Origin of the sequence: Pseudoduganella albidiflava (genome assembly GCF_004322755.1) — a bacterium.
GTDB classification, from domain to species: domain Bacteria; phylum Pseudomonadota; class Gammaproteobacteria; order Burkholderiales; family Burkholderiaceae_D; genus Rugamonas; species Rugamonas albidiflava.
Genome location: NZ_CP036401.1, coordinates 2,342,848 through 2,458,190, shown reverse-complemented (window position 1 = coordinate 2,458,190; position 115,343 = coordinate 2,342,848). Strand labels below are relative to the sequence as shown.

The following is a 115,343-nucleotide window of genomic DNA, read 5'->3' as shown; positions in this document are numbered from 1 at the left end:
TTCGAGCGGGCGCAGGGTGCGCAGGTCGATGGTCGCGGCCAGGCCCTGGCCGATCACGCTGGCGGTCGGCGTCTTGTAGACCAGCACCGAACCGGTCAGTTCGGACGGGAACAGGTCGAATTCCGGATTGCGCGCGTCGCCCGTCGAGGCCTGCTCGCGGCCATTGAGCAAGGAACCGTTGAAGCTGGGCGCCAGGCCGCGCACGCTGACTTCGGTTGCCTTGCCGGTCGTCTTGCTGCGCTGCGTGGTCACGCCGGACAGGCGCGACAGCGATTCGGCGACGGTACTGTCGGGCAGCTTGCCGATGTCCTCGGCGGAGACCGCCTCGACGATGGAATTGGCGTTCTTCTTGATCGAGATGGCCGCCTCGATGCCGCTGCGGATACCGGTGACCTTGACGGTGGCGAGGGTCTTGTCGCCCGCGACCGCGACCGGTGCATCGGCCTGGGACGCGGCCACTGCCGGTACCGGCGTGTCGGCTTGCTGCGTTGCCGTCGCCTCCTGTGCGCGTGCGTAGCCGACGCCCAGCATCAGCAGCGCACAGGCGATCGCCACTGGCGTGGCCTGCATGCGGACCTCACCGGGCGCGGCCGTTTTAACTTTCTTGCTCACGTTGTCTCTCCATTTTTGTAGTAGGACTAAATCCGCGGAGAGGTGAAGGTGCATGGCGCGCTGTCGCTGCCGCCGTCTCCGCAGATCAGTTGAGATGGATAGTACGGCGCTCCGGGACGGGGAAAAACAGGGTTCGGACGGTTTCGAAGAAACCCAAAGGAAACCTTAATGCAGCGTGAAGTCCGCTGTTGCCGATCGCCGACAGCAAGCGTTGGATGTAGTCGAGGTACAAGGCTTTTCAGCGCGCTCAGGGTTGCGCCGCAAAGCCCACGGTCACGCGCAAGCCCTTGCCTGCCGCACCGGGGCCGAGATGAATCGTCGCGTGATTCCGCGCCGCAGCCGAAGCCGCGATCGCCAGCCCCAGGCCACTGCCCGGCTGCCGCTGCCCGGGCACGCGGAAGAAGCGCTCGAACACGCGCTGCCGGTATTTCTGGTCGATGCCCGGGCCCTCGTCCTGCACCGTCAGCTGGTGGACGCTACCTTCCGCTTCCAGCCGGACCGAGACCGTGCCGCCATCGGGCGAATACTTGATCGCGTTGCTGACCAGGTTGTCGACCAGCGCACCCAGGCTTTCCACGTGCACCCGGCGCAGGCAGCCGGGCGCCGCGTCGAGTTCGATCTCGATGCCGCGCGCCAGCGCCATCGGCACCATCAGCGCCAGCCGCTCGCTCAGGAAGGCGCTCAGGTCGGTCTCGACCATCGCGCCGCTGTCGGACTCGATGCTGGCGCGTTCCATGGCCAGCAGCTGGTGCAGCATGTGCGTGGTGCGCGTGACGCCATCGCGCAAGCCTTGCGCCGCCTTGGCAATGGCGGGCTGGGCATCCGTGGCGCTTCGGCTGAGGATCACGTGTGCGTTGATCTGGATCGCCGCCAGCGGGGTTTTCAGTTCATGCGCGGCATCGGCAATGAAGACATGCTCGCGTTCGATCCGCTGCCTGGCGCGGTTCAACAGGCGGTTGATGGCGCCCACCAGCGGGGCCAGTTCCCGGTACGTCGATTCGGGCAGGTTCGTCAGGTCGAATTCGTCGCGCTGCTCGATCAGCGCGGCGATCGTGCGCAGCGGCTTCAGGCCGATGCCGACGATCAGCCAGGCCGGCAGCAGCAGCAAAGGCAGGCTGAATACGGTGGACGACATCAGCACGTTCAGGCCCGACAGCGAGATCATCCACTCATCGTCCACTTCATGGCAGCGGTCCACCAGCAGGCCCGACGCGCCATCCTTCGCGCTGGTGCATTCCCAGGAATTGGCGATGCGCGCTGCCTTGCTGCCGAACACCGGCAGCACATCGGGCAACTGCGGCGCCGAGTTGTACAGCATCGTGCCGTGCTGCCAGATGCGCAACCGCACGCGCGAGCCGTAGCCAAGATTGGCGAACATGGCTTTCCGGGTCGCCTCCAGTTGCGCCGCATCGGCGCGGATCGCGGCGGGATCGCTGGCGATGCGCAGCATGTGCAGCATGATCTCGCGCGCGTGAGCCGTGTTCTCGATCGCCGTGCGGGTGCGCTGCGTGGCCTTGGCGTCGGACACGACATAGGCCAGCAGCACGAGCGTGACCACGGCGATGACGCCGGCGAAACCCAGCATCAGGCGCCGGAACAGCGACGATTCGCTACCCAGCATCGTCCTGCAGCATGTAGCCGATACCCCGCACGGTGCGGATGAAGCCGTCGCCGATCTTCTTGCGCAGGTTGAAGACGTGCACGTCGAGCGTCTTGCCCTCGGTGCTGCCGAGCACGCGCCGCTCGATGTCGGCCCGCGTGATCACCTGCCCCGCTTGGCGGATCAGCGTCTGCAGCAGCGCGAACTCGGTCTTCGACAGGGCCACCGGCGCGCCGTCCAGCGTGACCTTGACGCTGCGCTCGTACAGCACCAGCCGCCCCAGCGTCCATTGCGGGTCGCGCTGGCTGTGCGTGATGCCGGCGCGGCGCGCCACTGCCTGCAGGCGCACCAGCAATTCCGGAATATCGAATGGCTTGATCAGGTAATCGTCGGCACCGAGATTGAAGGCGCCCAGGCGGTCCTGCAGGCTTTCGCGCGCGGTGATCACCAGCACCGGCAAATTCAGCTCGGCGGCGCGCAAGTCGCGCAACACGTCGGTCCCGTCGCCGTCCGGCAAACCGAGGTCGAGGAGCACGACGTCGAAGTGTTCGTTGCGCAGTCGGTCGACGGCATTCGCCGCCATCCGGCACCACACGACCTGCCAGGATTCCGCGTGCAGCACGCTCAGCAGGGCTTCGCCGATGGCGATGTCGTCTTCCAGTAAAAAGATCTTCATCCGGTGCAGTGTAGCAGCGCGTTTTGCCGGCGGGCAGCGCTGTGGGAGATTGGCAACGTTTCCAATGCGAGTGACAAAAACACAGGAAATATCGGATAAACGGGACTTGACGCAATCCCGTTGCGCTAACCCCGCATAATCGCGTGACCGCGTGTGATATCTCACTGTGAATCTACCGAACACCCCGGTACGCGACGGCCCATCTACTGTGCAGTCTTCAGGTTTCCTTTAGCGGGGGGTTGACGCGTGCTCGGGTGGCCTGCCCTGCCCCGCAGCCGGAGGTGCCGCGATCAGGTAGTCGCGCCTCCCTTCCGGCCGATCAAGGGTCGCCGGCACGGGGACGAGGGCCGGTTCCCTTCCGCCGCTCGCGCCTGTCACTGCTGTTTTTAGTCTTCTCAGGGCTCGCACTGCACGGATCTTTCGCACGGTGGATTGGAGAGCTTACGGCGACTCCGTGCAAAGCCCGCAGCCTGCTACTTCTGCATGAAAATACTGTTGGGATCGTTGCTGTAGTCGCCGAACGGTCCGCGCTTCCGGTACCCGCACCGTTCGTAGAAGGCAATCGCTTCCGGTTGCAGATAGCCGGTTTCCAGCATGAACCGGGAACACCCGCGCCGCCGCCCTTCTTCCTCGAGCAGGGTCAGCACGCCCCGGGCGAGGCCCAGTCCACGTTGTTCTGGCAAGGTGAACATCCTTTTTAATTCACCGTACTCGCTGTTCAGCACAAGTGCGCCGCACGCCAGCGCCTTCCCCGCCCGGTCGCGCGCCACGGCGAACAGGACATTGGGCTGGCATAGTGCCTCCATGTCGATGCCGTGATGGCTTTCGGCCGGATACAGCGGCACTTGATATTCGTCGAGCAAGGTGATGAGGGTTACAATTTCCGCCTGTCGGGGCGATTCGAAGGAAATGTTCATGGCAAATGGAGCAGTGGTCGGCAGACCGTTGGCATATTAAGTAAAACGATTCTACTATAGTAGAATCCACTATGGTGGAAAAATGTCGAGTGACCTGGATGGCGTTATCGCCAAACGCCTGCGCGAAGAGCGCCTGGCTCGGGGATGGACGCTTGAGCGCCTGGCCGCCGAGTCGACCGTGAGCCGGGCGATGATTTCGAAAATTGAACGTAACCAGACCAGTCCCACGGCAGTGCTGCTCGCCCGGCTCACCGGCGCCATGAACCTCACCTTGACGTCGCTGATGAGTGAACGAGGATTAGCGGCGCCATCGGTTCGCCGGGTACATGACCAGGACGTATGGAAGGATCCGCAGACGCAATACATGCGGCGCCTGGTTTCCGGCGGCGATGCGGAGGTGGAGATCGTCGCGATCGAGCTTCCCGTGGGCGCCGTTGTCGAGTTCGGAGGGTTGCCCAGCGACCTGCATGAAGAGCAGGTGCTGATGCTCGAAGGCGTCCTGACCCTGCAGGCCGGGCCAATCCAATCCAGTCTCCACCCGGGCGACCTTGCGCGGTTCACCGCCGATCAGCTCCATGTCTTTTCAAATCACGGGCAATCGGTGGCACGCTATCTGGTCATCAAGCGGCAAGCGTGACTTCGGCTGCCTGGGCATCCAGCCTTCCCCATCATTCCACTCGACTATCCCGAGCTTCCGTCATGTCCCGGGCGTGCAGCGGAACACCTTGCAGGTGACCACCGGACACGCCAGCACCTCGACCACGGCGCCCCCGCCCGGGACTCATGCTGTCACGTGGCGCCTTCGGCCGTTGAGGAGCACTGTGCCCGCACAAACGCGCTGCCAGTCTTATCTTTCGGTCCCGGCTGGGATATTCTCCACGTACCGATTAATCACTGAAAACTATCCCTTGCCGGAACCGATCTCGGACCAGCGCCGCGCACACGTGCGCCGGTTGCTAAAAGTAGAAGCCTCGCTCAGCGACAACGCGAGCCCGCACGTCTGGCGTGCCCAGCTGATCGATATTGCGCGCATGGGGGTTGGATTCGTCACATCTGAAGTACTGCCGGAAGAAGGCCACTTTGTGCTGGACTTTCGCTTTCCCGACAGTGACATCCACGACAAGGTCGAGATTGTCATCGTCTACCGGCGCGCCATAGGCACCGAGGGTCGCTACCACTACGGCGCCCGGATCCACGCCATGACGCAGGATTGTGTTGACCGGATCGTCGAGTATGTGACCCGGGCGGAGCCGCATAATGGCCAGCTTCGATAGCATGGCGTTCCCCATTACGTCCGGTCGACATGCCGAATCGGGATTACCATGACTGCTGAGTCGCTCCGGCTTTGCGCTCTGGATTCTCATCACGGCTCGCCAGCCGACCCGCCGCTCGAGAGGACGTTGACGGTAACCCAGGCCCAGAAGCTGACAGCCGCGGCATCGAACGGGATTGCTGGAACACGGCTTCCATCTATCCGCCCGACACGCGCCGCTACGATCGCTAGATTGGGGTCGCGCTGCGCCGGAAATACTGACCGGCCCGCCTGTTACGTCACTGTCACCGCTATCTTCCCATCATTGCCACCGATGATGGTTCAGCTCGCCGCATCGCGGGCCTTTTCTCGATGCGCACCGGATTCACTGCCCGGAGCCGCTCGCCAGTCCGCCGCCAGTATGGACGGCCGCGCTACCTTGGCACCTGGGCCATGCACGCCCGCGCTTCGGCCGTCTCGCGATCCCAGCATTGCGCCGGCAGGTCGGGCCGCGGATGCGGCGTACCCTGGCCATCCATGCGAGCGATGACGGTATTCCAGCTGCGCACGCCATGCCGGTCCAGCTCGAGGCGCAGCAGCCAGCCGGTGTTGTTGTCCACGTCCGTAAAGCTGTCGAAAACAAAGTTGCCGAGGCTGTAGACGATCGGCTTGCCGCGATAGCTTTCCACGTCCTGCGTGACATGCGGATGGCCGCCGATCACCGCATCGGCGCCGGCATCGATCATCAGCCGGGCCAGCGCGCGCTGGCGCGCGTCGGCCAGCGGTTCGTGCTCGATCCCCCAGTGCATGAAGGGAATCACCACGTCGGCACCATGCACTTCGCGCGCCTGGATGATATCGCGGCGCACCTGTTCATCCTCGCTCCAGGCGATGCCCGGCTTGTCGGCATCGGCCTCGAAACTGCGCGGGAAGAATTCGTTGTAGCCCAGCAGGGCGATCCGCAAGCCCTTCCGTTCCACGATCAGCGGCGCGTGCGCCTCCGCCAGGTCGCGACCGCCACCGAACGCGCCAACCTTGGCCTTGCCCAGGCGATCGAGCATTTCGGCAAACGCCGCCGCACCGAAGTCGCCGCTGTGATTGTTGGCCACGCTGACCGCATCGAAATGGCGCTTCACCACGGCCATCGTGCGCGGGTGGGCCAGGAACGTAAACGGCTTGTCTTCCGCTATGCCACGGGCGGCGATCACGCACTCCAAATTCGCCACGCGGATATCCGCCTCGGCGAGGATCTTGCCAAACGGCGCCAGCGGATCGCGGCCACGCGCGATCGACTTGCCGGGGCCATCGGCCAGCATCACGTCGCCGACGATCGCCAGGGTAACCGGCTCGCCGGCGTCGTCCTGGGCGGCGGCAAACCCCGCCGGCAGCACGAATGCGGCACAGGCGGCGAGGTTGCGCACATGGCCAAGACCGAGCGCCTGCGCGGCGAAGGTGTGGCGCTTCATGCCGCCACCTCGCGCAGGGCGCAGTCGTAGCTGAACTCGCGGCCCAGGCGGGGCTCGTACACGTACACGGTGCCCGTCAAGCCGGGGCCGTTGTCGTGCTGGAGCGCTGGCGCGACATACTTGGCCTGGTGGACCAGGCGCAGCTTGTCCCCACCCTCCTCCGCTCCACCGCGCGCGGTTTCGTAATACGTGTAGAGCTTCACATACTCGACGCCGCCGGCATCGCCCACCACGACCGCCTTGAAGCGGAAATGATTGATTTGCCGCGTCGCGACCGTGTAGGGATCGGACGTCGGCGCCACTTCGATACGTGTTGCGGTGCCCCCTTGCGCCAACTGGCACACGAGGCGCGGCGCGGCGCTTGCGGAAGCACCTGCTGCTAGGGCAATGCAGAACAGGAGGCCGTTCGACAGTGTCGTGCGGGAAGAAGAAATCACGGGAAACCTTGCTGGTGAGGGCGGTGCGACGCGGATCGCAAACCCGGCAGTATAGGCGAAAAATGACACAAAGTAAGTATTGTTTCCTTGTTGATATCAAGAGCCTTCCAGAGTGAGGGACGCATGTTCGGCTACGCCATTGCCTGGCTCGAGTTCGGATCGATGTTACCTCGGCATGAAGGCAAGCGCGTCGAAGGAGCAATTCGACGAGCCGTTCGGCTAGCGTTGCACTGCACTGCAGTGCGGTACGGTCGATCCAGTGAGCCAGCGTCGAGCTAGCGAAGCCATACTTTGACGCGCACCGATCTATGCGACTCGGTACGCCGGCAGATGGTCGAGGTGCTTATTGTCCACGACCCATGCCAGCAGGGCCGCCAGAAGCAATGATGCCGTCGACCACTGCCGCCGGGATAGCTGGTTCGGTTACAGTCTCGCAGGCGCGGCGCAGTACCTAACGGCAGTAGCTGGCCGCCGAATGCTTGCGTTGATTTTCAGCCAATTGCCCATGTCGCTTCCCGTTCGCCAGGGGGCGGAGATCATAGTCACCAGATCGTTCCGGTTCGAAAAGTGCGCGGTAAGGACTGTCTGGAGACGCTCAGTCGCAGCGCGAACGGCTACAGCCCATCAATTTTAGTGCCGCGAGCTGTTTGCTTGAAGCCACACTGCACTGACGGGCATGTTCTTGACAGATCCCAATAAGCTGAAATAGCAACTTGAAACTGGAAGTCACGCCATCCGGCCGCTTATTGTTGAGGAACAGCCATACCACAGGTCGAATGAAACGATTTGTCGCCGAGCCACTCGCGGCGCGCTACTAGTAAAAAGGAACTTTAGGCGCTGTGTGCATATCTGAGAGTTTCTTCGCGCGCACGTTAGTGCATAATACATCGACCTGCATTCAACTGTAGAGACAGTGATCGCGGTATTGCACACCAACGAGTTAAGAACTTTATTTATTCCAGAAGAGCCGGATATGAGCTTAATATTAACCGTTACCTTGAAACAATTATTAGGACTGGGCATTACCGTATTCCCACTTTTGATATCGCTCCCTGCCGCATTGAAGGCTTGGATAGAAGCCAAGCACCATCGAAGCACCCTTAAGCGAGCCGAGTCGGAATTTGCTTTCAAAATATGCGAGCGTATTCAGGACCCATCAATAAATCGATATTCGGAAGAATTGGCATATGCCGCGTTGGTAGGGCAGCGGCACTTGTCTCATGCGCAACGAGCTGTATTATTAAAATTGAAGGATTCTGAGCAGATGATTGCACGGTATAGTCGAGTGCGACAATTGGTCGATGTCAATGTAACTTGGCCATACCTGAGATGGAAAGAGCAGCGCTACCGGTGGCCGTGGTATCGCAAACCTATCATTTATCTGAGCTATGGTGTTTACCTTTGCTTCAGCCTTGCTGGCATTTTGCTCTTGATCCTGCCAGAAGCGATACCGATCAAGGCAGGCACAACTGAAAAGGCTCTCATCGTTACATACCTGCTTATCACCAGTTCGTTAGTGCTCATTGACGGGCTCAAGCTCGGCCTTGCGTCTGATTTAATCAAGGCTGCCGCAGAGCAAGCGCCAGTCCAGCCGCCTAGTACGAGATCTGAACTCGATTTTGATGTCGACGAGCATGACTAGAAAATGGTCGAATCAGTTCCAGAAATGGCGCCTGTGGGAAGCGGTGCATTTAAATTTTTGTTATTCCATGAACGCCTCTAGAGCCTCACCTCGCAAAGCTAAGATTATGTATAATGCTATATATCACTATGGACTGCAATGGGACGTTTGCACTGTAAAGTACAAAGTGCCTCCAGGTGGAGATATCCTACCCCTAATTTCTAGAGCAGATGAAAAGGCGAGGGGAAATTCTCGATTGGTTGTAAAAATGTGACGTCTTTGTAACGCCCTACGGGTTGGGCATCGGACCCTGTTCAGTAGGCAGCGTAGTTTGCTGAGATAGAGTGTTTTCTCTAAATATTAATTGCTGAGCGAGCCTTTCCCTGCCAGTGGCCGATAAATTGCCACATAGTTATAACCGCAAGCTTGGGATGATTTGAAGAATGAAGGGTCTTCCCACAGTTTGACGGAAACATCTTGAATGCCATAAAACTGTCGTGCTTTGAGCTGCTTGATGTTGCGAGCTTTTGCGAACTCGGCATAAAAAAAAGCCCCTCAAATCAGGGGCTTAGTGTTGTTGAGTTGCCTGTCAATGCCTGAGCATTCAGGCTAACCCATCATTCCCACTCGACTATCAATGGGTTTTGCCAAGTCGTTGAATTCGACGGCGAAACAGGCGGGCCCTGCCGTCCGGATACCATTGGAAATACCATGACTGCTGATTCGCTGCGACTATGAGCTCTGAATCTCTCATTACGACAAATTATTGCTCAGCAATTCGGCAGGTCGCGACATCAATGAACGGGCAACCTGGGCACCATTTCGCCTTCACGCTTATGCAAATATACGCCTGCTCGCGTCGGCATTGAAGCCGGTCACTTGTGCTCATGCAGAGACGGTGTCATCCGAACCTCCTATGAAAAATTCTGGAAACACCCTCGTACCCACCTTTCTACCCACCTACTGTTCGCGGTCCTTGGCGGCCGGCTTTGCACTTTCTTGGATCATTTAATGGTGCCGCGCACCTGCCAAATAACTATCCCTTAATAGAGCACGAGAACTCCAGTTCTGTGCCACGGCTTCGTTCATGTACCACTGCCGAGCCGCGTCGCCCTCTACGCGTAGGAGCTTCCGGTAATCGTCCAGCTCAATTCGTGACGCAGTGCGTCACACTCTGAGAACGCTTGGTAAAACAGGCGCATGTACCGCAGCTTCGATGCATCAAGGCCCTTACCAAACTCAGCGGTCAAGGCCTTCGCCAGATCAGGCAACAGTCGCTTACCGTACCGCGCACGCGCTGCACCGCCCTGCTCGAACTCAACGATATTCCGCCCCATTTCCCCGCAGGTTTGCACCTGTATGCTGTCGACAGAGCGAACAGCGCGTTGCAAGCCTGGGGAATCAGATCGCCGAGTTTCGCTAACCGCATCGGAATGTCATGCCCCGCAGGCAGAGAAGAGGTAGAATCAACCATTCGGAATTCTTCCCGCTAGTATTTGAGAACCTAAAACTTTGGCACCTCTTCACAGTTATTATGCAACGTACACTGGTACAGGACCACCACACGCCAGATTGCATTAGGCTAATTCAACAATTCATCCAGATTACTTAGCTAAAGAGAATAGTCCCATACGGTAAAGTACCCAAAGAACTCCAGAAGCATATAGATAGGGTTTAATTTTACCTATAAAGGATATTATACCCTCAACAAAATGATGGATAACACCGGGTTCGTTTCGCTTATCAAACTGAGCGACGGGCACCGAGGGATCAAGGAGTGGAATCCAAAATTCCCGCATAAAAGTTAACCCGTAAAAATAGACACTATGCCCTCCCAATTGGAAACGGTTGGTAATGCTCGGGTTTTGAATGCCATAAAATCCTACCTTGCCTGCCATTCCGGTCTTTAGTACCACAGCCTCGCTAACCCATAGCACTAGATCGTTCTGTGCGCAATCATTAATTATCTCCACACCACAGCCATTTAAAAATCGCCAATCGTAATTTGAGCGAAGTACGCTCCCACTTAAAACTATACGATGAACATTTCTATATCCTTGACGATATAGCTCCTCAAGAGCATTTGCAACTAGAAAAGTTCCAAAGCTGTGAGCAAATATTATAAATTTCTTCTCGCGATCTTTATTGAAGACACCTGACAAGTGCGCTATCAGACGATTAACCTCTACATCTCTAGATGTTGGAAGCAAAAACGATAGAGCAGAAAAATAGCCGTATTTGTGGTGATGGAATTCAACATGGCCTGCACTTTCAGTGACTAAGGCTTGAAGCTTGTGTTGCCATCCTCCATATGTTCGAATTCCATGCACAGATATAACGTTCAGAAGCGGCAACCGAGCTCTAGCCACTTGCGACTCTGCAGTATAGGCTAAGGAATCAAGCACAGCATTTTCCCAGTCAGGTTGCTGAGTTCTCGCCTCCACGACCGCGACTCCGAAATCTGCGAAGGCACTGCGATACTGCTGAATATCCTCTAGGTAGGCGGTCAGCGCAATAATTCGCTCAGGTTTCCGCAATTTCCGGCCATTACAGATCTGGTTGAGCAATCGTGAGCCGTTATGAGCACTTGGGGTATCATCGGAACGCTTGGGCACAACTACGTCAAGGACGAGTGCATCAAAATACTGATCAGATAACAGCTTTGAAACCTCATCTGTAGTACTTACTTCATGCACCTTGAAACTAGAAGTTTTGTCGATAGAACTTAAAAACCCAACCAGACGTTGCCGCCGAACAACATCATCATCACAAATTATTATTTTCATATTTTATTTCTTTGACAATACTTTCTAATGCTTCTTTCCATAATGCAGAGGTGGCATCAAAGAACACCATTCCAACAAAAGAATCTCCACAGTCCAAACGCAATTGTTTAGCTAGCGAATCAAAAGTGTACGAATTCCCCTTATCGCTAAATGAAGAATATTGCGTTAGAAAAACTATTTTCGTTTTACTTTTTGCACGTGTTAATTTTCGAGCAATTTCTCTACCAGCCAAAATACGAAATTTCCCGCCAGAATCTGATGCAGAACGATCATAGGTCGGTAAGCTAACGTCCAGAACTATTAGGGTGAAATCTTGTTCTAGTACGCGTTGACATGCACTGGTGAATGAAGCGGCAGTAGTAATCTGTATGCTACCATCTAGTGAATTTAGAAAATCTAAAATCCTAGATTGTTTATAAGGATTATCTTCAACCAGTAGTATTTTTTGGTTCATAGTAAATAGTAGCTGTGAATTTTCCCTCAATCATCGCGACATCAAGCCGTGTCCCCCCCCCTAGACTTGCGATGCTATTAAATGCCTTCACAAGTCCCGAGCCACCTTCCGTTCTAATCAGATTTAACGAATCAGCATTTGAAATTTTGCTACGAATTGCAGATATGAATTCACTGGTCAACGTAAGCGATTTTTCAGCAATAAGGTCATTTTGAATTTCCAAAATTACCAGATTATCAACCACCTTGCCGTTTATTGTTACTTTAGTGCGCGACCATAATCCACTATGACGATAGCAATTATCTAGAAGATTGACCAAAGCAAGAATTAGTGGTTTTACGGCCGTATTGTCAATTGGAACTTGGTTTAGACTGGCTGAAAGGTTTGTATCGATCGCAAACACACCACCTTTTACCCTTTCAAAAGAAGTAATGGCAATTGCAATTGCCCTATCCATCGTTCCAGCAAGAATCTCATTGCTGGTCGCACGACGAAACCACTCCGCAGCAGTTGATATATCATCGCGTACTTCATTTCGGACTTGCGATACAGCTCCGCGCAGCTCCACCAACGACATGTGACGAGTGAGATGCAACAGGTTAGTCTCAAGAACCTGAAAAAGTCCGTCCAAATCAGTCCTAAACTGACCATTCAATCTTTCGCGAATACCGTCTAACGAGTTATCGATATGTTCCCATAATATTCGAAAAATGAACATACAAATAGCATCTGGATCCTTCTCACTCTCTACATAAGCATAAATTTTGTCAAAGTCATCTTTGGATAACTCATATTCTATGAGCGCTGAGCCACCAGTAGCAGCAGTTTTTATTTTCATCCAATTCTCGGCTTCCGCGATTAGGGAATTAAGGTCTTCCCCAAACTTGTTCAAAATTTGCTCAATCTCCTCCATTCCAGATTTTGAAACAAGGTGATTAATCTCCCGCCAGTGATCATTTGGGAGATAAAATCCTTTCGCGTCGGTTTCTGCTAAAAGTTTCTTTTCCTCTAGCTTTGCATGCATCAAATTAGAAAAGAATCCGTGTCTAATTTCGCCGCTAAGAGCCTTGTCCAGACCGAATTTTTCATCAAACATGAAAGCCTCCATTACCAAGTTGCACAACCTTAATATAATGGCGTTACGCGCTCCGGATAGGTAACCATGAGCTTTCCCGAAGACCGGTTGGTCGAGCGTTATCGTAAATCTTTCTTCAGCGCTGTTGATATGTTGGTCAAACAATGTTACTAGGTTGGCAATTTCAACACGTATCTTCTTCCTTATTGCGCTCTCATCAACGCTAATCTTAGCCCCGTTGAGATTCGTGGTAGCAGTCTCAATGATTACTCTGCCAACGATATCCTCAACTTCACGACTTCGAGTACCGGAATCGATCAACTCCCTTTCCGATAGCTCGTCAAGTATCTTTACTCTTTCAGCAAACAATTCATGAATATTATTAAAGCATGATAGAAAATCCAATACTTCAGGAATGCAAATCTCTCGATAAAATACTTGGCTCAACTTATCATCTGCCCCATCCCGCCTTATTAATTCGCTCGGTAACGAAATATCATGTTGCAAAAGTAAATCTTCAAATGATTCGTTAAGGACATAATCCTTATTCTGCGATACGAACCTGTAATAATAGAATGCAACGATCACAGCTTCCAGGCTAGCGTGGCCGTCTGTTTCAATGATTTCGATTAGACGTTCCATTGGAAGTACAAGATAAGCGCTCTCTATGTCCACAAGGTAACGAGCAGCCGCGCACAAGAGTTCTTCTTTTCTACCGGATTTAAGAAAATACAAAACTCTCGTTTCTAATCCATCTTTTATTCTTTTCTCTGCATCTAAATATTGATCTAGCAGATCCTCAGTGAATTTTGCTCGGGGCGATTCATCAATTGCGTGCAACGCCCGACGCTTCAAAATTCTATAGGTCGGGACGGGTTCGCAATATCCCGGCACTTCAGACTCATCAAAATAAGATTGGCTTGTCGCGATCAGAAGTGAGTATGGAGTTGGTTCAACACTTGATAGCAAGGCCAAACGCGCAGCGATATTCCTACCAGATTCTTCGTACTTCCACGGCAAAGCTTTATATACGGCCAATTGAAGCTGAGGTGCCCAACCTGCGTTATTGAACCTGACTGCAAGCGATTTTAACGCCTCTAGCGAATTTTTTGTGTTTTTTGAAAGAGCATAAATGTTTTTTAAGTGCTTAGTTACCCGATCAATAATTGGCGCCTTAAATGAAACTTCCGTATCCGTATTGCTTACGAGACTTTTCGCTAAAATATTTGCGTAATTTAGGGGATCTTGCATTTCGGCATGATTCTCGTTGAAAATAGATATCACGTCGCCATACATTCCGAGTTCGTAGTTTTTTATTAGCCTATCGCCAATTTCTGAGCGCTGGTGCAGTTGAATTTGGTCTAAGGCATTGTAGAGCTTTTGTAACGCGTGGATTTTTGTTTCGTTCACCAACTGCTTGAACTCCCTTATACGCATCTGATCAGTTTCTAGCAATTGTTTGAATTCGTTGTTAGCTAAAGCAAGGCGTAGTATCTTCTCAAGAATTGTGTACTGATCTATAGCAGTCAGAGCATGAAGCCTCAAAATCGCCGGCCAGTAACTTCTCGAAGTCATCAGTGGCTGTGGCGTAAATAGAAGCTCAAGTAAGCTAGCAAATTCGTCGTAGGGCGTATCCTTGAGTTCAGCGCTCGTCGAAAATATTATTCTTTCCAACACCGAGATAGGGCTATCAGTGTCAGTCAGTACGCGCGCATAGTGTAATATTGACCCAATCAGTGTGGTTTCTATCCCTAATTGCAGGTGATCAGAATAATTAGCCAGATCGCTAGGCCGTTTTAATTCAGACAACAAAAGAATTTTAGTACGAACATACCAAATCGATTCACCAAGCTTTTCCTTGAGATTTTCAAGACTCCCAAGTGCCGCATCATAACTACCATTTAAAATATCCCTATCGATTCCTTCACGGAATGATGTAAATTCGTTTATTAGTTCTTGATTTTTCTGGAGCGTAAACCGTATCAGCCTCCACGCGCGCTCTTCACTAAGTCCACCAATAGAAAGCCCATTTTTCGCAGCTTCAATAACGCCGGTATGTAATCCGGCAAAATGTTTTCGAAAACGGCGAGTAAGAATTAGCTTATCTAGATTTCTAGGCAAACCATGCAAGTCATCATCGCGAATCAAATTTGCAATAAGTGCTTTATACTCGTCATCAGGTAATGTAGCAGATAGCACAGAGGAGTAAAGCGACGAATACGCAGACGAAAATCTTTTTCTACTTTTTTGTTGGTTTTTTTTCATCAGTATCAATTCTTTGGCATAGAAAATAACGATTTTAGAACTTCCTACAGATAATGTCACGAATGGCTACATATTGGCAATAGCTTAAGGATAGGATTGATTAGCACTGGATCGCCCCGGGTTTTGTAGAGGCTCCATTGTTTGAGAGAATAGAGCTATGAAGAAGCAACCCAAATATTCCCCTGAGGTCATCGAGCGTGCCGTGCGCATGGTCGGCGAGGCAGCCAGCGAGTACAGCTCGCAGTAGGCTGCGATCGAATCCATCGCAGCCAAGATCGGCTGCACGCCAGAGACGCTACGGCGCTGGGTGCGGCAGCAAGAACGCGACACAGACCAGCGGCCCGGCCCGACCACCGCTGAAGAAGAGCGCATCAAGGCACTGGAGCGGGAAAACCGTGAGCTGCGCAAGACAAACGAGATCCTGCGTCTGGCGAGTGCATTTTTCGCCCAGGCGGAGCTCGACCGCCGCTTCAAGCCGTGAGGGCATTTATCGATCAATACCGCCACGCCTACGGCGTAGAGTCGATCTGTAAGGTGATGCAGATTGCGCCGTCCGGCTATTGGCGATACGCAGCACAGCAACGTAATCCGGCCTTACGCTGCGCACGGGCCCAGCGTGACGACGTCCTGAGCATGGAAATCGAGCGGGTATGGCAGGCAAATCTGCAGGTGTACGGCGTCGATAAGGTCTGGCATCAGTTGCGGCGTGAAGGAACCGATGTGGCTCGCTGCACGGTGGAGCGCTTGATGCGTAAGGCCGGATTGCGCGGTGTGGTACGTGGCAAGGTCATGCGCACGACGGTAGCCGACGCCACGGCGTCATGCCTACTCGATCGCGTCAATCGCCAATTCAAGGCACAGCGACCAAACCAGCTATGGGTCAGCGATTTCACCTATGTGTCGACTTGGCAGGGCTTCGTCTATGTCGCTTTCGTCATCGACGTCTTCGCCCGGCGTATCGTCGGCTGGCGAGTAAGCAGTTCGATGCGAACCGATTTTGTGCTCGATGCGCTGGAACAGGCCCTGTATGCGCGCCAGCCAGAGCGCAACGACTCCCTGGTCCACCATAGCGACAGGGGCTCGCAATACGTATCGATAAAGTACAGCGAGCGCCTCGCAGAAGCGGGCATAGAGCCATCTGTGGGCAGTAGGGGCGACAGCTACGATAATGCCCTTGCCGAAACCATCAACGGGCTTTACAAGGCCGAGCTGATTCACCGCCGTGCTCCCTGGAAGACGCGCGAAGCGGTCGAACTGGCCACGCTTGAATGGGTGTCCTGGTTTAACCATCACCGCCTGCTCGGACCACTCGGCTATATACCGCCAGCGGAAGCTGAGGCAAACTATTACAAGCAACTGAGCGGTCAAGCCATCGCGGCCTGACTCACACCAACCGGCCTCCACGAAAGCCGGGGCGATTCAGCGGAATACCAATGTGGCTCTTTGAAAAATTGCCAAAGAGCCGTTATAGCTGTGTTCGCTTGCCCTATCGAATTGCTTAGATTTCACGAGCCCAGCATGTCGAAGCTTCGGCTAGTCAAAGCCCAGTCGTCGTATGTGCTCTTCCTTGCTGGAGCAAGTAGTGTATGACGGACCCAAAGAGCGCTTGAAGGCGCAAGCTGCGCAACCGCAGGTTGCGTGATGTGTGAGAACGCCCTCGGGGCCGCGGGGCCTCCCCGCGAATACCGTTGAGCAATTTGGCTTGGAAAATGATGCACACGGGCATAATTTTCAGTGCCTCGCTGCAAAGCCGACCACGGAAGTGACCGCTGACGACCACAAACCGTCCACGGGACGACCACAAATGCGGCCACACTCCGACCACGAAAGGTCACAGCCGGGCCACAGCACGACCACAATACGACAACGATCAGCCTGCGTCCTAGCCGGGTTAAAGCGTAGCAATGCTCGGAAATCCCGCAGAGGAACATCGCTCGTATTAGAGGGCCCGCACACGCCTACCGGCTACCAGTGCGTCGAGCAATCCTGATCACCTGATATCAAAGTCGACGAACATAACGAGGTATCGACACCGGAATAAATCCCAGGAAAATCCTCATCACCGAAGCCGTAGACATTCGGCGACGCATCATGCCACCGATCCCATTGATGCCAATCATTCCCGAAGCAGCCTTCGCCAGGTCCCTGCGTCCAGGAAGCGCAATGCATGGAATCATGATGCAAGCTCGCAGACCGTATTGACGGCGACGCGGCCGCCACATGCATGGCGTCCCCGCTCAACGTAGCCCTCGCATGAAACATGGCCTCTCCCGGCCTTAAGACTGACGGACCGTACCACTGAGGCCAATACCATCGTGGCGTCAACCAGCGCCTGATTTCAGCGATCGTGGCAAGCCTCTCTCTTCGTTCCCGCATCGCGTCTGCCAGCAGCACCTCGGCCACCGCTTCCGCGGCCTCCACGGATATCTGTCTACGCTCAACCATGTCACCTCCCGGGCTGTCCATGCGGGTTGACCATGCGGCGGTATGTGAGTTCCGCTGGATGAGTGCCACCCACGGCATTGAACGGTGCCGCACGCTGCTGGACGTCACCGAACCGGGCTGGATTCAATCCAGATCAGAACGCATCGAGAAGTTTCCTGGCTGCGCTTGATTTACATCTGCACCGATGCCGATAGCGTTCGCCGCATCGGGCACGTGCTCTACGATCGAAGGACAGTCATCGGAGCTAACACACCATGAAAACCCGCCCACTCACCGAGCAGGATCTGAAGGTTCCCGGCCGCGTCATCATCAATCGCAGGCAGCTGCTGCGCAAAGTCCCGATGAGCGACCGCACCATTTTCGAAATGGAAAAACGCGGCGAATTTCCGCAGCGCTTTTCCATCACGGCACGCATGGTCGGCTGGGACTTGCAGGAAGTCGACGACTGGATCGCCCGCCAGCATCAGGCAGCCCTGCCCCAGTCCGCGCCGGGACAACGATCGCGGGAACCGGCTCTCTGAGCGAGCAACCTACTCCGTCGCGGCAACCCATTGGTCGATCATGTCGGCCCACAGCTGCATCATGTTCCGGCGCTGCTCCGCATACTCAGCCTTGTTGTACACCGCCCGCACGCCCTTCTGCTCGTGCGCCAGGCACTTCTCAATCCAGTCGCTGTTGAAGCCCGCTTCATGCAGTAGTGTTGATCCGGTGCGCCTTAAATCGTGCGGCGAAAAATCGGTCATCGTCACCCCATCCGCTTTCGCTGCCTCGACGACAGAGCGCAGCACCAAATTCAAGGTGGCGCCGGCCATCGGCTTGTCCGGGTCATAGCGCGATGGCAGCAAGTAACGCGACCCGGCCGCACACGTCTTCAGAGCAATTAGCATGTCGAGCACCTGGTTCGGCAGGTAGACATTATGTGGATTGCGCCGCTTCATCCGCACCCCGGGGATAGTCCAGACTCGGTTGGCGAAATCGATCTCTGACCACGTCGCATCCGTCAGTTCCGACTTGCGCACCATCGTCAGCAAGAGCATGCGCGCAGCAATGCGGATCGTTGGCGCGCACTGCGTCCGGTCCAGGTAGCGGTAGAACTGCTTGATCTCGTGAGTGCTCAGAGTACGGTCGCGCGGCTCGAACTTGGCGATCGAGGCCGGTGGCACCCCATCGGCCGGATTCGGGTGCTTCTCACCACGCTGGGCCGCGTAACGGAACACCAGCATGACGATCTCCCGAGCATGCACCGCCACAGCCGGCGCGCCACGGGAGACGATGCGATCGCACAGCTGCCGCACCCCCTGCTCCGTGATCTCGTGCAGCAGTAGCGCGCCGAACGGCTTGCGCAGGTCATGCTCGAAGACGAAACGGCGAGCGTCTTGCGTGGACTCCGCCATCTTGTACTTTTCAAGCCATTCCTCCGCCCACTCGCCGAATCGCAACTGGTCTTTTCGAAAGCCGATCGTTTCAGCTTTTATCCGCGCGGGCGAAATGCCTTCCGCTACCTGCTTCCGCGCCTTCATCAGTTGCTCTCTTGCGCCTGCCAATGTCAGTCCATCCGGACCGTAGCTACCCAGGACGAGCGTTTCCTGGCGCCCGTTGATCCGGTAGTTGTAGCGGAACGAAACACCTCCGCTCGGGCTCACCACGACATACATGCCATCACGGTCCGCCACTTTGTAAGCCCGCTCCGCAGGCTTCAGGCTGCGCAGCTTTGCATCAGTCAGCATTACGCCCTCCTTCCAGTACCATCAGAACACGACAAAGGCCAATCAGATCAACGGGTTATAGACATTGCACCGATATCGAAAATGCTCGAAACACTTGTATTTGAGCGTTCCGATACCATCAAAGTTCCGGTACCATCAAGTGGACTAATTTGATCAATAAAATCAGCGACTTACCGATGAATAGATACCATTGCCCCTTGTTCAGTTCGGTACTCGCTGATGGTACTGCGTGCTCGCTGGCAATGTTTCAAAAAACCGATACCAGCGTGATGCCCATCAATCGTGGCTGCTCGGGGCTGCGAGATATTGCTCGATCTACCGAGCACGGGCAAAAAAAAAGCCCCTGAAATCAGGGGCTTAGTGTTGATGAATTGCCTGTCAATGCCTGAGCATTCAGGCTAGCTCATCATTCCCACTCAATAGTCGCCGGCGGCTTCCCGGAAATGTCATACACGACACGATTGAGTCCACGCACCTCGTTGATGATGCGATTGGAAACCCGCCCCAGCAACTCATGCGGCAGGTGCGCCCAGTGCGCCGTCATGAAGTCCTGCGTCTGCACGGCACGCAGCGCGACGACGTAGTCATACGTACGGCCATCGCCCATCACGCCCACCGACTTCACCGGCAGGAACACGGCGAAGGCCTGCGAGGTGGCTTCGTACCAGTTGCGCGGCGCGCCATCCTGGTCGAAGCCCGGCACCACCACCGCTTCGTACGGCGTGTTGCGCAGCTCTTCGATGAAGATCGCGTCGGCGCGGCGCAGCAGGTCGGCGTATTCCTTCTTCACTTCGCCGAGGATGCGCACGCCCAGGCCCGGGCCCGGGAACGGGTGGCGGTAGACCATTTCGTACGGCAGGCCGAGCGCGACGCCCAGCTTGCGCACTTCGTCCTTGAACAGTTCGCGCAGCGGTTCCAGCAGCTGCAGCTTCATGTGCTCCGGCAGGCCGCCCACGTTGTGGTGGCTCTTGATGGTCTGGCCCTTCTTACCTTTGCCGGCCGATTCGATCACGTCCGGGTAGATGGTGCCCTGCGCCAGCCATTTCGCGTTGGTCAGCTTGGCCGATTCGGCGTTGAAGACTTCGACGAATTCGCGGCCGATGATCTTGCGCTTCTGTTCCGGGTCGGTCACGCCGGCCAGGTGGCCCATGAACTGGTCGACGGCGTCGATGCGGATGACTTTCACGCCCAGGTTCTTGGCGAACATGTCCATCACCATCTCGCCTTCGTTCAGGCGCAGCAGGCCGTGGTCGACGAACACGCAGGTCAGCTGGTCGCCGATGGCGCGGTGGATCAGCGCGGCGGCCACCGACGAATCGACGCCGCCGGACAGGCCGAGGATCACTTCATCGGTGCCCACCTGGGCGCGGATCTTCTCGACGGCTTCGGTGATGTAGTCCGGCATGTTCCAGTCGGACTTGCAGCCGCAGATCTCGTGCACGAAGCGACCCAGCATAGCCTTGCCCTGCACCGTGTGCGTCACTTCCGGGTGCCATTGCACGGCGTAGAACTTGCGCTCCTCGTCGGCCATGCCGGCGATCGGGCAGCTTTCCGTGGAGGCCATCAGCTTGAAGCCCGGCGGCATGTCCAGCACCTTGTCGCCATGGCTCATCCACACCTTCAGCATGCCGTGGCCTTCGTGCGTGACGAAGTCGTTGATGCCGTTCAGCAGGCTCGTATGGCCGCGGGCGCGCACTTCGGCGTAGCCGAATTCGCGCACCAGGCCATTTTCCACTTTGCCGCCCAGCTGCGCCGCCATGGTCTGCATGCCGTAGCAGATGCCCAGCACCGGCACGCCCAGTTCGAACACGGCTTGCGGCGCGCGTGGCGAATCGCCTTCCAGCGTGGAGTTGTGGCTGCCGGAGAGGATCACGCCGGAAGCGCCGTAGTTGCGGACGAATTCTTCCGACACGTCGTACGGATAGACCTCGGAGAACACGCCGGCGTCGCGCACGCGGCGTGCGATCAGCTGGGTTACCTGGGAGCCGAAATCGATGATGAGGATCTTGGAGTGCATGTAATTGGCTTTACTGGACTGGAGAAAGCGGACAAAGAAGAAAACAAGAAGAAAACAGGAAGCGGAATGCGGAGGAAAAACGCCGGCGTCGAGGAACGCCGGCGTTTCAGGGACAGCTTATTCCGAACGGTAGTTCGGCGCTTCCTTGGTGATCTGCACGTCGTGCACGTGCGATTCGCGCATGCCGGCGGAGGTGATTTCGACGAATTCCGCTTTCTCGCGCAGTTCGTCGATCGTGGCGCAGCCACAGTAGCCCATCGACTGGCGCACACCGCCCACCAGCTGGAAGATGATCGCCAGGACCGAGCCTTTATAGGCCACGCGGCCTTCGATACCTTCCGGGACGAACTTGTCGGCCTTGGCCGAGGCTTCCTGGAAGTACCGGTCGGCCGAACCTTCGGCCATCGCGCCCAGCGAACCCATGCCGCGGTAGGATTTGTACGAACGGCCCTGGTACAGGATCACTTCGCCCGGCGCTTCCTCGGTGCCGGCGAACATGGAACCCATCATCACGGTCGACGCGCCGGCGGCCAGCGCCTTGCTGATGTCGCCGGAGAAGCGGATGCCGCCGTCGGCGATGCAGGGCACGCCCGTGCCTTCCAGCGCCTGCGCCACGTTCGAGATCGCGGTGATCTGCGGCACGCCCACGCCGGCCACGATGCGGGTGGTGCAGATCGAGCCGGGGCCGATGCCGACTTTCACCGCATCGGCGCCGTATTCGACCAGCGCTTTCGCCGCGGCCGCGGTGGCGATGTTGCCGCCGATGACGTCCACGTGCGGGTATTTCGTCTTGATGTACTTCACGCGGTCGAGGATGCCCTGGGAGTGGCCGTGCGCCGTATCCACCACCAGCACGTCGACGCCGGCTGCCACCAGCAGGTCGATGCGTTCCTCATCCTTCGCGCCGACGCCCACGGCCGCGCCGACCAGCAGCTTGCCGTGCTGGTCTTTCGAGGCGTTCGGGTGTTCGGTGGATTTCTGGATGTCCTTTACCGTGATCAGGCCGCGCAGCTCGAAGGCTTCGTTGACGACGATCACGCGCTCCAGGCGGTGCTTGTTCATCAGGCGCTTGGCCTCGGCCGTATCGGCCGTTTCGCTGACGGTTACCAGCTTTTCGCGCGGCGTCATCTTGGCGCGCACTTCCGCGTCCAGCTCTTCTTCGAACCGCAGGTCGCGGTTGGTGATGATGCCCACCACCTGGGCGCCTTCGACTACCGGGAAACCGCTGATGCCATGCTGTTCGGTCAGCTTGATCACGTCGCGGATCTTCATGTCCGGCGGAATCGTGATCGGGTCGCGCAGCACGCCGGCTTCGAAACGCTTGACCTTCGCCACCTCGCGGGCCTGGTCGGCCGGGCGCAGGTTCTTGTGGATGATGCCGATGCCGCCTTCCTGCGCCATTGCGATCGCCAGGCGGCCTTCGGTGACGGTATCCATCGCGGCCGACAGCAGCGGGATGTTCAGCGAGATATTGCGGGTCAGCTTGGTGCGCAGGGACGTATTGGCAGGCAGGACGTTCGAGTACGCGGGAACGAGGAGCACGTCATCGAATGTGAGTGCTTTTTGAAGAAGACGCATGGTAGTTTTCCTATCGGCGCAAAAGTGAATTATACAGAAGTTGACGCAATAAGTCCTTGCATTATGGAAAAGTTGGTGCTTTCGAGATTGACACCCGGGCGCGATCGCGGTCCAATCACATAAATTCTTCACGGAAACAAATCGAATGAAACCAAGGCAATGGATGCTGGGCGCCCTGCTGCTGGCCTGCGGCGCGGCAGCTCACGCGCAATGGGAATGGAAGGATGCCAACAACAAGCGGCACCTGTCGGACCGGCCCCCGCCACCGTCGGTGCCGGCATCGCGCATCCTGAAGGCGCCGCGCGGCCAGATGCCGGACCTCCGCCGCGAAATGGCGGAGCCGGCGCCCGCGGCGGCATCGGGAACAGGCGCCTCTACGGGCAAAGAGAAAAGCGCGCCCACCACGGCAGACCGCAATGCCGAGTTCAACAAGCGCCGTACCGAAGCAGCCGAGCAGGCACGGAAGGCTGACCAGCAGGCGAAGAACAAGGCGGCCGGCGCGGCCGCGTGCGACAACGCGCGGGCCAACCTGCGCGTGCTGGAATCGGGCATCCGCATCGCCACCACGGACCGCAACGGCGAGCAGGCGTTTCTGGACGAACCGCAGAAAGCGGAACAGGTGCGGCGCAATCGCGACACGCTGGCCACCCATTGCCAGCAATAAAGTTTGACCACGCACAAGAGCGCCCATCATAGCCGCGGTCGTCTCAACGATATAAGCCAGACTAAGCAAAGCCTTATCCGTTGAACCGACCAGCGAGCGAAAAATGAATGCTTTCACGAACGTGCAGATCATTAACGGGCCCAATGGGGAGCCCGTGTATGTCGTCATCCCATATACCACCTACATGCAGACGCAGTCGCGCCACAAGGACACCGACGTGCCGCACCAGGTAGTGGGCATGATCGCCGAAAACGCCTGGACGCCGGCGCGCGCATGGCGTGAATACCTGGGCCTGACGCAACTGGAAGTGGCGACCCGCATGGGCATCACCCAGCCGGCTTATGCGCAGCAGGAAGTGGGCTTGCGGCCGCGCCGCTCCACCCGGGAACGCATCGCCATGGCGCTGGGCATCGCGCCCCGCATGCTGGACTTTTAATGTTGGCGTATTGGTACAACAGGCCTTGAAAGAGCCCCGCTCGACCGCGGGCCGCGTGCTAGGCTGACTGGATTCACCAGCCAGCAGCGAGGCCGACATGAAGCGCCTGTCATTGTGCTTGCCATTGCGCCCATCCTTCATCAGCGCCGCGTTTTCCGCCGCGGCGTTTCTCTCCACCGTCCCTGCCACGGCAACCGCCGCGGAAGCGGGCGCGTCACTCGGCCCCCTCACCTTCATCCTTGTCGACCTGGACCTGGCCGACGGCATCGATCCATCGATCACATTCGCGGGCACCTCGGGCAGCGCTGTCGCGCCAATGGCGGTCGCTCACCTGACGCTCGATGGCGCGTCCACCGAGACGGCATTCCCGACCTGGACACACCCCGCGCCCATCGAGGATGCCGTCGAGCAGGGTACCGTGTCGCTGCGTGCCACGGCGCAGTTCAGCCTCGCCGGCCGCGAATCTTCTTCCGGCGCCCTGCTGGCGGCGGCGGTGGAGACGCAGGTGCTGGTGACGGAGCCCGGCCTGGCGGCCATCAGCCACCTTGCCGTCGACACCGGCTCGACGGCGTTTACGCTGGCGCCGAACACGGCTGTCGTGTTCAGCGTGCCATACGATGTCAGCCTGTCGACCGAACCGCCGCCGGGCGCCGGCGAACGGCTGGAGGCCGGGGCGGTAGAGGTGTGGCTCGACGTGGCCGGCCTCGGCAACGCCCATGACGAGGTGCGCTGGCTCAACCAGGCACCGGACGGCACGGGTTTCCTCGAGGTGTCGGTGCAGAACTATGGCGGCGTCGACGGGAGTGGCGTGTTCAGCTATGGCACCGAACTGCAGGCCGAATCCATCACGCCGGTACCCGAGCCGGGCATGCTGCCGATGCTCGGCGCCGGGCTGGCACTGCTGGCGGCCTTCGCTGGCGGGAAGGCGCTCGCTCAGGAAGCGCTGTCGCGCTTGGCGCGCCGCCGCCGCGCATCTTTCGGATCGGCGATCAGCGCACGGTAGATCTCGATACGGTCGCGTGGCTGCAGCACGGTATCGAGGGTTTTCTTCTTGCCGTAGATTCCCACCGGCATGGTGACGAGATTGATTTCCGGCGCTTCCTGCAGGATGCCGGACAGCTCGATGGCCTGGCCGATCGTGGTGCCCGCGTCGACATCGAGCGCGCGCAGGATCGGCATCGCCACCTGATTCGCATCCGGACCCGGCGCCGGCGCGTAACTCAGCGAAACCTTGATGCGCTCGGCCATGCTGTCAGCCATACACCGTTTCGGCGCGCTTGCAGAACGAATCGACCATGCTGTTGGCGATCATGCCGAACACGGGGCCGATCACCTGCTCGAGCAGGCGGCTGGAGAATTCGTATTGCAGGTCCAGTTCCACCTTGCACGCATCGTCGCGCAGCGGCTTGAAGGTCCAGGTGCCGTGCAGCGTCTTGAACGGGCCGTCGACCAGGTTCATCTTGATCGCGGTGGGCGGCGTATTCACGTTCGACGTGGTGAAGCTTTGCTTGACGCCATGGAAATTGATGCCCACCGACGCCACCACGGAATTCTCGCCCCGCTCCCGCACTTCCACGCCGCCACACCATGGCAGGAATTTGGGATAATCCTCCACCCGGTCCACCAGGTCGAACATCTGCTGCGCGCTGTATCCAAGGAATACCGATTTGTGCACTACCGCCATTTATTTAACCGTTTGATATCATGTTGGACAAATCGCGCCCTGGCGCGAATGAAGACCGTAGTTTAACCGACCCGCGCCTGCGGCACGTTCCATAAGAAATTCACATGACCATCGCTGATAACCGCAAAGCCTTCCACGACTACTTCATCGAAGACCGCTATGAAGCGGGCATCGCGCTCGAGGGCTGGGAAGTGAAGGCAATCCGCGATGCGCGCGTCCAGATCAAGGAAGCTTACGTTACGATCCGCGATAACGAACTGTACCTGTTTGGCGCGCATATCAGCGCACTGCCCACGGCTTCCACCCACATCCACCCGCAAGCGGTGCGCACCCGCAAGTTATTGCTTCACCGCCAGGAAATCGACAAGCTGATCGGTAAAGTCGAACGCTCCGGCTACACGCTGGTGCCGCTCAACCTGCACTTCAAGGGCGGCCGCATCAAGTGCGAGATCGGCCTGGCCAAGGGCAAGAAGCAGCACGACAAACGCGCCTCCGAGAAGGACCACGACGCCAAGCGCGAAGTGCAGGCGGCGATGAAGCAGAACCGGCGCTGATAGCCTGCGTGTTGGAATACTCGGCCATCACACCGCATCCGCCGAAGGGCAGGCGCTAATGCCGGGCAATCCGCAGAACGCATTGCGGCGCTACAGCCGTGCCACGTTCGTCAGCCTGGCGATCTTTGGCTCGACTCTGTTGCTCGCTCGGCTTGCCTGGACTGGCGCGCTGTCCGACGAAGCTTCCAGATGCGGCCAGTTCGGCATGCACTGTTTTGTCAACGCCGTTGCCACGGTCCTGATCGGAAGCGTGGCTGGGTCGATCGCTGCGCTGGCAGCGCTTATCTCAACGAGTTGGCGCGGCTGGCTCAACTGGCTGGCGCTGCTGTTGAACGCTGGCTTGCTGCTGGCGCTTCTGGTCTGGTTTTTCGGACCATAAGCTGCGACGGTGATGGCGATTGGCACTTCGTCAAAGCCGTCGCACGGTTGCCACGGCACGGTACGCGGGATTTCCGTGCGGCAATGGCGCGTGCTACACTTTCCCGGCTATTCACTCCGGGTTCTCCCATGCTTGCCAAAGTCGCTACTGCCACCGCCCTTGCCGCCGCCCTGGCCGGCTGCGCCGTTCCCTACACGCCCGCCCCGCTGGCCACGAATTTCCCGACCGCACGCCAGGAAAAGCTGCAGGCCGCCGCGCACTGGAACGCGATCGCCGACCACATCGAACAGCGCGTGGTGACGGAGATGAAAAAGCACCCGCAGCGCCCGTTCCACATCGCCGAGGACAAGGATGCGTCGCCGTTCAAGCGCGCCGTGACGAACCAGGTCATCACGTCGCTGGTCAAGGATGGCTTCGTGGTGTCGCGCTCGCCGGCTGGCGCCTGGAAGGTCGAGCTGGATATCCAGGCCGTGACGTTCAGCCCGAACCGCCCGCAGTACCGCTACTCCGGCGCGCACACGGCGATCGCCAATGGCGCCTGGGTGCTGTCCGATATCGACCCGACCGTGGGCCTGGTCGCGCTGGCCGGCGCGGGCGATGCCTACCACTGGTTCCACAGCCAGTTCGCCAAGGGCGCCACGCCGGCGACGGAAATCATCGTCACGCTGTCCGTCGGCGACCAGTTCCGCTACCATGCCCGTTCCACATCGGCCTACTACGTGGCCGATACCGACCGCGCGCTGTACGGCATCAAGGAAGAGGACAAGCAAGTGAGCAAGGTATTCCAAGTGCAGGGGGGCCGCTGATGCGCGCCGTCGCCCTGCCCCTCCTGTGCGCGGCATTGCTGGGTGGTTGCGCCAGCGCGCCGCCGAAGGAAGAGGCCAACTACGCCACGCTGTCGTCGAACCAGTTCGTCAGCGCCAACTACAAGGCGGCCGATGCGCTGCTGGTCCAGCTGAACGGCAAGCTGTCGGCGGACAAGCCGCTGATCATGGCCACCATCGTCAACATCGACGCGCTGGACCAGACGTCCACGCTGGGCCGCCTGATCTCCGAGCAAGTGTCCACGCGCATGGCCCAGGGCGGCCTGAAGATGCTGGAAATGAAACTGCGCACCTCCGTTTACCTGAAGCGCAATCAGGGCGAACTGATGCTCACCCGCGAGATCGGCGAAGTGGCGCAGACGCACAGCGCCCAGGCCGTGGTGGTCGGCTCGTATGCCGAAACCAGCGACATGGTGTTCATCAACGTGAAGGTAGTGCAGCCCACGACCAACTTCGTGCTGGCCGCGCACGACTACGTGCTGGCCAAGGAAGGCATCGTCCGCTCGATGCTGCTGCAGCGCTGACAGGGGCTGGCGGCACGGCTATAGTGGCGCTTTCAACCACGAAAGCCTGCCATGTTCGACCATTGCACCTGGCTGAACGAGCCGCCTTCCCACCGCATCGATGATGGCGCGCTGCAGGTCGTGACCGGCGACGGCACGGACTTCTGGCGCATCACCAGCTACGGCTTCATCCGCGACTCGGGCCATTTCCTCGGCCAGCCGGTCGCGGCGCCCTTCACCGCCCAGGTGCGCGTCGAGGCCAATTTCACTGAACTGTATGACCAGGCCGGGCTGATGGTGCGCATCGATGCGCACCGCTGGCTGAAGGCGGGCGTGGAATTTTCCGACGGGCAGCCGATGCTGAGCACCGTGCTGACCAATGAATTATCGGACTGGGCGACCATGCCCGCGCCGCCGCTGCCGGAAGGCTTCTGGCTGCGCGTGACCTTCGAGAATGGCGCCATCCGCATCCAGTACTCGGCCGACGGACGCACCTGGCCGATGCTCCGGCTGGCGCCATTCCCTGCTGCGGAACAGTACCTGGTCGGCCCGATGTGCTGCACGCCGCAGCGCGCCGGGCTGGCGGTGCGCTTTACCGACTTCACGGTGGGGCCCGCGCTGGGCAAGGACCTGCACGACCTCACGTAGCGGCCAGCAGCCCGGCCACCGCTGGCAGCACTTCCTGCGCGGGCAGCGCCAGCTTCAGCGTGATCAGTTCGTCGGCCCGCGTCTTGCCGGCGTTGACGGCCGCGATCGGCTTGCCTGCCGCCGCGGCCAGCTTGCAGAAACGGAAACCGGAAAACACCATCAGCGACGAGCCGACCACCAGCAGGGCGTCGGCCTCGTCCATCCATTGCAGCGCGTGGCGGGTGCGCTCGGCCGGGATGTTATCGCCGAAGAACACCACGTCCGGCTGCAGCACGCCGCCGCATGCCTCGCAGTGCGGCACGATGAATTCCTCCAGTGCTTCCGGCTCGACCTGCGCATCGCCGTCCGGCAGCGGCTGGGCCAGCACGCTGCCCAGCGCCGGATTGTCGCGCAGCAGGCGCTGCTGCAATTCGGCGCGGTGCTGGCGGCGTTCGCAGGCCAGGCAGCGCACCGTGTGGATATTGCCGTGCAGCTCGATCAGGCGCGCGGTGCCGGCACGCTGGTGCAGGCCGTCCACGTTCTGCGTGATCACCTGGCCGACCCGGCCGGCCGACTCCAGCCGCGCCAGTGCGCGATGGCCAGCGTTGGGTTCGGCGTGCGCCAGCGTCGGCCAGCCCACCATGCTGCGCGCCCAGTAGCGGCGGCGCAGCGCATCGCTGCTGCGAAATTCCGGCCCCTGCACGGGCGCCTTGCCGCGCCGTACACCTTCCTCGTCGCGATAGCCCGGGATCCCGGACGCTGTGGACAGCCCGGCGCCCGTCAGCACAAGCACGTTGCGGTGGCGGTCGAGAAACCCCGCCAGCTGGTCGATCTGTTCGTTCATGGTGTTCCTGCGGCCCGAAAGCTCCCATGTGAGGGCTTTCCGCGCCAGTCCAAGGCCGCGCACTGCACGGCCGAGCTGGTCGCAAAACAACAGCGGGACACACCAGGGACAGTCCCTTTTTTCAGGAAATATTTCCAAAAAAAGGGGACTGTCCCCAGCGGGAATGTGAGCAATATTTCCAGAAACCGGGGTCTGACCCCGGTTTTGGGAAATGTTTCCGGGAATAAGGGACAGTCGCCGAACTGTGGAAATTTCCTAGTTGGGGCGGAAGCGCAGCGTATTGATCAGCGTATTGGTGGTGTCGATGTCGGCCAGGGCTTCGCCGGAAATGCGCAGCAGGCTGCGCTCGCGCAGGCGCAGCAGTTCGTCGATCAACTGGGCGGACGGCATGGCCGCCAGCGCCAGTTCGATCGGCTGGATGCCCTCGTAGCTGCCATGGCTGGCGAACAGCGCGGCCAGTAACTGCCGGGCGGCCGCTTCGTCCAGCCTGCGTGGCGGGGCGGCTTTCTCCGAGGGCGGCGAATCGGACAACTGCTGCACCAGCGCATCGAAATGCATGCCGGACAATTGCGGGCGCGTCTGCAGGTAGAACTGGCGCGCCTTGCCTTCCAGGCGGCGCGGGTCGAAGGCCAGCAGCGCGTCCCGCCCTTGCGGGCCGCCGGCGCGCAGCATGAACGTGGCGGCGCGCGCGAACGTGTCGGCGTCCGTGCTGTCCAGCAGCCTGGCCACGGCCGGCACGCTGTCCGGCGAGCCCACCCACATCAGCACTTCCAGCACGCGGTTGACGACGGCCGGATCATTGAGCAGCCCGCGCAGGTGCTGCTCGGCACGCGTGCCGAACTGGCCGTACAGGTAGATGCAGACGGAGGTCGCGTCGACCGTGTAGCCATGCTGCGGCACCAGCACGGTCACGTCGCCGCGCAGGAATACCTTGTCGATCAGCGGGAACAGCCGGGGGTCGCGGTCGGCCGCGCTGGCGTGGATAAAGCGGAACAATTGCTCGGCCTGCGTCTTCGGCACGATGCCGGCCGGGTCGATCGCCAGCAGGGCCTGCATCGACAGCGCGCGATCCGCGGGTTCGCCCAGCGCGCGCAGGAAGTAGCCGACGTCCAGCAGCACCAGCTGGCTGGGCTTCGGCTTCTTCAGCTCCGCCGCCAATTCGCGCCGCAACACCGGCAGCGCGGTTGTCTTGTGGTTGCCGAACCAGCGCCATGCCGCGTCGAGATCGCGGCGCTGCCGTTGCGCCTCCTGCCCGGCGGCCGCTGCCGGCATGGCCCGCATCCGCGCCAGGCGCTCCAGTGTTTCCTGTTCCGGCAGCGCCGCCGACGACGACGCGATTGCCGACATGGCCAGCATCGCTGCGGCCATGGCCTTGTTCAATACCGCCATGAAGCTCCCTATTTGCCCTGCAGCCGCGTTTTCTGGTCTTCCACCGCGGCGCGCCATGCGTCGAAATGCTCGCTATCCTGCCACAACTCGCGCAACTCCGAGCGTTCGGAAAGGATCAGGTCGATGGCGCGGCCAGCCTTTTCCAGCAGGTCGGCGCGCGGCTTGTACTGGGCCTTGACGACGTCGACCCACGCGTCGATCGTGGCCGAGTCGTCGTCCTTCGGGCCGCCCCGGCCTTCCAGCCGCAGCAGCGTCTCGACGGCGGCCAGCCCTTCTTCGCCGAACGGCGCGTCCAGGTAATCACCGTTCTCCGTCGACAGCACGTTGTCCAGCGTGTCGCCGATGAAGTACAGGTCGTTCGACTCGTGCAGGTCTTCCGCCCAGTCCTGCGCGACATCGTTGCCGTATGGCCCCATTGCCCATGCTCCCATGCTGCCTCCTTGTTTCTGCGTTCGTTAAGTACGTTACTGCGTTACCGCGTTACATGGATTATTACGTCATGACGGCGTGCGCACCACGCGCGCCGTGTTCTGTGTCTTCACGACCTGCATCGCGGTGGCGATCAGGCTGCTCATGTCGCCCAGGTTGGCGGGCACGATCAGCGTGTTGTTGGTCTTGGCCAGTTCGCGGAACGCGTCCACGTACTGTTCGGCCACCTTCAGGTTCACCGCCTCCTCGCCGCCCGGCTGCTCGATCGCCGAGCCCACCTGCCGCAGCGCCTCGGCGGTGGCTTCCGCGATCGCGATGATCGCGTTGGCCTCGCCCTGCGCACGGTTGATGGCCGCCTGGCGTTCGCCTTCGGAACGGGCGATGGACGCCTCGCGCTCGCCGGTGGCGATGTTGATCTGTTCCTGCTTGCGCCCTTCCGAGGCGGCGATCAGGGCCCGCTTGTTGCGTTCGGCCGTGATCTGCGCCTGCATCGCGTGCAGGATGTCGGCAGGCGGCGTCAGGTCCTTGATCTCGTAGCGCAGCACCTTCACGCCCCAGTTGGCGGCCGATTCGTCGATCGCGTTCACCACGGTGGTGTTGATGTGATCGCGCTCCTCGAACGTCTTGTCGAGCTCCATCCGGCCGATCACGGAACGCAGCGTGGTCTGGGCCAGCTGCGTGATGGCGGCGATATAGTTCGACGAGCCGTACGATGCGCGCATGGGATCGGTGACCTGGAAGTACAGGATGCCATCCACCTGCAGCTGCGTGTTGTCCTTCGTGATGCACACCTGCGACGGCACGTCGAGCGGGATCTCCTTCAGGATGTGCTTGTAGGCGATGCGGTCGACGAAGGGCACCACGATGTTCAGGCCCGGCGCCAGCGTCGCATGGTACTTGCCGAGCCGTTCGACCACCCACGCATGCTGCTGCGGCACCACGTTGATGGTCTTGAACACGAAGACCAGCGCCACCGCGAGGAAGACCAGTGCCACGCCGCCGAAAGTAATATCCATGCATTCTCCTTGTTATTGTCGTTGTCGTTGTCGTTGTTGTTGTCGTTGTCAGGCGCCGACGATCAGCGTGCTGCCGCGCACTTCGCGGATCGTGTAGGTGCCTGCCGCAGCCGGTGCGCCCGGTGCCAGTTCCACGTCCCACAGCGCGCCGCGGTACATCACGCGCGCCGTGTGGCCATCCCAGTGGGGCACCTGCACGGGCTGGCCGATGTCGAGGTTCACGTCCGGGTTGCGCGATGCGGCGACCTGCGCCGGCTGGTTGCGGCGCCGCTGGCGCAGCAGCACGGTGGCGATCACGGCGACCAGCGCGGCCGCCAGCATCTGGCCCGGCAGGTCGATGCGCAGCGCCGCCACCAGCGCGCCGGCCAGCGCACCCAGCGCGATCATCAGCAGGTAGAAGGTGCCGCTGAACAGTTCCAGCGCCACCAGCACGCCAGCGGCGATGAGCCACATGATCCAGTCAGCCATCTGTTTGTCTCCCATGAAAGTAAAACCCTCGCGGCCCTGGGTAGAGCGGCGAGGGTTGACGTAACGATAGAGCAATTTCAGGCGGTTGAACAGTTGGTGTCCGCGCAGGCACCGGAATCTTCCGGCGAGAACCGGTCGGTCCGCCGCAGCGGTCGGACACCGAAAACCCGGTGTCCGACACCAGGGCCGCCGCGGACTTCGAAAAGGCCCCGGGCGCCCCGGCTGCCTTACTTGCGCATTACTTGCGCAGCTCAGCCAGCTTTTGCCACGTATCGATGACCGAGTCCGGGTTCAGCGACATCGACTCGATGCCCTGCTCCATCAGCCATTCGGCCAGGTCCGGGTGGTCCGAAGGGCCCTGGCCGCAGATGCCGATGTACTTGCCCTGCTTCCGGCAAGCGGAAATCGCCATCGACAGCAGCGCCTTCACGGCCGGGTCGCGTTCGTCGAAGTCGGCGGCCAGCAATTCCATGCCGGAGTCGCGGTCCAGGCCCAGGGTCAGCTGGGTAAGATCGTTGGAGCCGATCGAGAAGCCGTCGAAGTATTCGAGGAACTGGTCGGCCAGCACGGCGTTCGACGGCACTTCGCACATCATGATCAGGCGCAGGCCGTTCTCACCGCGCTTCAGGCCATTCTTGGCCAGCAGCTCGACGACCTTCTGCGCCTGGCCCAGCGTGCGCACGAACGGCACCATCAGTTCCACGTTGGTCAGGCCCATGTCTTCGCGCACGCGCTTCATGGCCAGGCATTCCATGGTGAACGACTCGGCGAAGTCGGCGGAGATGTAGCGCGCCGCGCCGCGGAAGCCCAGCATCGGGTTTTCCTCGTCCGGCTCGTAGCGCGAACCGCCGATCAGCTTCTTGTACTCGTTGGACTTGAAGTCCGACAGGCGCACGATGACCGGTTTCGGCCAGAACGCGGCGGCGATCGTGGCCACGCCTTCGGCCAGCTTGTCGACATAGAACGCCTTCGGCGAGGCATGGCCGCGCGCCACCGATTCCACGGCCTTCTTCAGGTCCGGATCGATGTTCGGGTATTCCAGGATCGCCTTCGGGTGCACGCCGATGTTGTTGTTGATGATGAACTCCAGGCGGGCCAGGCCCACGCCGGCATTCGGCACCTGCTGGAAGTCGAAGGCCAGCTGCGGGTTACCCACGTTCAGCATGATCTTGACCGGCAGCTGCGGCAGTTCGCCGCGCGAGACTTCGGAGATTTCCGTTTCCAGCAAGCCGTCGTAGATCTTGCCTTCGTCGCCTTCCGCGCACGACACGGTGACGAAGGTGCCATCCTTCAGCACTTCGGTCGCATCGCCGCAGCCGACCACCGCCGGCACGCCCAGCTCGCGGGCGATGATCGCCGCGTGGCAGGTGCGCCCGCCGCGGTTCGTCACGATCGCCGAAGCACGCTTCATCACCGGTTCCCAGTTCGGGTCGGTCATGTCGGCCACCAGCACGTCGCCGGGCTGCACGCGTTCCATCTCGGACGGGTCGCTGATCACGCGCACCGGGCCGGCGCCGATCTTCTGGCCGATCGCGCGGCCCGAGGTCAGCACGGTACCGGTCGACTTCAGCTTGAAGCGCTGCTGCGCGTCGGTGGCCTTCTGCTGCGACTTCACGGTTTCCGGGCGCGCCTGCAGGATGTACAGCTTGCCGTCGCGGCCGTCCTTGCCCCACTCGATGTCCATCGGGCGGCCATAGTGGTTCTCGATGATCACCGCGTATTTCGCCAGTTCGACCACTTCGACGTCCGTCAGCGAATAGCGGTTGCGCAGTTCGATCGGCACATCCACGGTCTTCACCGAACGGCCGGCGCGGGCCTCGCTGGTGAATTCCATCTTGATCAGCTTCGAGCCGATATTGCGGCGGATGACAGGCGACTTGCCCTGCTCCAGCATCGGCTTGTGCACGTAGAATTCATCGGGATTCACGGCGCCCTGCACCACGGTCTCGCCCAGGCCGTAGCTGGAGGTGATGAACACCACGTCCTTGAAGCCCGATTCGGTATCGATGGTGAACATCACGCCGGCCGCGCCGGTATCGGAGCGCACCATGCGCTGCACGCCCGCTGACAGCGCTACCTCGGCATGCGTGAAACCCTTGTGCACGCGGTACGAAATGGCGCGGTCGTTGTACAGCGATGCGAACACGTGCTTCATCGCGTCCAGCACGTTGTCGATGCCGACCACGTTCAGGAAGGATTCCTGCTGGCCCGCGAACGAGGCATCCGGCAAGTCTTCCGCGGTGGCGGAGGAACGCACGGCGAACGACACTTCGGTTTCCGAACCGGCCACCAGGTTGTCGTAGAAGGTGCGGATTTCCTGCTCCAGGCGCGGCTGGAATGGCGTATCGACGATCCACTGGCGGATCTCGGCGCCGGCCTGCGCCAGCGAACGCACGTCGTCCACGTTCAGGTCGGACAGGCGGTTGGCGATGCGTTCGGCCAGCGGCGCGCCGCCGTCGATGCTGTGCGACAGGAAGTCGCGGAAGGCCTGCGCCGTGGTGGCGAAGCCACCCGGCACGCGCACGCCGGCGCCGGCGAGCTGGCTGATCATTTCGCCGAGCGAGGCATTCTTGCCGCCGACGGATTCCACGTCGGTCATGCGCAGGTTTTCGAACGACGCCACGTAGGTCGAAACCCCCGTGGCATTTTCGCCGGCCTGCGCCTGGTCGGGAATAACAAGTGCTGCGTTGGACAAGTTGGTCATGGTGACACCTTACTGATGATGGGAATCTGTTGGCCGTCCATGGGGTTGCCCCGGCTGCAGTGAGTCTCTCGACTTCTTGGTGTTATTCTTGGCGTCGCGCAGCGCATTCTGACCGTTGCCGGCCATTTTACAGCCTGTGGCGAAAATTGACAGTTCACAATCAAAAGCTATTTTCATGACATCCGAACAACGCCCGACCTCCGCCCGCACCGTATTTTTCGTTTCCGATGGTACCGGCATCACCGCAGAAACCTTCGGCCACTCCGTGCTGACCCAGTTCGAGATGCGCTTCCGCCAGATCCGCCTGCCCTTCATCGATACGGTGGACAAGGCCCACGCGGCGGCCCGCAAGATCAACGAGGCGGCCATCGCGGACGGGCAGCGCCCGATCATTTTCAGCACGCTCGTGCAGGCCGAACTGTCGTCGGTGATCCGGCAATGCAGCGGGCTGCACATGGACCTGTTCCAGAGCTTCGTCGCGCCGCTGGAGGAAGAACTGGGCATGAAGTCCACGCACACCATCGGCCGCTCGCACAACATCGTCGACAGCGAGGAGTACCGCAACCGCATCGAGGCGATCAACTTCTCGCTGGCGCACGACGATGGCCAGTCGCACAAGAACCTGGCCGAGGCGGACGTGATCCTGGTCGGCGTGTCGCGCTCCGGCAAGACGCCGACGTCGCTGTACCTGGCCATGCAATACGGGATCAAGGCGGCGAACTACCCGCTGATCCCGGACGATTTCGAGCGCGGCAAGCTGCCCTCGGCGCTGTATGCGTACAAGCCGAAGATCTTCGGGCTGACCATCACGCCGGAGCGGCTCACGGAAATCCGCAACGAGCGGCGCGCCGGCAGCAAGTATGCGTCGATCGAGAACTGCCGCTATGAAGTCAATGAAGCGGAAAACATGATGAAGCGGGAAGGCATTCGCTGGCTGTCCTCGACCACCAAGTCGATCGAGGAAATCTCCACCACCATCCTCCAGGAGATCAGGCCGCACCGCCGCGAGTACTGATCTTCAGCCTTGCGGAGAAGCGGCCGCCCCACTACCCGCTTACGGCTGGCCGTTGCCGCCGGCGACTCCGTACACGTGGCCCGTGGTGTAGCTGGAGTCGTCGGATGCCAGCGTGACATAGGCCAGCGCCAGCTCGGCCGGCTGGCCGGGGCGCTTCATCGGCGTATCACCGCCGAAGTTGACCAGCGCATCCGGCTCCTGGCCACCGCACACCTGCAGTGGCGTCCAGATCGGCCCAGGCGCCACGGCGTTCACGCGGATATTTTTCTCGGCCAGCTGCTTGGCCAGCGATTTCACGAACGCCACCTGGGCCGCCTTGGTCTGCGCATAGTCGAGCAGGTTGGCCGACGGGTCATACGCCTGCACGGATGCCGTGACGATGATCGCGCCGCCGTTCTTCATATGCGGCACGGCCGCCTTGCAGATCCAGAAGTTGGCATACAGGTTGGTCTTCATCGTCCAGTCGAACTGCTCGGTGCTCAGGTCGAGGATGGAATCGATGGATTGCTGCCGGGCCGCATTGCTGACGAGGATATCGAGGCCGCCCAACTGTTCCGCCGCCTTGTCGACCAAGGTCCGGCAAAAACCTTCGTCACGGATATCGCCCGGCAGCAGCACCGCCTTGCGGCCCGCCTTCTCGATCAGCGCCTTGACTTCCTGCGCGTCCGGTTCCTCGAACGGCAGGTAATTGATCGCCACGTCGGCGCCTTCGCGCGCATACGCGATCGCGGCGGCCCGGCCCATGCCGGAATCGCCGCCCGTGATCAGCGCCTTGCGGCCGGCCAGGCGGCCGCTGCCCCGGTAGGTCGTTTCGCCATGGTCGGGCCGCGGCGTCATTTTCCCGGCCAGCGCCGGCCATTCCTGTTGCTGGCGCGGGAATGGCGGGCGCGGATACTTCGGGTTGCGGCGCGCGCCGCTGCCCTGCCCGCCGCCTCGCGCATCGCCCTGCTGTGCCATCGCGCCGCCCGCGGCGGCGGTGCCCGCCGCGGCAATGGTGGTGGCCACCGCGCCGACGAAGCGGCGCCGCGATGCCTGGATATCCTGTTCGGTCATGTCTTGCTTGTCGCTGGGTTCCATCGGGTGACTCCTGGTCCTGGGGTTGGTCATGGGGGTGTGTGCCGTTTGTGTAAACTGCCGGGATGACAATGTAGACAAGAAAAAAACCCGCTGCCACACCTTTGCCGCCGGAAAGCTGTCACAACGGGCGGCGCCCCGCCGTCTTGTGGAGACCATCCCTCACGCCATGAAGCCAGAAGCCATGAACGACCATACCGTTGCGCAATTCGACGCCCTGCGCCCCCGCCTGTTCGCACTCGCCTACCGCATGCTGGGCATCCGCGCCGACGCGGAGGACGTGGTGCAGGATGCCTGGCTGCGCTGGGCCGCCAGCAGCCACGACGCCGTGCAATCGGCCGAGGCGTGGCTGGTAACGGTCGCCACGCGGCTGTCGATCGACCGGCTGCGCAGCCGCAAGGCCGAACGCGAAGCCTACGTGGGCTGGTGGCTGCCCGAACCGCTGGTGGAACTGGACGAGCGCACGCCCGAAACGGCGGCCGAGCTGGCCAGCGAAGTCTCCGTGGCGATGCTGTGGGTGCTGGAGCGGCTGGCGCCCGAGGAACGTGCGGCATTCCTGATGCGGCAGGTGTTCGACCAGGATTACGCCGACATCGCCGCCACGCTGGGCAAGAGCGAAGCGGCGTGCCGGCAGCTGGTCTCCCGTGCGCAGGCCCGCGTACAGCAGGAAACGCCGCGCTTCACGGTGCCGAAGGACGTGCACCGCGACCTGCTGGCGCGCTTCATGCAGGCCGCCGCCGGCGCCGACCGGGAAGCGATGAAGACCTTCCTGGCCGGCGACGTGCGGCTGGTCTCCGATGGCGGCGGCAAGGTGCCGTCGTTCGGCAAGATCCTGGTCGGCGCGGCGCGCATCGCCGGCGTTTACTGGTCCGTGGAACACGCCAACCCGGGCAAGGTCACGTACCGGATGGCGCGCGTGAACGGGGAACCTGGCATCGTGCGCTATGTCGGCGGCATCGTCGAATCGGCGCAGGCGTTCATCATCGAGGATGACCGGATCGTGGCGATCTACGCGATCCGCAATCCAGACAAGCTGGCGGGTATCGCGGCGCTGGCGTGAGCACGAACCGGTGTTTGTGACTAATGCCGTGGAATGAAGCGCTACTCGAAACATTGAAGGCGCATGCATTCCCCCCAACAGCGAAAGGCTGGGGTCAGACCCGCCGGGGCGTAGCCGGGGTTTCAAGGAGCATCGCTCCTTGCCGGCGTAGCGGTACTGGCCTGCAGGCCAGTACTCCTCCCTGACCCCGGATTTGCACTTGGGGTAGGCTTAACTCAACCAGACCGCCACTGCCCGGATGAGCCATCGAGGCATGAGGCGAGATCTTTCCCTGCCGCCAAATGTGCGCGGGCGAACCGACCGGTCCGGCAAGCAACGGTAGCATCCACTCATCAAAAGGGCGGGCGCCCGTTTGCCATCGCGCGCCCGTCTTCTCCTCGTACCGGCCGCCGCGCGGCGCGGTGCTTCCCGATGCAGGCCCCGCCCTGCCATTCATCCCGTCCGACAAGGAGAAGACATGGACTATGTAGTGCTAGGTAACGACCTCAATACCTGGATGATCGCCATCGGCATCGCCGCCGCCGTCAGCATGGCGCTGTACGCCGCCAAGCGCTTCCTGGTGCGCCGCATCGGCGCGTTCGCCGAGCATACCGCCACCCACGTGGACGACATGGCCGTGCGCGTGCTGAAAACCACCAGCACGGCGTTCATCGTGGCGATGGGCCTGTATGCCGGTACCCAGTGGCTGCTGCTGTCGCCGAAAGCGGAAACGCTGCTGCGCAACCTGGCCGTGGCCATCCTGCTGCTGCAGATTGCCCGCTGGCTCGACGTGGGCGTGCGCGGCTGGATCGACTTCTACCGCAAGAAGCGCGGCGCCACCGACGTGGCCGCGACCACCTCCACCGCGGCCCTGACCTTCGTGGCGCGCGCCGCGCTGTGGGCCGTGATCCTGCTGATGATCCTCGATAACTTCGGCGTCAACATCACCACGCTGGTGGCCAGCCTGGGCATCGGCGGTATCGCCGTGGCGCTGGCCGTGCAGAACATCCTGGGCGACCTGTTCTCGTCGCTGTCGATCCTGCTCGACAAGCCGTTCGTGGTGGGCGACTTCATCACCGTCGACGACCTGGCCGGCACGGTGCAGTACGTGGGCCTGAAGACCACCCGCATCCGCAGCCTGAATGGCGAGGAAATCGTGTTCTCGAACAGCGACCTGCTGAAGAGCCGCATCCACAACGTGCGGCGCATGGAAACGCGGCGCGTGGTGTTTTCCGTGGGCGTCACGTACGAGGTGACCGAGGAGCAGCTGGAGAGCATTCCCGGCATGCTGAAGGAAATCGTGTCGGCCCAGCCGCAGCTGAAATTCGACCGCGCGCACTTCAAGTCGTATGGCCCGTCGTCGCTCGACTTCGAGGTGGTGTACGTGATGCAGACGCCCGACTACGGCCTGTTCATGGACACCCAGCAGGCCATCAACTTCGAGCTGTTCAAGCGCTTCAACCGGGCCGGCATCGAGTTCGCGTATCCGACGCAGACCGTGAAGCTGTCGAACCCGGAAGTGCTGCGCGGCGAGGCGGCCAACGAGACCTACGACGGTACCGAGGAACGGCGCCGGCCGGCGCCCGAGCCGCGGCCGAAGTCGCAGTAATCCTCCAGGGCGCATTGGTCCGCAACGCTGCAGGAATACAGTTCCGAAATACATTCTCGCAAATGTATTGCTAGAATTATAGTATAATGGCGCCGCATTCTCCCGGATGCGGCGCTTTCATCATTGAGCACCATCCCTGCCGCTTCCCTCCCCTGGCAATGGCCGGCATGCCGCCGCCGTTGCGTCCGTACGCGTGAACGGTCCACCGCGACCGTGGCTTGCACACGTTAAATCCAGTTTGGCGCACCTGCTAAGCGCCCGACGCATCGCTACTTTAAGGATGAATCGCCATGGCAATTCCGCAGTCCCGCATCTCCCCGACTCTTTCGACACCCGCAATTCGCTCGATCACCCCACATCAGTTCCTGCTTGCTACCGATCTCGACGGTACCCTGCTGGCCGGCACCGCCGAAGCGCGGCGCCGCGTGCGCGAACTGTTCACCGCCGCGCCGCGCAATGCCAGGCTGGCGTTCGTGACCGGCCGCGGCCTCGAATCGATCCTGCCGCTGCTGTCCGATCCGACGATTCCCATGCCGGACTACATCATCGCCGACGTCGGCGCCACCATCGTGCACGGCGCCGACCTGCAGCCGGTGGGCAGCCTGCAGCAGGACATCGCCGCGCGCTGGCCGGGTTCGCAGGCCGTGCTGAAGGCGCTGGCCGGCTTTCCGCGCCTGCGCCGCCAGAGCGTGCCGCAAGAGCGCCGCTGCTCGTTCGTGGCCAGCGAGGCCGATGTGACGCCTGCCCTGCGCGCCGCCGTCGAGGCGCTAGGCTGCGACCTGCTGATGTCCGCCGGCGCCTACCTGGACGTACTTCCGCGCGGCGTAGGCAAGGGCCCGGCGCTGCTGGCCCTGGCAGAAGCGGCCGGCATCGCGCCGTCGTCGATCGTGGTGGCCGGCGATACGCTGAACGACCTGTCGATGTTCGAGACCGGCCTGGCCGGCATCGTCGTCGGCGCCGCCGAACCGGCACTGGTGCAGAAGCTGCGCCGCCGTTCCAGCGTGTACATCGCCACCGGCGAAGGCTGCGACGGCATCCTGGAAGGCCTGGTGCACCATGGCGCCCTGCCTCGCGCCGGCCAGCCGGCACCCGTGGCCGGCGCGCATGGCGACGCCGACCTGGTGATGGTCTACCACCGCCTGCCATTCGACGAAGTGACGGAGAACGGCGTGCAATTGCGCCGCCGCCCGAAGAGCCCGAACGGCATCATCCCCACGCTGCTGCGGTTCTTTGCCGGCAGCCGCAAGGGTTCCTGGGTGGCGTGGTCGCAGCAGGACAGCCGCGCGCCAAAGGATTTCGAGACGCACGTGGCGGTCGACGAAGTGGCCTACCCACGCCTGCGGGCCGCGCGCGTGGCGCTGACGGCGCAAGACGTGGACCTGTTCTACAAGAAGTTTTCCAAGGAGGCGTTCTGGCCGATCATCTTCTCGTTCCCCGACAAGGCCGAGTTCAATGCCGCCCACTGGGAGCGCTTCCTGGAAGTGAACCGCCTGTTCGCGGAACAGACGGCGCGCGAAGCGGCCGACGGCGCCGTGGTCTGGGTGCACGACTACAACCTGTGGATGGTACCGGCCTTCCTGCGCCCGCTGCGGCCGGACCTGCGGATCGCCTTCTTCCACCACACGGCGTTCCCGTCCAGCGACGTGTTCAACATCCTGCCATGGCGCCGCGACATCATCGGCAGCCTGCTGCAATGCGACTACGTGGGCTTCCACATTCCCCGCTATGTCGAGAACTTCGTCGACGCGGTGCGCTCGTTCGCGCCAGTGGAACGGGGCCCGGCGGTGCCGTGCGCGCCGCGCTTCCTCACCTACGGCTGCGCGCTGGGCGTGGACACGATGACGACGTCGATCGAGGCGGGCGGGCGCACCGTCGCGCTGGGCGCGCATCCTGTCGGTACCGACGTGGCGCTGATCGAAGACCTGGTCAGCCAGCCGCAAGTGGCGGAAAAGACCGCCGCCATCGAGGATTACCTGGGCGGCACCACCGGCATCGTCTCCATCGAACGGCTCGATTACGTGAAGGGCTCGCTGGAGAAGCTGCAGGCTTTCGAGCGGCTGCTGGAACGGCACCCGGAACACATCGGCAAGGTGACGCTGCTGAACATCATCACGCCGGCCGCGCCGGGCATGGAGATCTACGACAGCCTGCGCGTGGAAGTGGACCGCGCGGTGGGACGCATCAACGGCCGCTTCTCCACGCTGGACTGGGTGCCGGTGCGCTACTTCTACCGCTCGCTGCCGTTCGATGAAGTGATCGCCCATTACGCCGCCTGCGGCGTGGCGTGGATCACGCCGCTGCGCGATGGCCTGAACCTGGTAGCCAAGGAATACGTGGCGGCGCGCAAGGCGGCCGGGAAATCCGGTGTCCTGATCCTCTCCGAATTTGCCGGCGCCGCCGTGGAACTGCACGGCGCGCTGCTGACCAATCCCTACGATGCCAATGCCATGACGGCCACGCTGCACCAGGCGCTGACGATGGGCGAAGAGGAACGCGCCTATCGCACCGCGCGCATGGCCATGATCGCCACCGAACACGATGTGGCGCGCTGGGGTCGCGATTTTCTCGAGGCGGTGATGGATACGGGCCTTGACGAGGAACGGGCGGCGGCGTGACGGGAAGCTGGCGGGCGTCCGATGACGGCACCGCCTTGCGCATGCAGATCTTCCTGGGTGGCGTGGCAGCCGCTGGAGAAACTTGCCGCTCGATGCGCCTGGTGCCGGACACTATTTCCAAGGGAAATGGTGTCGGACACCGGTTTTCCGAAGGGCCGCACCGCATCGGGCGAACACCGGTGTCTGACACCATTTTCAGGAAAATGGTGTCAGACACCTGACGGCTAACCCTGGGGTCTGACCCGGCGGGTCAGACCCCGGCCTCTGCCGTTGGGTTACATCAGAAGAACTGCCGCCACTCCACCAGCCACTTGGGGAACTCGTCCACCGGCATCGGGCTGGCGATGTAGTAGCCCTGCGCGTAGGTGCAGCCGAGGCCCTGCAGGAAGTCCCAGTCCTGCTTGGTCTCTACGCCGACGGCGCACGAGGTGCGGTCCAGGCTGCGCGCCAGGCCCAGGCACGATTTCAGCACGGTGCCGATGGCGCGCTTGCGGGAGGCGCCGTCGACGAAGCTGCGGTCGATCTTCAGTTCCGAGAACGGGATCGAGGCGAGCAGCTGCAGGTTGGAGCGCCCGGTGCCGTAGTCGTCGATGGCCAGGCCGAAGCCCATCATGCGCAGGCGCAGCAGGCGCTCCAGGAAATGCGGGTCGGTCTGCAGCACCGACGATTCGGTGATCTCGAAGGTGATGTAGCCGGGCAGGATGCGGTGCCGTTCCAGGCAGGCGCCGATCTGCGCGATGAACTGCGGGTGCGACAGCGTGCCCGGATCGACATTGATCGAAAACGAGACCGGCATGCCCTGGTCATGCAGGGTGCGGCAGGCCGCCACCGATTTCTCGATCATGCTCCAGTCGAGGAAATCGATGCGCCCGGCCGCTTCCAACGCGGGCATGAAGGCCGCCGGGCCCAGCACGCCGAGCTGCGGGTGCCGCCAGCGGGCGAACATCTCGAGCCCCTTCACCTGGCCCGTTTCCAGCTCGATCTTGGGCTGGAAGAAGGGATCGAACTCGCGCGCCTGCAGGCCCTTGCCCACTTCGGCGAACGTGAATGGCGTGACCGGCGCCCCCGCGGCGGTTTCCGGCGGCCGCGTGTAGTTGGCGACCAGCGCTTCCAGGCGCGGCGCGGAGACCGGCTTGGCGACGGCGCCCAGCAGGTCGACCCCGTAGGCCAGCGCCATCGTCTCGACGGAAAACAGGATGTCGCCGCTTTGCGCGCCCACCACGATCAGGCCGGCGCGGCAGCGGTCTTCCGCCAGGCGCCGGATCAGTTCCAGCCCATCCATGCCGGCCAGGCCCAGGTCCATCACGACGATATCGATCGCCGGCGCCGCGCCATGCAGTGCCCGCAGCGCGGCGTGGCCATCCGGCGCGAAATGGATGTGCTGCGCGCCGGCGCTGCGCAACAGCCCGGCCAGCAGCTCGCGCTGCACCGGTTCGCTTTCCGCCACCAGGAACTGCAATGCGGCGATTTCCATGCTCCCTCCGTTTCAGCCGGCGCGCGCCTGGCTTTGCCTGACCTGTTCGAAGAAACACACGGCCGCGCAGGCGGCCACGTTCAGCGATTCCACTTCCCCCAGGTGCGGGATCACGACCTTGTGGCTGGCCAGCGCCAGCAACTCGTCGGACACGCCCTGCCCTTCATGGCCGAATACCCATGCCACCGGCCGCTTCAGGTCGACGTCGTACAGCTTCTGCTTCGCATAGCCGCTGGTGGCCAGCGTGGCGATGTTCGCGCCGGCCAGCAACGGCGCCAGCGCCACGTTCTCGTAGATCTCCAGCACGAAGTGCGCGCCCATGGCGGCACGCAGTACCTTCGGCGACCAGCAGAATGCCGTGCCGGGGCTGCAGTATATCTCGCCGATGCCGGCGGCCGCCGCGCTGCGCAGGATCGAGCCCACGTTGCCGGGATCCTGGATATTGTCCAGCAGGACCGCATTGGCCGCCAGCGCCGCCGGCACGGCCGGGCGCGGCATCTCGACCAGGAACAGGATGCCCACGCCATGCTCGACCTGCGACAGCGGCTCGTACAGCGCGTCCGGCAAGTGCAGCACGCGGCCGTGGTGCGCCTCCAGCTTCACCACCAGGGCGACGATCTCGGGATGGCGCAGGCCGCTGTCGCTGACGATGCACTGTTCCGGCTGGCCGCGCATCCGCAACCACGTCTCGCACAGGTGCACGCCGTCGAGCAGCGTGCGGCCGGCCTTGCGCAGCGCGTGCGCATTGGTGGCCAGGTGCTTCAGTTCCTTGTACTGCGCGTTGTCGCGCGACGAGATTGTCTTCACTGCGGGTTCTTCATTGAGTGGATTTCAAAACGCCAGCTCCAGCAGTTCGCGCACGGGGGCGAAGGAGCGGCGGTGCACCGGCGTCACGCCGTGCAGCTTCAGCGCTTCGAGGTGCTGCGCCGTGCCGTAGCCCTTGTGCTGGTCGAAACCGTATTGCGGATACTTCTTGTGCAGCTTGCGCAGCGCATCGTCGCGCGCCGTCTTCGCCAGGATCGACGCGGCGGAGATGGATTCGATCTTGTCGTCGCCATCGACGATGGCGATGGTCTGGATTCTCATCACCGGGCACTTGTTGCCATCGATGAGGGCCAGCGTGGGAATCGTCTCGAGCGCATGCACGGCCCGCTTCATGGCCAGCAGCGAGGCCTGCAGGATGTTCAGCTTGTCGATTTCCGCCTCGGAGGCCTTGGCGATCGCCCAGGCGATGCAGTCGCGCTTGATCAGCGGCGCCAGTTCCTCGCGCCGGGCTTCGGTAAGTTTCTTCGAATCGCGCAGGCCGGCGATGGGCCGCTCGCGGTGCAGGATCACGGCGGCCGCGTACACGGGCCCGGCCAGCGGGCCGCGGCCCGCTTCATCCACGCCGCAGATGATCTCGTCGAGGGAATACGGCAGGTCGTCGAACAGGCCGCCCTGCGGCTCATTGCTTACTGCATTGCCTTTTGCGCTGACTTTTGCGTTATCCAGCATGGTCACCTGGTTCTTCCTATGACGTTCAGTACGGCCGCGGCGCTCGCCTCGGCGGAGTTGCGCAGCAGGCTGTGGTGCATGTCCGTGAAGCGCCGGATCAGGTTCGCACGGTGCGCCTCGTCCGTCAATTGCTTCCACAGATGGTCGGCCAGCGACTCGGGGCTGGCGTGGTGCTGCAGCAGCTCGGGCACCAGGAATTCGCGCGCCAGGATGTTCGGCAGGCCGATCCATGGCTGGTAGCCCATGTGCCGCATGATTTCCCACGAAGCGCGCATCATCCGGTAGGCGATGACCATCGGCTTCTTGTACAGCGCCACTTCCAGCGACGCGGTACCGGAAGCCACCAGCACGGCATCGGCCGCGCAGATCGCCGCGTGGCTTTCGCCATCGAGCAGCTGGACCGGCACATCCTGCAGGCCGGCCTCCCGCACCAGCTTGGTGAAGTATTCCTTCTGCTTTTCGCCCGCCATCGGCGCCACGAAATGCAGCGACGGCTCGCGTTGCAGCAGCAGCTTCGCGGCGCCCATGAAGGCCGCCGTGTTGTACTTCAGCTCCCCCATCCGGCTGCCCGGCATGATGGTGACCACCCTGGCGTCGTCGGCCAGGCCGAGGTGGCGGCGCGCCGCTGTCACGTCGGGCACCAGGGGGATCAGTTCCGCCAGCGGGTGGCCCACGTAGGTCACCGGCACGCCGGCCTTGCGGTAGATCTCTTCCTCGAACGGGAAGATCACCAGCATGTGCGAGACATTGCTGACGATCTTCTTGATCCGCCCGCCGCGCCACGCCCAGATCTGCGGCCCGATGTAATGCATGGTCGGGATGCCGGCCGCCTTCAGTTCGCCCTCCAGGCCCAGGTTGAAGCCCGGGTAGTCGGCGCCGATGAACACGGCCGGCCGCTCGGCCAGCAGGCGGTCGCGCAAGGTGCGCTGGATGCGTTTCAGTTCGCGGTAGCGGGGGATGATCTCGAACAGGCCGCGCACCGTCATCGTCTCCAGCGGCACGTCCGACTGGAAACCCTGGGCGATCATGGCCGGTCCGCCGATGCCGTGGAAGCGCGCCTCGGGCAGGTGCGGCCGCAGGCCGGCCAGCAGGCGCGCGGCCAGCATGTCGCCGGAAGGTTCCCCGGCGACGATGGCGATGGACGGCTGCCCGGCCGCCGAAGTGGCCGCCGGCAGCCCGCCGGCCGCCGCGGCCGCCGCATTGGGGCTTCCTTCACGCATCTCAGCGGACGATGCCACGGGAGGCGGTGTCGAGGAAGGTGCGGAATTCGCGGATCTGCGCGGCCGCATCGGGCGTGGCCCGCTCCTGCTCGAGCAGCGCCGCCTTGGCCTCTTCCAGCGTGTGGCCCGAGCGGTACAGGATCTTGTACGAGGTGCGCAGCGCGTTGATCTGCTCGCGCGTGAAGCCGCGGCGCTTCAGGCCTTCGATGTTGATGCCGTGCGCCTGGGCCGGATTCCCGTTCAGCAGCACGAATGGCGGCACGTCCTGCGTCAGGCTGGTGCTCATGCCGACGAAGGCATGCGCGCCGATCTTGCAGAACTGGTGCACGTTGGCGTAGCCGCTCATGATGACCCAGTCGCCGATCTCCACGTGCCCCGCCATCTGCGCGTTGTTCGAGAAGATGGTGTTGTTGCCGACCACGCAGTCGTGCGCCAGGTGCACGTAGGCCGAGATCCAGTTGTCGTTGCCCAGCTTCGTCACGCCCTTGTCCTGCACCGTGCCCAGGTTGAACGTGCAGAATTCGCGGATCGTGTTGCGGTCGCCGATTTCCAGCCGGGTCGGCTCGCCGTGCCATTTCTTGTCCTGCGGCGGCGCGCCGATCGACGAGAACTGGAAGAACTTGTTGTCGGTGCCGATCGTCGTGTGGCCCTGGATGACCACGTGCGGGCCGACCCAGGTGCGGTCGCCGATGACGACATCGGGCCCGATGATCGAATACGCGCCGATCGCCACGCCCTCGCCCAGCTGTGCCCCCGAATCGACGATCGCGGTAGGATGAATGGTCGTCATGCTGCCTCCTTCTGTTGCCCCACCGGCTTACGCTGCGTCGGCGGTGTTACGGATGGTGCACATCAGGTCCGCCTCGACCGCGGTCTGGCCGTCGACGCTGCCCACCGCCTTGTACTTCCAGATGCCGCGCGACACGCGCACGATCTCGACGTCCATCTTCAGCTGGTCGCCGGGGCCCACCGGGCGCTTGAAGCGCGCGTTGTCGATGCCAACGAAGTAGACCACCGAGTTCTCGTCGGGCTTGATGCCCATCGTCAGGAACGACAGGATGGCCGCGGTCTGCGCCATCGCCTCGATCATCAGCACGCCCGGCATGACCGGCTTGTGCGGGAAGTGGCCGTTGAAGAATTCTTCGTTGACGGTCACGTTCTTGATGGCGGTGATCGTCTTGTTGGCTTCCCAGTTCAGCACCCGGTCCACCAGCAGCAGCGGGTAGCGGTGCGGCAGCAGTTCCTTGATCTGGTTGATGCACAGGGTCTTGTTTTCAGCAGTGGTCATGATTCGTCTTCTTGCTCGTTGGTTTTGTTATTGATCGTCTTGATCGATTTCTCGAGTGCGCGGATCTTCTCGCGCATGGCCCCCAGGTTCCGCACGATGGCCGCGGATTTCTCCCATTCGCTGTTTTTCGCCAGCGGGTAGAAGCCGGTGTACTGCCCCGGCTCCATGATCGAGCGCGACACCATGCTGGCCGACGACACGTGCACGTGATCGACGATCGTCAGGTGGCCCAGCACCATCGCCGCGCCGCCGAACGTGCAATACTTGCCGATCTTCGCGCTGCCGGCCACGCCCACGCAGCCGGCCATGGCCGTGTGCGCGCCGATGTGGCAGTTGTGGCCGATCTGGATCTGGTTGTCGAGCTTGACGCCGTCCTCGATGACCGTGTCGGCCAGCGCACCGCGGTCCACCGTGGTGTTGGCGCCGATATCGACGTCGTCGCCGATCACCACGCGGCCGACCTGCGGGATCTTGATGTAGACCCCGCCTTCATTGGCGAAACCGAAGCCGTCGGTGCCGATCACGGCGCCAGAGTGCAGGATGCCACGCGCGCCGATCACGCAGCGCGCGTGAAACGTGACGTTGGCGAAGAAGTGCGTGCCCTCGCCGATCACGGCTTCGCGGCCGATGAAGCAGCCGGAATCGATCACGGCATGGGCCTTGACGATGGCGCCGGCCTCGACCGTTACATGCGGCCCGATATGGGCCGTGGCATCGACCTGCGCGGACGGGTCCACGTACGCCGTGGGGTGGATGCCCGGCGCCGGCACGTGCGCCGTCAGCGCCCCGAAGTACTGCGCGGCGCGCGCGAAGTACGCATACGGGTTCTTCGTGACGATGCGCGCGCCGGCATAGGCCTGGGCGACGAGCGGGTCATCGTTGGGCGACAGGATCAGCGCGGCGGCGCGGCTCTGCCCGGCCTGCGCGCGGAATTTGCTGTTGGAGAGGAAACTGATGTGTGAAACGCCGGCGTCCGTCAATGGCGCGATCCCCACCACCTGCAGGTCGGGGTCGCCGATCAACTCTCCGCCGAAGCGCTCGACCAGGTCTCCCAGTCGAATGCCCATGTACTATCCAATCAAAAGTGGAAAAGCCGGCCAGCCCACCGCAGAGCGACAGGCTGGCCGGCGTTTCGGTGATTACTTGTCGAGTGCCGCCAGCACCTTGTCGGTGATGTCGATGCGCGGGTTGGCCCACACGGCATCCTGCAGCACGATGTCGAACCCTTCGGTCAGCGCCAGCTGCTTGATGATCCGCGTGGCCTTCTCGGCGATGGCGGCGCGTTCCTCGTTGGTCCGCTGGGACAGGTCTTCGCGGAATTCGCGCTGGCGGCGCTGGAGATCCTTGTCCAGCTCCACCACTTCGCGCTGGCGCTTGGCACGGTCCAGCTCACCCAGCGTGGGCTCGTCCTTCGTGTATTTTTCGGTGGCGGTCTTCAGGCGCGCACCCAGTTCGTTGAGGGCCTTCTCGCGCGGCGAGAATTCTTCCTTCAGCTTGTCGCCGGCCAGCTTGGCCAGCTTGGATTCGTTATAGATGCGCTCCGGGCTCAGCCAGGCGATCCGCGACGACTGCGCATTCTGCGCATGCGCAGTCCCCAGCGCGGTCCCCAGCACCAGCGAGCCCAGCGCCATGATGGCGAACAGCTTGCCAAGCGTGGCAGATGCAGTCTTCAAGATGATTCTCCTCTACTCAATTGCCCCGACATCACCCGATGCGCGCCATTGCCGGCATCAGAAGCCGGTACCCATCTGGAACTGGAAGCGCTCCAGGCGGTCGCCAAATATCGGGTTAATAGGCTTAGCATAACTCAACTTCAGCGGGCCTACCGGGGAAATCCAGCTCACGCCAAGACCGGTCGAGAAGCGCAGCTCGGACAGGCGCATCTTGGCCCCTTCCTGGTAGACCTGGCCGCCATCGAAGAAGGCGAACCAGCGCAGGCTGCGGTCCTTGCCCTGGCCGGGGAACGGGAATTGCAGCTCGGCATTGCCGATCAGGCGCGATGCGCCGCCCAGCGCGTCGCCGTTGGTGTCGAGGTAACCCAGCGACGAGCTGTAGTAGCCGCGCACCGAGCCGATACCGCCGGCGTAGAAGTTCTTGAACACCGGATACGGCCGGTCGCCGATGCCGTGGCCATAGTCGAACTCGCCCTTCAGCGCCAGCGTGGCCCAGCTCGTGATCGGGCGGTACCACTGCTGCTCGTAGACGGCGCGCACGTACTTCGAGTCGCCGATCAGGTCGATCTCCAGGTTGGCGCGCTGGTAGCGGCCGATGGTCGGCGTGACGGCGCTGTCGCGGCTGTCGCGGCCCCACGCGATCGTCAGCGGCACCGAGTTGGACGATACCTCGCCTTCGCCGCTGGCCGGGCCGCCCAGGTCGCGCACGTACTGCTTGAAGTAGTTCGGGCTGGTCACGTCGGTCTTGATCGTGGCGCGTTCCAGGCCGATGCCGAAGAACACGGTATCGACTTCGGAGAACGGCACGCCCCAGCTGACGCGGCCGCCGGTCTGCTTGATCGAGTACATACCCGTGTTGACGGCCGGCGGGTCGAAGGTACGCAGGTACAGCTCGTAGCTCTGCGACACGCCGTCGTCCGTGTAGTACGGATTGGTCTGCGAGAAGGCGATCGTGCGGCTGTACTTGCTTGTGTTCAGTTCCAGGCCCACGGTGTTGCCGGAGCCGGCGAAGTTGGCCTGCTGGATCGAGGCCGACAGGCTGAACTTCTCGGCCTGCGAGAACGCGCCGCCGATCTGGAAGTTGCCGGTCGGCTTTTCCACCACCGTCAGGTTCACGTCCACCTGGTCGGAAGTGCCCTGCGCTTCCGGCGTGTCGACCGTCACGTCCTTGAAGTAGCCCAGGCGGTCCACGCGGTCGCGCGACAGCTTGACCTTGTTGGCGTCGTACCAGCTCGATTCGAACTGGCGGAATTCGCGGCGGATCACTTCGTCGCGCGTGGTGGTGTTGCCCTGGATGTTCATGTGGCGCACGTAGGCGCGCTTGCCCGGATCGATGAAGAACGTGAACGCGACTTCGCGCTTTTCACGGTTCACTTCCGGGTTGGCGTTCACGTTGGCGAAGGCGAAGCCGAAATTGCCCAGGCGGTCGGTGATCAGCTTGTTGGTGGCGGTCAGGCGCGCACCGGAATACGTTTCACCCTTCTTCAGCAGCACCAGCGAACGCAGTTCGTCTTCGCGGCCATACATCTCGCCTTCGAACTTGATGTCGGAGACCGTGTACTTCTCGCCTTCGGTGATGTTGATGGTGAGGTAGATGTCCTTCTTGTCCGGCGTGATCGAGACCTGGGTGGAATCGACGTTCATCTCCACGTAGCCGCGGTCCAGGTAGAACGACTTCAGCGATTCCAGGTCGCCGGTCAGCTTGGTCTTGGAATACTGGTCGGCCTTGGTGTACCAGCTGAACCAGCCGGACGTGTTCAGTTCCAGTTCCTTGCGCAGTTCCTTGTCGGAGAAGACCTTGTTGCCGACGATGTTGATCTGCTTGATGCGGGCGATCTCGCCTTCGTCGACATTGAACATGATCGACACGCGGTTGCGCTCCATCGGCGTGACCGTGGTGGTGACCTTCACGCCATACAGGCCGCGCGACAGGTATTGCCGCTTCAGTTCCTGCTCGGCGCGGTCGACGGTGGCCTTGTCGAAGGTCTTGGCTTCGCCCACGCCGATATCCTTCAGCGCGGTGACCAGCATGTCCTTCTCGAATTCCTGCGTGCCGGTGAAGTCGACCTTGGCGATCGCCGGGCGTTCCTCGACGATCACGACGAGCACGTCGCCGTCCTTTTCCAGCCGCACGTCCTTGAAGATGCCGGTCGCGTACAGCGCCTTGATCGTGGTGACGGATTTATCGTCGCTGAACGTTTCGCCCACGCGCACCGGCAGGTAGCTGAACACGGTGCCCGCTTCGGTACGCTGGATGCCTTCGACGCGGATATCCTTGACGACGAAGGGTTGGACGGCGAAAGCGCTGCCGGAGCAGAAAGCCAGTACAGCGGCGCCGATCAGGGTGCGGCGAAATGAAGGCGAGGCAAAGCGGTCAGAAATGAATTTCATTGGCATTAAAATTGGCTCGGAAGCTGCTTCGCGATAATCCGGACAGCACCTTTCGACACCTCGCCCGCAATCATTCCGAACCAGCTTCCCAAATACGAGACTGCACACGCGGCCAGGCGGATCACAGCAACCGCGCGACATCGTTGAACACAGCGAGCGCCATCAAGGTCACCAACAACCCGACACCCAGACGCTGTGCAATCTCCCCAAAACGCTCCGGCACCGGGCGCCCAGTCAAAACTTCCAGCGAATAATACAGCAAATGGCCGCCATCCAGAACCGGTATCGGGAGCAAATTCATCACCCCAAGGCTGATGCTGACGACGGCCACGAAGGACAGGTAGCTCGCCAGGCCGATGCGTGAACTCTGGCCCGCGTAATCGGCGATCGTGATCGGGCCGGTGACGTTCTTCCACGAGACCTCGCCGATGATCATCCGGCCGATCATGCGGACCGTCAGCACGCTGGTGTCCCACACCTTGCGCGCCGCCTTGGCCACCGCTGCGAACGGCCCGTCGGCCACGACGATCATATCCGGCCGGCCCAGCAGCTCGACCTTGATCTTACCGACTGTTACACCGTCTTTACCGGCCACCGCTTCGGGCACCACCAGCACCCGCATCGTTTCGCCATCGCGCCGCACGTCGAGCTGCACGGTGCGTGCCGCGGCCTCGCGGATGGCGGCGCTGAACGCGCCGATATCGAGCACCGCCTTGCCATCCATCGCCACCACCTGGTCGCCGCCGCGCAGGCCGGCGCGGGCACCGGCGCCGGCCGGATCGACCTTGCCCAGCACCGGCGCCGGCAGCCAGATGTTGAAACCCAGCTCGCCCGGCACGTCGCCGTCGAGGTCGATGGCGCGCAGCGTGGCGGCAGGCACAGTGAACGTGAAGCGGCCGCGGCCCGGCCGCTCCGCCTCGATGCGGGCACCCTCGCCGTCCTTCGATGCGACGACCGCTTCGATGAGCTGCCAGCGCAGCTCGGACCAGCCGGCGACGGCATTGCCGTTGACGGCGCGGATCACGTCGTCGCGATCGAGGCCCGCCAGCGCGGCCGGTGTCTGCGCGCCGGGCGCCGCGATACGCGTGGCCGGCTCCTCGATGCCGACCATGTACAGGCCGGCGAACAGCACGATCGCCAGCAGGAAGTTGGCGATCGGCCCCGCGGCCACGATGGCGATGCGCTTCCACACGTTCTGCCGCGTGAATTCGCGCGGCAGGTCGGCGGCGGGGATGTCCTTCACATCCTGGTCGCGCGCGTCGAGCATCTTCACGTAGCCGCCCAGCGGCAGCGCGGAAACGGCCCATTCGGTCTGGTCCGGACCGATCTTGCGCGACCACACCACGCGGCCCATGCCGACCGAGAAGCGCAGCACCTTCACGCCGCACCAGCGCGCCACCAGGTAGTGGCCCAGTTCGTGGATGACCACCAGCGTGCCCAGTGCAACGAGGAAGGCGGCGACCGTCTGCAGCAGGTTCATGGCGATAGTCTCGGGTGGAAGTCAGGTCGGTTGAAAAGCGGGTCGGGCGGAATCGTTCTGGGCGAATTCAGTCGAGTCAAACTCAGCCGGGTAAATATTTGCCAGGTGAATTCGGCCAGGTGAGTTTCAGCCAGGTTGAATTCAACCAGGTGAAAATCAGCCGGGGCGAATCCAGCGGGCGTGGATCTCAGCCGGCTGAAATCCGGCTGGATGCATCTCAGCCTACCGAGTGTAACCCGGTCAGGCGCTGGCCACCTTCAGCGGATGGCCAAGGGCGGCGATGGCGCGTTCGGCCGCGGCACGGGCCGCCGCATCCTGCGCCATCACGGCATCGATCGACGACGCCGGGCCGTGCGGCAGCGCATCCATCACGCCGGCGATCACGCGGTCGATCTGGCGGAAACCGATGCGCTCGTCGAGGAAGGCTTGCACGGCCACTTCGTTGGCCGCGTTGAGCAGTGCCGGCGCGGTGCCGCCGGCGTTCAGGGCACCATACGCCAGCGCCAGGCAGGGGAAACGGTTGAAGTCGGGCTTCTCGAATTGCAGCGTGCCGACCTGCGTGAGGTCGAGCTGGGCGACACCCGAGTCGATGCGTTCCGGGTAAGCCAGCGCGTTGGCGATCGGCGTGCGCATGTCCGGATTGCCCAGCTCGGCGATCACCGAACCGTCGGCATACGACACCATCGAGTGGATCACCGATTGCGGGTGGATCACGACCTCGATCTGCGCGGCCGGCGCGCCGAACAGCCAGTGCGCCTCGATCACTTCCAGGCCCTTGTTCATCATCGTGGCGGAGTCGACCGAGATCTTGCGGCCCATCACCCACTTAGGATGCTTGCACGCTTCGGCGGGCGTGACGGCATCGAGCGTCTCCACGGCGCGCTTCAGGAACGGCCCGCCGGAGGCGGTGAGCAGGATCTTGGTGACGCCGGCGGCCGCGGGCACGCGGCGGTAGTCGGCCGGCAGGCACTGGAAGATGGCGTTGTGCTCGGAGTCGATCGGCAGCAGCGTGGCGCCGCTTTCCTGCACGGCATCCATGAACAGCTGGCCGGACATCACCAGCGCCTCCTTGTTGGCCAGCATGACCTTCTTGCCGGCCCGCGCGGCGGCCAGCGTGGGTGCCAGGCCGGCGGCGCCCACGATCGCGGCCATCACGCCGTCGACTTCGCCGGCGGCGGCGATGTCGCACAGCGCCTGTTCGCCCCACGCCACCTGGGTTGCCAGCCCCATCGCCCGCAGCAGCGCGGCCAGCTGGTCCGCCGCGTCGGCGCTGCCCACGACGGCCACTTTCGGCTGGAACTGCCGGCACTGCGCGGCCAGTTCCTCGACCCGGCTGTGCGCGGACAGCGCGTACACGGTGTAACGGTCGGGATGGCGCGCGATGACGTCGAGCGTGGAGACGCCGATCGAGCCGGTGGCGCCGAGGATGGTGATGCTTTGCATTGTCATTTCCTTTGAAACTCGCCAGGATCGGCGATGGCCGGACATGGCGCCGCTACCGGTGCTCGTGGCACGGCGCAAGGCCACGTCGACGCCAGGGCCGATGCCGGCATGTTCGCGTTACAGCCAGCCGCCGATCAGTGCCGCGATCGGCAGGACCGGTACCAGCGCATCAATACGGTCGAGCACGCCGCCGTGGCCGGGCAGCAGGTTGCTGCTGTCCTTGAAGCCGGCGCGGCGCTTCAGCTGGGATTCGAACAGGTCGCCGACGATCGACGCGCCGACGATGATGGAGAGCGTGACCAGGGCAATGCCCCAGCCCAGTTTCGCCTGCATGCGCACGGCGAAGGTATCCTGCAGCCACGGCTGGTAGGGGGCGGCCAGGATGGTGGCGATGGACAGCACGAGCACGGCGATCCAGCCGCCGATCGCGCCTTCGACCGACTTGCCGGGTGAAATCGAGGGGGCCAGCTTGCGCCTGCCGAATTTCTTGCCGGCGGCATACGCACCGATGTCGGCGATGAACACAAGCGCCATCGCGGAGACCAGGTACAGCGCGGAACGCTGGAACAGCACGAGGATCGCCACGAAGCACGAGACCACCGTGGCCGCGTACACCATCGCCAGCAGCGTGTTGCCGAAGCCTTCCAGCGGCGGCAGGCCCACCTTCAGCGACGGGAAGAAGCGCAGCAGCCAGATCGCCACGCCCAGCGCGAGCCAGAAGCGGGCCTGCTCCAGGCCGGCGTTGAAGAAGAACGTGTAGGCGAAGGCCACCGTCCAGCAGGCCGCGACGACGATGGGTGCGCGCAGCTTGAAGAGCCGGAAGCTTTCCCAGGTGACGGCGAGGAACGCGACGGCGACCAGTGCCTGCACGGCCGGCAGCGAACCGGAGAACAGCACCGCCACCAGCACGACGAACAGGATGACGGCAGTAATGATCCGGGTTTTCAGCATGCTCGTTGGTTTTGTTATTTTTTCAGTTGTTCGCCGGTGCGGCCGAAACGGCGTTCCCGGTGCTGGTAGGACGCGATGGCTTCGTCCAGCTTCTCGGCGGTGAAATCGGGCCAGTACGTGTCCGTGAAATACAGCTCGGTGTAAGCCAGCTGCCACAGCAGGAAGTTCGAGATGCGTTCTTCGCCACCGGTGCGGATGAACAGGTCCGGCTCGGGCGCATACGCCATGGCCAGGTGCGGCGCCAGCTGCGCCTCGGAGAAATCCGTGGCGCCGGGATGGGCCGCCACCATCTTGCCGATGGCCTGCATGATATCCCAGCGGCCGCCATAGTTGGCGCACACGGTCACGGTGAGGCGGGTATTGTTGGCTGTCTTGCGCTCGGCGGCCGAGATCATGTCGCGCAGCTTCGCGTCGAAGCGGGACAGGTCGCCGACCACCTTCAGGCGGATGTCGTTGGCGTGCATCTTCGCCACTTCGCGCTCGAGCGCCGTGACGAACAGGCGCATCAGCAAGGACACTTCCTCTTCCGGGCGGCGCCAGTTTTCCGAACTGAACGCGAACACCGTCAGGTATTCGATACCGCGGCTGACGCAGGCCTCAACGACGGTGCGCACCGCCTCCACGCCCTTGACGTGGCCCGCCACGCGGGGCAGGAAGCGCTTGGTGGCCCAACGGCCGTTGCCGTCCATGATGATCGCCACATGACGCGGCACATTCGGTACGTCGGGCACCGCGGTCGTCGAACTGGTATATCTCATTAGTAACGCTTTTACGCCAAAAGATGAACTGTACAAAAAAAACCGGGGACAGGCACCTATTTTTCAAGAAATATTTTCTTGGCAATAGGGGCTGTCCCGGGTCTTGGGCGGAACTCGTGGCGGGAGCGAGCCTGGTGTCGTACACCGGCCTTCTGGTGTCTGACACCGGTTTTTGCGGTGGAAAATGCGCTATCGACCGGAAAACCGGTGTCCGGCACCTTTTCGGATGATTCCCGAAAAAGTGTCGGACGCCAGGCGTCACGCGGCTGCCGGCATCAAACCGTCAGCACTTCCTTCTCTTTCTCGGCAACGATCTTGTCGATGTCGGCAATCGCCTTGTCGGTCAGCTTCTGCACGTCGTCGGAGGCGCGGCGCTCTTCGTCTTCCGAGATGGCCTTGTCCTTGGTGAGCTTCTTCAGCTGCTCGTTGGCGTCGCGGCGGATGTTGCGGACGGCGATCTTGGCATCCTCGGCTTCGCCCTTGCACAGCTTGACCATTTCCTTGCGGCGCTCTTCGGTCAGCGCCGGGGTCGGCACGCGGATGGTGTCGCCCTGCGCGGACGGGTTCAGGCCCAGGTCCGAATCGCGGATCGCTTTTTCGATCGCGGCGCCCATCTTCTTTTCAAACGGGGTCACGCCGATGGTGCGGGCGTCGATCAGCGTCAGGTTGGCCACCTGGTTGATCGCCGTGGGGTTGCCGTAGTAATCGACCGTCACGTGGTCGAGAATGCCCACGTGGGCACGGCCGGTACGCACTTTTGCCAGGTCGCTTTTCAGCGTTTCCAGCGATTTCGCCATCTTGTCCTGGGCGTTCTTCTTGATGTCAGCGGTAGACATGCTGCTCTCCTGTGTTTTTACGAATTCTGTTTGATCTATGATAGCGCCTCGGGTCAGCGCATGACCGTCGCGAGCGGCAGCAGTTGCGATTGAAGCACGGAGCCGTACTCAATGTACGGCGAGTACTGGAGATCGCAAATGCAACGCGCAGCAGGTCAGGCGCGCTCCCCTCACACGTGGACGAGGGTGCCTTCTTGCTCACCCATGATCACGCGCATCATCGCGCCTGGCTTGGTGATCGAGAAGACCTTGATCGGCAGCTTCTGGTCGCGGCACAGCGCGAAGGCGGTGGCGTCCATCACCTGCAGCTGCTTGGCGATCGCTTCGTCGAAGCTGATGGTGTCGTACAGCGTGGCTTCCGGGTCCTTCTTCGGATCGGCGGTGTACACGCCGTCGACCTTGGTGGCCTTCAACACGATCTCGGCCGACATTTCCGAACCGCGCAAGGCGGCGGCGGTATCGGTGGTGAAGAACGGGTTGCCGGTGCCGGCCGCGAAAATGACGACCTTGCCTTCTTCCAGGTATTGCAGCGCCTTCGGGCGCACGTAGGGCTCGACGACCTGCTCGATGCCGATCGCCGACATCACGCGCGCGACGACGCCCACGTGGCGCATCGCGTCGGCCAGGGCCAGCGCGTTCATCACGGTGGCCAGCATGCCCATGTAGTCGGCGGTGGCACGGTCCATGCCTTGGGCGCCAGGCGCCACGCCACGGAAGATATTGCCGCCGCCGATCACGACTGCCAGTTCCACGCCCAGTTTCGCGACCTCGGCCACGTCGGCGACCATCCGCTCGATCGTGCCGCGGTTGATGCCGTACGGGTCATCGCCCATCAGGGCTTCACCGGACAATTTGAGGAGGACGCGCTTGTAGGCTGGTTTTGACATGAGCTGGGGCTCCTAAGTAAATGTATTCGGTGACATCCCGGCGGCAATGATAGCTGTAAAGCTCCATGCGCCGGGGTGGTGCTCCAACCGTGCGACCTTCTCGAGGGACGGATGGATATTGCGTTCGGTACAGGGTCGCGGGAAGGCATTGTGCGGCACCCTTGCACCCCAACGGCGAAATACTGGGGTCAGACCCGGCGGGTCTGACCCCGGCTTCTGCCGGTGGGTATTGCTTGATGCTATGGGCGCCGTGGCAATTACCTGCTGCGAACTCTAAAAAAACGGGCCTTGCGGCCCGTTTATTTGATTACGCTCCCTTGGAAGCAGCCATCTGGGCTGCCACTTCAGCGGCGAAATCGTCCACTTTCTTTTCAATGCCTTCGCCCACCACGTACATGGTGAAGCCTTTCACGGTCGCGTTGGCGGCCTTCAGCATCTGCTCGACGGACTGCTTGTCGTTCTTCACGAATGCCTGGTTCAGCAGCGACACTTCCTTCAGGTACTTCTGCACGGAACCTTCGAGGCGCTTGGCGACGATTTCCGGCGACTGGGCAGGCTTGCCTTCGGCGGCGGCCTTGGCTGCGTCTTCATCGGCCTTGGCCTGGGCAACCGAGCGCTCTTTCTCGATCATTTCGGCAGGCACCTGGTCCGCGGACAGCGACACCGGCTTCATTGCGGCGATGTGCATGGCGACATCCTTGCCCACCTGGTCATCGGCGCCTTCGAAGTCGACGATCACGCCGATCTTCGTGCCGTGCAGGTACGACGCCAGCTTGCCGGTCGTCTCGAAGCGCTGGAAGCGGCGGATCGACATGTTTTCGCCGATCTTGCCAACCAGGGCGGAGCGCACTTCTTCCAGCGTCTGGCCGGATTCGGTCGGCAGCGCCAGCAGGGCAGCCACGTCGGCCGGGTTCTTCTCGGCAGCCAGGCGCGCGGCGGTGTTCGCCAGTGCCAGGAAGTCGTCGTTCTTGGCGACGAAGTCGGTTTCGGAGTTCACTTCGACCAGGGCGCCCACGTTGCCCGAGATGAATGCTGCGACAACGCCTTCAGCGGTCACGCGCGCGGAAGCCTTGGCTGCCTTGCCGCCCAGCTTGACGCGCAGGATCTCTTCCGCCTTGTCCATGTCGCCGGCCGCTTCGGTCAGGGCCTTCTTGCATTCCATCATCGGTGCGTCGGTCTTCGCGCGCAGTTCGCCGACCATTGCTGCGGTAATCGCTGCCATATGTTTTCTCCTGTATTCGGTGGGGTTGCCGGGGCGGCGCCTTGCGGCAGCCTGCTCATCCGGCGTCTCGTTAAAAAAAAGGGGAGCCGGAAGCCACCCCTTTTTTCTAGGCTAAATTAACAGCCTAATGTGTAGTGCCGATGTCCGCCCGGAGACGGACATCGGGACCGGCCTTGCTTACGCCTGCTCGTTGACTTCCACGAACTCGTCGCCTTCTGCCGTCTTGATCGACTCCAGCACTTCGGTCGACGCGTTGGCACGGCCTTCCAGGATCGCATCTGCCACGCCGCGGGCGTACAGGCTGATTGCCTTGGACGAGTCGTCGTTACCCGGGATGACGTGGGTCACGCCGGCTGGCGAGTGGTTGGTATCGACGATGCCGATGACCGGGATACCCAGCTTCTGGGCTTCGGTGATCGCGCCTTTGTGGTAGCCGACGTCGATCACGAAGATCGCGTCAGGCACGCCGCCCATATCCTTGATGCCGCCGATGGACTTCTGCAGCTTTTCCATTTCACGGCTGAACAGCAGTGCATCTTTCTTGGTCAGCTTTTCCACGGAACCGTCGGCGACTTGCGCTTCCATGTCCTTCAGGCGCTTGATCGAGGTCTTGATGGTCTTGAAGTTGGTCAGCATGCCGCCCAGCCAGCGCTGGTCGACGTAAGGAACACCTGCGCGCTGTGCTTCGGCGGCGACGATGTCGCGTGCCTGGCGCTTGGTGCCCACCATCAGGATCGTGCCACGGTTGGCGGACAGTTGGCGAACAGTCTTCATCGCCTCCTGGTACAGCTCCATGGTCTTTTCCAGGTTGATGATGTGAATCTTGTTGCGGTGGCCGAAGATGAACGGAGCCATCTTTGGGTTCCAGAATCGGGTTTGGTGACCGAAGTGGACGCCGGCTTCCAGCATTTCACGCATCGTTACAGACATTATTTACTCCAGGGTTGGGTCTGGAACCAGCTCAGTCACCCTTGCGGGCACCCTTGCAGAGCAGGTTCGAGTTTATTAAAAAGTGGGGTTTTTACAACATTGCAAGGAACGAGTCCGAGCAACCCGGCATTTTAGCGGAAGACCGGTAAACAATCAAACGTTCTTCTTGTGCATCGCCAAGGCCGGTCGCCCGCTCCCCGCTCAAAACTGGTACCTGGCCGTCAGCCTTGCACCACGCGGCGCGCCCGGCATGTTCAGGTTCGGCGCGCTGCCATGCCCTGACACGATATAGCCGCGGTCCAGCAGGTTGCTGACATTGAGTTGCAGGTCGATGGCGGCGATCCGGTAGCCCACCATCGCGTCCACGGTCGCATAGCCCGGCAAGGTCACCGTGTTGCCAGGATTGGCGAAGCGCTCGCCCACCGCAACGAAGCCCACGCCGGCACGCAGCGCCGCGTTGAACGATTTCGCGATCCACAGGTTGGCACTGTGCCGCGGCGCCAGCGTGGCCCGCTTGCCCTGCACGGGCACGCGCTTGAGCACGTTGTCGCTGCTGTCCAGCGCGGGCGACGACGTGACTTTCGCATCCAGGTAGGAGTACCCCGACCAGACCTGCCAGCCCTGCGCCAGCTGACCGGCCAGGGTCAGCTCCAGGCCGTCGGAGCGCTGGGTACCGACCGGCACCAGCAGGTTGGTGACCGGATCGGTGAACTTGACATTGGTCCGCTCCAGCCGGAACAGCGCGGCGGTCGCGGAAACGGCGCCGCCCAGGAAATCGAACTTGCCGCCGATTTCCTTGTTGGTGGTTTCCTCGGGCGCGATCTGGGCATTGTTGGCGGCCAGCGGGAAGTTCTCGGCGGATGGCTGGAACGAGCGGCTGAACGAGGCGTAGTACGACTGGCTCGCGCCCGGCTGCCAGACCAGGCCGGCGCGCGGGCTCCAGTCCGCATCCACGCGCTGCAAATTCGACTGCCCTGCCCGGCGCTCGCGGGTTTCCTGCTCGAAGCGGTCGTAGCGCACGCCGGCCAGCGCCTTCCATTCCGGCGCCAGCTCGACCAGGTCCTGCACGTAGGCGCCGCGCGTGGTGAAGATGCCCCGGTTATCCGTGGCCGGCGCCGCATCCACCGCCAGCGGCAGCACGGGCAGTACTGGATTGAACAGCGCAACGGTAGCCACGTTGCTGCGCGAGCGGTTGACCTGGTCCTTGTCCTGCTTGCCCACCTCGACGCCGTACAGGATCTTGTGGGTCATGCCGGCCAGCGACGCGGTATGCGTGACTTCCGTCTGGTTGAACCAGCCCTTTTCTTCGCGGCGCAGGTTGGTGCGGTTCAGCGAAGCCGTCAGCGCGGCCTCGTTGACGGCGCCGACCAGCGTATTGTTGCGCGACAGCGTGTAATCGTACTTTCGGAAGGCGTTGCGGATAGCAAGCCGGTCACTGAAGCGGTGCTCCAGCGTGAACCCGCCGGCCGTGACCTCGGCGTGCGAGTAATCGGCATCGCGGGCATTGGCGGCGCCATAGTACGTGCCGGCCGGCACATCGACCGGGCGCCCCTGGAACGACGGGATGCCGAAGTCGGTCACCCGGCGATCGGACAGGTGCTCGGCCTGCAGCAGCAGGCTCGTGTCCGCACCCAGCGGCACCAGCAGGGACGGCGCGATCGCATCCCGGTCGAGGAATTGCTGGTCGCGGTAGCCATCGGCCCGCTCGACCGCGCCGGTCACCCGGAACGCCATGCCCTTCCCGCCCAGCGTGCGCGCGATGTCCACTTCGCCGCGCCGCCCGTTGTGGCTGCCCACGCGCACGGTCACCTCGCTGCGGTCGATCCCCGGCCGCTTGGTGATGCGATTGATCAGGCCGCCGGACGAGCCGCGTCCGTACAGCACCGCCGCCGGCCCCTTCAGCACCTCGATCCGTTCCACGTTCGACATGTCGCGGAAGTACAGCGCATCGTCGCGGAAGCCATCCACGAACTGGTCGGCAATGGCGGAAAAGCCACGCAGCGTGACCTGGTCGCGCTGGCCATCGCCATGCGACAGGCCCACCCCGGGCACGGACTTCATGGCATCTTCCATCGACAGCACCGCCTGGTCGCGCAGCAGCTGTTCGGGGATCACATTGACGGTCTGCGGGATGTCGCGCAGCGGTGCTTCGATCTTCGTGGCGCTGGTCGAGGCGGGCGGGTTGTAGGCCGCCGCGTCGGCGCGGGCACCCGTGATGGTGACAACGGCCGGCTGGCCCTCCACCGGCGCATCGGCCGGACCGGCCAGCGCGGTGCCATGGACAAGCAGCAGCACGGCCACTGCGACGGGTGTCTGTTTCAGGATCATTGTTGTTCTCTCTCTCGATGGAGCATCCGGCGCGACCACGGCGGGTTCGCGCAAATGCGAATAATTATCATTCATATTATTTCATGAATGCTAACTTGTGGCAATGTGTGGCAGCCGATGGGTAGCAGGCGATGAGCGCGCCGGGCTATCGGACGGCGCCGTACGGCTCAGCGGCGTATCCTGAATGCCCCGATCTTCTGGAGGTGGACATGGAATCGAGCCGACTCGAGCAACTGGAACAAGGGCTGCGGCATGCACTGCAACTCGTCGAACGCGACGAAAGCGGGGCACAGGGCGAACTGGAACGGAGCCACCCCGCGGCGAGGGCGGCCGAAGCGGCGGAGATGATGCTGCCCGAGCCGCTGACTCTCGCTTCGCTGGCCGAAGCCATCCGCCACAAGATCGACACCGTCCAGGTGCTGCTGGAGCGCGCGCGCGGGCACGAGAAATTGCCGCCCGATGCGCAACTGGCGGCGGACGAAGGGTATATGACGGGCGCCGACGACCTGACGCAACACCGCGCCGGTTCCTGACCGCTGCGTTACCGGCACGGACGACCGGCGCAGCGTCCGGCGCCTTCCTGCCCTCTTCGCGCCACATAGCGCCACAAAGGGCACTTAGCGCCACATAGCGCCGCATGGCGCCGCATAGCGGCGCAGCCTCGCCGCCAGCCTTGGCCTGCCGCAAGGCCGGCGCCGGAAATTTCGATATTTTGCTTCTGAGCACAATTCTCAGGAGCAATCATGGCAGTCGTTTTCCCGCACCACACCCGCCTTCGCCAGTGGCCTACAGCAACCAGCCTGCTGGCACTGACAACCGCCCTCCTCCTCGCTATCGGCCACCCGGCCTGCGCCGCCGCCGAGTTCCGCGACCGCAGCGTGATCGGCCATTGGAAGCTCGTTGCCGTCCTCGACCTTGCGTCGATCGCTTCGCTCGATGCGGCGGAAGCGAAAACACTGCTGGGGAAGACCCTGGCGATCAGCGCGACGGACGTGAAGGTGGACCAGGAAGTCTGTCCCGCACCGGAGTTCTGGGCGGAACGGGTCGCACCCGAATCGCACATGCAGGCCAAACTCCACTCAAGCGCGCAACGGTTGCGGCTGCCGAACCCGGTCACCATGGTCGAGCTCGGCTGTACGGATGTGTATGTCCGGAATCCGGGCCAGCTCGTGCTGTTGTGGGGCGGCGCCATGTTCGACGCCGTGCGGATCGCCCCCGAGGGCCGGCGACGGCGAGCCGATTCGCTGGCCGGCAAAGCGCAGGCCCGCAATATCAAGTCGGCCAAACGCCAGGAAGTAGGCAACCGTCAAAAGCCCGGCAAGCTTCAACAGCCCGGCAAGCTTCAACAACCCGGCGAGCTTCACAAGACCGGCAAGGCCGGGAAAGCCGGCGAGGCCCGGGAAACCGGCGGCGTCCGGAAAATCAACAAGGTGCGGAAGAAGTGGAAATCCCCGCATCGGCAGGCAGGCAACGGGGCACCGGGCACGTTTGCCAACGAACTGTTCTAGGGATGGCGCTGGCCCGCCACGCAAAATAATTCGCGCAGTCGCGATCAGGACCCTTGAAAACCGACTAGAATCATCCATATACCATCCACTTGGATGGCAATTGGAAGATAAATCATGCCCGACCTGAAACTACGCCCTGCCGATTCGGAAAAAATCACGATCAATCTGTTCCCGGTCGACCTGGGGCAGATCGACCTGCTCGTGCAGCAGGGTTTTTATGCCAACCGGACAGACCTGATCCGCACGGCGATCCGCAACCAGTTGAACCAGCACGCGGACGTAGTGCGCCAGACGGTCGAGCGCAACCAGTTCGTGCTGGGCTTGCAGCAGTTTTCCAGCGCCGACCTCGAAGCGGCCCGCGCCGCCGGTGAAATGCTCAACATCCGCGTGCTCGGCCTGGCCACCATCGCACCGGATGTGACTGCCGAACTGGCGGCGGTCACCATCCAGTCGATCACCGTACTGGGCGCGCTGCATGCCAGTCCCGCCGTGAAGGCGGCCCTGGCCGGGCGCATCAGCTGAACCGCATCAACCGGCTTCATGCCGACAGCTCCGCTGCTTTACGCATCACTCATTCACGCGTCACTCATTCACGCTTCACTCATCCACGCCTCACCCCCTATGGAAGGCACGATATGAAATTCGATTCCGCACTGATGGCCCGCCTGCAGGCAGCCACGCAAGACTTGATGAAAGACGGCCCGATGGCCGCCACCGCCGCAATCCAGCGCGCACTGGCCGGCGATGCCGCGCCAGCCGCCACGGGGACCGATGACACCGCCAACGCGGCACCGCCGCCCGGCGCCACGATGAAAGACCTGAACGCGCCGCCGGAAAAAGCGCCCTCGCGCCCTATCCCTCGCGCCCGGAAGGCCGCATCGAACCAGCCGCCGCCGCACGCCGCGAAAGACGACAAGCCGAAGCATCCCGGCGCGACAGCCGGCATTGCCGACATCCTCGCCAAGGCTGGCATCACACTGCCGGAAGGCTTTGCCGACGGCTTGAAAGACAAATTCAAAGGCGGCATGCAGGGCGGGTTCCAGGGCCTGCCGGAAAACCTGCTGGACGGCCTGCCCGAAGCGCTGCGCGACCAGCTCAAAAACGGCAAGCTGCCCGGCGCCCGCAAGCGCCCGCCCCCTCCGCCGCTGCCGGATGGCGCGCGCTTCGACAGCGCCAGCTTCACGTGCCAGGCCGGCACCCGTGGCTACAAGCTGTATGTGCCGAGCACGTACAAGGTAGGCCAGCCGGTGCCGCTGGTGGTGATGCTGCACGGCTGCACGCAGGACCCGGACGATTTCGCCGCCGGCACCCGCATGAACCAGGTGGCGGAGGAAACCGGCTGCCTGGTGGCTTATCCCTGCCAGTCGCAGCAGGCCAACAGCTCGAAATGCTGGAACTGGTTCAGCGCCGCCGACCAGCAGCGCGAACGGGGCGAGCCGGCGATCATCGCCGGCATCGCCCGGCAGGTGATGGCGGATTACGCGGTCGATCCGGCGCGGGTCAGCATTGCCGGCCTGTCGGCGGGCGGCGCGATGGCGGTCGTGGTGGGTGCCCTGTATCCGGAACTGTTCCATGCCGTGGGCGTGCATTCCGGGCTGCCGTTCGGCAGCGCGACGGATTTGCCGTCCGCCCTGCAGGCCATGCAGCAGGGTGCGAAGGGTAATGCGCAGCCGGTCGCCAGCCCGCCGCTGATCGTGTTCCACGGCGACAAGGACCACACCGTGAACCGGAAGAACGGCGACGACGTGCTCCAGCACGGCCTTATGGCGCATGAAGCCGGAACGCCGGAAGTGGAGACGTCCAAGGCCAGTGGCGGGCGCAAATATACGCGCACGGTCCACAAGGGCAAGGATGGCCGGGTACTGGCGGAGCACTGGGAACTCCATGGCGCGGGGCACGCGTGGGCGGGCGGCAGCGCCAGCGGCAGCTATACGGATCCGACGGGACCGGATGCGAGCCGGGAGATGGTGCGGTTCTTTGGGAGCGTGGCGCGGGGGTGACTGATCGAACCCGGTGAATAAAGCGGTGATAGCAGGAAATGCCGCTTAGGTAGTCAACCCCAAGTGCAAAATCCGGGGTCAGACCCGGCGGGTCTGTCCCCAGCCCTTCGCCGTTGGGGTGAATGCATGCGCTCTCAATGTGTCGTATCACTTTTAACATCTTCTGGAAACCGCACAGAAGAAAGTGTCGAACACCTTCGGCTCGCCCTCATAGTGGCCACCAAAAACAGCCGACAGCCGTTCCGCGGCAAGCGCAACTCTCGAGGTCCGCGTCGTCTATAATCGTGGTTTGTCGCCCGAATCAATCAAGAAACATGGCCATCACGATCAAGACCCCCGAAGACATCGAAGGCATGCGCATTGCCGGCCGCCTCGGCGCCGAAGTCCTCGACTACATCACCCCCTTCGTCAAGCCCGGTGTCACCACCGGCGAGCTGGACCGCCTGTGCCACGAGTTCATGACGAATGTGCAAGGCACCGTGCCGGCGCCGCTGAATTACCAGCCGCCCGGCTATCCGCCCTATCCCAAGGCCATCTGCACGTCCGTCAACGACGTGATCTGCCATGGCATCCCCGGCGACAAGGTCCTGAAAGCGGGCGACGTGGTGAACCTGGATATCACGATCATCACCAAGGATGGCTACCACGGCGACAACAGCCGCATGTTCTACATCGGCCCGCCGACGATCCTGGCCAAGCGCCTCACCGAGATCACCTATGAATGCATGTGGCTGGGCATCGCCCAGGTGCGCCCGGGCGGCCACTTCGGCGACATCGGCCACGCGATCCAGGTGCATGCCGAGAAGGCCGGCTACAGCGTGGTGCGCGAATTCTGCGGCCATGGCATCGGCAAGGTCTTCCACGAAGAACCCCAGGTGCTCCACTACGGCAAGCCCGGCACCGGCGAGGAACTCAAGCCGGGCATGATCTTCACGATCGAGCCGATGATCAATGCCGGCCGCCGCGAGATCCGCGAGATGGGCGACGGCTGGACCATCAAGACCAAGGACCGCAGCCTGTCGGCCCAGTGGGAGCACATGGTGCTGGTCACGGAAACCGGCTACGAGGTACTGACGCTGTCCGCCGGTTCGCCACCGCCGCCGGCGTTCATCACCCAGGCCAAGGCCGCGGCCTGACCCCATGTCTTCCCTCGCGATGAACAGCGATCCCCGCGAACAGCTGCGCAGCTCCCTCAAGCTGCGGCTGAAGTCCGACCGCCAGGTCGTGATTGCCACGTTCCGCGAGGATGGCAAGCCGGAGAAACTGCTGCGCAGCCTGCGCCAGAGCGTCGACGAAGTGCTCACGCAGGCCTGGCAGGCGGCCGGCCTGCCGGCGAACGCGGCGCTGGTGGCCGTGGGCGGCTATGGCCGCGGCGAACTGTTCCCGTACTCGGACGTGGACGTGCTGATCCTGCTGGGCCACAGCCCGGACGAAGAGACCCGCCACCGCCTGGAAGAACTGGTGCAGCTGCTGTGGGACCTGGGCCTGGAAATCGGCTCGGCGATCCGCACGGTGGAGGAATGCCTGGCCGAGTCCGAGGCCGACATCACCGTGCAGACCAGCCTGCTCGAAGCCCGCCTGGTGACCGGCGACGCCGACCTGTTCGCGCGGCTGCAAAAGGAATACGACGCGGCGATGGATCCGCAGGCCTTCTTCCACGCCAAGACCAGCGAGATGCGCCAGCGGCACGCCAAGTATGAAGACACGGCGTTCTCGCTGGAACCCAACTGCAAGGAAAGCCCCGGCGGCCTGCGCGACCTGCAGGTGATCCTGTGGATGGCCAAGGCCGCGGGCCTGGCCAGCTCGTGGCGCACGCTGGCCACGCGCGGCCTGATCACGCAAACCGAGGCGCGCCAGCTGATGGAGAAGGAGCGCGCCTTCAAGGATATCCGCGTGCGCCTGCACCTGCATGCCGGCCGCCGCGAAGACCGCCTGGTGTTTGACGTGCAGACGGCGATCGCCGAAAGCCTGGGCCTGCAGACCACCGGGAGCGGCGTGCACATGCGCCGCGCCAGCGAATACCTGATGCAGCGCTACTACTGGGCGGCCAAGGCGGTGGTGCAGCTGAACACGATCCTGCTGCAGAACATCGAAGCGATGCTGTTCCCGCAGGGTTGCGACAAGCACCCGATCAACGAGCGCTTCAACGAAGTCAACGGCTTCATCGACATCAGCAGCGACGACGTATTCGAGCGCACGCCCTCGGCGATCCTGGAGATCTTCGTGCTGATGACCGAGCGCCCGGCCCTCAAAGGCATCACGGCACGCGCCACGCGCGCGCTGTGGCACGAGCGCTTCAAGATCGACGCGGCATTCCGCGCCGATCCCGTCAACCGCGCCTACTTCCTGCGCATCCTGCAGGCACCGTCCGGCATCATCCATGCGCTGCGCCGGATGAACGAGCTGTCGATCCTGGGCCGCTACCTGCCGAACTTCCGCAAGATCGTCGGCCAGATGCAGCACGACCTGTTCCACGTCTACACGGTGGACCAGCATATCCTGATGGTGGTGCGCAACATGCGCCGCTTCACGATGACGGAACACGCGCACGAATACCCGTACTGCAGCCAGCTGATGGCGAACTATCCGCAGCACTGGCTGCTGTACGTGGCCGCGCTGTTCCACGACATCGCCAAGGGCCGCGGCGGCGACCACTCGAAACTGGGCGTGGCCGATGCGGTGCAGTTCTGCCAGGAGCACGGCATGAGCACCGATGAAACGGAGCTGGTGGCGTTCCTGGTCGAGCACCACCTGCTGATGTCCACGGTGGCGCAGAAACAGGACCTGTCCGATCCGGACGTGATCGCGGCCTTCGCCAAGGCCGTGCGCGACGAGCGCCACCTGACCGGCCTGTACCTGCTGACGGTGTGCGACATCCGCGGCACCAGCCCGAAGGTGTGGAATGCCTGGAAGGCCAAGCTGCTGGAAGACCTGTACAAGATGACCCTGCGCGTGCTGGGCGGCGAACCGCATTCGGCCGACCGCGAGCTGAAGAACCGCCAGCAGGAAGCGCTGGCCACGCTGCGGCTGTATGGCCTGCCGCCATCGGCGCACGAGGCCTTGTGGAAGCAGCTGGACATGGCGTATTTCCTGCGCCACGACGCCTCCGACATCGCCTGGCAGACGCGTGCGCTGTACGACCGCCTGGACAGCGAAAAGCCCGTGGTGAAATGCCGCCTGGCGCCGATCGGCGAAGGCCTGCAGATCGCCGTCTACATCAAGGACCAGCCGGACCTGTTCGCGCGCATCTGCGGCTATTTCGACCGAAAGAATTTCTCGATCCTGGATGCCAAGATCCACACCACCCGGCACGGCTACGCGCTCGACACGTTCCTGGTCACGGAGCAGAGCTTCGCCAAGAGCTACCGCGACATCATCAACCTGATCGAGCACGAACTGTGCGACCTGCTGCAAACGCAGGCGCCGATCCAGCCGCCGGTGCGCGGCCGCCTGTCGCGCCTGTCGCGCACCTTCCCGATCCAGCCGACCGTGGACCTGCGTTCCGACGAACGCGGCCAGTACTACCTGCTGTCGGTGACGGCGAACGACCGCACCGGCCTGCTGTACTCGATCGCCAACGTGTTGACGAAATACCGTGTGAACCTGCACACCGCCAAGGTGATGACCCTGGGCGAACGGGTGGAGGACGTGTTCATCGTCGACGGCCAGTCGCTGGCGAACGCGCGCACGCAGTTGCAGCTGGAAACCGATTTACTGGAAGCATTGAAAGTCTGAATTTCTCATGTCTGAAGAGTTGTTGCGTTTATCGAAACGCATGTCCGAACTGGGGTTGTCCTCGCGCCGCGAAGCCGACGAATGGATCGCCAAGGGCTGGGTGCGCGTCGACGGCAAGGTGGTGTCCGAACTGGGCACCAAGGTCTACCCGAGCCAGAAGATCACCGTCGAGCGGCAGGCCGCCGCCGAGCAGAGCAAGCGCGTGACCATCCTGATCAACAAGCCGATGGGCTATGTGAGCGGCCAGGCCGAGGATGGCTACACGCCCGCGGTGGCACTGATCAAGCCGGAGAACCGCTGGCCGGACGATCCGGCGCCCGAGCAGTTCCACCCCACGCAGTTGCGCAGCCTGGTGCCGGCCGGCCGGCTCGACATCGATTCCGTGGGCCTGCTCGTGCTCACCCAGGATGGCCGCGTGGCCAAGCACCTGATCGGCCACGACACCGACATCGACAAGGAATACCTGGTGCGCGTGGAATACACGAAACCGGGCAAGCTGCCGGACGCGGACCTGAAAAAGCTGAACCATGGCCTGTGGATGGATGGCAAGCCGCTGCTGCCGGCCAAGGTGCGCTGGCAGAACGAAGACCAGCTGTCGTTCACGCTGCGCGAGGGGAAGAAGCGGCAGATCCGCCGCATGTGCGAGATGGTGGGCCTGAAGGTGGTGGGCCTGAAGCGCGTGCGGATCGGCAAGGTGAAACTGGGCGAGTTGCCGGTCGGGCAATGGCGCTACCTTGCGCCGGATGAGCGGTTTTAACGACAGGGACTAGCCCTGAGGCAATAAAGTTGTCTGCGATCAAAAGATTTGCTGGTATGCTTGCAGGCTACCAGTGTCGCCCCGTTGACCCAGCAAGCCCATGACTTCCATCCTCAAGAACCTTCGCGATCACCTGCCCTGGCTGCAGTCCCCGGCAGTACGCCGCTCCAATGCGCATCTGCGGCCCGCCTGGTCGGCGGTTCCCGCCGCGCCGAGCGGCGTGAAGGAGTATGTCAGGACCGAAGCCGCGGGCGACCTGATCACGGCCGGCCTGCTGCCCCGCCGCCGCCGCATGGGTGCGGCGGACATCGCCGAGCGCATCCCGCTGGCCGCCACGCCGCACGAGATCGCCGACCCGGCAGCAATTCGCGAAGCCCTGCAAACCCTGTACGACCGCGGCGAACCCATCACGATCTACGCGGACGGCACCGGCACGCCCAGGCTGGCGCGCATCCATGCCATGGACGCCACCGAAGCGGTGTTCACGCTGCGCCTCGATGGCGAAGCCGCGCTGCCGGAAGGACCCTGCACCTTCGTCACCCGCCTGGATTCGGCGCGCTTCCAGTTCGAACTGAGCGCCGCCTGGACGCCGCTGCCCGGCCACGCCACGCTGGTGCCGGCACCGTTCCCGCAAAGTTGCCTGGTCTTGAACCGGCGCGCTTCCCGGCGCCTGGAAACGCCGGTGGCCGGCAACTACACGGCGTCGTTCGTCATGTTCGGCACGCCTTATGAAATGCTGCTGTACGACGTGGCCGCCGGCGGCATCGGCATGCGCTGCGCCCCGCGCGACGCGCCCGGCCTGCACATCGGCCGCCGGCTGCAGCGCGTGCGGCTCGAACTGAACGACACTGTTGTCATCTGCGACCTGGAAGTACGGCTGTCGCGCCGCTTCCGCTCGTTCCTGCTGGGCGAGCAGGTGCAGATCGGCTGCCGCTTCGTCGGCCTGTCCGAACAGATGCAGGCGCTGGTGGACCGGGCCATCACGAAGATGGCGCAAGGGCGGCGCTAGGAACCATCGTGCTGCCCGCCAGCGGCAGCCGCACCCTGGCCCGCAGTCCGCTGCCGGCATCCCTTCCCTCCAGCACGATCCGCCCCTCGTGCCGCACTACCGCCGCCTGCGCGATCGCCAGGCCCAGGCCACTGCCGCTCTGCGTCTGCGCCGGATCGCGGTAGAAACGGTCGAACACCCGTTCCCGCAAGGCCAGCGGGATGCCGGGACCTTCGTCGCATACCGTCAGCATGGCGCACTCGCCATCGCGCCGCAGCCGCACCTCGACGGTGCCGCCCTGCGGGCTGTACTTGATGGCATTGTCGACCAGGTTGTCGATCAGCGATGTCAGGGTCTCGCGGCAGCCGTCCACCGCCAGCCCCGGCTCGGCCTCCAGGTCCAGTTCCACGTAGCGCGCATCGGCAAGGCAGGAGAGCGCGGCCATCCGGTCTTGCAGCAAGGCGTCCAGCGCAACCTTTTCCGTGTGCCCGGTGCCGGCGGCATCGCTGCGCATCAGGTTCAGCATCTGCCCGACGAGGCGCCCGGCACGCGTGACGCCGCTGACGATGCCGGCCAGCAGTTCGCGCTGGCGCGGCTCCACCGCCTGCCCCTGCAGGGCTTCCACGTTGACGCGCATGGCGGCCAGCGGCGTGCGCAATTCATGCGCGGCATCGGCGATGAAGGCGCGTTCGCGCGTGCTGGCGTCGTGCAGCCGGCGCATCAGGGCATCGATGTTGTCCACCATCGCGCGCAACTCGCGGTGGCGCGGCCGGAACGACAACGGCGCCAGGTCGCGCGGCCCGCGGGAGCCCACTTCGCGTGCCACCGCGTTCCACGGCCGCAGCGCGACCCGGATCGACAGCCAGGCCGGCAGCGCCAGGAACGGGATGCTGATCAGCAGGGGCAGCAGGTAGAACCCCTTTGAATTGAGCGTCACGAAGATGTTCATCCGGTCGGCCGGCACGATCATCGTCATGCGCATGCCGCCGGGCGAGATCCGCGCACGCGCGCGCCAGCGCTTGCCGTCGAAGGTGACGGTTTCGATATCGTCCGGCCGCTGCGTGCGCAAGCTGGCCGGTACGCCCGCGCTGCGGTACAGCGTAAGCTCGCCACGCTCGAGCACCAGGCGCGGCGCCAGCGATTTCTCGATATTTTCCGACAGCGCCAGTTCGATGTAGCGGAATGCCTCGCGCAACTGCGCCGGCCGGTCCGCCAGCTGGTCCGCCACGATCAGCACCGCGTCGTACAGGGCGTCCTGCCGCAGGTCGTGGTCATCCGTGGAGCTTTCGTACACCACGAATCCCAGGAGCAGGCCCCACAGCAGTGCCAGCAGTCCCAGCTGGGCCAGCATCAGGCGGCGCATCAGGCTCGGCTCGAAGATCCCGCGCAGGCGGCGCATCATCGGGCCGCCCCTTGGCCGTTGTCCTGGTCGATCACGTAGCCGACCCCGCGCACCGTGCGGATATAGCCTTCGCCGATCTTGCGGCGCAGGTTCGCCATGTGCACGTCCAGCGAGTTGCTGGCATTGGCCTGCGCGCCCGGCAGCGCCTGCTCTTCGAGGCTGCGGCGCGTGACCACATGGTCGGCGCGCATCATCAGCGTTTTCAGCAGCACGTACTCGCTGGCCGTCAGGTCCACCGGCCGGCCCCGCACGGCGACGCGGCGCGTGGGAACATGCAGGCACAGCCCGCGCAATTCCAGCGTCGCGCCATCGAAGCCATAGCTGCGGCGGGCCAGCGCCCGCACGCGCGACAGCAGTTCGGCCAGCTCGAACGGCTTGACCAGGTAATCGTCGGCGCCGGTATCGAGGCCTTGCAGGCGGTCCGGCAGCGCGTCGCGCGCCGACAGGATCAGCACCGGCACGCCGCTGCGGTTGCGGCGCAGCTTCGCCAGCAGGTGCAGGCCGTCGCCATCGGGCAGGCCCAGGTCCAGCAGGACCAGGTCGCAGCCGGCCGTGGCCAGGTGTTCGTCGGCGGCGGCCATGTGGCGCACCCAGACCACGTCCAGGCCCTGGTCGGCCAGCGCGATGCGCACGCCGTTGCCGAGATCCAGGTCGTCTTCTATCAGCAGGATTTTCATGGGCCGTATTAGACCATCCCGATGTGAAGAAAGTCTAAAGATTGGCCTTCATGCAATCTTCATCCTGGGCTCAGGTTGCCTTCATGCGGCGGCCCGACACTGGGCGCTCCAACAAACTGACGGAAACGCGATGAACAAGAACAGCCTGACCGCCCTCCTGCTGCTGGCCGCCGCCGGCTTCGTCCACGCCGAGGGCAACGTGTTGACACTCGGTGCGGGCATCGCCGGCGCGCCCCGCTATTCCGGTGCCGACGACTACGCGATCGGGCCGCTGCTGGCCATCGACTGGCAGTTCGCCAACGGCTTCTACGCCAGTTCGCTGCGCGGCATCGGCTACGGCCGCGCCGTCGGCCCCGTCTACCTGTCGGCGGCGCTGGGCTACCGGGGAGAACGGTCGGAAAAGAACCGGGACGGGATCGGCGGTGCCAGCGGCAGCACGGCGCTGCGCGGCATGGGCGACGTGAAGGGCGGCGCCACCGCCGTGTTCGGCGCCAGCTGGGAAATCGTCGACGGGCTCGTGCTGGAGTTCAGCGCCGAGCAGCCCCTCGGCAAACGCCGCAACGGCCGCACCGCCGGCATCGGGCTGACCGGCACGCTGTACCAGCAAGGCAAGGACCATGTCACCCTGAGCCTGGCCGCCAATGCCGGCGACCGCGACTACATGCAGACTTATTATGGCGTGACTGCCGCGCAGTCGGCGCGCTCCGGCTACCGGCAATACCGGCCGAAAGCGGGCCTGTACGAGGTCGAGCTGGGCATGACGTGGCGGCACATGATCGATATACGGTGGGCCGTGACGGGCACGCTGGGCGCCGTGAGCCTGACGCGCGACGCCGCCAACAGCCCGATCACCCGGCGCTCGCGTTCCGGCACCGGTGCGCTCTATGTGACCTACAGCTTCTGAGCCGGCCAGCGGCGGCACCAGGCAAAAACGGTGACAGTCACCATTTATCGATGCTGTTGAGATGATCGGTACTTGGCAGATCGAAAGCGCATGCATTCACCCCAACAGCGAAGGGCTGGGGTCAGACCCGGCGGGTCTGACCCCGGCATTTGCACTTGGGGTGAATGCGAGCAATACCAACTACTCTTCAGACGCCAAACCGATGGTCTGTCACCGCTCTTAGAGCACATCCAGTGGCACGGCGCGCGAGGGTGGCGGGAAGGCGGCATCCAGCATGGCCAGATCCTCCGCCGACAGCTCGATATCCAGCGCGGCGCGGTTGGCGCGCACGTGGTCGGGCTGCACGGCTTTCGGGATGGCGGTGACGCCCTGCGCGAACAGCCAGGCCAGGGCGATTTGCGCCGGCGTGGCGCCATGGCGGTCGGCAACCTGCCGCAGGGCCGGGACCGAGAACAGCCGCTGCTGTTCGCGCCGGTCCGATTCCAGCGGCGAATACGCCATCACGGGAATGCCGTGCCGGCGGCACCATGGCAGCAGGTCGAACTCGATGCCGCGCCGGCGCAGGTTGTACATCACCTGGTTGGCGGCGAGCGCGCTGCCGCCCGGGACGCCGAGGGCCTCTTCCATGTCCGCCGTGTCGAAATTGCTGACGCCGTAGGCCAGGATCTTGCCGGCCGCGCGCAGCTTTTCGAAACCTTCCAGGGTTTCGGCCAGCGGCACGCCGCCGCGCCAGTGCAGCAGGTACAGGTCGATGCGGTCGGTACCCAGCCGCGCCAGGCTGCGCTCGCAGGCGCGCTGCACCTCGGTGCGCCCGGCGTTGTGCGGATAGACCTTGCTGACGAGCGTGACACTGTCGCGCCGGCCGGCGATCGCCGCGCCCACCACGCGCTCGGCGCCGCCTTCGCCATACATTTCGGCGGTGTCGATCAGGGTGATGCCGAGGTCCACGCCCAGTTGCAGGGCGCGCACCTCGTCGTCCTGGCGGGCCGGGTCTTCACCCATGTACCAGGTACCCTGCCCCAGCCGGTGGCCCGCGACGGGATTCATCGGCCGTTACCCGTCGATGCGGCGCGCCGAGTTGGCGGCCCAGCGGTACAGGCTCACCAGGATGGCGGCGCCGATGACCAGCGCGATCAGCATGCCGGTCGATTCGTCGACACCCGCGCCGAGCGCCAGCGGATCGCCCTTGCCCGACAGGACGATCATGGCGGCCAGCGCCACGTTGAACAGGCTCTCGCCGACGATGAAGCCGGACATCACGAGCACGCCGACGCGCGAGGCGGCTTCGCCATAGGTCTTGCCGCGCAGGGATTTCTCGAAGTAGTAGCCAGCCACCGCGCCCACCACCACGGGCGCCGTCACGGCCGACGGCAGATACACCGCCAGGCCCACGCCCAGCGGCGGCAGGCTGTATTTGCCGTGGCTGGATTTCTTCAGCGTGAAGTCGATGGCCACCAGCACCAGGCCCAGCACGGCGCCCCAGCCGATCAGGTGCCACGGCAGGTCGCCTCCGATCACGCCACGCGCCAGCGTGGAGATCAGGGTCGCCTGCGGCGCGGCCAGCGGCTGGTCGGAAATGGCGTTCTGGTTCGGTGCGCCGGCAAAGCCGTACGCATGGTTCAGCAGGTCCAGCACCGGCGGCACCACGCAGGAGCCGGCGAACACGCCGATGATCAGCGCGACCTGCTGTTTCCACGGCGTGGCGCCGACCAGTTGGCCGGTCTTCAGGTCTTGCAGGTTGTCGTTGCCGATCACGGCCACCGCCAGCACGACGGTGGTGACGAACAGCGCGAAGGCGATCAGCGCGTGCGTGGTGTCCGGGCCCATCACGTCGCGGGCGACGAAGCCGATCGACGTGGCGGCGCCCAGGATGGTCAGGATCGCGATGCCGGACACCGGCGAGTTCGACGAACCGATCAGGCCCGCCATGTAGCCGCACACGGCGGCGGCCAGCAGGCCGGCGACCAGGATGTAGCCGATGCCGACGATGACCAGCGGCGTGGCGATCGATGCCAGCACGCCGCCCTTCAGGAAGGCCGACAGCAGCCAGCCGGCCGGCACCATGGCGATCAGCGTGATCAGGCCGACGATGAAGATCGGCATGTCGCGTTCCACGCGCGGCACCTCGGCGCCGCCGTGCTTGGCCGCTTTGGATGCGTCCAGCGCCGACTTCAGCCCGCCGAACACGGGCTTGGCCAGCGTGGCCAGCGTGACGATCGCCGCCGCGCCGATGGTACCCGCGCCCATCATGCGCACCTGCGTGCTCCACACGCCCAGCGCATGGTCGGCCACCGAGGCGCCGGCGGCCATCGGCGTGGCCGACGTCAGGATCGGTACCAGGATGCCCCAGGCGATGACGAGGCCGGTCAGCATCGCGATGCCGACCGTGATGCCCATCAGGTGGCCCGCGCCGATCAGTGCCAGCGAGGTCGAAGCACCCAGGCCGGTCGCGCCGGAGCCGGCGCCGAAGCGGAAGTAATGGGCCACCTCATGCGATATCAGCTTGGCGCCGGCCAGGGCGCCGAACAGCGCCGAGGTCACCGTCCCCAGCACCACGGCCTTCAGGCCGGCCTTGCCTTCCTGGGCACCGGCGCGCGACTGCGTGCCCACCTTCAGCACTTCGGCCGCGGCCACGCCTTCCGGGTACGGCAGCTTCGACTGGGACACCAGCGCGCGGCGCAGGGGGATCGTGTACATCACGCCCAGCACGCCGCCGATCGCACAGGCACCGAAGGTGGGCCAGAACGGGATCTCGGCCCACCAGCCGATCATCAGCAGGCCGGGCAGCACGAAGATCACCGAGGCCAGCGTGCCGGCGGCGGAGGCGATCGTCTGCACGATATTGTTTTCCTGGATCGTTGCATCCTTGAAGGCGGACAGCAGCGCCATCGAAATGACGGCGGCGGGGATCGAGGTGGCGAAGGTCAGGCCGACTTTCAGGCCGAGGTAGACTTGCGCGGCCGTGAAGACCAGCGTGATGAGGATGCCGAGGAGGATGCCCCGGATGGAAAATTCGAGTGGATTGGACGAAGAGGGTTGGCTCATCCTGGTTTCTCCCGGTAGCCCGGATTTTTGATCCAGGATTTGTTATTGGGTGCTTGGTTTTGTACCTTGCATGCCTTGTGTACCGAATGCTGGGCGGGATATTACGACAGATTTACCGCTGCGCCAATGATCGTTGGCGCATATTGAAATGCAGTGCTTACCGGCACATGGATTCGAGAGAACCGATGTCCGACACCTTTTTCGGATGAAGCCCGAAAAAAGTGTCGGACACCAGGCATGCGGCCGGCACTGGAAGCATCTGGTGTCAGACAGTGTCTTCCGGTGCCGCATCCGGATGACGGTGTCCGGCACCGGTTTTCGCTCGCTCAGTCGTCGTCGTTCGGATCGAGCTCCGGGAACATCACGCTGGTGAAGCCGAATTTCGAGAAATCGACGATGCGTGCCGGGTACAGGATGCCGTGCAGGTGATCGACCTCGTGCTGCACCACGCGGGCATGGAAGCCGTCGGCGTCGCGTGAAATCTGCTTGCCGTGCTGGTCGAAGCCTTCGTAGTGCAGCCGCGTATAGCGCGGCACGCTGCCACGCAGGCCGGGAACGGACAGGCAGCCTTCGAAGCCCTCTTCCATCGCGTCGGACAGCGGCACGAGCACGGGATTGATCAGCACCGTTTCCGGCACCTGCGGCGCGTCCGGGTAGCGCGCGTTCGACTTGAAGCCGAAGATCACCACCTGCAGGTTGACGCCGATCTGCGGCGCGGCCAGGCCGGCGCCGTTGGCCGCATGCATGGTATCGAACATGTCGGCGATCAGCGCGTGCAGCGCCGGCGTATCGAAGTCGCGCACCGGGTCGGCCTGGCGCAGCAGGCGCGGGTCGCCCATCTTGAGGATGTCGCGGACGGTCACATGGCCTCCCGTGCCTGCGCCACGAATTCGGCGAATTCGGCGCCTGTTTCGGGGTGCTTCAGGCCCATCGCCACGGTGGCCTTCAGGTAGCCGAGCTTCGAGCCGCAATCGTAGCGCTGGCCTTCGTAGCGGTAGGCCAGCACGCGTTCGTGCCGCAACAGTGCGGCGATGCCGTCCGTCAGCTGGATTTCGCCGCCGGCGCCCTTGCCCACCTGTTCGAGGAATTCGAAGATGCGTGCCGACAGCACGTAGCGGCCGACCACGGCCAGCGTGGACGGCGCCTTGTCCGGCATGGGTTTCTCGACGATGCCGGAGACCAGCTCCAGCCGGTCGCGATACGGCGACGCGCTGACGATGCCGTACTGCCGCGTATTCTCGCGCGGGACTTCCTGCACCGCCAGCAGGCTGGCCCGCTCGAAGTCGTAGCGCTCGGTCATCTGCGCCAGCACGGGGCGGATGCCGTCCGGCGTATCCATGAAGTCGTCGGCCAGCAGCACCGCGAACGGATCGTTGCCGACCACCGGCCGGGCGCACAGCACCGCGTGGCCCAGGCCCAGCGGCGCCGACTGGCGGATATAGATGCAGTTGACGTTCTTCGGGATCACGTTCTGCACCAGCTCCAGCAGGTGCCGCTTCTGGGCCGCCTCCAGTTCCGCTTCCAGCTCGTACGCCGTGTCGAAATGATCCTCGATGGCCCGCTTGTTGCGGCCGGTGATGAACACCAGGTCCGTGATGCCGGCCGCCACGGCTTCCTCCACCGCATACTGGATCAGCGGCTTGTCGACGATCGGCAGCATTTCCTTCGGCTGCGCCTTGGTGGCGGGCAGGAACCGGCTGCCGAGGCCGGCAACGGGGAAAACGGCTTTGCGGATATGGTTCATCTGTGGTTCTCGTGTAGGTGTCGATGCTGCCGTTATTTGCCCAGCAGCGCCAGCAGGCCCGCTTCGTCCAGGATCGTGACGCCCAGTTCCTCGGCCTTCGCCAGCTTGCTGCCCGCTTCCGCGCCGGCCACCACGTAGGTGGTCTTCTTCGACACGGAACCGGAGACCTTGCCACCCGCCGCTTCGATCATGGCGCCGGCGGCGTCGCGCGACAGCGTGGGCAGCGTGCCGGTGAGGACGAATGTCTTGCCCGCCATCGGGCCTTCGTAGCCGGCCGCCGCCGCTTCCGGCAGTTGCGCCAGCAGTTCGGCGCGCAGCGCGGACAGCGCCATCAGCTGGTCCCGGTTGGCCGGCACCGCCATCCACTCTTCCAGCGACGCGGCGACGGCGGCCGGCAAGCCGAACACGGTGAACACCTTCAGGAACGCCAGCGATTCCAGCGTGCGGCCATCGGCCAGCAGCTGCCTCGCCCGCGGCTCCGTCAGTTTCGGGATGCCCAGCGCGGCCAGCAGCGCCACTTCGTCGAGCTTGTCGCGCAGCTGCGCCTTCGGGGCATGCTCGCCCTGCGGCGCCACGCCGGCGGCCAGCAGCGCGTCGATGGCCTGCTGGTTCTTTTCCTCGGCGAAGAAGTCGGCGATCGATTCGGCCACGGTGCCGCCGATGTCCGGCAGTACGCGCAGCAGCGCGGCCGGGGCGCGGCGCACCAGTTCGAACTTGCCGAGCCAGTCGGCCAGCGTCTTGCCGGTCGATTCGCCCACGTGGCGGATGCCCAGCGCGAACAGCAGCCGTTCCAGCGGCGGTTGCTTGCTCGCTTCGATGGCGGCCAGCAGGTTGTCCGCCCACTTGGTGGCCACTTTGCCCTGCTTGACGGTTTCCGGCGTGGTGCCGTCGCGTTCATCGGCGGCCAGCTTCATGCGCAGCAGGTCGTCCAGCGTAAGCCGGTACAGGTCGGCCACGCCGTGCACCAGGTTGCACTCGACCAGGCTGTCGATGTAGCGGTCGCCCAGGCCTTCGATATCCATCATGCGGCGGCCGGCGAAGTGGCGGATCGCCTCCTTGCGCTGCGCGGCGCAGGTCAGCCCGCCCGAGCAGCGCGCCACGGCCTCGCCTTCCTCGCGCACCACGTGCGAGCCGCAGACGGGGCAGGTGTTGGGCAGCACGTACGCCGCCGGCTCGGGCGTGGGGCGCTTGTCGAGCACCACGGCAAGCACCTCGGGGATCACGTCGCCGGCGCGCCGCACGATGACGGTATCGCCCACCCGTACGTCCTTGCGGCGCACTTCATCCTCGTTGTGCAGCGTGGCGTTGGTGACGGTCACGCCGCCGACGAACACGGGTACCAGGCGGGCGACCGGCGTGATGGCGCCGGTGCGGCCCACCTGCACTTCGATCGCCTGCACCGTGGTCAGGGCTTCCTCGGCCGCGAACTTGTGCGCCAGCGCGAAACGGGGCGCGCGCGAACGGAATCCCAGCGTGCGCTGGTCTTCCACGCGGTTGACCTTGTAGACCACGCCATCGATCTCGTATGGCATGGCCGGGCGCGCCTTGCCGACCCGCGCATAGAAGGCCAGCAAGCCATCCTTGCCCTGCACCACTTCGCGCTCCTGCGCCACCGGCAGGCCCAGGTCGGCATACCAGTCCAGCAGCCCCGCGTGCGTTTCCGGCATGTCCATGCCGACCAGTTCACCGATGCCGTAGGCGAAGAAGCGCAGCTTGCGCTGCGCCGTGATGCGCGAATCGAGCTGGCGCAGCGCACCGGCGGCGGCATTGCGGGGATTGACGAATTCCTTCTGGCCGGCCGCGCGCTGCCGCTCGTTCATGGCCGCGAAATCGGCCTTGAACATCAGCACCTCGCCGCGCACTTCCAGCACTTCGGGCAGCCCGTCGCCCCGCAGGCGCAGCGGAATGGCCTTGATGGTGCGGATATTGGCCGACACGTCCTCGCCCGTGTAGCCATCGCCGCGCGTGGCCGCCTGCACGAACACGCCGTTCTCGTAGCGCAGGTTGACGGCCAGGCCGTCGAACTTCAGCTCGGCAGCATAGTCCACCTGCGCCGCATCGAGCCCCTCGCGCACGCGGCGGTCGAAGTTCTCGATATCCTCGTCCGTGAAGCCATTGTTCAGCGACAGCATCGGCACCGCGTGCGTGACGGCGGCGAACTGCCCCAGCGGCGGCGCGCCGACCCGCTGGGTGGGCGAATCGGGCAGCGCCAGTTCAGGGTGTTCCTGTTCGAGGCGCTGCAGCTCGGCGAACAGCTTGTCGTACTCGGCGTCCGGAATGGTGGGCGCGTCGAGCACGTGGTAGGCGTGCAGGTGCCGGTTCAGTTCCGCCGTCAGCCATGCGGCCCGTGCGGCGGGGCTATCGAGGTCTTTGCTCATTGCCGGTCAAATCAATCAGTTAAACAGCCGCAATGCGCGCGTGGACCCGGCGGGAATGTCGGAAGCTTCCATGTCGGCATAGAATTCCTTCACCTGGCCAGCGATTTCGGCGATCGACGCATCGGACAGCGGCTGGTTGTAGTCGTCGACGATGATGGCATCCAGGCGCTGCACCAGCGACTTGGCGCAGGCGATCATGGCGCCGAAGCCGTCGCGCGCCGGGGCCACGCAGGGCACGTCCAGCAGCAGCGTCAGGCGGCCGGTGGTTTCCTCGGCCGGCGAGACGTTGGTGGACAGCGTGAACAGCTGGCCGCCTTCGCCGTCCGACATCACGAACCGGCCGTCCGGGCGCAGGTCGAAGCCCTGCTTTTCCAGCGCGCCGACCAGCGTGGTCACATCCCACGGCGCGCCGTTGGCGGCCAGGTTGACGCCCAGCTGGGCATCGTGGGCGGCCACGAAGCGGTGCAGGTTGCGCGCCTCGGCCATCACTTCCATCATGTCGGGGATCTGCGGCTCGGCGCCGATCTCGTCGGACATGGTGCGCAGGCGCGTCACCAGCTCGGAATATTCCAGTTCGTTCAGGGCCGTGGTGCGGCTGGCCAGCTGCACGCCGCCCTGCAGCTTGGTGTACACGGTGCCGTAGCGGATCGGTTCCCAGTCGCCGGACACCGCCAGGCCCACGTAGTGCACCGGCTTGTTGCCGACCAGGCGCAGCTTCTGCAGCACCGGCAGCAGCTTCTCGCCGCGCAGCGGTGCGGCCATCTCCAGCGGGAGCAGGCAGTCGATCAGCGGATCGACCAGCGCCGTGGCCAGTTCGGACGGCGGCACGGCCGCGTCGGCGCTGCGCACCGGTACCGCGGGCTCGATTGCCGGCGTTGCAGCATGTGTAGGAGCGGGAGTAGGAGGAGCGGGAGCGGGAGCTGCCGCCGGAGCGGCAGTCGAAGCAGGAGCGGCAGTCGAAGCAGGAGCGGCGGAAGCGGCTGGCGCCACCGGGGCGGCGGGGGCGACAGGGGCCACCGGCTCGGCAACGCCGGCAGGCACGTCGACCGATGGCTCGAGGCGCTGCACGTCGTCCGCGACGACGCTCGGCGCCACCGTGTCTTCGTGCGGCGGCCTGCCGTAGGCGCCGGAGCCGGCGTCGACCATCGGCAGGTCGCCCAGCGTGAAGCTCGGTTCCGCGCGCGCCGTCACTGGAGAATGAGCCGGAGCATGAGCGGGTGCATGCGTCGGCCCGTGAGCCGGCGCATCGTCATGGGTATGGAGCGGCGCATGCGCGGCATCCAGCGCGGGGTCGATGGCGCCCGCATCGAAGGCCGGTTCCTCGGCGCGCATCAGCACGTCGTCGTGCTCGGACGCGAAGGCCCGCTCGACGCTCTTCTTGGCCTTGTGCTCCTGCCACTTGTTGTAGATGAATACGCCGGCGACGAACACGCCGGCGGCTGCGATCAAACTGGTCTGAAAATCTGTCATGCTGCTTGTGCCTCGGTAGCGAAATTGGCGGCGGCTTCCATATCCACCGCCACGATGCGCGATACGCCCTGCTCCTGCATCGTCACACCGATCAGTTGAGTGGCCATCTCCATCGCGATCTTGTTGTGCGAGATGAAGAGGAATTGGGTCTGGTCGGACATCCGTTTCACCATCCTGCAGAAACGTTCCGTATTGGCGTCGTCCAGCGGTGCATCGACTTCGTCGAGCAGGCAGAACGGTGCCGGGTTCAGCCGGAACATGGAAAACACGAGGGCCGTCGCCGTCAGCGCCTTCTCGCCGCCGGACAGCAGGTGGATCGTCGCATTCTTCTTGCCCGGCGGTTGCGCCATCACCTGCACGCCGGAGTCGAGGATCTCGTCGCCCGTCATGATCAGTTTAGCCTGTCCGCCGCCGAACAGGATCGGGAACAGTTCGGAAAAGTGTCCGTTGACGCGGTCGAAGGTTTCCTGCAACAGGTCGCGGGTTTCCTTGTCGATCTTCTGGATCGCATCTTCCAGCGTGCCGATCGCTTCCAGCAGGTCGCCGTTCTGCGCATCCAGGTAATTCTTGCGCTCGGAAGCCTGGGCCAGTTCGTCCAGCGCGGCCAGGTTCACGGCGCCCAGCGCGGCGATGGCATTGGTCAGGCGCGTGACTTCGGCCTGCAGGTACTGCGCCTTCATGTCCGGCTGCAGTTTCGCGGCGAGCGCCTGCTCGTCGGCCTGGGCTTCGGCCAGCTGCTGGGCGAACTGCTCCTGGTTCAGCCGCGCCGCCTGTTCCTTCAGCTGCATTTCCATGATGCGGTCGCGCTGCGGCTGCAGGCTCCGCTCGCCGGACATGCGCGCCTCTTCGGCGTGGCGCAGCTGCTGGCTGATCTGGTCCAGTTCGTGGCGCGCATCGGCCAGCGCGCGTTCCTGCTGGGTGCGGCGGTCGAGCAGTTCCTGCAAGCCTTCCTGCGCGGTGCCGGACACCAGGCCGGCCAGTTCCAGCTCGCCGGCGCGCAGGCTTTCGGCCACCTGGGCGGCCTGCGTGGTGGCGGTGGCGATGCTGCGGCGCAGTTCGTCGATGCGGTTGCGCGCGGATTTTTCGGCGAACTCCGCTTCCTGGGCGCGCCGCTCCAGGTCGCGCAGCGCCTCGCGCGCATCGGCCAGCCGGCCCTCGATGCGCAGGAAGCCTTCCTGCCCCTCCTCGTGCGCGCCCTGCAGTTCGGCCAGCTCCATGTCGAGCTGTTCGAACTTTTCTTCCGATTCCAGCCGGGCCTGCGCCTGCTCGGCTTCCTGCGCGGCGATTTCGGCGAGGTCGCCCTCGATCTGCGTGCTGCGCTGGGCGAAGCGGGCCTCGATCTCGGACAGCTTGACCACGTCCAGCTGCACCGCATGCACGGACGAGGTCAGCGAGGCGTTCTTCTGCCGCAGCTCGGCCAGCAGGCGCGCGTGGTTCGTCACCGCCGCCTCGGCCCGCGCCGCGCGAGTACGTGCTTCCTCGGCCAGCAGTGCCTGCGCGCGCAGCTGCTTGCCGATGTTGTCGATCTCCTGCTGGCGGCCCAGCATGCCTTCCTGCTCCGAATCGGCGGCGTGGAAGCGCACGCTCGACTGCGTGATGACGTGGCCCTGGCGCGTGACGAAGCAGGCGCCGGCCGGCAGGTGCGCGCGTTGCGAGAACGCCTGGGCGGTATCCTCGGCCACGAAGACATGGTGCAGCCAGTCCTGCAGCACGCCGCGCAGGCCGGGATCGTTCAGCTTCAGCAGATCGAGCAGCGGCTTGAAGCCCACCGGCGCGGCAGCGGCCGGCGCGGTGGTGACGGGCGCAACGATGGACGCTGAGTACAATGCCAGCTTCGCCGGCGGCACGTCGCCCATGAAGTGTTTCGCCCAGTCCAGGTTCGACACCTGCAGCGCGCCGGTGCGTTCGCGCAGCACCGATTCCACGGCCGCTTCCCAGCCCGGCTCGATGGCCAGCTGCTGCCACAGGCGCGGCAACTCGTCCAGGCCGTGCTTCTTCAGCCAGGGCACGACCTTGCCCTGCGTCTGCACCCGCTCCTGCAACTGGCGCAGGGCGTTCAGCCGCGCTTCCAGCTGCGCGCTGGCCGCCGTTTCGGCCTGCACGGCCGCTTGCGCGGCGCGCCGTTCTTCTTCCAGGCGGGGCTGCTGCTCCAGCGCCTCTTCCAGCTGCATGCCCACTTCTTCCAGGGCCTGCTGTTTTTCCTCCAGCTGGTAGCGCAGGTTTTCCAGGTGCGCCGCATCGGGCATTGCCAGCCCGTTGCGTTCCTGCTGCAGCCGCTCGCGCCGCGTCGCCAGGCCGGAGAGGATGTTCGAGGCATTGCGCTGGTGCGCCGATTCCAGCTCCAGCTGCTGCTGCACCTGCATGATGCGGGCACGCGATTCGGTCGCCTTTTCCTGCCCGGCGCGCCACTCCGCTTCCAGCAGCGGCAGCAGTTCGGCCTTCTGCTCGGCCAGCATGCGCGATTCCTCGACCTTCGCGGCCAGTTCTTCCAGGTTGAATTCAGCTTCTTCCACCTGGCCGCGGTATTCCTCGGCCTGCTGCTGCCAGGTGTCGCGCTGCGCCGTCAACGTGCCGATCTGCTGCTGGAGCCGCGCGCGCGCTTCCACGACGTACTTGATCTGCGCCTCGAGGCTGCCGATGTCGGCATTGGTCTGGTACAGGGCGCCCTGCGCGGTGTGCAGGCGGTCGCCGACGGCGAAGTGGGCCTGCCGCATCTGTTCCAGCGTGAGTTCCACGTTGCGCAGCTGCGCGGTATCGCGTTCAAGGTCGGTCTGCGCCTGCAGCACGTCCGCGAACCAGCGCGCCTGCTCGGCCTGCGCCTCGTTGCGGCGCAGCAGCCACAGCAGCTTCTGCTTCTCGTCCTGTTCGGCCTGCAGTTGGTGGAAGCGGGTGGCGATGGCGGCCTGGCCTTCCAGCTTTTCCAGGTTGCCGGTCAGTTCGCGCAGGATGTCTTCCACGCGCAGCAGGTTGTCGCGCGTGTCGTGCAGGCGGTTTTCCGTTTCCCGGCGGCGTTCCTTGTACTTCGAGACGCCGGCGGCCTCCTCGAGGAACACGCGCAATTCTTCCGGCCGCGATTCGATGATGCGGGCGATCATGCCCTGACCGATGATGGCGTACGCGCGCGGCCCCAGGCCGGTACCGAGGAAAATGTCCTGGATATCGCGCCGGCGCACCGGCTGGCTGTTGATGTAGTAGGTGGACGTGCCGTCGCGCGTGAGCGTGCGCTTGACGGCGATCTCGGCATACTGGCCCCACTGGCCGGAAGCCTTGCCGTCGTGGTTGTCGAACACCAGTTCGACCGAGGCGCGGCCGGCCGGCTTGCGGTGCGTGGAACCGTTGAAGATCACGTCCTGCATCGATTCGCCGCGCAGCTCGGAGGCTTTCGATTCGCCCAGCACCCAGCGCACCGCGTCGATGATGTTCGACTTGCCGCAGCCGTTCGGTCCCACCACGCCTACCAGCTGCCCGGGCACCTGGAAATTGGTGGGATCGACGAACGACTTAAATCCCGACAATTTAATGGAAGATAGACGCACGAAGGAGAATGTACTTTGCCCGACTGTTGTTCGCCCGGCAGGCTGTTTGCAAAGGCGCCTATCATACCATCGCGCGCAACGGGTCTGGACAAAATCGCACTATTGCGCGCGAGGCACCAGCGCCGTGCCTAGATGGCTTGCCGCAGCTGGGGCAGGCGCACGCGGTGCGGCGCCAGCTTCCAGGTGCGCTTGGCCGGTTCGTTACCGGACAGCTGCATGGCCACCTCGCGCACCCACTGTTCGGCCGGCACCGGCTTCGTGAACGGCATCACGAGCACCAGCGGCACGCACAGCGCGACCAGGATGCGGCCGACGACGGCCGGCTGTTCACTGCGCGCGGTCAGGATGAACGCCGCGGCCACCGCGAGGCCCACCGCGCCGCCCAGCACCACCTCGGACATCGAATGGGCCAGCACAGGCACGCGGGAAAGGCTGATCAGCCCGGCCAGCAGCACGCCGGCCGCCAGCGCCGCGTGGCGAACCATCGGGCGCGCCTTCAGGAACATCAGGTAGAAGACCACGGGATAGACGGCGCAGGCGCGCATCGCATGGCCGGACAAACCGGCGAACTTCCACTCGGGGATACCGATGCCCCAGCCATACCAGGCGACCTTGGTGGCGACCACGAGCAGCATGCCGATGCCGAACAGCAGGCACCACGACAGCGACAGGCGCCACGTGCGGCCGGCCAGCAGCCACACGGCCACGGCGATGCCCAGCGGTCCCGTTACACTCATGCTGCCCAGCACCGACAGCGCCATCCACCACCACATCATGTTCGGTTCCTTGTCATCGCCTGCTTGTCGTTTGCACGGCTTGTCGTTTGCACTGCTTGCCGCCTGTACCGCTGGCCGGCCGCATCCCGCATGCACTGCGGATCATTGCCACATGGCAATTATAGCACCGCCCGCCATGCCTGGAAGGGAGCCGGCAGCGTAGTGACTCTACATTAAGTTCTTCTTAAACTTGCCTTTTTTGCCACGACAACGCGCGGTCCCGGTCATCCTGACGGGCCGCACCGCCGGCATTGCCGGCTGCGACAAGCATCCGCATCACGCGGCGACGGCAGGGTCGGTATCGGCATCGTTTACCGCCAGTGCCCGCGACAGCGCACGCACCACCACGCCTTCGGCCTGCAGCACCGTCGCCGTGCCGGCATTGAGCCGCTGTACCAGATCCTGTGCCGGCAGCGAAAACGCTTCTTGGCGCGTGCCGCTGGAAAAGATGTACAGCGAGCGCAGCGGGCTGATCCACGCGAGCTTGACCTTGCGCGACACGCCCTCCTCCGTAAAATCGAACCAGGTGCCGCGCGCCAGGCCGGCCAGTTCATCTTCCGGTGCTGTCCGGGCCACCCCGGCCGTTCGAGGCGCTTGCGCCGCGCGGGCAAGGCGGCGCTCCGCGGCCAGCTGCGTGGCCTGCACGGACAGCTCCAGGCGCCGCTCGGCCGGCATGTCCAGCGGCGCACGAACGATCGACGCATGGCAATCGGCCAGTTCGGCAAAGAAGCGCAGCCGGTCGGCATCCTGCCACTTGATGACGTCGAGCCAGCGGTTCAGCGTGGCGAGCAGGCCGGGAAGTTTCGCGATCAGCGCCTTGCGTTCCTCGGCCCCCAGCTTCGGCCGCACGCTCCACAGCAGGTCGTCCATCGCCTGCGTGGCGTGGCGCACGGCGCCGGGCTTGTCGTCGTCGATGCTGTAGGCCACGGTCAGCACGTCGGTCCACTTGTTTTCCAGGAAGGCCTCGACCACCGCCACCACCTCGCCGGTACCGACGCGCAGGGCCACCGCATCGCGCGCGGCGCGCCGCGCAGTCGCGGTCTTTTCCTGCTTCAGCGCGCTGGCCACCGGCACCGCGAGCGCCGCGGCGGCATCGGCCTCTTCCACTTTCAGTGCCGCTTCCAGCTCGCGCACGGCCTGGGCGAAGGCCGTGGTGGCCGCATCGCCGTCGCGGGCGGCCAGGTCGACACTGCGGCGCATGGCCTGGAACTGCCGGTCGTCGCGCCGCTCCGCGCCCGCCAGGCTGCGCTCCCAGCCCATGCGCGACAGCAGTTCGAGCAGGGTGCGGGCCGGATGTTCGGCCTGGAAGAAGAATTCCTTGTCCGCCAAGGCCGCCTTCAGCAGGGGCAGTTGCAGCAACTGGAGCAGCTCGCGGCTCTCCGGCGAAATCGCCTGATCGCCGGACACGGTCTCGAAGACGGCACCCAGCAGGTCGATCGTGCCTTCGTCGGCACGCGACAGCATGCCCCGTGGCGCTGCGCGCTTGAGCGACGCCAGCGGGACGGCGTTCGCGCCCTGCGCCGGCGGCATGCTTGCCAGCCATTCCAGCAGGCGGGGATCGAGCGCCGCCGCCTGGCCGCTGATTGCGCCACCTGTTAGCCCGCTTGCTTGCCCGCTTGTCTGTCCTCCGGTTTGCCCGCTTCCCCGCCCGCCTGGTTGCCCTGATGTTTGCGTGCTTGCCAGGCCGCCCTGTGGTGCCCCATCGGCGCCGGACTGCCCGAAAAATTCCCGCAGCTGGCTGGCCAGCCGGGCTTCGCGCCGGGCGTCATGCGCCTGCGCCTGGATGTCTTGCCGCGCCCATGGCCGGCGTACCGGCCCGGCGAGTACACCATGGCCATCCAGCGCGCGATCGACGGCGGCGTAGATACCGCCTAGGTCAAGGAAGCAGTCCGCCTGCAGCAGCGCCATGACGGCGGTCCCGCTGCCCTCTTCGCCATCGAAGCCGGCCCACGCCTGGTGCAGCGCGGCGATGAAGACCTCGGGCCGGAACGGATTGACACGCAGCGTGTGGCGCTCCAACAGGCGGGCCAGGCGGGCATTCAGCGTGGCGAGTGCATCGGCATGCGCCGCATCGAATGGCCTGGCCATGGCGGCAAAGGCGACGCGCTGGTCCATTTCCTCGTACGGCACGAGCGCCAGCGGCTGATCCGCTTCACGCGATGGACGCGGCTGCGGCGCCAGTTGCGCCAGCTCCTCGCGTAGTGCCCGTTCCAGCGCGCCGAGCACGAGCGGCAAGAGCGTTGCGTGGTCGCGCAGCAGGCTGGCGGCGCGAAGGCGGTCGCGCGGGTCCCCCGGCGGTTGGCACGGCTCCAGCAGGCGTGCCGCCAGCGCCGTGCAGAACGTGGCGAAACCAGCACGCACTTCCCGCAGCGCGATGCCGATCGCTTCTTCCAGCACGGCGTGCCGCGGGCTGACGGCCCTCGGTGGCATCGTGGAGCGGGTGGCAGTAGGCATGAACGCGGCGGGAACGTGGGAAATCCTCATTCTGCCACATACTTTCCACAAAGCAATAGCACGCTGGAAAGTATTGCCCAATTTGTGGCGCGCTCGTCCATGCTTTGATACGGCTGAGCTCGCAAGTCCTTGTATTGTCGAGTTTTATTCTCGTGCTACAAGGCCTTGTCCTACAGGGCTTGACGGTTAATTCCGATATCCGGGGGCTGATCAAAAACGCATCATTTCGCTACCGGAAACGCATCCGCGAATTGCGACGCATCAGTGCAAACGCTTTCGCCCATGCGCCTTCGGGCCGTGACCCCACTCCAATCGAAAGGAAAGCAAAATGGCCTCGAATCAGAAAAGCGGTGGCAACAAGCAGGGTTCTTCCTCTTCCGGCAGCTCGAAGCAGTCCGGCAACCAGGGCTCCCGTTCCGGTGGCACCCAGGGCGGCACGCCCGAGCAGCACGCCGAGGCTGGCCGTCAAAGCCACAAGAACGACGGCAAGAAGTCCAGCTCGCGCGGCAAGTAATATCGCGGCGAGTCATATCGCGCCGGCACGGCCGCTGCGCGGCCGGCATCCGCAACGGGATGCCTCACCATGAGAAGGGCTTGGAAGGGTAGCGCCATTCCAAGCTCTTTTCTCGTCCACTCCCAGCTCAGGCTAGGCTCAGGCAGGTTCACGCCCTCTTCTCGCCATCGTCTCGCCCGGTTCACGCCCTCTTCTTGCCCGAGCCCCGGAATACCGTCAGATGTTCGTGACGCGCTTGCCTTTCGGCGGGCGGAAATTGCGCACCTCGTTGATCAGCTTCACCTTCGCGGCATCGTGCGCGGTGAGGTGCAGGTCGGCGTGGGCATGCACGAGCCAGTGCTCGTCCGACAGCTGCACGTGCTGGCGCAGGATGGACTCGGTGCGCGCATCGTCGGCCTGCAAGCCTTCCACGATGATGCGCAGCGCATCGGGCCGGGCGCCGGAGGGCGCGCTGGCATGCGACTTGTGCACCATGAACCGCCCGGTTTCGCTGGCATAGCGCTCCTGCCCCGCCAGGAACAGGATCACCGCGATCGACGCCACCGCGCCACCGTTGTACATCACGATCCTGATCGGCAGGTTCGACAGGTAGTTGTACAGGCACAGGCCATCGCTGACATAGCCGCCGTTCGACTGCAGCAGGATGTGGGCAGTCTCCACGCCATCTTCCGTCATGTCCGCCACCGCTTCGAACACGCGGTGCACCATGTCGCTGTTGACGTCACCCGACAGCGTGAACCACGCCGCGCCATCCAGCTTTTGCTTATCCTCGCTCATGTTTTTTTACCCTCAAAGAACGCTGTTCGCCATTCTAGCCCACGGTCTTTTTTTGGGCCGCACGACCGGGCGCGGGTGGCGAGGATCGAAGTTGCACTTGATTACTAATGCCTGCAATGTAGAAAAATTGAACGCGTTCGCGCCGACACGGCGGTCATTGTGGTATTCGCGTCTCGCCACTGGAAGTTTTGCCGCAGAACAAGTCGTTAACCTTAGGCAATGTCATCATCGATCCATGCTTTCAAGCAATGGGAGAGATGATGGATCAACTGATCCCCTACCTGCAGGAAGAGTTGGCGACCTTCCGCCGCGACATAAATGTTCTCGCGGTACGCTACCCTCGCCTGGCGGGCGCGCTCGGCATCACTGAAGATGCATGCGGAGACCCGGAAGTGGAAAGACTGTTTCAGGGTTGCGCGCTGTTTAGTGCCAGGATTGCCAGAAAGCTCGATGCGGGGCACCCAAAGCTGATCGTGGCAGTGCTGCAGTCCATCTACCCGCACTACCTTTGTCCGTTCCCTTCATGCTCGGTCATCCAGGTCGAACACAAGGAAGCCCAGATGCGCGGTCCACGTACGATCGCGCGTGGAACGGAACTGAAGTCGCGCGTGGTACAGGGCGTTCGCTGCCAGTTCCGTACTGCATGCGATATCGTGCTTTCACCATTAGCCGTATCCTGTGCTCGCTTCGTTTCCTCGACTACCGCACCTACCGGTCAGCGTATCGACAGCGCATACGACGCCGCCCTGTCAATCAGTTTCTCGAGTACGGTGCCGATCAAGCAGCTGGGCATGGAGCGCCTGTCGCTTTTCATCGACGGTGACCCGTCGTTGTGCGCCACGTTACGCGACACGTTGTTCCTGCGTACAGGGCCGGCATTCGTGCAAGCACCGGATGAGCGACTCTGGCACAAGCTGACGAAATTGCCCGTCCGGCCGGCGGGTTTCGAGGACGACGAAGGCTTGCTTCCATGGCCGGCACGCTCGCACCCTGCATATCGGCTTCTGACGGAGTATTTTTCATTTCCGGATAAGTTCAATTTTATCGAAGTCGACCTGGCAGCCATCCTCGCCGCAGCGCCTCATATCGAATCAGGCTTCACCCTGCATCTGCCAGTTCGCGGCAGCGCACGCGATACCTCGGCAGCGCGAACGCTTGCCTCCTTCACGGCCGGGCACCTGCGCACCCACTGCGCGCCGGTGATAAATCTGTTCAACCGCGGTGCGGCGCCAATCGACTTGCACCGCCGGGTATCGGAATATCCACTGACGATCGACCTGGCGCGGCCGGCAGCGTCTGAACTGTATTCCGTCGACACTGTACGGTTGGTCACCGGGAACGGTACAAGCCAGCGTATCGCCGAGCTGCAGCCGTTCTACGGAGACCACCATGGCCAGGGGCAAGCCAGCGGTTATTGGCTCGTGCGGCGCAATGACATCACTGCGGACTGTGAACCTGGCCGCGAAATACGGATGACGATCGTCGACGACGAGATGCAGCCCAAGGTGCCGGAAGCACAAACACTTTCTGTCGACGTCACCTGCAGTAACCGCGACGTGCCGACACTGCTTTCCTACGGTGCTGCTGATGGAGACCTGCAAGCCAATGGCATCCTGGATAGCTCGCCAATTCGCTTCTTGCGCAAACCCACGCCATCGCGACGCTTTCCAACTGACGGGCGTGCCCACTGGCGCCTGGTCGCCCACCTGGCATTGAACCAACGCACGCTGTCGGACGTCGGACTCGTCGAACTGCGGAAGATGCTGAACCTGTACGACCTGCCCCATTCGCCGGCAACGCAGCGGCAGATTGGGGGCATCGTCGGGCTTTCCAGCAAGACCGTGCACGAGTGGGTAAAAGGGGCCCACCGAACCGCGCTGATGGCAGGACTCGACATCCGGCTCACGGTCGATGAAAGCGCCTACGTGGGCAGTGGCCTGCACGTGTTCGCGCAGATGCTCGACCGCTTCTTTGCCCTGTACGGGCAAATCAATGTGTTCACCCGCCTGGTACTGGTTTCAGCCGCCACAGAAGAGGAGATCTTGAAATGCCAACCACGCAGCGGAACACTGATCCTGGCTTGATCGCCGCGCTATGCCACGAACCAGGGCGCTACAGCGTTTTCCAGGCAGTGGAATTGCTTCTGGACTGGTTGACCAAGTGCCACCACGTGCCCCGGCGCCATGCACTGGACCGTCTGGTGCGATTCGAGAGCAGTCTCGATCTGGCATTCCCTACCGGCGACCTGGAGGCCGCCATGGTATCCCCGGAAGCGGACGAGACGCCGCATGCGGTGCTGACCACGCTGTTCATGGGCTTTACGGGAATCCATGGTGCACTGCCCTTTCACCATACGGCGCGCCTCGCCGACGACCGCGAGGGTGGTGTACAGGCACTGCTCGACATCTTCTCGAACCGCTTTGTAAGGCACTTCCACGCTGCGTGGCGCAAGAATCGCCCGGAGCTGCCATCTCTGGACACCGAATCCGATGACTTGCTTCCACTGTTGATGGCTCTGTCTGGCACGACCGCAAAAACGCCAGTGGACGATGCCGTTGCTGGCTACTATACCGGCGCCGTCCAGCAGCGACCGGCATCGGCGGCGATGCTGGAAAGCGTGCTGCGCGATTATCTCCGCCTGCCGATCGAGGTAACGCCGAATATCGGCTACTGGTACACGCTGGGCGACCACCAGCTAAACCGGCTTGGGTCCAAAACCGCTGCTCTGGATGGCCGCATGGTACTGGGCAAGCGCATCTGGCGGCGTGACGGTCGGGTGGAGCTCAAGATCGGCCCGCTGGACAAGGCCACCTATGACAGCTTCCTGCCGGATGGCAAGAACGTGCCCAGGCTTCGCGGCTTGCTGTCCCTGTTCCACATGCCTGGGATCGATTTCGAGATAGTGCTGGTGCTGAAGGCTGCAGACGTGCGGCCCATCGTCCTCGGCAGAGGTTTCCGCCTGGGCTACAACACATTTCTTGTGTCTCGGCCTGGCATAAAAGACCGGCACATCCGCTACCTGCTGACTGCCAATGGAGACCAGCAATGAACCTGCTGCGAGACGCGTCCGCCTGTGTGGCGGCAGCACTGAATGGCACCAGCCAGCACGACCGTTTGCTGCGGCTGGACTTTCCGCGCAACGATGGCCCCGTCAACACGCTGATGCTCGCCAACTCCCTGGATGGCGATGAAGGATTGTCCCGAAACTTCCGCTACACGGTGGAAGTACTGTCTAACGACGCCAATATTGCGTTGACCGGTGTGATGGGGAAGTTGGTGACGATCGCACTGGTACGCGATGACCGTTCGCTGCGCTACTTCAACGGTTACGTATTCGCGTTTCGCCATGTCCGCACGGATGGCGGTTTTGCATTCTACGAGATGGAGCTGCGGCCCTGGCTTGCCTTCCTGGAACTGCGCCACGATTGCGCCACGTTCCAGCGCATGACGCTGTCGGAAATCAGCGAAAAGACCTTCGCGCACTACCTGGCCCGCGACTACCGCTTCCAATTGGCGCAGGCCGAAACCGATATCACGCTGGCGATTCAATACAACGAATCCGATTTCAATCACTTGCACCGCCGCTGGGAAGCGGCTGGCCTGCATTACTGGTACGAGCATCGGCATGACGGCCACACGCTCGTGCTATCGGATGACAGCACGCTGGTCGAAGCGGTAGACGGTGACGCTACGATCGAATACCAGAGCGAGTCTGGAGCGGCGGAAGCAGATGGCATCAGTGCATGGAGTCCTCGCCGCCACCTTGTATCGGCGTTGTACACCGTGCGCACTCACGAATTCAAGAACGCGCGGGCTGAGTGGGCGGATTGCCCTTCATTGAACCAGCAAGGCGCAGTGCCGGAACTGGAGCGCCATGAATACACCGGCGCACACGGCTTTACGGCTGTTGACAGCGAAGCGCTGGCCCAGCGCCGCATGCATCAAGTCGACTGCAATGCTCATGAGTTCAGCGCGCAGAGCAATCATCGGTCCATTCAACCCGGCCGAAAGTTTACGCTTGCCGGACATTTCAGTTTAGCGCGAAGCTCGGCGGATCAATATCTCGTTCTTTTCGTTCGTCACCATGCGACCAATAACTACCAGGCCGACCGTCACGTGGAATCGCGCTACGCGAACAACTTTACCTGCGTACGTAGCAAGACACCATGGCGTCCGGCCCGCGGCTACAACAGCGTCGACACCCGCATCTACGGCGTACAGACCGCCACCGTGGTGGGCCCCAAAGGCGAGGAAATTTTCACGGACGAATACGGCCGCGTGCGTGTGCAATTTCACTGGGACCGCGCAGGCGAGTTCGACGAGAGAAGCAGTCCCTGGGTGCGTGTGATGAGTACTTGGGCAGGCTCGAACTTCGGTCATGTGAGCCTGCCGCGAATCGGACACGAAGTCGTAGTGCAGTTCCTCGAAGGGAATTGCGACCGGCCACTGGTCGTCGGAAGCGTGTACAACGCGGCCAACATGCCGCCATGGGACCTGCCCGCGAACCGCTCGCAAAGCGGCATGCTGTCTCGCTCCACGCCCGGCGGCACGCCCGACAACGCGAACGCCTTGCGCTTCGATGACAAGGAGGGGCAAGAAGAGGTGTGGTTGCACGCGGAACGCGACCAGCGCATCGAAGTGGAACATGACGAATCGCACTGGGTAGGGCGAGACCGCCGCAAGACGATCGACCGCGATGAGATCGTGGCGGTCAGGCGAGATCGGACGGAAACGGTTGACAGGAATGAAACGATCACCGTGCATGGGAACCGCACCGAACGTGTGGACCAGAATGAAAAAATCGATATTGGTGGCCACCGCACGGAGACAGTGGCTGGCGATGAAGTGGTTGCCATCGGCGGCGAAAGGACTGAAACGGTCGGAAAAGGCAAGGCAGAGTCGATCGGCCGGCAGAAAGCGCTGTCGGTGGGGTCTATGTACTCCGTGCAGGTTGGCGCGGCGATGAATACAATCGTCGCCGCTTCCCAAAGCGCGCGGATCGGCATAAATAAAATGACCGCAGTCGGTCAAAGCTACCTGATCCAGGCCGGCAGCGCTTTCGTCATCAACGTCGGGGCAGCATCGCTGAAAATGAGCCACGACGGGACTATCAGTCTCTCAGGCACGAACATCAGCATCAGTGCTTCGGGCCCTGTGCGGGTCAATGGCAAGGACGTGGACATCAACTAGGGGCCGCCATGGACTTCGTCAACCATACGCCCTTCCCCGCACAGCCATTCCAGGCGATCGACCAGTTTGGCCAGGAATTCCACGTATTCACCGTCCGGCAGACATTCAATTTCGGCAGTGGCGAACTGAGGATTGCCGAAGTGCAGCCGGATCTGTGTGCGACCGACATCGCATTCGACGATTCTCCTGCAGGCAGCGTCGAGCAGGAATCTGATTACGTACCGTTCAAGCCGCGGTGCGATGTCATTGTCAATGCTACCGCCCATCCCCCCGCACGCGCTGGCTTGAAGAACTTCCCTGTGCGACTGTGCCTATGGAGGCATGGCGAAGGGAAGTACCTCATCGACAAGGAACTGGTCGTCCATGGCAGGCGAGTGCTGTGCAGGCGCTGCTGGCCGGCGAGGGCAACGATGTGGGTGTTGAAGTGGTGCACATTGACGCTGCTGCGACCCTGCCCATGGAGAATCAGGCTAGCGGGTCCATGCGTGCCGGTACCCGTGCGGTACGAGCACGCCTATGGAGGCGAATGCGTCGTTGACGCCGATAGCCCGGCCAGCCGACGTGTACCCAAGAAGGCTCGGCTGACAGCAGAACAGGTCGCATGTCATCCGGAGACATCGGCTGGCCGCGCCGCGCCCATTGCGCACGTGGGATTCGACCCGAATCCTACCGGTACTGGATTTGCCCAAGCCTGGTATCTCCGCGCAGCGCGCCGCAGGATGATCGATGCGCCATCGATCGAACGGCCCGGGGCCATGCTGAAAGCGCGCCAATTCTGGCGCTGGCTGGCTCCTGCGCGGCAGGCCGAATGCGAGGCATCTCCATTCCAGGTGCCAGCCGGCTTTGGCAGCCTGCCAAAAGGGCATCCTGAACGCCGCGCACTGGTCGGAACCGTGGACGACGCATTCATTGCCGGCGATGCTCCGCTACCCGACAATTTCGACTTCGCCATCTGGAATAGCGCCCCGGCTGATCAGCAGATCGACTACCCATCCGGCGGCGAAGAAATCGAGCTGGCCAACCTGTGCGCTGCCGGTTCTCCGGGCACGAGAACCGATGAGGGAAAGAACGTCTACCTGCGTCTACGGCTGCCGGGCGACCAATGCGTGCTGCACCTGAGCGATACGGACGGTAGGGAATCGATCTTGCCAATGGTGCTCGACACCATCCTGGTCGAACCAGAGGCGCAACTCCTGACACTCGTTTGGCGCCGAACGATTCCCTTCGACGATATGGACGTCTCCTCGGTGGAGTTGCATTACGGGACGCCGTCGGCACTGGAGCGGAAAAGGTTTGTCCTCAATCACCCGAAGGCGTTGACCAGCGGGGCGGACCATGGCTGACGATTCAAAGGACAGGAACGCTAGTCTGCCCAATCAGCCTGCGGATGTCCCTCTGCCCGGCGCTACAAGCGGCAACGAGCTTCAAGGAAAGCTCGTCGAACAGATTGCAGAGTTCGAGGCAAAAATGCAGCAAGCTTGCAAGCCAGCGCTCCCCGTCTCGCCAGGGGGTAACAAGCTCGGCGCGCGCAAGTGCGCGACGTTCAAGGCAATCTGCACCGCGCCGTCAATCAACCGGACTCCTCGCGGATCCAAATATGTGCCGTTGCCTTACCAGACGGTGCAAGACCTGTCGAACAGCGTAACAACGGCCCGGACAGTCAATTTCAACGGCTTGCCAGCTTATCTGCTTGATCAGACTATCCAGCCGAAGGGGACGGGGGATGAGCGGGGCACGGGCAAGGGGATTCGGTCGAAGACAGTGACCGGGGAAGTCAAACCGGTCAGTGGGTGCAAGACAGTGCGAATCGAAGGGAGGCGGGTCGTAAGGGAAGGAGATAAATGCACGATGAATGGCGGCAATAACCCCGGAGTTTTCGTGTACTCGGGAGTGCAACCGAATCCCCGGGAGCCCACAATCGTACAGCCGGCCTGTCAAAATATTTCGTCTCCTAACACGTTCAATTTCCTGCGGAATCCTGAACCACTGTTCGATAGCAAAAAATTATTTAGAACTCCTCCGCTTCGAACTTACCAACCATATGATCATAGACTCGAGGCTTGGACTGAGAGATCCGACAAGCAGCGTCAACGGACAGTAAATTCACTAGGCATTGCTCTACTCGGCATCCATGGTGTATTCGGCACTTTGGCACGCATAACGGGGCAAGACGAAGATGCCGTTGCCAGAGCGAACATGGTCGGTGCATCTACTCTTAGTCTTGAGGCGGTTGCAGCTCCAATGCTCAGTATGGCTCCTCGTACCGCAGTCAGTAGAATATTGCCACACAACCGCGGGGCGTACACAACGCCAACAGTGCCTCGTGCTAAGGGAGTGCGGGTCGAAGGTCGAGCCAACAACGGTGGTCGACTTTTAAGCTCAGATAAGCTAGACAATGGTGGTAAGCGCAAGCCGGGCCCGGGTTCTTGGCCAGTAACGGGCGGTTCCGGTCCAGTGAGAGGAACTATTGGCATAACGAGTGATACCTCCACACTTGCACTTCAGCGCTACTACCCCAAGGGTGGCGGCATAGAATTCGTCTACGACCCAATCACGAACGTGTTTGTAACGGGTCGAACTCCGAAAGGTATGTACAACGGATCTTGGCACCAGCAACTTGCAAAGGCAATCAATGCCTCGCACGATAAAGTCGTTGGGGGAACTTTCTCGCGCGGACCGCACGGTGAATTCATTACAACAGAGCAGAGCGGCCATTACGGACGCAATTGGAATGACCCAGTCCGGGCCCAATTCGAAGAGTGGCTCAATGCACGGGTAGGTAAACCAGTCAGACATAAAAAATGGGGCAACGAATGAGCATAGAACTTTTACAGCCAGGACTGCTGGATTCTCCATATTGCTGGCTGATCAGGGACGGAAACGCTAAGATTGGCGTCCACATACACGACGGCTGGTGCATGCAACTCGACGACAGGGAGGTATTTTTCTTCGCCCAGCCTGGAAGCTGCATTCATTTAGAGCCACTTTTAGATCTTGAACACGAGCTGTTTTTCTCTTTTTTGAGAAACTCGGCCTTTGATAACAAAGCCTTTTCCCATAAAATTCTTGATTTCCCCAAGCTGCAATTGATCAGACTAGTTCTAAATACAACCTTCTCCGACTACTGGCCTGTGCGGGCGCTTGCGTGGCTCACCGCTGACAAAGAGCTTATCCCAGAGCTATTTGCCGATCTCGATAAATTTTCAAAGAACAAAGCAATGGGTCAGTCAGCCCGGCAGCTCGCCAAGCGACTAATGAGATGGGGACGTTAATAATTGAAGCGGAGGCGTGTTGGCATTGATCTTCTCTATTACGGCAGTCATTATCCATGACGGCATAGACAATCGGCTCTGGGTTGGGCGTTTTCCACGCGGTTAGAAGAGTGCCCCCAAAAGACCACGCGATTGCACTCGTGGAGCAGCGAATTGATTACACGGGAACCTTCGAACGGTGTGAGAATACGGACGCGTCCGCCCGCCTCTTCAGCAAGTAGCTTTGTTGAAAGACTACCAAACTCGCAACCGCGCAACGCTGTTGTGCGGCGGAAGCCATCAAGAATTCTTGTTGAAGACAGCTAAGGACGCTATTGGCTGCAGGGACGAGGGAGCAAAAGAATTGTTTCCGCGGGCTCATACGATTTTGTGACCATGCTCGATGGTACTGTTCGCATTGACAGACCGAATATTAATTCTGATTTCTCGGCTTACTTGGACCTACGCGAGGCGCAGATGCAAGGTACGCTCACTCGATCAGATTCGGAAACAATAAGGGACCGAACAGAAGAAAAGTCACCGTCTGGACGGATGATTCAGAACACCGCCAGCAACCAGCGAGCAATTCTCGCAATGCGAACCTCGCCCTGGAAAACTTAGGAGCCGAAAACAATGATAACTCCAAACTCCCCCTTATATAGTGCAATTACTCGCCTGAGAACACTAAATTCAGCCGACGCGGTGGATCTGCTCATACACATACTTCCACTTTCCAATCCGGATTACGGCTACGCCTTTGATTTGATTGGCCATCGCTCATGGAGAAAGCGCGACCAGATCAAGCTTTGCGAGTATTACATGAAGAATATCCCATTTGCAAGCGGGAAACCTTACACGGCATTCGCAAAGATAATGTCGCCGCACACATTTCTTAACGTATTGAAGAAAGCAATTCCCACAGCTGAAAGCGATCGCCAACTCTTCTTCTACTACGTTGAGCCTGTGCTTCAGGAATTTTATTCAGCGGCTATGAATGACGAAAAAGTGCGATCTTTTTTGTCAAATCGTCTTAAAACCCGACGACTATTGTTGGCAGACGAAATATGAATAACAGTCCACCATAGAATGCCGATACTGCATGCACGACGTGCGCGTCAGTTCGTCACTCCAATTCTTTCGCCGCACTGTTGTGGCGAATCCCCGTTACGCCCGGATAGAAACGAATCAGGTTATCTTAAGGCTACCGATGACGCTGCGTTCACCTAGATAGAGAGCACAATCAAGCCCGACCATATGGCCCCTGCTAGATTGACACCCCGTCCCACTTAACTTATAGTCCCGATCCTCGACCGGGAGAGCGCAGCGCCCAGCTGCCGCCGAAGGGGCAACACCCAAAAACTCTCAGGCATCAAGGACCGGTCAGGGGTCGCAGCGCCAGCAATGTGCGCGCGGCCGAAACTCTGGAGAGCGGCACGCTTGCACGGTAACCGGTAAGCTTGCCCACCGAAGGGGCGTGCGGCGTCGAGTCATCGAACCGCTATCTCTCAGGTACCGAGGACAGAGGGGTAACGAACAACAGTGGAAAAGCTGTCCGCTTCTTCCGTGCCAGTGCGTGTCATTGCGTGGCTGTTGTGCTGTTAACCCCAACCGAAGTCCGAGGCCCCATGACGCTCAAAGCTACTCCCCTCAACGCAGCCCACCGCGCCCTCGGCGCCCGCATGGTCGATTTCGGCGGCTGGGACATGCCCGTCAACTACGGTTCGCAGATCGAAGAGCACCACGCCGTGCGCAGTGACGCCGGCATGTTCGACGTGGCGCACATGTGCGTGGTCGACATCGAAGGCAGCGACGTCCGTGCCTTCCTGCGCCGCCTGCTGGCCAACAATGTCGACAAGCTGCAGGTATCGGGCAAGGCCCTGTACTCGTGCATGCTGAATCCCGAAGGCGGCGTGATCGACGACCTGATCGTCTATTTCTTCACCGAAAACTGGTTCCGCCTGGTCGTGAACGCCGGCACCGCCGAGAAGGACGTGGCGTGGATGCAGGCGAAGAGCGACGAGTGGCAGGCCGGCCTGACCATCACGCAACGCCGCGACAATCCCGCGAATGCCATGGCCCTGGTCGCCGTGCAGGGCCCGAATGCCCGCGCCAAGGTCTGGGAACTGATCCCGCAGGCGAAGGACGCCACCGCCGAGATGAAGCCGTTCAACGTGGCCATCGTCAAGGACACCGCATTCGGCGAGGCCATGGTGGCGCGTACCGGCTACACGGGTGAAGACGGTTTCGAGATCGGCGTGGCCGCCACGCAGGCCGAAGCCCTGTGGAACGCGCTGGCCGCCGCCGGCGTGAAGCCGGCCGGCCTCGGCGCGCGCGATACGCTGCGCCTGGAAGCGGGCATGAACCTGTACGGCCAGGACATGGACGAGATGGTGAACCCGCTGGACGCCGGCCTGGCCTGGACCATCGACCTGGTGTCGGAGCGCGACTTCGTCGGCAAGGCCGCCTTGCAGGCCAAGGGCCAGAACGCCCAGTTCGTGGGCCTGATCCTGCGCGAAAAAGGCGGCGTGCTGCGCGCCCACCAGAAAGTCATCGCGGCCGATGGCGCCACGGGCGAAATCACTTCCGGCACGTTCAGCCCCACGATGCAGCAGGCGATCGCGCTGGCGCGCGTGCCGCTGGACGTGCAGGTGGGCGATACCGTACACGTTGAAATCCGCGACAAGAAGCTGGCCGCCACGGTGGTGAAACTGCCTTTCGTGCGGAACGGTAAAATCCTCGTCGCCTGAACAGGCCCGACCTCCCCAACAACACCACCAATCTGGAGCAACACATGAGCAACATTCCCGCAGAGCTGAAGTACACCGAATCCCACGAGTGGATCCGCAAGGAAGACGACGGCACGATCACGGTCGGCATTACTGAATTCGCCCAGGACGCGCTGGGCGACATCGTCTTCGTCGAATTGCCGAAAGTCGGCAACAGCTACACCGCGGGCGACGATGCCGCCGTGGTGGAATCGGTGAAGGCCGCTTCCGACATCTATGCTCCGGTGTCGGGCGAAGTCACCGCCGTCAACGACGCGGTGGCCGGCGCGCCGGAATCGATCAACGCCAACGCGTATGACGCGTGGCTGTTCAAGATGAAGCCGGCCGACGCCGCCGCGATCGACGCCCTGCTGGACGCCGACGCCTACGGCAAGAACACCGCTTCCTGATACCGCAATACGGGGCCGGCCCCGCATTGGCCCTGCTTTGGCCTTCCGCATCGGCCCCCGCATCGGCCCCCGCATCGGTTCCATTTAATCCGGCCCCCTTATTGGCCCCTTATTGGCCCAAGAGACCCTTCATGACCCGTACCAGCCTGACCCAACTCGAAGCGCGTGACGCCTTCATCGCCCGCCACATCGGCCCGGACGCCGCCGAACAGCAGCAGATGCTCGACACGCTCGGCTATGCCACGCGCGCCGCGCTGATCGACGCGATCGTTCCGGAAAATATCCGCAACCGCGCCGCCCTGCCCCTGGGCCAGTTCGCCGAGCCGCTGCCGGAACAGGCCGCGCTGGCGAAGCTGAAGGCCATCGCCGGCCAGAACAAGGTCGTGAAATCGCTGATCGGCCAGGGTTACTACGGCACGTTCACGCCGGGCGTGGTGCTGCGTAACATCTTTGAAAACCCGGCCTGGTACACGGCTTACACGCCGTACCAGCCGGAGATCTCGCAGGGCCGCCTGGAAGCGATCCTGAACTTCCAGCAGGCCATCACCGACCTGACCGGCATGGGCATCGCCAACGCGTCGATGCTCGACGAAGGCACCTCGGCCGCCGAGGCGATGACGCTGCTGCTGCGCGTCGGCAAGTCGAAATCGAAGCTGTTCTACGTGGCGAACGACGTACTGCCGCAGACGCTGGAAGTGATCCGCACCCGCGCCGAGCCGCTGGGCATCGAGGTGCGCACGTTCGACCCGGCCGAACTGGCCGGCGTGACCGATGCATTCGGCGTGCTGCTGCAATACCCGGGCGTGGACGGTGCCGTGCGCGACTATCGCGCCGACGTCGAGAAAGTCAAGGCCACCGGCGCGATGATCGTCGTGGCGGCGGACCTGCTGGCCCTGACCCTGCTCACCCCGCCGGGCGAATGGGGCGCCGATGTCGTAGTGGGCAACAGCCAGCGCTTCGGCGTACCGCTGGGCTTCGGCGGCCCGCACGCCGGCTACATGGCCACCCGCGACGAATACAAGCGCTCGATGCCGGGCCGCCTGGTCGGCGTTACCGTCGACCAGCAAGGCAACATGGCATACCGCCTGGCCCTGCAAACGCGCGAACAGCACATCCGCCGCGAGAAGGCCACGTCGAACATCTGCACCGCCCAGGTGCTGCTGGCCGTGACCGCGTCGATGTACGCGGTCTACCACGGCCCGCAAGGCCTGGCGCAGATCGCCACCCGCGTGCACCGCTACACCGGCATCCTGGCCGGCAACCTGCGTACGCTGGGCTACCGGATCACCAACCAGACCTTCTTCGACACGCTGACGATCGCCACCGACCGCGCCGAGGCACTGCATGCCGCCGCCGTCGCCAACGGCATCAACCTGCGCCGCATCGATGCGAACCACGTGGGCGTGTCGCTGGATGAAACGGTCGACCGCGACACGCTGGCCGCCCTGTGGGCCGTGTTCTCGACGGGCGTGGCCGATGCCCCGGCCGCGCCGGACTTCGCCGCCATCGAAGAACCGGCCGACGACGCCTTCCCGGCCGAACTGGCACGCGCTTCGGCCTACTTGACGCACCCGGTCTTCAACCGCTACCACAGCGAAACCGAAATGCTGCGCTACCTGCGCTCGCTGGCCGACAAGGACCTGGCGCTGGACCGCACCATGATCCCGCTCGGTTCGTGCACCATGAAGCTGAATGCCACCAGCGAGATGATCCCGGTCACCTGGCCCGAGTTCTCGAACATTCACCCGTTCGCGCCGGAAGACCAGACCGTGGGCTACCGCGAAATGATCGGCCAGCTGGAAGAGATGCTGTGCGCCGTGACCGGCTACGCGGCCGTGTCGCTGCAGCCGAACGCCGGTTCGCAGGGCGAATACGCCGGCCTGCTGGTGATCCAGAAGTACCACCAGTCGCGTGGCGAGGGCCACCGCAACATCTGCCTGATCCCGTCGTCCGCGCACGGCACCAACCCGGCATCGGCCAGCATGGTCAACATGCAGGTCGTGGTCACCGCCTGCGACGAGAACGGCAACGTCGACCTGGCCGACCTGAAGGCCAAGGCCGAGCAGCACAGCAAGAACCTGGCGTGCGTGATGGTCACCTATCCTTCCACGCACGGCGTGTTCGAGGAAGGCATCAAGGAACTGTGCGAGATCGTGCATTCGCACGGCGGCCAGGTGTACATCGACGGCGCCAACATGAATGCGCTGGTCGGCGTGGCCGCGCCGGGCGCGTTCGGCGGCGACGTGTCGCACCTGAACCTGCACAAGACCTTCTGCATCCCGCACGGCGGCGGCGGACCGGGCGTGGGCCCGATCGGCGTCGGCGCGCACCTGGCGGAGTTCCTGCCGAACCAGCGTTCCACCGGCTACCAGCGCAATGAAAAAGGCATCGGCGCCGTCTCGGCCGCCGCCTACGGTTCCGCCTCGATCCTGCCGATCTCGTGGATGTACATCGCCATGATGGGCGCCGAAGGCCTGACCGCCGCGACGGAAACGGCGATCCTGAACGCGAACTACATCGCGCGCCGCCTGGCGCCGCACTATCCGGTGCTGTACTCGGGCCACGACGGCCTGGTGGCGCACGAGTGCATCCTGGACCTGCGCCCGCTGACCGATGCCACCGGCATCAGCAACGAGGACGTGGCCAAGCGCCTGATGGACTACGGCTTCCATGCGCCGACCATGAGCTTCCCGGTCCCGGGCACGCTGATGATCGAGCCGACCGAATCGGAAGCCAAGGCCGAGCTGGACCGCTTCATCGAGGCGATGATCGCCATCCGCGGCGAGATCGCCAAGGTGGAAAGCGGCGAATTCGACAAGGCGAACAACCCGCTGAAGTTCGCGCCGCACACCGCCGCGGTGCTGACCGCCGACGAGTGGGACCGCCAGTACAGCCGCTCGCAGGCCGCCTACCCGCTGGCGTCGCTGCGCAAGCAGAAGTACTGGCCGCCGGTCGGCCGCGCCGACAACGTGTACGGCGACCGCAACCTGATGTGCGGTTGCGCGCCGATCAGCGCCTACGAGTAAGCGCTCGCGCCTGCGTTCAATGGAAACGCCGTCCGCCGCAAGGCGGGCGGCTTTTTTTTTCACCAGTCCGCCGCCACCAGCTCGCTGCCATACAGCTGGCCATCCATCGTGAAGCGCTGCACTTCCAGCCGGCCCTCCTCGATGGCGGCGGCATGGATGAACTGCCCGGCCACGGCCAGCACCGCGCGCCGCCGCGTCAGGCGGAATGGCGGTTGCCAGGCGCCGCGCCGCGGCCGCACCAGCATCCACAGGGCGCCGCCGGCATCGGCGTAGGCGAGATAGTCGGCGCCGTCATGCACGTGGCCCCACAGCAGCCTGGCGCCGGCGACGCGCGCCACCGTCTGGGGCGGGGTGTTGCCGCCCCGGTAGACGACGATGCGTTCGCCCGCCGCGTACAGGTCCGGCACGTTCGACTGCGCGCCCGGGGCCAGCAGCACGCTGTCCACATGGGGCGGCAAGTCCGGGTAATCGAGCGTCACGTACCAGCCGAACGGGTCGCACAGCGGCGTGAAGCGCAGCGAACTGCCCTTGCCGTAGGCATGCAGCACCCAGATGCCCGGCTGCCGGTAATTGCCGATCGCGCATGCCCGCGCGGGCGGCAGGTCGAGCGGGCGCATCGTGTGCAGCGGCGCGGCCGCGTTGCAGTACCAGGTGGCCGCGCCCGCGTGCACCAGCAGCAGCGGCGGCGCGCCGGCTTGCAGGGGGCCGAACGCCAAGTGGGTGACCAGGGTAGCGGTTGGCAGCCCGGGGGCGACCGGCAGGTGCCGCATGGTGTGCAGCCAGCCCGCTTCATCCTGTTGCACGGGAATGCCGGTGCCGATGCGCAGGTTGCACCGGCCGGCTGCATTGCAGACCGCCAGCGCGATGCTGAGCGTGCCGTCCGGCGCCTGCCGCACGTCGGCGCAGCGTACGGTCGCGCCATCGGGCAACCCGGCCGACAGGTCGGTGTCGGACCAGGCCCCGGTGCCCATGTGCTGCAACAGGCGCAGCCGGCCGGCGCCGTCCACGCCGAAGACCACCGGCAGGTTGCGGTCGCGCACGATGAACAGCGGCCGGCGCTCCGCCATCCCGGCGTGCAGGGTCAGGTTGACCATGGCGCCCTGCCCTAGGCGAATTGCGGCACGGACCGGGCCAGCGGCGGTTCGATCGCCGCGGCCAGCCGGCTCACGAGCTGGTCGCGCACCGCGCCCAGGGAGGCACCGCCCTGCTCCCAGTCGCGCGTCAGCCGCCGCACGTCCAGCAGGCGGGCCAGCGGGTCGGCGCCGGGCCAGGGGCCGCTGCGGCCGGCATCCATGCGCGGGGCCGGCCGGCTTGCGCGGGTGATGACGTTGACCCGGCCAGCTGCCGTGACTATCAGTTGCAATCGCAGCGACCAGCGCTGCGTCAGCCTGGCCCATCCGGCGCCCAGGTCGCAGGCCCCCTCCGTGATGGCGTCGCGTTCATAGCAGGTCTGCAACGCGTGCAAATCGACGGTCAGGCGCGGCACGCCGGCCATGTCCGGCTGTTCGGACAGGTAGATGTCATAGCGGCGCTCCTGCTCCGAGATGCGCTGGTGCGCTAGCGCCCCGCCGGTCCGCCATGCCAGCAGCGCATGGTCGCGCCATGTCCACCCCCGGTCCGTGGCCACGAAGCAGGGCTCGCCCCACACTCCCTCCGGCACGCCGGAGCGCCCGCTTTCGCTGCCCAGCGGGTCGGCCACGGCGGCCGGAGGCAGCGCCAGCGCGACCGGCCATGCCGCGAGCCTGGCTTGCAGCGCATCGACCAGCAAGGGTTTCAGGTAGCGCCGCGGGAAATCCGCCAGGTCGAAGGAGTTGTAAGAATTTGACATCTATTTGTTATAGAGAAATGTTAAGATGGGGGTCGATCAGTTAGCAAGACTGTAGTCACCCAGCCGCGCGGGCGCCTTCCGGAAACCTTCCGGAAGAGTCAAGTCACTGATTCATATAAGAAAATAATTTCGGGGATGTCGATCGGATGGCTCATCGCGGGTTTCGCTTCGGCGACTGGCAAGTGGAGGTGGCAGGCAATTCCTTGCGCAATGGCGACACGCGCGTGGGCCTGGAACCGCGCGCCATGGACGTGCTGCGCTACCTTTGCCGCCATCCGCACGCGGTCATCCCGCCCGAGGAATTGCTGGAAAAATGCTGGGGCACGCCTGAACTTGGCGACAACCCGGTGCACAAGGCGATCGCCCAGTTGCGCAAGGCGCTGGGCGATTCCAGCACGGCGCCGCGCTATATCGAAACGGTGCGCAAGCGCGGCTACCGCGCCATCGCCGACGTGGTGGAAGAGGAAGAAGCTCCCGGCGGCTGGGACCAGGGCTCGCCGTTCCGGGGCCTGGCCGCGTTCGAGGAAAGCCACGCGGCGATCTTCTTCGGCCGGGTGCAGGCGGCCACGCGGCTGCGCCAGACGGTGCTCGACCAGGTCGATGGCGGCTGCGCGATGGCGCTGGTGCTGGGGGCTTCCGGGTCCGGCAAGACTTCGCTGGTACGCGCCGGCCTGCTGCCGCAACTGATGGTTACAAACGGCGGACTCGTCGCCCTCGACTGCACGCTGCACATGGATTGCGCGGACCTGGGCGGCAGCGGCCTGCTCGGCGCGCTGGCCGCCGTGCTGCTCGACGCGGAACGCAGTGACGCCGAATGCGGCAACGCCCTGCTGTTCGACGGCCTCGATGCCGCCACGCTCGGCCAGCGGCTGCGCGACGAACCGGCCGCCGTGGCCGCGCACCTGGCGCCGGACGGGCCGGCCCGGCTGGCCGTGTTCGTCGACCGGCTGGAGGCCGTGTTCCGCACCGCGGACAGCGCCGCCGACCGTACGGCATTCTTCCAGGCGCTGGACCGCCTGGCGCGCGCCAACGTGCTGGTCGTGCTGGCCTGCCGCAACGATTTCTATCCCGAATTGATGGCCGTGCCGGAAATGATGGCGCTGAAGACGCGCGGCGGCCATTTCGACGTGGAGCCGCCCGATGGCGCGGCCATCGCGCAAATGGTGCGCGAACCGGCGCGCGCCGCCAGGCTGGCGTTCGAGCGGGAAGCCGATACCGGCGCCAGCCTGGACGACGTGCTGTGCGACGCCGCCCGCGCCAGCCCGGACGCGCTACCGCTGCTGCAATACTGCCTCGATGAACTGTACCGCCAGCGCGGCGACGACGGCCTGCTGCGCTTCCAGGTGTTCCGCCAGCTGGGCGGCATCGAGGGCGCGCTGGGCGTGCGTGCCGAGCAGGTCGTCGCCGCGCTGCCCGCCGCACAGCAGGCCGCGCTGCCACGCGTGCTGTCGCTGCTGGTCTGCATCGGCGAGGAGCAGCATGCCGTCACGGCGCGCCGCGCCCCCTGGGCGGTCTTGCGCGATGAAGCCGAGCGCGATCTGGTCCGCGCGCTGGTGGAAGCGCGTCTGTTCGTCAGCGAACTGGCCGGCGACGTGCCCGGCTTCGGCGTGGCCCACGAGGCGCTGCTGCGGCGCTGGCCCCGCATCGCGAACTGGATCGAAGTCCACCGGCAAACGCTGCAGGTGCGTACGCGGATTACAGCGCAGGCGGCGCGCTGGGCCGCGGCCGGGCGCCCACGCGACCTGCTGCTGCCGCCCGGCATCCAGGCCAACCAGGCTCGTACCGTGCTGGATTCGGCCGACATTTCCCTGTCCGCGCAGGAAGCCGAGTTCGTCGACGCGTCGCTGCGGCGGGTCAAGCTGGGCGAGCGCATACGCATGGCGGTGGTGGCGGTGATCGCGCTGCTGGCAGTGCTGGCGGGTGTGCTCGGCCTGACGGCACGGGCCGCGCAACAGGATGCGGACCGGCGCCGCGCCGACGCCGAAGGACTGCTGGGCTTCATGCTCGGGGATTTCGCCGACAAGCTGCGGCCGCTGGGCCGGCTGGATCTGCTGGACGATGTGAGCAAGCGAGCGCTGGCCTACCTTGCCGGTGGCACGGACGACGGCGATCCCCGGACGGCGGTGCAGCGCGCAAAGGCGTTGCAGGTGATCGCCGAAGTCGATATTGCGCGTGCCAAGCCGGATTCCGCCCAGACCGCGCTGCTGGCGGCGCGCGGCATTCTTTCGCGGCATCTCGCGCGGGTGCCTGACGACAGGGCAGCGCTGAAGGCGCAGGGGGCCGTGGCGTTCTGGCTGAGCAAAATTCATCGCGACCGGGACGACTGGTCCGTCGCTCTTGAATATGTCGCGCAGTATCGTGACTTGAGCCGGAAGTTGGTGGAGCTGGCACCGCGCGATGCCGATAGCGTGCTCGAGCTTGCCTATGCACACCACAATATCGGCAGCGTTCAAATGGGCCGCCGCGATTTCGTCGCCGCCAGCGCGGCGTTCAAGGAGGCGATCCGGCTGAAACGCGCGGTCATCGACATGCGGCCGGGCGACGACGGTTTGATCATGAGCCTTGCCGGTACTTATTCCTGGCTGGCCAAAGCCACGGCAGCGCGCGGCGCGCTGGAAGATGCAAGGACCCTGTATGACACCGAGCGACAGCTGATCCATCCAGTTCTTGAACGCCATCGCACCAATACCGAATGGGGAGTGCGCCTCGCGTCCGCCGTGTCGCACCTTGCAGAGATAGAACAGGCGCTTGGCTTGGCTACCAGCCAGGACAGATGGCGGGAAGCTCACACGATCATGGCAGCATTCGTCAAGAATGACCCCAGCAATCTGACCTGGCAACGCAATTTGCATGTCATCGCCATCAAATCGGCATACCTCTCATCTTATGCTGCTCCGGCAAAGGCGCTGGCAGAACTTCAGGCCCTGCGCCATGGAACCGCCCGCCTAGCCGCAGCCGATCCGACTCAAGCCGAGCTGACCCGCGTGAGCATGCAACTCGATATCTACATTGCCGATACCCTTGTACGGATGAAGGAAATTGATAAGGCAGCGCTGGCGCTCGGTCCTGTGCTCGAGACGCTAAGGGCTGCCCCGAGGCCTTTGAGCGGGGACATGTCCCTGCGCCTCCAGTTTGCGGACGCACTGCTGGCACATGCCGATATCCTGAGGGAACGCCGACTGACCGAGGAGGCGGTTTTTGCCTGCATGGAAGCAGCATCCATCCTGGGGCCAATGCGCCGTCCGGAAACAGAATATTTCATTCTCGCCGCGCTGGTGCAGGCAAATTACTGCAGAGGCAACAGTGCAACTGCCCGCGCCGATTGGGAGAGGCTGCTGGACATGAAGTTTCGCGACCCGGCATCCCTTCACCGTATTTCATTCACCCACCACAACAGGAGTAACCATCATGACTGAGAAAAACAAACCGGCATCGGAGAATACGGAATCCGGCACCAAGAAAGAGCCGCTCGCGCAGCCGGCCGAGAGCGCACCCACCGCACCCACCGCACCTTCCATACCGGTCGCCACGTTGGTCCCGGAAGAGCCCAACAATCCCACGATTAAGGGCTGAGGGCGCGAAGATGATCAACGGATGCCTTACCGAGGCATCCAGCCATCAGCTCCTATCGCCGCAATAGGGCACTGACGACGTGGCATGGCGACGGAAGGCATCATCGTTATGTTTGCGTCGCAGACAGACCGGAATCGCAGCAATGCTGTCCGCACCCGGGAAGCAGTGAGCATCCCGGATGCGCTGAACATCGCAGGCAAGGGCACACCATTGCCGCATGCGCTGCAGTGAATCCTCAACTCAAAGAACCAATAACCTGTTTATGAAAAAATCGATCACCACCCTCATCCTGGGTATTGCCACTGCAGGCGCCTTCACCACTGCCGCTGCCGCAAATACCGCAGCTGGCTCGAGCTTCGCAGCGCCGGCTGAAGCGCAGCAGGCCGCTCCAGCCCCTCACGGTCCGGCAGCCGAACCGAACGAGGAGTCGGAGAACGAGCCGAGCACCATGACGGTGCCGGAAGAGCCAAATGGTCCGGGGGCCAAGGGCTGACGGGTTCACGCAAGCCGGGACCCAACCCGGCTTGCGCTTGCCAGATCAAGCTCATCGCGAAATGGTTGAGCGGCCGCGCCATCGCGCGTACCATCGACCTGCACACCCGTGCAGCCACCACCACCATGGAGGAGACGATGAGACGCCAAGCCGCGGCCGCGATGGCCGCTGTGTCACTAGCACTGCTAGCCCTGCCCTGCACCAGTTCCCTGGCCCAGCCCACCGGCATCAAGCGCACCGTCATCACCCGCGGTGACATCTCCGTGCCCAACCGCGAAGCGGTCGTCGCCCACGTCGAACTGGCACCCGGCGCCACCGCGGGCCGCCACACGCACCCGGGCGACGAAATCACCTATTTTCTCGATGGCGAAGGCGAACTGCTGATCGACGGTGCGCCACCGCGGCGCGTGAAAGCCGGCGAAGCGATCATCATCCCCGCCGGCGTGGTGCACGACGCGCGCAATCCGGGCAGCACGACGACGAAACTGGTCGGCGTGTACGTGATCGAGAAGGGCCAGCCGCTGGCCACGCCCGCGAAGTAGTCAGCTAGCCAGCCGCCCGGCCGGGAAGGCCGGCGCGGCGGCCATCGCGCCGCGCCAGCGCAGCACCATGGCGATGGCGGTGCCGGCCAGCAGCGCCGCACTGCACGCGATCGACACCACCGCCGGGATCCCGCCGTATTCGACCAGGCCGCTGAGGGGCGCCATCAGCAGCATCACGATCCCGACCGAAAGCTGCGCCGACTTCCAGCCCGGATGGCGCGCGTGATCGCGCAACAGCAGCGGTGTGAAGGCCAGTGCCACCGCCGTACAGCACAGCCACGCGCGCCATGCGCCGGTGGTGGCCAGCAGCACGACGCAGCTGCCGGCCAGGTAGGCCCCCAGCACAATGCCGAAGCGGCCCAGCAGCGCCAGAGCCAGCTGCCGGTTCAGGTCGCGCGGCGGCGGCGCCACCGGCGCCAGCAGCAGGATGCCCTGCTCCGCACGGGAATTCTTCACGGCCGACAGCAGGCCATCCACGTGCGACAACACCGCCAGCATCATCGCCACCAGCAGCAGCGGGATGAACGGCCGCATGGTTTCGGGACCGGTGTAGGCCCGGCAGGCCAGCGCGCCGCCGGTGAGGATCGCGAGGATCAGCACCGCGCGGCTCCAGTGGGCGCGGCCGCCCAGCGCATCGAGCAGGCGTGCGGCGGGCCGGCCCGGCGCCGCCAGGCGGGCATGATAGAAACTGTCCAGTGCGCGGAACAGCGTGCTGCCCGAAGCCATCGTCATGCCGCCCTTGCCCTTGCCGGCCCGGCGGTCGATACAGGTACCGAACCGGTAATGCGCGTCGCCGCCGCGCGGGAACAGCACGCGCAGGACCAGGGCGCCCAGCGCGGCCAGCGCGAGCAGGCCGGCCAGCGTGACGGCCGCCTCTGCTGCGTCGAGCACGGCATCCAGCGCGCCAGCGGGATACCACGGCAGCCGCGCCAACAGCCAGGCGAACGACGGCACCAGCCCCAGCCACGGATAGCGGCAGCACAGCGCCGCGAACAGCAGCGTGGCCGCGCAGGCCAGCAGCGCATAACCGAAGTAACCGGTTGCGGCGCCGAACAGCACGGCGGGCGGCACGCTGGCGGCGATCCACAACACGGCGGTCAGCGCCAGCAGGCGGCGGTGCAGGCCGGGAACCAGGCAGGCCGACGCCGGCGTATTAAGCCGCATCGCCGTCTGCAGGTACTGCCCCCACCACATCACGACCGCGATCGACAGCAGCGCTCCCGCCGCGGTCGCGCCGACCAGCCGCGGCACGGGACCGAACAGCACGGCGCCCAGCGGCAACACCATGGTGCCCAGCAATACCCAGGTGATCCACGTTCTTCCCTGCACGCGGTGGCGCAGCACGACCTGCATCAGCAACTGGCGCCAGGCGTTCATCGCGTTACCTCTTCGAACAGGTCTTCCAGCGAGACCGGCTCGAGGCGCACGCCGGGCGATGCCAGCAGGCGGATCGACTCCTGGGCGGACAGCCGCGCCACGATGCTGAATGCGCCGTTACCGTGGCGCACGCGGCCCAGCTCCTGGTCCAGGCGCAGCGTGGCCAGCGCTTTCGGATCGCCGCTGACGCGGCGGGTGCCTTCCAGCAGGTCGTCGAGCGGCGCCTGCAGCGCGATGCGGCCATCCTTCAGGAAGGCGACATCGACCGCGATGCGTTCCAGGTCGGACAGGATGTGCGTCGAGAACAGCACCGTGGTGCCGCGCTCGATCACGTCGTCGACCAGTTCGCGCAGGAAGTCGCGGCGGCCCACCGGATCGAGGCTGGCGACGGGTTCGTCCAGCACCAGGAGGTCCGGGTCGGGCGCCAGCGCGCGGATGATCGACAGCCGCTGCTGCTGGCCGCCGGACAGGCTGGCGATGCGCTGCCGGCGCGTGGCCGGATCGAAGCCCCAGCGCGCCAGCAGGTTCTCCACCTTGTAGTCGTTCCAGCGCGGGTACAGGGTTCGGAAATACGCCAGCAGCTGGTCCGGCGTGAGCCAGTCGAACAGCTCGGACTTCTGCGGCACGTAGCCGATGCGGGCGCGGGTCGCCGGCGACAGGTTGCCGGCCGGCTCGCCGAACAGCGTGATGGCGCCGCTGTCCACCTCGCGCAGGCCCAGCAGGCATTCGATCAGCGTCGACTTGCCGGCGCCGTTGCGGCCCAGCAGGCCGATCACCGCGCCGCTGCCGATGTGCCAGTCGATCCCGGCCAGTACCCCGCGGCCGCCGAACGAGCGCGCCACGCCTTCCATTGCAACCACGGATGTGTTCATTTTTCTTCCTTCAGGACTTGTTTGAACAGTTCGAGAATCGTGTGATCGTCCAGCTCCAGCTGGCGGGCCTCGCGGGCCGCGCGCTCCAGCGACGGGCGCAGCAAGGCTTCGCGCTCCTTGTGCCCACCCGGCTTGCGCTGCGCGACCTGCATGCCCTGCCCGCGGATGCGCTCCA

At 63.4% G+C, this 115,343-nt stretch carries 99 protein-coding genes, 1 pseudogene, 2 riboswitches and 1 other annotated feature (2 of these 103 only partly in view); of the genes and pseudogenes, 43 read left to right on the top strand and 57 right to left on the bottom strand.

Annotation, left to right across the window (positions count from 1 at the left end; translation table 11 throughout):
• The 4 genes from EYF70_RS10375 to EYF70_RS10360 all read right to left on the bottom strand — a co-directional run.
• A protein-coding gene (locus EYF70_RS10375) for a TonB-dependent receptor (RefSeq protein ID WP_229420797.1) crosses the window boundary here: on the bottom strand, nt 1-612 show its beginning. Its footprint begins 2,286 nt before the window's first position; only the first 612 of its 2,898 coding nucleotides appear in the window; its start codon is at nt 610-612; its stop codon lies beyond the left edge, outside the window.
• A gap of 247 nt (nt 613-859) precedes the next feature.
• The gene (locus tag EYF70_RS10370) at nt 860-2,233 is read right to left on the bottom strand and encodes an ATP-binding protein (RefSeq protein WP_131145323.1); all 1,374 of its coding nucleotides are present in this window, start codon (nt 2,231-2,233) and stop codon (nt 860-862) included.
• On the bottom strand, nt 2,223-2,888 hold the full coding sequence (locus tag EYF70_RS10365; protein ID WP_131145322.1) for a response regulator transcription factor: 666 nt from the start codon (nt 2,886-2,888) through the stop codon (nt 2,223-2,225). The genes EYF70_RS10370 and EYF70_RS10365 overlap by 11 nt, the downstream gene beginning before the upstream one ends.
• A 473-nt stretch (nt 2,889-3,361) precedes the next feature.
• The gene (locus EYF70_RS10360; RefSeq protein WP_131145321.1) at nt 3,362-3,805 is read right to left on the bottom strand and encodes a GNAT family N-acetyltransferase; all 444 of its coding nucleotides are present in this window, start codon (nt 3,803-3,805) and stop codon (nt 3,362-3,364) included.
• Nucleotides 3,806-3,887: 82 nt separating this feature from the next.
• Between EYF70_RS10360 and EYF70_RS10355 the strand changes: the two genes are divergently transcribed.
• Nucleotides 3,888-4,442, top strand: a complete 555-nt coding sequence (locus EYF70_RS10355) for a helix-turn-helix domain-containing protein (RefSeq protein WP_131145320.1) — start codon at nt 3,888-3,890, stop codon at nt 4,440-4,442.
• Nucleotides 4,443-4,713: 271 nt separating this feature from the next.
• A complete protein-coding gene (locus EYF70_RS31035; RefSeq protein ID WP_165497612.1) occupies nt 4,714-5,079 on the top strand; it encodes a PilZ domain-containing protein in 366 nt (121 codons plus the stop codon).
• A 412-nt stretch (nt 5,080-5,491) separates the two neighbouring features.
• On the opposite strand, the gene EYF70_RS10345 is transcribed toward EYF70_RS31035, so the two are convergent.
• Nucleotides 5,492-6,523, bottom strand: a complete 1,032-nt coding sequence (locus EYF70_RS10345) for a CapA family protein (RefSeq protein ID WP_131145318.1) — start codon at nt 6,521-6,523, stop codon at nt 5,492-5,494.
• Entirely contained in the window at nt 6,520-6,960 is a 441-nt protein-coding gene (locus tag EYF70_RS10340; RefSeq protein WP_218943765.1) for a hypothetical protein, read from the bottom strand. The genes EYF70_RS10345 and EYF70_RS10340 overlap by 4 nt, the downstream gene beginning before the upstream one ends.
• A 913-nt stretch (nt 6,961-7,873) precedes the next feature.
• Between EYF70_RS10340 and EYF70_RS10335 the strand changes: the two genes are divergently transcribed.
• Nucleotides 7,874-8,602 (top strand): hypothetical protein, encoded by a 729-nt coding sequence (locus tag EYF70_RS10335; RefSeq protein ID WP_131145317.1) that lies wholly within the window; start codon nt 7,874-7,876, stop codon nt 8,600-8,602.
• A 1,094-nt stretch (nt 8,603-9,696) separates the two neighbouring features.
• Here the strand turns inward: EYF70_RS10335 and EYF70_RS31580 are convergent.
• The 4 genes from EYF70_RS31580 to EYF70_RS10315 all read right to left on the bottom strand — a co-directional run bounded on the left by EYF70_RS31580 (nt 9,697) and on the right by EYF70_RS10315 (nt 15,221).
• The gene (locus tag EYF70_RS31580) at nt 9,697-9,918 is read right to left on the bottom strand and encodes a DUF1016 N-terminal domain-containing protein (RefSeq protein ID WP_229420901.1); all 222 of its coding nucleotides are present in this window, start codon (nt 9,916-9,918) and stop codon (nt 9,697-9,699) included.
• Between the two features lie 267 nt (nt 9,919-10,185).
• On the bottom strand, nt 10,186-11,367 hold the full coding sequence (locus EYF70_RS10325; protein ID WP_131145316.1) for a response regulator: 1,182 nt from the start codon (nt 11,365-11,367) through the stop codon (nt 10,186-10,188).
• Complete coding sequence (locus EYF70_RS10320; protein WP_131145315.1) at nt 11,348-11,821, bottom strand: response regulator; 474 nt, start codon at nt 11,819-11,821, stop codon at nt 11,348-11,350. Before EYF70_RS10320 ends, EYF70_RS10325 begins: the two co-directional genes overlap by 20 nt.
• Nucleotides 11,796-15,221, bottom strand: coding sequence for a hypothetical protein (locus EYF70_RS10315; protein WP_131145314.1), 3,426 nt, complete (start codon nt 15,219-15,221; stop codon nt 11,796-11,798). Before EYF70_RS10315 ends, EYF70_RS10320 begins: the two co-directional genes overlap by 26 nt.
• A 97-nt stretch (nt 15,222-15,318) precedes the next feature.
• Between EYF70_RS10315 and EYF70_RS10310 the strand changes: the two are divergent.
• Together EYF70_RS10310 and EYF70_RS10305 are read left to right on the top strand one after the other, a co-directional pair.
• Nucleotides 15,319-16,544: pseudogene (locus EYF70_RS10310) on the top strand (IS3 family transposase).
• Nucleotides 15,597-15,713 (top strand) — a sequence feature (AL1L pseudoknot). Its footprint overlaps the pseudogene before it by 117 nt.
• Before the next feature lie 1,316 nt (nt 16,545-17,860).
• Nucleotides 17,861-18,127 (top strand): helix-turn-helix transcriptional regulator, encoded by a 267-nt coding sequence (locus EYF70_RS10305; RefSeq protein WP_165497611.1) that lies wholly within the window; start codon nt 17,861-17,863, stop codon nt 18,125-18,127.
• A gap of 9 nt (nt 18,128-18,136) precedes the next feature.
• Here the strand turns inward: EYF70_RS10305 and EYF70_RS10300 are convergent, their stop codons facing one another.
• The 3 genes from EYF70_RS10300 to guaB all read right to left on the bottom strand — a co-directional run bounded on the left by EYF70_RS10300 (nt 18,137) and on the right by guaB (nt 22,928).
• Nucleotides 18,137-19,333, bottom strand: coding sequence for a tyrosine-type recombinase/integrase (locus EYF70_RS10300; protein WP_131145313.1), 1,197 nt, complete (start codon nt 19,331-19,333; stop codon nt 18,137-18,139).
• 406 nt (nt 19,334-19,739) lie between these two features.
• Nucleotides 19,740-21,350 carry a glutamine-hydrolyzing GMP synthase gene (gene guaA / locus EYF70_RS10295; RefSeq protein ID WP_131145312.1) on the bottom strand — a complete coding sequence of 537 codons (1,611 nt, stop codon included), beginning with the start codon at nt 21,348-21,350 and terminating at the stop codon, nt 19,740-19,742.
• Nucleotides 21,351-21,467: 117 nt separating this feature from the next.
• Complete coding sequence (gene guaB, locus EYF70_RS10290; RefSeq protein ID WP_131145311.1) at nt 21,468-22,928, bottom strand: IMP dehydrogenase; 1,461 nt, start codon at nt 22,926-22,928, stop codon at nt 21,468-21,470.
• Between the two features lie 145 nt (nt 22,929-23,073).
• Between guaB and EYF70_RS10285 the strand changes: the two genes are divergently transcribed.
• The 3 genes from EYF70_RS10285 (at nt 23,074) to EYF70_RS10275 (ending at nt 25,031) form a co-directional block, all read left to right on the top strand.
• Nucleotides 23,074-23,592 carry a DUF4124 domain-containing protein gene (locus EYF70_RS10285; RefSeq protein WP_131145310.1) on the top strand — a complete coding sequence of 173 codons (519 nt, stop codon included), beginning with the start codon at nt 23,074-23,076 and terminating at the stop codon, nt 23,590-23,592.
• Nucleotides 23,593-23,695: 103 nt separating this feature from the next.
• Nucleotides 23,696-24,028 (top strand): helix-turn-helix domain-containing protein, encoded by a 333-nt coding sequence (locus tag EYF70_RS10280; protein WP_131145309.1) that lies wholly within the window; start codon nt 23,696-23,698, stop codon nt 24,026-24,028.
• Nucleotides 24,029-24,125: 97 nt separating this feature from the next.
• Complete coding sequence (locus EYF70_RS10275; protein ID WP_131145308.1) at nt 24,126-25,031, top strand: hypothetical protein; 906 nt, start codon at nt 24,126-24,128, stop codon at nt 25,029-25,031.
• Here the strand turns inward: EYF70_RS10275 and EYF70_RS10270 are convergent.
• Together EYF70_RS10270 and EYF70_RS10265 are read right to left on the bottom strand one after the other, a co-directional pair.
• Nucleotides 24,962-25,288 (bottom strand): RnfH family protein, encoded by a 327-nt coding sequence (locus EYF70_RS10270; protein WP_229420796.1) that lies wholly within the window; start codon nt 25,286-25,288, stop codon nt 24,962-24,964. The genes EYF70_RS10275 and EYF70_RS10270 overlap by 70 nt on opposite strands.
• Complete coding sequence (locus EYF70_RS10265) at nt 25,281-25,712, bottom strand: type II toxin-antitoxin system RatA family toxin (protein WP_131145307.1); 432 nt, start codon at nt 25,710-25,712, stop codon at nt 25,281-25,283. Before EYF70_RS10265 ends, EYF70_RS10270 begins: the two co-directional genes overlap by 8 nt.
• A gap of 104 nt (nt 25,713-25,816) precedes the next feature.
• Between EYF70_RS10265 and smpB the strand changes: the two genes are divergently transcribed.
• From smpB to EYF70_RS10240, 5 genes are all read left to right on the top strand, one after another.
• Complete coding sequence (gene smpB, locus EYF70_RS10260; RefSeq protein WP_130188867.1) at nt 25,817-26,266, top strand: SsrA-binding protein SmpB; 450 nt, start codon at nt 25,817-25,819, stop codon at nt 26,264-26,266.
• A 58-nt stretch (nt 26,267-26,324) separates the two neighbouring features.
• The gene (locus tag EYF70_RS10255) at nt 26,325-26,645 is read left to right on the top strand and encodes a hypothetical protein (RefSeq protein WP_131145306.1); all 321 of its coding nucleotides are present in this window, start codon (nt 26,325-26,327) and stop codon (nt 26,643-26,645) included.
• A gap of 128 nt (nt 26,646-26,773) precedes the next feature.
• The gene (locus EYF70_RS10250; RefSeq protein WP_131145305.1) at nt 26,774-27,451 is read left to right on the top strand and encodes a hypothetical protein; all 678 of its coding nucleotides are present in this window, start codon (nt 26,774-26,776) and stop codon (nt 27,449-27,451) included.
• Nucleotides 27,451-27,993: a FlgO family outer membrane protein gene (locus EYF70_RS10245; RefSeq protein ID WP_131145304.1), complete on the top strand. Its 543-nt coding sequence runs from the start codon at nt 27,451-27,453 to the stop codon at nt 27,991-27,993. The genes EYF70_RS10250 and EYF70_RS10245 overlap by 1 nt, the downstream gene beginning before the upstream one ends.
• Before the next feature lie 51 nt (nt 27,994-28,044).
• On the top strand, nt 28,045-28,620 hold the full coding sequence (locus tag EYF70_RS10240) for a DUF1349 domain-containing protein (RefSeq protein ID WP_131145303.1): 576 nt from the start codon (nt 28,045-28,047) through the stop codon (nt 28,618-28,620).
• Here the strand turns inward: EYF70_RS10240 and EYF70_RS10235 are convergent.
• From EYF70_RS10235 to ppsA, 6 genes are all read right to left on the bottom strand, one after another.
• On the bottom strand, nt 28,613-29,443 hold the full coding sequence (locus EYF70_RS10235; protein ID WP_131145302.1) for an NAD-dependent protein deacetylase: 831 nt from the start codon (nt 29,441-29,443) through the stop codon (nt 28,613-28,615). The genes EYF70_RS10240 and EYF70_RS10235 overlap by 8 nt on opposite strands.
• Nucleotides 29,444-29,698: 255 nt before the next feature.
• Entirely contained in the window at nt 29,699-30,832 is a 1,134-nt protein-coding gene (locus EYF70_RS10230) for a hypothetical protein (protein ID WP_131145301.1), read from the bottom strand.
• 8 nt (nt 30,833-30,840) lie between these two features.
• Nucleotides 30,841-31,263 (bottom strand): DUF4259 domain-containing protein, encoded by a 423-nt coding sequence (locus tag EYF70_RS10225; RefSeq protein WP_131145300.1) that lies wholly within the window; start codon nt 31,261-31,263, stop codon nt 30,841-30,843.
• 66 nt (nt 31,264-31,329) lie between these two features.
• Nucleotides 31,330-32,277: an SPFH domain-containing protein gene (locus EYF70_RS10220; protein ID WP_131145299.1), complete on the bottom strand. Its 948-nt coding sequence runs from the start codon at nt 32,275-32,277 to the stop codon at nt 31,330-31,332.
• A gap of 48 nt (nt 32,278-32,325) precedes the next feature.
• Nucleotides 32,326-32,745: an NfeD family protein gene (locus EYF70_RS10215; RefSeq protein ID WP_131145298.1), complete on the bottom strand. Its 420-nt coding sequence runs from the start codon at nt 32,743-32,745 to the stop codon at nt 32,326-32,328.
• A 238-nt stretch (nt 32,746-32,983) separates the two neighbouring features.
• A complete protein-coding gene (gene ppsA / locus EYF70_RS10210; protein WP_371861733.1) occupies nt 32,984-35,440 on the bottom strand; it encodes a phosphoenolpyruvate synthase in 2,457 nt (818 codons plus the stop codon).
• A gap of 184 nt (nt 35,441-35,624) precedes the next feature.
• Between ppsA and ppsR the strand changes: the two genes are divergently transcribed.
• Complete coding sequence (gene ppsR, locus EYF70_RS10205) at nt 35,625-36,464, top strand: posphoenolpyruvate synthetase regulatory kinase/phosphorylase PpsR (protein WP_131145297.1); 840 nt, start codon at nt 35,625-35,627, stop codon at nt 36,462-36,464.
• Nucleotides 36,465-36,503: 39 nt separating this feature from the next.
• On the opposite strand, the gene EYF70_RS10200 is transcribed toward ppsR, so the two are convergent.
• On the bottom strand, nt 36,504-37,517 hold the full coding sequence (locus EYF70_RS10200) for an SDR family oxidoreductase (protein ID WP_131149017.1): 1,014 nt from the start codon (nt 37,515-37,517) through the stop codon (nt 36,504-36,506).
• Between the two features lie 190 nt (nt 37,518-37,707).
• Between EYF70_RS10200 and sigJ the strand changes: the two genes are divergently transcribed.
• The 4 genes from sigJ to EYF70_RS10180 all read left to right on the top strand — a co-directional run bounded on the left by sigJ (nt 37,708) and on the right by EYF70_RS10180 (nt 43,022).
• On the top strand, nt 37,708-38,598 hold the full coding sequence (sigJ, locus tag EYF70_RS10195) for an RNA polymerase sigma factor SigJ (protein WP_131145296.1): 891 nt from the start codon (nt 37,708-37,710) through the stop codon (nt 38,596-38,598).
• Between the two features lie 457 nt (nt 38,599-39,055).
• A complete protein-coding gene (locus EYF70_RS10190) occupies nt 39,056-40,186 on the top strand; it encodes a mechanosensitive ion channel family protein (protein ID WP_131145295.1) in 1,131 nt (376 codons plus the stop codon).
• 290 nt (nt 40,187-40,476) lie between these two features.
• The gene (ggpS, locus tag EYF70_RS10185) at nt 40,477-42,801 is read left to right on the top strand and encodes a glucosylglycerol-phosphate synthase (RefSeq protein WP_131145294.1); all 2,325 of its coding nucleotides are present in this window, start codon (nt 40,477-40,479) and stop codon (nt 42,799-42,801) included.
• On the top strand, nt 42,798-43,022 hold the full coding sequence (locus EYF70_RS10180) for a hypothetical protein (protein ID WP_131145293.1): 225 nt from the start codon (nt 42,798-42,800) through the stop codon (nt 43,020-43,022). The genes ggpS and EYF70_RS10180 overlap by 4 nt, the downstream gene beginning before the upstream one ends.
• 59 nt (nt 43,023-43,081) lie before the next feature.
• On the opposite strand, the gene EYF70_RS10175 is transcribed toward EYF70_RS10180, so the two are convergent.
• The 18 genes from EYF70_RS10175 to EYF70_RS10090 all read right to left on the bottom strand — a co-directional run bounded on the left by EYF70_RS10175 (nt 43,082) and on the right by EYF70_RS10090 (nt 63,176).
• Nucleotides 43,082-44,275 (bottom strand): EAL domain-containing response regulator, encoded by a 1,194-nt coding sequence (locus EYF70_RS10175; RefSeq protein ID WP_131145292.1) that lies wholly within the window; start codon nt 44,273-44,275, stop codon nt 43,082-43,084.
• 12 nt (nt 44,276-44,287) lie between these two features.
• Entirely contained in the window at nt 44,288-45,082 is a 795-nt protein-coding gene (locus tag EYF70_RS10170) for a TrmH family RNA methyltransferase (RefSeq protein WP_131145291.1), read from the bottom strand.
• 24 nt (nt 45,083-45,106) lie between these two features.
• Nucleotides 45,107-45,769, bottom strand: a complete 663-nt coding sequence (gene rnhB / locus EYF70_RS10165) for a ribonuclease HII (RefSeq protein ID WP_131145290.1) — start codon at nt 45,767-45,769, stop codon at nt 45,107-45,109.
• A gap of 2 nt (nt 45,770-45,771) precedes the next feature.
• Nucleotides 45,772-46,875 (bottom strand): lipid-A-disaccharide synthase, encoded by a 1,104-nt coding sequence (lpxB, locus tag EYF70_RS10160; RefSeq protein WP_229420899.1) that lies wholly within the window; start codon nt 46,873-46,875, stop codon nt 45,772-45,774.
• 115 nt (nt 46,876-46,990) lie between these two features.
• On the bottom strand, nt 46,991-47,779 hold the full coding sequence (lpxA, locus tag EYF70_RS10155; RefSeq protein ID WP_131145288.1) for an acyl-ACP--UDP-N-acetylglucosamine O-acyltransferase: 789 nt from the start codon (nt 47,777-47,779) through the stop codon (nt 46,991-46,993).
• Between the two features lie 27 nt (nt 47,780-47,806).
• Complete coding sequence (gene fabZ / locus EYF70_RS10150) at nt 47,807-48,277, bottom strand: 3-hydroxyacyl-ACP dehydratase FabZ (RefSeq protein ID WP_131145287.1); 471 nt, start codon at nt 48,275-48,277, stop codon at nt 47,807-47,809.
• Nucleotides 48,274-49,344 (bottom strand): UDP-3-O-(3-hydroxymyristoyl)glucosamine N-acyltransferase, encoded by a 1,071-nt coding sequence (gene lpxD, locus EYF70_RS10145; RefSeq protein WP_131145286.1) that lies wholly within the window; start codon nt 49,342-49,344, stop codon nt 48,274-48,276. The genes fabZ and lpxD overlap by 4 nt, the downstream gene beginning before the upstream one ends.
• Nucleotides 49,345-49,416: 72 nt before the next feature.
• Entirely contained in the window at nt 49,417-49,950 is a 534-nt protein-coding gene (locus tag EYF70_RS10140) for an OmpH/Skp family outer membrane protein (protein WP_229420795.1), read from the bottom strand.
• A 57-nt stretch (nt 49,951-50,007) separates the two neighbouring features.
• Nucleotides 50,008-52,341 carry an outer membrane protein assembly factor BamA gene (bamA, locus tag EYF70_RS10135; RefSeq protein WP_131145285.1) on the bottom strand — a complete coding sequence of 778 codons (2,334 nt, stop codon included), beginning with the start codon at nt 52,339-52,341 and terminating at the stop codon, nt 50,008-50,010.
• A 121-nt stretch (nt 52,342-52,462) separates the two neighbouring features.
• Nucleotides 52,463-53,821, bottom strand: a complete 1,359-nt coding sequence (gene rseP, locus EYF70_RS10130; RefSeq protein WP_131145284.1) for an RIP metalloprotease RseP — start codon at nt 53,819-53,821, stop codon at nt 52,463-52,465.
• A 240-nt stretch (nt 53,822-54,061) separates the two neighbouring features.
• The gene (gene ispC, locus EYF70_RS10125) at nt 54,062-55,264 is read right to left on the bottom strand and encodes a 1-deoxy-D-xylulose-5-phosphate reductoisomerase (protein WP_131145283.1); all 1,203 of its coding nucleotides are present in this window, start codon (nt 55,262-55,264) and stop codon (nt 54,062-54,064) included.
• A 117-nt stretch (nt 55,265-55,381) separates the two neighbouring features.
• The gene (locus EYF70_RS10120) at nt 55,382-56,215 is read right to left on the bottom strand and encodes a phosphatidate cytidylyltransferase (protein WP_131145282.1); all 834 of its coding nucleotides are present in this window, start codon (nt 56,213-56,215) and stop codon (nt 55,382-55,384) included.
• 14 nt (nt 56,216-56,229) lie between these two features.
• On the bottom strand, nt 56,230-56,973 hold the full coding sequence (gene uppS / locus EYF70_RS10115) for a polyprenyl diphosphate synthase (protein ID WP_131145281.1): 744 nt from the start codon (nt 56,971-56,973) through the stop codon (nt 56,230-56,232).
• A gap of 275 nt (nt 56,974-57,248) precedes the next feature.
• Nucleotides 57,249-57,809 (bottom strand): ribosome recycling factor, encoded by a 561-nt coding sequence (gene frr / locus EYF70_RS10110; RefSeq protein ID WP_131145280.1) that lies wholly within the window; start codon nt 57,807-57,809, stop codon nt 57,249-57,251.
• Nucleotides 57,810-57,979: 170 nt separating this feature from the next.
• Nucleotides 57,980-58,696, bottom strand: coding sequence for a UMP kinase (gene pyrH, locus EYF70_RS10105; protein ID WP_131145279.1), 717 nt, complete (start codon nt 58,694-58,696; stop codon nt 57,980-57,982).
• Between the two features lie 307 nt (nt 58,697-59,003).
• The gene (gene tsf / locus EYF70_RS10100; protein ID WP_131145278.1) at nt 59,004-59,918 is read right to left on the bottom strand and encodes a translation elongation factor Ts; all 915 of its coding nucleotides are present in this window, start codon (nt 59,916-59,918) and stop codon (nt 59,004-59,006) included.
• Nucleotides 59,919-60,095: 177 nt separating this feature from the next.
• Nucleotides 60,096-60,848, bottom strand: a complete 753-nt coding sequence (gene rpsB, locus EYF70_RS10095) for a 30S ribosomal protein S2 (RefSeq protein WP_130188838.1) — start codon at nt 60,846-60,848, stop codon at nt 60,096-60,098.
• A gap of 201 nt (nt 60,849-61,049) precedes the next feature.
• Nucleotides 61,050-63,176, bottom strand: a complete 2,127-nt coding sequence (locus EYF70_RS10090; RefSeq protein ID WP_131145277.1) for a TonB-dependent receptor — start codon at nt 63,174-63,176, stop codon at nt 61,050-61,052.
• A gap of 209 nt (nt 63,177-63,385) precedes the next feature.
• Here EYF70_RS10090 and EYF70_RS10085 point away from each other — a divergent pair, with 209 nt between their 5' ends.
• From EYF70_RS10085 to EYF70_RS10050, 8 genes are all read left to right on the top strand, one after another.
• A complete protein-coding gene (locus tag EYF70_RS10085; protein ID WP_131145276.1) occupies nt 63,386-63,709 on the top strand; it encodes a hypothetical protein in 324 nt (107 codons plus the stop codon).
• A 210-nt stretch (nt 63,710-63,919) separates the two neighbouring features.
• A complete protein-coding gene (locus EYF70_RS10080; protein WP_131145275.1) occupies nt 63,920-64,684 on the top strand; it encodes a hypothetical protein in 765 nt (254 codons plus the stop codon).
• Nucleotides 64,685-64,798: 114 nt separating this feature from the next.
• Nucleotides 64,799-65,206: a ribbon-helix-helix domain-containing protein gene (locus tag EYF70_RS10075; protein ID WP_131145274.1), complete on the top strand. Its 408-nt coding sequence runs from the start codon at nt 64,799-64,801 to the stop codon at nt 65,204-65,206.
• A gap of 113 nt (nt 65,207-65,319) precedes the next feature.
• On the top strand, nt 65,320-66,684 hold the full coding sequence (locus tag EYF70_RS10070) for an extracellular catalytic domain type 1 short-chain-length polyhydroxyalkanoate depolymerase (RefSeq protein ID WP_229420794.1): 1,365 nt from the start codon (nt 65,320-65,322) through the stop codon (nt 66,682-66,684).
• Nucleotides 66,685-66,998: 314 nt separating this feature from the next.
• Nucleotides 66,999-67,820 carry a type I methionyl aminopeptidase gene (gene map / locus EYF70_RS10065; protein ID WP_131145273.1) on the top strand — a complete coding sequence of 274 codons (822 nt, stop codon included), beginning with the start codon at nt 66,999-67,001 and terminating at the stop codon, nt 67,818-67,820.
• A gap of 4 nt (nt 67,821-67,824) precedes the next feature.
• Nucleotides 67,825-70,419 carry a [protein-PII] uridylyltransferase gene (locus tag EYF70_RS10060; protein WP_131145272.1) on the top strand — a complete coding sequence of 865 codons (2,595 nt, stop codon included), beginning with the start codon at nt 67,825-67,827 and terminating at the stop codon, nt 70,417-70,419.
• 7 nt (nt 70,420-70,426) lie between these two features.
• Nucleotides 70,427-71,176: a pseudouridine synthase gene (locus EYF70_RS10055; protein ID WP_174800397.1), complete on the top strand. Its 750-nt coding sequence runs from the start codon at nt 70,427-70,429 to the stop codon at nt 71,174-71,176.
• Nucleotides 71,177-71,276: 100 nt separating this feature from the next.
• Entirely contained in the window at nt 71,277-72,185 is a 909-nt protein-coding gene (locus EYF70_RS10050) for a PilZ domain-containing protein (RefSeq protein WP_229420793.1), read from the top strand.
• On the opposite strand, the gene EYF70_RS10045 is transcribed toward EYF70_RS10050, so the two are convergent.
• Together EYF70_RS10045 and EYF70_RS10040 are read right to left on the bottom strand one after the other, a co-directional pair.
• Nucleotides 72,157-73,566, bottom strand: coding sequence for a sensor histidine kinase (locus EYF70_RS10045; RefSeq protein ID WP_131145270.1), 1,410 nt, complete (start codon nt 73,564-73,566; stop codon nt 72,157-72,159). The genes EYF70_RS10050 and EYF70_RS10045 overlap by 29 nt on opposite strands.
• The gene (locus tag EYF70_RS10040; RefSeq protein WP_131145269.1) at nt 73,563-74,243 is read right to left on the bottom strand and encodes a response regulator; all 681 of its coding nucleotides are present in this window, start codon (nt 74,241-74,243) and stop codon (nt 73,563-73,565) included. Before EYF70_RS10040 ends, EYF70_RS10045 begins: the two co-directional genes overlap by 4 nt.
• Before the next feature lie 130 nt (nt 74,244-74,373).
• On the opposite strand from EYF70_RS10040, the gene EYF70_RS10035 reads away from it, so the two are divergent.
• Nucleotides 74,374-75,147: a MipA/OmpV family protein gene (locus EYF70_RS10035; protein WP_165497610.1), complete on the top strand. Its 774-nt coding sequence runs from the start codon at nt 74,374-74,376 to the stop codon at nt 75,145-75,147.
• Nucleotides 75,148-75,366: 219 nt separating this feature from the next.
• Here EYF70_RS10035 and EYF70_RS10030 read toward each other — a convergent pair whose 3' ends face one another.
• From EYF70_RS10030 to EYF70_RS09990, 9 genes are all read right to left on the bottom strand, one after another.
• Nucleotides 75,367-76,194 carry an aldo/keto reductase gene (locus EYF70_RS10030; RefSeq protein ID WP_131145267.1) on the bottom strand — a complete coding sequence of 276 codons (828 nt, stop codon included), beginning with the start codon at nt 76,192-76,194 and terminating at the stop codon, nt 75,367-75,369.
• A 6-nt stretch (nt 76,195-76,200) separates the two neighbouring features.
• Nucleotides 76,201-78,192 carry an OPT family oligopeptide transporter gene (locus EYF70_RS10025; RefSeq protein WP_131145266.1) on the bottom strand — a complete coding sequence of 664 codons (1,992 nt, stop codon included), beginning with the start codon at nt 78,190-78,192 and terminating at the stop codon, nt 76,201-76,203.
• A gap of 326 nt (nt 78,193-78,518) precedes the next feature.
• Nucleotides 78,519-79,055, bottom strand: a complete 537-nt coding sequence (def, locus tag EYF70_RS10020) for a peptide deformylase (protein WP_131145265.1) — start codon at nt 79,053-79,055, stop codon at nt 78,519-78,521.
• Nucleotides 79,052-79,936, bottom strand: coding sequence for a UTP--glucose-1-phosphate uridylyltransferase GalU (gene galU, locus EYF70_RS10015; RefSeq protein WP_131145264.1), 885 nt, complete (start codon nt 79,934-79,936; stop codon nt 79,052-79,054). Before galU ends, def begins: the two co-directional genes overlap by 4 nt.
• Before the next feature lie 32 nt (nt 79,937-79,968).
• Nucleotides 79,969-82,314 carry an NAD-dependent DNA ligase LigA gene (gene ligA, locus EYF70_RS10010; RefSeq protein ID WP_131145263.1) on the bottom strand — a complete coding sequence of 782 codons (2,346 nt, stop codon included), beginning with the start codon at nt 82,312-82,314 and terminating at the stop codon, nt 79,969-79,971.
• A gap of 15 nt (nt 82,315-82,329) precedes the next feature.
• Nucleotides 82,330-83,784, bottom strand: coding sequence for a cell division protein ZipA C-terminal FtsZ-binding domain-containing protein (locus EYF70_RS10005; RefSeq protein WP_131145262.1), 1,455 nt, complete (start codon nt 83,782-83,784; stop codon nt 82,330-82,332).
• On the bottom strand, nt 83,781-87,320 hold the full coding sequence (gene smc, locus EYF70_RS10000) for a chromosome segregation protein SMC (RefSeq protein WP_131145261.1): 3,540 nt from the start codon (nt 87,318-87,320) through the stop codon (nt 83,781-83,783). The genes EYF70_RS10005 and smc overlap by 4 nt, the downstream gene beginning before the upstream one ends.
• A 128-nt stretch (nt 87,321-87,448) precedes the next feature.
• A complete protein-coding gene (locus tag EYF70_RS09995) occupies nt 87,449-88,096 on the bottom strand; it encodes a phosphatase PAP2 family protein (protein WP_131145260.1) in 648 nt (215 codons plus the stop codon).
• Nucleotides 88,097-88,372: 276 nt separating this feature from the next.
• Nucleotides 88,373-90,550 (bottom strand): DUF1631 family protein, encoded by a 2,178-nt coding sequence (locus tag EYF70_RS09990; protein WP_229420792.1) that lies wholly within the window; start codon nt 90,548-90,550, stop codon nt 88,373-88,375.
• 328 nt (nt 90,551-90,878) lie between these two features.
• On the opposite strand from EYF70_RS09990, the gene EYF70_RS09985 reads away from it, so the two are divergent.
• Nucleotides 90,879-91,064 (top strand): hypothetical protein, encoded by a 186-nt coding sequence (locus EYF70_RS09985; RefSeq protein WP_131145259.1) that lies wholly within the window; start codon nt 90,879-90,881, stop codon nt 91,062-91,064.
• A gap of 216 nt (nt 91,065-91,280) precedes the next feature.
• Here EYF70_RS09985 and EYF70_RS09980 read toward each other — a convergent pair whose 3' ends face one another.
• Nucleotides 91,281-91,841 (bottom strand): ATP-dependent Clp protease proteolytic subunit, encoded by a 561-nt coding sequence (locus tag EYF70_RS09980; protein WP_131145258.1) that lies wholly within the window; start codon nt 91,839-91,841, stop codon nt 91,281-91,283.
• A gap of 257 nt (nt 91,842-92,098) precedes the next feature.
• Here EYF70_RS09980 and tssF point away from each other — a divergent pair, with 257 nt between their 5' ends.
• From tssF to gcvP, 10 genes are all read left to right on the top strand, one after another.
• Nucleotides 92,099-93,925, top strand: a complete 1,827-nt coding sequence (tssF, locus tag EYF70_RS09975) for a type VI secretion system baseplate subunit TssF (protein WP_165497609.1) — start codon at nt 92,099-92,101, stop codon at nt 93,923-93,925.
• Nucleotides 93,889-94,890 (top strand): type VI secretion system baseplate subunit TssG, encoded by a 1,002-nt coding sequence (gene tssG, locus EYF70_RS09970; protein ID WP_131145256.1) that lies wholly within the window; start codon nt 93,889-93,891, stop codon nt 94,888-94,890. Before tssF ends, tssG begins: the two co-directional genes overlap by 37 nt.
• Nucleotides 94,887-97,031: a type VI secretion system Vgr family protein gene (locus tag EYF70_RS09965; RefSeq protein WP_131145255.1), complete on the top strand. Its 2,145-nt coding sequence runs from the start codon at nt 94,887-94,889 to the stop codon at nt 97,029-97,031. The genes tssG and EYF70_RS09965 overlap by 4 nt, the downstream gene beginning before the upstream one ends.
• Before the next feature lie 8 nt (nt 97,032-97,039).
• On the top strand, nt 97,040-98,374 hold the full coding sequence (locus tag EYF70_RS09960; RefSeq protein WP_131145254.1) for a DUF2169 family type VI secretion system accessory protein: 1,335 nt from the start codon (nt 97,040-97,042) through the stop codon (nt 98,372-98,374).
• Nucleotides 98,367-99,848, top strand: coding sequence for a PAAR-like domain-containing protein (locus tag EYF70_RS09955; protein WP_131145253.1), 1,482 nt, complete (start codon nt 98,367-98,369; stop codon nt 99,846-99,848). Before EYF70_RS09960 ends, EYF70_RS09955 begins: the two co-directional genes overlap by 8 nt.
• Nucleotides 99,845-100,303 (top strand): hypothetical protein, encoded by a 459-nt coding sequence (locus EYF70_RS09950; RefSeq protein WP_131145252.1) that lies wholly within the window; start codon nt 99,845-99,847, stop codon nt 100,301-100,303. The genes EYF70_RS09955 and EYF70_RS09950 overlap by 4 nt, the downstream gene beginning before the upstream one ends.
• 612 nt (nt 100,304-100,915) lie before the next feature.
• On the top strand, nt 100,916-101,350 hold the full coding sequence (locus EYF70_RS09945) for a hypothetical protein (RefSeq protein ID WP_131145251.1): 435 nt from the start codon (nt 100,916-100,918) through the stop codon (nt 101,348-101,350).
• Nucleotides 101,351-101,583: 233 nt separating this feature from the next.
• A riboswitch (glycine riboswitch) is annotated at nt 101,584-101,671 on the top strand.
• A 22-nt stretch (nt 101,672-101,693) separates the two neighbouring features.
• Nucleotides 101,694-101,814, top strand: a riboswitch (glycine riboswitch).
• 93 nt (nt 101,815-101,907) lie between these two features.
• The gene (gcvT, locus tag EYF70_RS09940) at nt 101,908-103,029 is read left to right on the top strand and encodes a glycine cleavage system aminomethyltransferase GcvT (protein WP_131145250.1); all 1,122 of its coding nucleotides are present in this window, start codon (nt 101,908-101,910) and stop codon (nt 103,027-103,029) included.
• 44 nt (nt 103,030-103,073) lie between these two features.
• Entirely contained in the window at nt 103,074-103,457 is a 384-nt protein-coding gene (gcvH, locus tag EYF70_RS09935) for a glycine cleavage system protein GcvH (protein WP_131145249.1), read from the top strand.
• A 131-nt stretch (nt 103,458-103,588) separates the two neighbouring features.
• Nucleotides 103,589-106,483 (top strand): aminomethyl-transferring glycine dehydrogenase, encoded by a 2,895-nt coding sequence (gene gcvP / locus EYF70_RS09930; RefSeq protein WP_131145248.1) that lies wholly within the window; start codon nt 103,589-103,591, stop codon nt 106,481-106,483.
• A 59-nt stretch (nt 106,484-106,542) separates the two neighbouring features.
• On the opposite strand, the gene EYF70_RS09925 is transcribed toward gcvP, so the two are convergent.
• Together EYF70_RS09925 and EYF70_RS09920 are read right to left on the bottom strand one after the other, a co-directional pair.
• A complete protein-coding gene (locus EYF70_RS09925) occupies nt 106,543-107,577 on the bottom strand; it encodes a hypothetical protein (protein WP_131145247.1) in 1,035 nt (344 codons plus the stop codon).
• Nucleotides 107,578-107,588: 11 nt separating this feature from the next.
• Nucleotides 107,589-108,311, bottom strand: coding sequence for a hypothetical protein (locus tag EYF70_RS09920; RefSeq protein WP_131145246.1), 723 nt, complete (start codon nt 108,309-108,311; stop codon nt 107,589-107,591).
• Between the two features lie 245 nt (nt 108,312-108,556).
• Here EYF70_RS09920 and EYF70_RS09915 point away from each other — a divergent pair, with 245 nt between their 5' ends.
• The 5 genes from EYF70_RS09915 to EYF70_RS09905 all read left to right on the top strand — a co-directional run bounded on the left by EYF70_RS09915 (nt 108,557) and on the right by EYF70_RS09905 (nt 112,919).
• Nucleotides 108,557-111,727, top strand: a complete 3,171-nt coding sequence (locus EYF70_RS09915; protein ID WP_165497608.1) for an nSTAND1 domain-containing NTPase — start codon at nt 108,557-108,559, stop codon at nt 111,725-111,727.
• Nucleotides 111,720-111,884, top strand: a complete 165-nt coding sequence (locus EYF70_RS31030; protein WP_165497607.1) for a hypothetical protein — start codon at nt 111,720-111,722, stop codon at nt 111,882-111,884. Before EYF70_RS09915 ends, EYF70_RS31030 begins: the two co-directional genes overlap by 8 nt.
• A gap of 84 nt (nt 111,885-111,968) precedes the next feature.
• Nucleotides 111,969-112,115: a hypothetical protein gene (locus tag EYF70_RS31025; protein ID WP_165497606.1), complete on the top strand. Its 147-nt coding sequence runs from the start codon at nt 111,969-111,971 to the stop codon at nt 112,113-112,115.
• A gap of 31 nt (nt 112,116-112,146) precedes the next feature.
• Nucleotides 112,147-112,377, top strand: a complete 231-nt coding sequence (locus EYF70_RS09910; protein WP_131145244.1) for a hypothetical protein — start codon at nt 112,147-112,149, stop codon at nt 112,375-112,377.
• Between the two features lie 137 nt (nt 112,378-112,514).
• Nucleotides 112,515-112,919 carry a cupin domain-containing protein gene (locus EYF70_RS09905; protein ID WP_131145243.1) on the top strand — a complete coding sequence of 135 codons (405 nt, stop codon included), beginning with the start codon at nt 112,515-112,517 and terminating at the stop codon, nt 112,917-112,919.
• Here the strand turns inward: EYF70_RS09905 and EYF70_RS09900 are convergent, their stop codons facing one another.
• The 3 genes in view from EYF70_RS09900 to EYF70_RS09890 are tightly spaced (each overlapping or abutting the next) and all read right to left on the bottom strand, a layout consistent with a single transcriptional unit that may run on beyond the window.
• Nucleotides 112,920-114,296, bottom strand: coding sequence for a hypothetical protein (locus tag EYF70_RS09900; protein ID WP_131145242.1), 1,377 nt, complete (start codon nt 114,294-114,296; stop codon nt 112,920-112,922). It abuts the gene before it with no gap.
• Nucleotides 114,293-115,168 carry an ABC transporter ATP-binding protein gene (locus tag EYF70_RS09895; RefSeq protein WP_131145241.1) on the bottom strand — a complete coding sequence of 292 codons (876 nt, stop codon included), beginning with the start codon at nt 115,166-115,168 and terminating at the stop codon, nt 114,293-114,295. The genes EYF70_RS09900 and EYF70_RS09895 overlap by 4 nt, the downstream gene beginning before the upstream one ends.
• A protein-coding gene (locus EYF70_RS09890) for a GntR family transcriptional regulator (RefSeq protein ID WP_131145240.1) crosses the window boundary here: on the bottom strand, nt 115,165-115,343 show its final stretch. Its footprint extends 214 nt past the window's final position; only the last 179 of its 393 coding nucleotides appear in the window; its start codon lies off the right edge, out of view — the gene reads right to left on this strand; it ends in the stop codon at nt 115,165-115,167. The genes EYF70_RS09895 and EYF70_RS09890 overlap by 4 nt, the downstream gene beginning before the upstream one ends.

Excerpts from the sequence above, each read along its gene's own strand:
- EYF70_RS10370 (WP_131145323.1), bottom strand. The coding sequence starts at position 2,233 with ATGCTGGGTAGCGAATCGTCGCTGTTCCGGCGCCTGATGCTGGGTTTC.
- EYF70_RS10365 (WP_131145322.1), bottom strand. The coding sequence starts at position 2,888 with ATGAAGATCTTTTTACTGGAAGACGACATCGCCATCGGCGAAGCCCTG.
- EYF70_RS10360 (WP_131145321.1), bottom strand. The coding sequence starts at position 3,805 with ATGAACATTTCCTTCGAATCGCCCCGACAGGCGGAAATTGTAACCCTC.
- EYF70_RS10355 (WP_131145320.1), top strand. The coding sequence starts at position 3,888 with ATGTCGAGTGACCTGGATGGCGTTATCGCCAAACGCCTGCGCGAAGAG.
- EYF70_RS10345 (WP_131145318.1), bottom strand. The coding sequence starts at position 6,523 with ATGAAGCGCCACACCTTCGCCGCGCAGGCGCTCGGTCTTGGCCATGTG.
- EYF70_RS31580 (WP_229420901.1), bottom strand. The coding sequence starts at position 9,918 with ATGGGGCGGAATATCGTTGAGTTCGAGCAGGGCGGTGCAGCGCGTGCG.
- EYF70_RS10325 (WP_131145316.1), bottom strand. The coding sequence starts at position 11,367 with ATGAAAATAATAATTTGTGATGATGATGTTGTTCGGCGGCAACGTCTG.
- EYF70_RS10320 (WP_131145315.1), bottom strand. The coding sequence starts at position 11,821 with ATGAACCAAAAAATACTACTGGTTGAAGATAATCCTTATAAACAATCT.
- EYF70_RS10305 (WP_165497611.1), top strand. The coding sequence starts at position 17,861 with ATGAAAACCCGCCCACTCACCGAGCAGGATCTGAAGGTTCCCGGCCGC.
- EYF70_RS10300 (WP_131145313.1), bottom strand. The coding sequence starts at position 19,333 with ATGCTGACTGATGCAAAGCTGCGCAGCCTGAAGCCTGCGGAGCGGGCT.
- guaA (WP_131145312.1), bottom strand. The coding sequence starts at position 21,350 with ATGCACTCCAAGATCCTCATCATCGATTTCGGCTCCCAGGTAACCCAG.
- guaB (WP_131145311.1), bottom strand. The coding sequence starts at position 22,928 with ATGCGTCTTCTTCAAAAAGCACTCACATTCGATGACGTGCTCCTCGTT.
- EYF70_RS10285 (WP_131145310.1), top strand. The coding sequence starts at position 23,074 with ATGAAACCAAGGCAATGGATGCTGGGCGCCCTGCTGCTGGCCTGCGGC.
- EYF70_RS10280 (WP_131145309.1), top strand. The coding sequence starts at position 23,696 with ATGAATGCTTTCACGAACGTGCAGATCATTAACGGGCCCAATGGGGAG.
- EYF70_RS10275 (WP_131145308.1), top strand. The coding sequence starts at position 24,126 with ATGAAGCGCCTGTCATTGTGCTTGCCATTGCGCCCATCCTTCATCAGC.
- EYF70_RS10270 (WP_229420796.1), bottom strand. The coding sequence starts at position 25,288 with ATGGCTGACAGCATGGCCGAGCGCATCAAGGTTTCGCTGAGTTACGCG.
- EYF70_RS10265 (WP_131145307.1), bottom strand. The coding sequence starts at position 25,712 with ATGGCGGTAGTGCACAAATCGGTATTCCTTGGATACAGCGCGCAGCAG.
- smpB (WP_130188867.1), top strand. The coding sequence starts at position 25,817 with ATGACCATCGCTGATAACCGCAAAGCCTTCCACGACTACTTCATCGAA.
- EYF70_RS10255 (WP_131145306.1), top strand. The coding sequence starts at position 26,325 with ATGCCGGGCAATCCGCAGAACGCATTGCGGCGCTACAGCCGTGCCACG.
- EYF70_RS10250 (WP_131145305.1), top strand. The coding sequence starts at position 26,774 with ATGCTTGCCAAAGTCGCTACTGCCACCGCCCTTGCCGCCGCCCTGGCC.
- EYF70_RS10245 (WP_131145304.1), top strand. The coding sequence starts at position 27,451 with ATGCGCGCCGTCGCCCTGCCCCTCCTGTGCGCGGCATTGCTGGGTGGT.
- EYF70_RS10240 (WP_131145303.1), top strand. The coding sequence starts at position 28,045 with ATGTTCGACCATTGCACCTGGCTGAACGAGCCGCCTTCCCACCGCATC.
- EYF70_RS10235 (WP_131145302.1), bottom strand. The coding sequence starts at position 29,443 with ATGAACGAACAGATCGACCAGCTGGCGGGGTTTCTCGACCGCCACCGC.
- EYF70_RS10230 (WP_131145301.1), bottom strand. The coding sequence starts at position 30,832 with ATGGCGGTATTGAACAAGGCCATGGCCGCAGCGATGCTGGCCATGTCG.
- EYF70_RS10225 (WP_131145300.1), bottom strand. The coding sequence starts at position 31,263 with ATGGGAGCATGGGCAATGGGGCCATACGGCAACGATGTCGCGCAGGAC.
- EYF70_RS10220 (WP_131145299.1), bottom strand. The coding sequence starts at position 32,277 with ATGGATATTACTTTCGGCGGCGTGGCACTGGTCTTCCTCGCGGTGGCG.
- EYF70_RS10215 (WP_131145298.1), bottom strand. The coding sequence starts at position 32,745 with ATGGCTGACTGGATCATGTGGCTCATCGCCGCTGGCGTGCTGGTGGCG.
- ppsR (WP_131145297.1), top strand. The coding sequence starts at position 35,625 with ATGACATCCGAACAACGCCCGACCTCCGCCCGCACCGTATTTTTCGTT.
- EYF70_RS10200 (WP_131149017.1), bottom strand. The coding sequence starts at position 37,517 with ATGACCGAACAGGATATCCAGGCATCGCGGCGCCGCTTCGTCGGCGCG.
- sigJ (WP_131145296.1), top strand. The coding sequence starts at position 37,708 with ATGAAGCCAGAAGCCATGAACGACCATACCGTTGCGCAATTCGACGCC.
- EYF70_RS10190 (WP_131145295.1), top strand. The coding sequence starts at position 39,056 with ATGGACTATGTAGTGCTAGGTAACGACCTCAATACCTGGATGATCGCC.
- ggpS (WP_131145294.1), top strand. The coding sequence starts at position 40,477 with ATGGCAATTCCGCAGTCCCGCATCTCCCCGACTCTTTCGACACCCGCA.
- EYF70_RS10175 (WP_131145292.1), bottom strand. The coding sequence starts at position 44,275 with ATGGAAATCGCCGCATTGCAGTTCCTGGTGGCGGAAAGCGAACCGGTG.
- rnhB (WP_131145290.1), bottom strand. The coding sequence starts at position 45,769 with ATGCTGGATAACGCAAAAGTCAGCGCAAAAGGCAATGCAGTAAGCAAT.
- lpxB (WP_229420899.1), bottom strand. The coding sequence starts at position 46,875 with ATGCTGGCCGCGCGCCTGCTGGCCGGCCTGCGGCCGCACCTGCCCGAG.
- lpxA (WP_131145288.1), bottom strand. The coding sequence starts at position 47,779 with ATGACGACCATTCATCCTACCGCGATCGTCGATTCGGGGGCACAGCTG.
- fabZ (WP_131145287.1), bottom strand. The coding sequence starts at position 48,277 with ATGACCACTGCTGAAAACAAGACCCTGTGCATCAACCAGATCAAGGAA.
- lpxD (WP_131145286.1), bottom strand. The coding sequence starts at position 49,344 with ATGGGCATTCGACTGGGAGACCTGGTCGAGCGCTTCGGCGGAGAGTTG.
- bamA (WP_131145285.1), bottom strand. The coding sequence starts at position 52,341 with ATGAAATTCATTTCTGACCGCTTTGCCTCGCCTTCATTTCGCCGCACC.
- rseP (WP_131145284.1), bottom strand. The coding sequence starts at position 53,821 with ATGAACCTGCTGCAGACGGTCGCCGCCTTCCTCGTTGCACTGGGCACG.
- ispC (WP_131145283.1), bottom strand. The coding sequence starts at position 55,264 with ATGCAAAGCATCACCATCCTCGGCGCCACCGGCTCGATCGGCGTCTCC.
- EYF70_RS10120 (WP_131145282.1), bottom strand. The coding sequence starts at position 56,215 with ATGCTGAAAACCCGGATCATTACTGCCGTCATCCTGTTCGTCGTGCTG.
- uppS (WP_131145281.1), bottom strand. The coding sequence starts at position 56,973 with ATGAGATATACCAGTTCGACGACCGCGGTGCCCGACGTACCGAATGTG.
- frr (WP_131145280.1), bottom strand. The coding sequence starts at position 57,809 with ATGTCTACCGCTGACATCAAGAAGAACGCCCAGGACAAGATGGCGAAA.
- pyrH (WP_131145279.1), bottom strand. The coding sequence starts at position 58,696 with ATGTCAAAACCAGCCTACAAGCGCGTCCTCCTCAAATTGTCCGGTGAA.
- tsf (WP_131145278.1), bottom strand. The coding sequence starts at position 59,918 with ATGGCAGCGATTACCGCAGCAATGGTCGGCGAACTGCGCGCGAAGACC.
- rpsB (WP_130188838.1), bottom strand. The coding sequence starts at position 60,848 with ATGTCTGTAACGATGCGTGAAATGCTGGAAGCCGGCGTCCACTTCGGT.
- EYF70_RS10090 (WP_131145277.1), bottom strand. The coding sequence starts at position 63,176 with ATGATCCTGAAACAGACACCCGTCGCAGTGGCCGTGCTGCTGCTTGTC.
- EYF70_RS10085 (WP_131145276.1), top strand. The coding sequence starts at position 63,386 with ATGGAATCGAGCCGACTCGAGCAACTGGAACAAGGGCTGCGGCATGCA.
- EYF70_RS10080 (WP_131145275.1), top strand. The coding sequence starts at position 63,920 with ATGGCAGTCGTTTTCCCGCACCACACCCGCCTTCGCCAGTGGCCTACA.
- EYF70_RS10075 (WP_131145274.1), top strand. The coding sequence starts at position 64,799 with ATGCCCGACCTGAAACTACGCCCTGCCGATTCGGAAAAAATCACGATC.
- EYF70_RS10070 (WP_229420794.1), top strand. The coding sequence starts at position 65,320 with ATGAAATTCGATTCCGCACTGATGGCCCGCCTGCAGGCAGCCACGCAA.
- map (WP_131145273.1), top strand. The coding sequence starts at position 66,999 with ATGGCCATCACGATCAAGACCCCCGAAGACATCGAAGGCATGCGCATT.
- EYF70_RS10060 (WP_131145272.1), top strand. The coding sequence starts at position 67,825 with ATGTCTTCCCTCGCGATGAACAGCGATCCCCGCGAACAGCTGCGCAGC.
- EYF70_RS10055 (WP_174800397.1), top strand. The coding sequence starts at position 70,427 with ATGTCTGAAGAGTTGTTGCGTTTATCGAAACGCATGTCCGAACTGGGG.
- EYF70_RS10050 (WP_229420793.1), top strand. The coding sequence starts at position 71,277 with ATGACTTCCATCCTCAAGAACCTTCGCGATCACCTGCCCTGGCTGCAG.
- EYF70_RS10045 (WP_131145270.1), bottom strand. The coding sequence starts at position 73,566 with ATGATGCGCCGCCTGCGCGGGATCTTCGAGCCGAGCCTGATGCGCCGC.
- EYF70_RS10040 (WP_131145269.1), bottom strand. The coding sequence starts at position 74,243 with ATGAAAATCCTGCTGATAGAAGACGACCTGGATCTCGGCAACGGCGTG.
- EYF70_RS10035 (WP_165497610.1), top strand. The coding sequence starts at position 74,374 with ATGAACAAGAACAGCCTGACCGCCCTCCTGCTGCTGGCCGCCGCCGGC.
- EYF70_RS10030 (WP_131145267.1), bottom strand. The coding sequence starts at position 76,194 with ATGAATCCCGTCGCGGGCCACCGGCTGGGGCAGGGTACCTGGTACATG.
- EYF70_RS10025 (WP_131145266.1), bottom strand. The coding sequence starts at position 78,192 with ATGAGCCAACCCTCTTCGTCCAATCCACTCGAATTTTCCATCCGGGGC.
- galU (WP_131145264.1), bottom strand. The coding sequence starts at position 79,936 with ATGAACCATATCCGCAAAGCCGTTTTCCCCGTTGCCGGCCTCGGCAGC.
- ligA (WP_131145263.1), bottom strand. The coding sequence starts at position 82,314 with ATGAGCAAAGACCTCGATAGCCCCGCCGCACGGGCCGCATGGCTGACG.
- EYF70_RS10005 (WP_131145262.1), bottom strand. The coding sequence starts at position 83,784 with ATGACAGATTTTCAGACCAGTTTGATCGCAGCCGCCGGCGTGTTCGTC.
- EYF70_RS09995 (WP_131145260.1), bottom strand. The coding sequence starts at position 88,096 with ATGATGTGGTGGTGGATGGCGCTGTCGGTGCTGGGCAGCATGAGTGTA.
- EYF70_RS09990 (WP_229420792.1), bottom strand. The coding sequence starts at position 90,550 with ATGCCTACTGCCACCCGCTCCACGATGCCACCGAGGGCCGTCAGCCCG.
- EYF70_RS09985 (WP_131145259.1), top strand. The coding sequence starts at position 90,879 with ATGGCCTCGAATCAGAAAAGCGGTGGCAACAAGCAGGGTTCTTCCTCT.
- EYF70_RS09980 (WP_131145258.1), bottom strand. The coding sequence starts at position 91,841 with ATGAGCGAGGATAAGCAAAAGCTGGATGGCGCGGCGTGGTTCACGCTG.
- tssF (WP_165497609.1), top strand. The coding sequence starts at position 92,099 with ATGATGGATCAACTGATCCCCTACCTGCAGGAAGAGTTGGCGACCTTC.
- tssG (WP_131145256.1), top strand. The coding sequence starts at position 93,889 with ATGCCAACCACGCAGCGGAACACTGATCCTGGCTTGATCGCCGCGCTA.
- EYF70_RS09965 (WP_131145255.1), top strand. The coding sequence starts at position 94,887 with ATGAACCTGCTGCGAGACGCGTCCGCCTGTGTGGCGGCAGCACTGAAT.
- EYF70_RS09960 (WP_131145254.1), top strand. The coding sequence starts at position 97,040 with ATGGACTTCGTCAACCATACGCCCTTCCCCGCACAGCCATTCCAGGCG.
- EYF70_RS09955 (WP_131145253.1), top strand. The coding sequence starts at position 98,367 with ATGGCTGACGATTCAAAGGACAGGAACGCTAGTCTGCCCAATCAGCCT.
- EYF70_RS09950 (WP_131145252.1), top strand. The coding sequence starts at position 99,845 with ATGAGCATAGAACTTTTACAGCCAGGACTGCTGGATTCTCCATATTGC.
- EYF70_RS09945 (WP_131145251.1), top strand. The coding sequence starts at position 100,916 with ATGATAACTCCAAACTCCCCCTTATATAGTGCAATTACTCGCCTGAGA.
- gcvT (WP_131145250.1), top strand. The coding sequence starts at position 101,908 with ATGACGCTCAAAGCTACTCCCCTCAACGCAGCCCACCGCGCCCTCGGC.
- gcvH (WP_131145249.1), top strand. The coding sequence starts at position 103,074 with ATGAGCAACATTCCCGCAGAGCTGAAGTACACCGAATCCCACGAGTGG.
- gcvP (WP_131145248.1), top strand. The coding sequence starts at position 103,589 with ATGACCCGTACCAGCCTGACCCAACTCGAAGCGCGTGACGCCTTCATC.
- EYF70_RS09925 (WP_131145247.1), bottom strand. The coding sequence starts at position 107,577 with ATGGTCAACCTGACCCTGCACGCCGGGATGGCGGAGCGCCGGCCGCTG.
- EYF70_RS09920 (WP_131145246.1), bottom strand. The coding sequence starts at position 108,311 with ATGTCAAATTCTTACAACTCCTTCGACCTGGCGGATTTCCCGCGGCGC.
- EYF70_RS09915 (WP_165497608.1), top strand. The coding sequence starts at position 108,557 with ATGGACGTGCTGCGCTACCTTTGCCGCCATCCGCACGCGGTCATCCCG.
- EYF70_RS31030 (WP_165497607.1), top strand. The coding sequence starts at position 111,720 with ATGACTGAGAAAAACAAACCGGCATCGGAGAATACGGAATCCGGCACC.
- EYF70_RS31025 (WP_165497606.1), top strand. The coding sequence starts at position 111,969 with ATGGCGACGGAAGGCATCATCGTTATGTTTGCGTCGCAGACAGACCGG.
- EYF70_RS09910 (WP_131145244.1), top strand. The coding sequence starts at position 112,147 with ATGAAAAAATCGATCACCACCCTCATCCTGGGTATTGCCACTGCAGGC.
- EYF70_RS09905 (WP_131145243.1), top strand. The coding sequence starts at position 112,515 with ATGAGACGCCAAGCCGCGGCCGCGATGGCCGCTGTGTCACTAGCACTG.
- EYF70_RS09900 (WP_131145242.1), bottom strand. The coding sequence starts at position 114,296 with ATGAACGCCTGGCGCCAGTTGCTGATGCAGGTCGTGCTGCGCCACCGC.
- EYF70_RS09895 (WP_131145241.1), bottom strand. The coding sequence starts at position 115,168 with ATGAACACATCCGTGGTTGCAATGGAAGGCGTGGCGCGCTCGTTCGGC.